The sequence below is a fragment of the Aliidiomarina maris genome (assembly GCF_003987335.1).
In the GTDB taxonomy this organism is placed as follows: domain Bacteria; phylum Pseudomonadota; class Gammaproteobacteria; order Enterobacterales; family Alteromonadaceae; genus Aliidiomarina; species Aliidiomarina maris.
On record NZ_PIPK01000008.1, the window covers coordinates 1 to 115,343 of the forward strand.

Here is a 115,343-nt window from a genome sequence, read left to right on the forward strand (position 1 = left end):
TTTGTTGTATTCAGACCAGTTTTTAACTCGGTATTTTGCTTTGCTCATTGCGGTGTCTAGTATCAGCGTGGTTTGGCGATCTGATCAACGCTAACTGAGAAAGTTCCACTATTTGTTCAACAAGGCCCCGACATATGGGTGATGTAATTCCAGAGCAGCAAATGAGCTGGTGATAGGCGCCAAGCAGGCAGTGACGAGTATAGCGCGCAGTGCGTGACTAACGTGCTGCATATAATTTACCTTTTGTTATAGTTAAAATATACTAAGTTACTGATTTTTATAGATAAATTATAATACGCGGAATATGCTGAATTTCAATCTTTGACTTTAAAGCAAGCAAAAAAAAGCGAGGCATAAGCCTCGCTTTTAAGTTTATTCAAGCCTAATCAATGTTGATTAGTAGCCGCGACGTTGCATTTCACGAGTCAACGGAACTTCTTCAGTTGTTGACAAGGTCGCTTCGATACGACGGTTGCGCGGGTTCGCTTCTAAGCTTACTTCGTCAACCACTGGGCGACGCATACCGTAGCCACGAGTTGAGATGCGGTCAGCGCTGATGTTGAAGCGGTTAACTAATACATCTTTCACTGCTTGAGCACGACGCTCAGACAAGTTCTGGTTGTAGTCAGCTGGACCGATCAAGTCAGTGTGGCCACCGATTTCGATTGAAACATCGCTGTGCTCACGCATCATTTGCGCTAACTCTTCGATGTCACCGTAGAAGCGGCTTTGTACGTCTGAAGAATCAAACGCAAAGTTAACTACTAGCTCGTGACGGATGTTTTGCTCAACCATCACTGAACAGCCTTCGTCATCTACCACGTGTCCACGCGGCGTGTTAGGGCACTGGTCACGGTAATCTGGAACACCGTCGCCATCACTGTCACGTGTTTGATCTTGAGTTGGTGCAGTTTGTGTTGGTTCTTGACGCGCTTCTGTGCGAGTCGACGCCATACCGAACGCATAGTTCAATGACAAACCTAAGTATTGGTCGTCAAAGTCGCTAGACGTTTGATACGCATATTCAACACGTGCATTCCAACGATCAGCAAACGGCAGTGAATAACCAACCGTACCACGTAAGAAACGGTCTGATTCGTTGTTATACTCAGTGCTGTTAATACCAGCACCTAAATAAATACCGTTACGGAAATTATATAAACCGTCAGCACCAAACATGTAACCGCTGTCGTTACTAGCGCCAACTACGTCAGTGCGCAGACGGTCGTAGTAGCTGCGGATTTCCCAACCGTTACCGAAACGGTGACCCAGTTGCAAACCGTAAGCAGTGTGAGCGAAGCCGCTGTCATAATCGAATGCGGTGCCACCGATATTGATGAAACGGTCGCTGTCAGAATTTGCTAAGCCCAAGCGCACACCGAAATAAGTATGCTCATCGCTTTGAGACTGAGCGAGTGCGGCAGTGCTAGCCAAGCCCATCAGCACAGCAGCAGAAATAGCAGTTGTTTTTACGAACAAAGTACGCATGGTATCTTCCTTATGCTTATTCAAACTTAATTAAACAGGACATGTGTTACTCCCTGTACTGAAAGCAGTTTAGTCTAAAAATTTAAAATTAAAAATCTGTTTGCACTATTTTTACTAAAATTTTTTCTGTTAAATTGAGTACTTACCTACTTTACACAGATGAAGATAAAACTTTTAACGTTTAAAAATGTCGAAGGCCTTAATTTTAACCTTTCCAAGTTGCGCTGGTGACATACTTGCAAGACCAACGCCGAGGGTAATCACACCCGCACCTAAGAGCAGCTGAGGCCAATTTACATCCTGCCCCCAAAATGCAAAGTTAATCAGTAAGCCCGCGGGAATTAACATGTTATTCATACTTGCAAGCTGTGCAATATTGACCTGCTTACTTGCAATGCTCCACGCTAAATAGCCCACGCCCGAAGCGACCACTCCCAGCCATACCAATACAGCCCAATGGGTAGCTGTCGTGGGGACACGCTGCCAGTCAGCAAACGCTGCGCTAGCCAGTGCGCTAACGATTAAGGCGCCGCAAAAAAATAAAGCGTAATGGCTTATTTGTTGGCGCTTATCACCTACTGTTAGTCGCTTATACGCCACTTGTCCAGCAGCAAAACATAGGTTCGCGGCCTGAATCAGCCAGAAACCTGTCCAAAAGTCGACGCTAGGCTGAGTGAAACGAATCACAGCTGCACCCGCTACGGAAAGCCCCGCCGCCAGCCACCACGATGCTGGAATCGGCTTGCGATTAATGACGACCTCATCCAAAAGGGTGATATACAACGGCGTAAATATAGTAAAAAGCAACACTTCTGCAACCGTCAGATAATTAAATGCGTGATACAAAAAGATATACATCACGCCTACCTGTACTGAGCCAATTAGCATCAGTTTGACCGCGTAGCTAGGTTGTAGGCCGCGCAGCTTTAAAAAAGGCGTTAAAAGTAGGGTGGCCAAAAGCATGCGGATTAGTACGGCAATATAGGCATCCACATCCGCAGCTAAATAAATCCCAATTAAAGAAAAGCTGAGTGCCCAGAGCAAAGTTATTAACCAAAGTACTAGCATTTAATTACTCATTAAGTCGGAAGGTTTAAGTTAAAAATCAATGTTTAAAAAATGTCTTAATCATACTTAAGGGCTATATTAAGATTCGTTAAATTCGTCAAATAAATGTTTCTGAGTTGGAGTCTGATGATTCAGCTGTGTTGATTCCTCGCCACTTTGTTGGCGCACTTGTTTGAGTAAGCGAGTTCGGCGCTTACCCAATAATGTCAATATTTGGCGTTGCTCTGGCTCGGTTTTGGCATGCCAATTAAAGCGCTCTTCGCGCGAACGTAGACAACCTTTGCAGTAGCCAAAGCGATTTGACTCACATACCCCAACACACGGATTGGGAAGGCTAAACATCTCTAACTGATCATGCGCCATTGAGTGCCTCCTTGCGCCGGAATTGAATCGGAGAGACACCAGTAAACTTTTTAAATAAGCGAGAGAAATAATAGGCGTCGTCAAAGCCCAGTGTGTGCCCGATTTGACGCACCGTATGGTTAGTTTCCAGCAGCATGCGTTGAGCTTCGTGTACTTTCAACTGATTAAAGTAGCGCATTGGGCTAGTTCCCGTCAGCAGGCGAAATTTCTTACTAAAGTGAAAAGTCGATAGGCCGGCAAACTGGGCAAAATCCTGCAACTCCAAATGACGGTGCATATTATCTGACATGAAGCGTTCTAAGGTTGTCAGTGAAAAATCCACCTGTTTCGGTTGCTTATCAGCCCGCATGGCAGGGAGTTGAATCAACAGCTTTTGTAATAAGTTAGCGGCAAGCAAAGCGCGTTCGGTGGTGAGTCGTTTGTGTTGCAAGTTAAGCAACTGCGTCACGTCGGGCAATAGTGCACGCCAGTTGGCAAGCTGAACCACGGGCGCACTACTATTTTCTTCAATGCCGATATATTGCATGTATTGGTCGATGAGTTCCCCAGCAAAGTGCGCCCAGTAAATGCTCCACGGCGCCTGGGGGCTGGCCTGATAAGAGTGAGCCAAACCACGACGCAAAAACAGCATTTGCCCAGCTTGTAAGGTGCCTTTATGGTGCGGGGTCTGAAAGCGCCCGCTGCCTTGGTGGCAGAAAATAAGTAAATGGTCCGTATGCAGGGTACGCCGAATACGATGCCCTGTGGCATGTAAGTAATGGCCATAGGAAACTGGATAAAGCTGGCGACTGAGCGGATGCTGCTCTAAACGTTCAATCGTCGTTTGCGGCAATAGCAAGCGTGAGCTACCTGGCGGTAGCGGCCAACTTGAAGGTTGACTCATAAAGCACCAAGAAAAACAATTTTGTCCATTATAAGACCAATTTTATCGATTCTAAAGTTTTACTTGCTCTGATTTAATGCAGGGCATAGATAAACATACCCTTAACAACAAGTAGGTAGATTATGGCTAAGCAAGTTCAACTGTACATTGGTGGCGAATTCGTAGATTCCGCCAGTGAGCAAATGATTCCGGTGACGAACCCTGCAACACAAGAAGTGATTGCCCAAGTACCTTGTGCAACTGAGCAAGAAGTTCATCAAGCGATTGCCAACGCAAAAGCGGTATTTCAGGATTGGAAAGAAACCCCAGTGTCTGAACGCGCGCGCGTCATGATGCGCTACCAAGCGCTATTGAAAGAGCATCACGATGAAATTGCTACGATTCTTGCGGGTGAAACAGGAAAGACTTTCGATGACGCCAAAGGCGATGTGTGGCGCGGTATCGAAGTGGTTGAGCATGCGGCTAACATTCCTTCGCTACTGATGGGCGAAACCGTTGAAAACGTGGCACGTGGAATCGACACCTATAGTTATACTCAGCCCTTGGGTGTATGTGCAGGTATTACGCCGTTCAACTTCCCAGCGATGATCCCACTTTGGATGTTCCCGTTAGCGATTGCTTGCGGTAACACTTTTATCTTGAAGCCTTCAGAGCAAGACCCATTAACGCCCACGCGTTTAGTGGAATTATTTGAGCAGGCGGGTGCTCCAAAGGGCGTGCTGCAGATGATTCATGGCGGTAAAGACCAAGTGGATATGTTGCTTGACCATCCAGACGTGCGTGCATTGTCGTTCGTTGGTTCGGTGCCTGTGGGTCAATATATTTATCGTCGCGGCACTGAAAACATGAAACGCGTGCAAGCATTTGCAGGTGCAAAGAACCATTGTGTGATTATGCCTGACGCCAATAAGCAGCAAGTAATTAATAACTTGGTCGGCGCGTCAGTGGGTGCGGCAGGTCAGCGTTGTATGGCAATTTCTTGCGCAGTCTTTGTAGGTAAAGCCAAAGAGTGGATCCCTGATCTTGCGGCTGCGTTGGCTAAAGTTCACCCTGGCGCATGGGACGATAAAGACGCCGCTTATGGACCGTTAATTTCACCACAAGCTAAAGAGCGGGTGTTAAAAATGATCCAGCAAGGTAAAGATGAAGGCGCTGAGTGCTTAGTCGACGGTTCGAATTGCGTGGTGGAAGGCTTCCCTGACGGCAACTGGGTTGGCCCTACCGTATTTGGCAAAGTCACCACTGACATGCAAATTTATCAGCAAGAAATTTTTGGCCCAGTGCTATGCACTATGGAAGTTGAAACGCTGCCCGATGCGATTGCGTTGGTCAATGCCAACCCATATGGCAATGGTACGTCTATCTTTACTGCGAGCGGTGCGGCTGCGCGCAAATATCAGCATGAAATTGAAGTCGGCCAAGTGGGTATTAACGTACCAATTCCTGTACCGCTGCCGTTTTTCTCTTTCACCGGTTGGAAAAACTCGTTCTTTGGTGACTTGCATGCTTATGGTAAGCAAGCGGTGCGTTTTTACAGCGAAACTAAAACTATTACTGCACGTTGGCCAGAGACTGACCTCGTCAGCGGCCCGAATATGACCATTGAACTGAAGTAACCGAGGTGGATCGTGAATTATAATTTAACTGACGACCAACAAGCTTTTGTCGACACGGCACGCGCCTTCGCAGAGAAGGAAATGGCACCCCATGCAGGGCGCTGGGACCAAGAGCATCACTTTCCTGTAGACGTATTTCGCAAAGCTGGCGAGATGGGCTTTATGGGCATGTATACCCCAGAAAGCGCCGGTGGCTTCGGTATGAGCCGCTTAGACGCTGCGCTTATATTCGAACAGCTGGCAATGGGCTGTACGGCTACTACCGCAATGATGACCATTCACAATATGGTCACTTGGATGATTGGCTCATTCGCCACCCAAGAGGTAATTGATACTTGGGTGGAAGACTTGGTGGCGGGTCAGAAACTGGGCTCCTATTGCTTGACTGAGCCTGGTGCGGGTTCAGACGCCGCCAGCTTGCGTACCAGTGCCAAAAAAGACGGTGATGAGTACGTGATCAATGGCTCGAAAATGTTTATTTCAGGCGCCGGTTCTACGGACGTACTTGTGGTCATGGCGCGCACAGGCGGCGAGGGTGCAGCAGGTGTGTCGGCGTTTGTTGTACCGGCTGACGCAGCGGGTATTCATTATGGTAAAGCCGAAGAAAAGATGGGCTGGAACGCGCAGCCTACGCGCTTAGTGACCTTTGAAGATGTTCGCATTCCAGCGGCAAACTTACTGGGCGTGGAAGGTGAAGGCTTTAAATTTGCAATGATGGGCTTGGACGGGGGCCGTATTAACATTGCGGTGTGTTCAGTTGGTACCGCTCAGGCGGCGCTTAACACGGCGCGTGACTACATGCACGAGCGCAATCAATTTGGTAAGCCGTTGGCGGCGTTCCAGGCGTTGCAATTCAAGCTCGCAGATATGGCGACCGATTTAGTCGCGGCGCGTCAAATGGTGCGTTTAGCGGCGTTTAAGGTCGACACCAACGACGCCGACAAAACGGCGTATTGTGCGATGGCGAAGCGTTTTGCGACTGACGTTGGTTTTCAAGTGTGTGACCAAGCATTACAAATTCATGGCGGTTACGGCTACATTAAAGAGTATCCGTTAGAGCGTCACGTGCGCGATGTGCGGGTACATCAAATTCTGGAAGGTACCAACGAGATCATGCGCCTGATTATAGCGCGCCGGTTACTCGCTGATGGTGCTGCGGAACTCGTGTAAGCACTGGTCATTTTGCACGAACAACAGGGAGACAAGCATGGAAGTGGTGGAATTTTCCAGCTTAGCAACAGACAACGGTAAGACTATTGGCGTTGCGACCTTGAACTCAGAGCGTTCACTAAACGCTCTGAGTTTAGATATGGTAGCGCTACTGGAACCAAAGCTGCAGCAATGGCGGGACGACCCGCAAGTCGTGTGTGTCTGGTTACAAGGCGCGGGCGAGAAAGCGTTTTGTGCAGGCGGCGACATCGTTGCTATGTATAAAGCGATGCAGCAGCGTCCTGGTAAGGTCGTGAGCGAAGTCGAAGACTTCTTTACCCGTGAATATCGTCTGGATTATTTGATTCAGACATTCCCGAAACCTTTTGTGGTGTGGGGGAGTGGCTTTGTGATGGGCGGTGGCATGGGTTTGATGAACGGTGCGTCACACCGTATCGTCACTGAAACGTCACGTTTAGCCATGCCAGAAGTAAGTATTGGGTTATACCCTGATGTAGGCGGCACTTACTTTTTAAACCGCTTAACCGATGGTTTAGGCCTGTTTTTGGGCTTGACCGGCGCGCAAATGAACGCAAGCGATGCGTTGCATGTGCAACTGGCTGATTACTTCGTTCCCAGCTCGAACAAGCCGGACGTGCTTGCGCAGTTGCAGAGCTTAGAGTGGGGTGATACCCCAGCATTAAATCGACAAAAGCTGAGCGATGCATTGCAGTCCATTGAGCAAGCAGGCCGTTCTGAATTGCCGCGCAGCGGCTTGAAAGCACGTCATACTGAGTTGGTTGCAGCGCTGCAAGGACAAGACGTTGAAACCGTGGTGGCTAATATCTTAGCCTTAAACGCAGGCGATGATGTGTGGTTACAGCGCGCGCAAAAGAATTTACGCCAAGGCTGCCCGATGACAGCGCATATCGTGTGGGCGCAATTGCAATGCGGTACTGAGCTGAGCTTGGCCGAGTGTTTCCAAATGGAGCTTACGTTATCGGTCAATTGCGCGGTGAAGGGTGATTTCGCGGAAGGTATTCGAGCTCTGTTAATTGATAAAGACCAGCAGCCTAAGTGGCATTACCCAAGCGTGGCCGAGGTCCCAGCTGAAGCGGTAGACGAGATGTTCGTGTCACCATGGTCGGCGGATGCGCACCCACTGGCTGATTTAGCAAAAGGATAAGATGATGGCGAAGGTAGGATTTATTGGTTTAGGTAATATGGGCGGCCCAATGGCCGAGAACTTGGTCAAAGCGGGTCATGACGTTAAAGTGTTTGATCTCTCGGCCGAGGCGCTCGCGCGCTTAGAGCAAGCTGGCGCCAAGGTTGCTGATAGCGCCAAAGCGGCGGTTGCAGATGTCGAATTTGTGGTCTCAATGTTGCCTGCGTCAAAGCACGTACAAAGCCTGTATTTAGGCGAACAAGGTATTGCCGAACATATCGACAGTCAAACCTTGGTGATCGACAGCAGCACCATAGATGCGCAAACGGCTCGCGACCTCGCGGTCACTTTGAATAAGCAGGGCGTGCGTTTTATTGATGCGCCAGTGTCTGGTGGTACCGCAGGTGCCAAAGCGGCGACGTTAACCTTTATTTGTGGTGGCGATGCAGCGGATATTGAAGAAGCCCGTGCGGTGCTTGGCAATATGGGTAAGAACGTATTTCGTGCAGGCGACCATGGTGCCGGCCAAGTGGCCAAAATATGCAACAATATGTTGTTGGCTATTTTAATGGCAGGGACTTCGGAAGCGCTTCAGTTAGGTCGTGCGAATGGTTTGGACCCGAAAGTATTGTCGCAAATTATGCTACAGAGCTCGGGTCGCAATTGGACGCTGGAAGTTTATAACCCGTGCCCTTATGTGATGGAAGGTGTGCCTTCAAGTAATAATTATGCGGGCGGGTTTCAGGTGGATTTAATGGCCAAAGACTTGGGCCTTGCAATGGATACTGCGCAAGCGGTGGAAGCACGCACCCCGTTAGGTGAAATGGCGCAGTCACTTTACCAACAGCATAGTCAAGACGGCTTCGGTGGGAAGGACTTTTCAAGTATTTTCAATTACTTTGACACCAAGCTCAATCAATAGGTTAAGGAAGTAAATATGCAAATTAAACAGAGCGTTATCGTCATCACCGGTGGTGCCCAGGGGCTTGGTTTGGCGATGGCGGAGCATTTTGCTGCGGCAGGTGCACGCTTAGCGCTGATTGACATGAACGAAGCGGTATTAGCGGATGCTGTGGCAAGTTGCCAACGCCAAGGCGCGGCTGATGTACGCAGCTATGTCACCAACGTAACCGATGAAAGTGCGGTAGAAGCAACGTTTAGTCAAATCGACAGCGATTTTAATGGCATTGATGTGTTGATTAACAATGCTGGCATATTGCGTGACGGCATGTTGATTAAATATAAAAATGGCGAATTGACCCACAAAATGCCGCTTCAGCAATGGCAGTCGGTGATTGATGTTAACTTAACCGGTACCTTTTTATGTGGCCGTGAAGCCTCGGCCATTATGGCCAAGCATGAAAAAGGCGGCGTCATTATTAATATTTCGAGTGTCGCACGCGCTGGAAATATTGGCCAAACCAATTACGCAGCGACTAAAGCTGGCGTCGTGGCGATGACCGTAACTTGGGCACGAGAGCTTGGCCGCTTTGGCATTCGCTGTGGCGCGATTGCCCCAGGGTTTATTGAAACGCCAATGACCCAAGCCATGAAGCCTGAAGCCGTCGAGCGCGCGCTGGCGATGGTACCATTGCGACGCTGGGGACAGCCTGAAGAAGTCGCAGATTCCGCGCGCTACATTATTGAGAATGACTTTTTCTCAGGCCGCGTGATTGAAATTGACGGCGGTGTCCGTCTGTAATTCATCAGGCACTTAATGAAGCCACCTTAGGGTGGCTTTTTTGTCTGCAGCCGAGCCGCAAAGGGGGTAGTCTGGATTATCTGGATTGGCATCTCGGATTAGTTTCTGTATGCTGATCGAGAATATTGGTTCGCACGTTGTATAGATAAGGCGTGTTACCGTATGCGATAGTCAGCAGTGATGCCCCATCGCATACATAGGTTTACCTTGTCGAGGCTAACTTTTCTTATGCGTAAATTACCTCCGTTAAATGCCCTAAAGTCGTTTGAAGCTGCGGCGCGTCATCTCAGTTTTACTAAGGCCGCAGAAGAGCTGTTCGTGACCCAGGCAGCGGTGAGCCACCAGGTGAAAGCATTGGAAGATTATGTTTCGATGCCGCTCTTTTTACGCCGCAACCGCAGCTTATTACTCACAGAAGCCGGACAAAACTACTATCTGGATATTAAGTCGATTCTGGAGCAGTTAACCCAAGCGACCAATAAATTAATGCTCTCAGGTGAGCGCGGTTCACTGACCGTTAGTGTGCCACCAAGTTTTGCGATTCTTTGGATGGTGCCGCGTTTAAGCGAATTCCATGACAAGTTTCCTGACATTGACGTGCGTATTAAGGCTGTAGACGACATTTCAGGGTCGTTAACCGACAATATCGATATTGCTATTTATTATGGGCGTGGCAACTGGCCCGGTTTAAAAAGTTATAAATTGCATCATGAATACCTTATCCCGGTGTGTTCGCCGCGGTTGTTAGATGGGCCCAAGCCATTGGCGAGCCCAGCTGACGTGTTGCAGCACACGTTGCTGCATGAAGAAACCAGGAATGCGTGGAATGACTGGTTCCGACTTGCTGAATTAGAACCGCCGGCGCGGATCCAAGGGCCGGTGTTTAGTCACTCATCGTTATCGCTTAAAGCGGCGGTACATGGCCAAGGCGTCGCCCTTGCGAATAGCGTGCTAGCTAAACCTGAGCTCGACAGCGGTCACTTGGTGCAACTGTTTGATAAAGTCCTGCCGACCAGTGATGCCTTTCATTTAGTGTGCCGTGAATCGCAAGCGGAGATTGGGAAAATTGCCACGTTCCGGCAATGGCTGTTGCAAGTGGTGCAAGAGGAAGAGGCCGCAAGCCCTATCGTCAAAGCGCACGCAGAGCGCCAGTTGAGTTAAGTTATGGAGTTTGCTTCAGACCCTATTTGGCAGCAGTTGGAGGGGCCCGATGACGGGCCTCTGGTGATTTTTACTCACGGCGCTGGTGCGGGGCCACAAAGTGAGTTTATGCAGGCTATCAGCCATCACTTAGTTGCTGAAGGCATTGGTGTGTTCAGGTTTGAGTTCGAATATATGAGTCAGGTGCGCATCCAACAACGCAAACGTCCACCGAGCCGACAACCTAAATTGCAACAAGAACTAGCGTCTGTGGTAAGCACAATTAAGCAACAGCAACCGAATCGGTCGCTATGGTTAATGGGAAAGTCGATGGGCGCACGGGTTGCTTTTCAAGTGGCTGATGCGCTTGAAGTTGAAGGCTGCATTGGCTTGGGCTTTCCGTTTCATCCCGCCGCCAAGCCAGACAGAATCCGAACCCATGAATTAGCCAATCAACGTGCGCACAATTTAGTTGTTCAGGGTGAACGGGACGCACTAGGTCATCGCGAATTTGTGGCGACCCAGTCGTTGCCGAGTAATCTGTATACTCACTGGGTTCCGGCTGCTGATCACGATCTGGTGCCACTCAAATCGAGCCAAATCACAGCGCAACAAAGCTGGTATTTAATTGCGTTACAAGTTGCCCATTTTATTAAGGACCCAGAATGGCGTTTATCTTTATATCAATAGCCGCTATGATTGCCGCCCTCAGCGTTGCGTTGGGCGCGTTTGCAGCCCACGGTCTCCAAGGGCGCCTGAGCGACGCCAGCATAGAGGTGTTTAAAACTGCAGTGCATTACCAATTTATGCATGCAATCGCGCTATTCGGGGTGGGCATTCTACTCTTTGCGTTGTCGACCCACGCGGTGTTGTCGAATCAAGTCAACTTGACTGCTCTGTATGTTGCAGGGTTTGCATGGCTACTAGGTATTTTGTTATTTAGTGGCAGTTTATATGGCCTAAGCTTGGCGCAGTGGCGCTGGCTTGGTCCGGTCACTCCGTTAGGTGGCTTATGTTTTATCATTGGCTGGGTTAGCTTAGCGCTCGCAGGTTGGCAGTTGTATCGTCAACTTGGGGCCTTGTAAGCGCCGAGCAAATTAATTAGGAAGTATATGAGCGCAGTAGTTTTATATTGTCGCCCCGGTTTTGAAGGTGAATGTGCGGCTGAAATTCAGGACCGTGCGTCTGCGCTGGGAATTTATGGGTACTGTAAGGCACAGACTGATAGCGGTTTAGTGACTTACCATTGCATGCCTGAAGAAGCAGATCACATTGCGCGTAAAGTGTCAGTGCGCAGTTTAGTGTTTGCACGCCAGCTATTCGTGCGCATGGCGGAATGTAATGAATTGGCGCTGGATGATCGGATTACCCCGATGCTCGCGGCCATCGAGTCGTTACCAGAAGAGCAGCGCCCATTATGTGGCGAGTTGTGGGTTGAAACCACCGACACCAATGAAGGGCGTCAGTTGTCAGCATTAGCCAAGAGCATTAGCACGCCACTGCGTAAAGCCTTGCGGGGCATCGGCATGTTGACTGAACAAGACAGCGAACGCCGCCCTGCGCTACACGTGTTATTTAGAAGCACCCACTCGGTCATGCTTGGGTATTCGTACACCTATAATCACGCGCCGTATCCGATGGGCATCCCGCGAATTCGGACGCCAAAAGGTGCACCAAGTCGCTCGGCTTCTAAGTTAGCGGAAGCGTTCAAAACCATGATTGCGCCGGAAGAGCTGGCGCGCCGGGTTACCTCAGGCATGCGCGCGGTTGATTTAGGTGCCTGTCCAGGTGGTTGGACAGCAGTGCTGGTGCAGCAGGGTATGATGGTAGAAGCCGTCGACAATGGCGCTATGGATGAGGCTTTAATGCAAACTGGGCAGGTTAAGCACCATCGAGAAGACGGTTTTGTGTTTCGCCCTAAACGTCGCAATATTGAGTGGCTGGTTTGTGACATGGTGGAAAAGCCGGTGAAAGTGACCCATCTAATGGCAGATTGGTTTATTGAAGGGTATTGTCGCCAAGCCATGTTCAACCTTAAATTACCGATGAAGAAACGCTATCAGGCATTACAACAGTACATGCAAGCCTTGCGTGATCGCCTGGCAGAAGCGGAAATTCGGCATTATGATTTGTCGGCTAAGCACTTATATCATGATCGTGAAGAGGTCACTGTGTACCTGCGGATCACAGAACGTAGTTAATATTCGCGACGTATAAGACGCACCAAAAAAAACAGCAGGCTGAGCCTGCTGTTTTTGGTTCGGTAGGTCACCTATGTAGGTCACCGGTGTATGGCTGTTACAGGCGATCGAGAATCGCTTGGGTAAAGTCGGTGGTGCCATGGCTGCCGCCCAAATCGCGGGTAGTACGGTCGCCACTTTCAATCACGTCACGCAGGGCGTTACGAATTTTCTCAGCGGTGTCTTGCATTTCCAAGTGCTCAAGCATTTGAATAGATGCCAAAATAACGGAGCTCGGGTTAGCCAGATTTTTGCCAGCGATGTCTGGTGCTGAACCATGCACGGCTTCAAAAATAGCGCACTTTTCACCAATGTTAGCGCCCGGCGCCATACCTAAGCCACCGACTAAACCGGCACAAAGGTCAGAGACGATGTCACCAAACAGGTTGGTGGTGACGATCACGTCAAACTGCGCAGGATCCATGACTAACTTCATGCACGTTGCGTCGACAATCATCTCATCGGATTCAATGTCGTCGTACTCTTTACCGATTTCACGTGCCACGCTCAAGAACAAACCTGACGTCGATTTCAAGATATTAGCTTTGTGTACAGCGGTCACTTTTTTGCGGCCTTCACGACACGCTAACTCGTAAGCGAAGCGCACAATGCGTTCACAACCAATGCGGGTCACGCGGCTCTTCGCTTCTGCTTCACTACCGTCAGCCTTCGTGGTCTGACCCAAGCCAGAATACATGCCTTCGGTGTTTTCGCGGATAGTAATGATGTCGATATTGTCGTAACGTGCTTGCGTGCCTTTAAACGAATTGACTGGGCGTACATTGGCGTACAAGCCAAAGTGCTTACGCAAGGTGACGTTAATTGAGGTAAAACCGCCGCCCACAGGTGTAGTCAGTGGCCCCTTTAAGGTCACGCCGTTGTTTTCAATCGCAGCTAAGGTACTTTCTGGCAATAACTCGCCGTGCTTTTCCAACGCAATCAAGCCTGCATCGGCATATTCGTACTCAAAATCGCAACCCGCTTTATCGAGAATCTGAATTGCTGACTGAATGATATCTGGGCCAATGCCGTCGCCAGGGATAACGGTAATTTTTCTGCTCATGAGGCTTCCTTTGTAACTTGACTGCAGCACTATGTGTCTGGATTGAACGTAATGCTCTTAACTATAGGACGAATCGCGCGATTTATACCATATTTCGGCGCTTTATCGCCACCTAGCTTCGACTAAGGTCGCACCTTGGCAGGCAATTGCGAGTGGCTACCTGCGGCGCAGGCGGCTTGTTGGCAAAGCGCCAGAAAGCTAGACAGGGCGTCTTCTGGACTTAAACCAGGAGCGAGTGAGCGATATAAACCAGCCAGCAACTGACTAGCCTTGGAATGGTGGGCATTCACCTGCTGAATATCTATGCCTGCGTTAAGCACGCTGACACTGGCGATACTTAGTGCTAAGGCAGCGTTGAGCTGCTTATCACTATGCTGTAGTCGCATCAGCTTAGATAACTCAGCAGGCAGCTGCCAATATTTGACCAAGCGGCTTGCTACCCGATGTTGGTGACGAGGGGCAAAGCCAAGCCAGCTATCTAGGGTGCACAGATTGCGTTGGCGTGAAGGCTGCCAACTAACGGCTTTGGCCCATGCGGGGGCACGCCAAGCATCGTAAATCAGAAGATAGCCCAGTAATTCGCGGCGAACTGGCCATACAACGCCGTAACGCTGCTCAAATAAGTATAAACATTGCACAATTAAACGGCGCCGTTCCAGCAGGTCTTGACGGAGTGGAAACACCGGTTGAATTAAACTGGTTTCAAAGTGCGCAAGTAGCACCAATTCCCGGCTGCGTTGCGGGCCCAGGAGTAACAGGGCCGATTTGACGTCCAAGGTTTTGCCTTGGGGCGTATACAAGGTTGCTTGGCGTGATAGCGCGTCACTCAAAGCAGGCAAGGCTTGAATCCGTGAGATCACTTTAGGCAGCAGGTTATCGTGCTGTGGCCATTGCAACAATGCCCGCATCAGGCTTGCTGGGACTGGTTGAGTGTGACGCTGAATCGGGTAGGGCAACTGCCATTCACGGACTAACTCCGCGCTATCCAGCGTCGCAGCGTCAGGGTGATTGACTAAGGCTTGGCGTAAAACACGTAAGGCACGGTCATTGATGAATGCCCGTGAAATATACTCGACCGCTTGACTGAACACGGCGCGCGAATGCAGGCGGCGCAGTGCTTGGTGCAGCTGTGCAGGGTCATGACGAAAAGCAGCAAGATACTGGCAACACTTTGCTAAGGTATGCAGTTGCTTGGTGTCTTGGTTGACCAGTGCTTCAATTTGATGATGTAGATACGCGGCGGCAAATGGGTATAGTCGAGCTGCGTGGCTAAATAACGCATATTGCCACGGGCGTTGGTTAAGCCCATGCAGACTGACAGGAAAACCGTCGTCAGCGTCCTCTAATAGTTTCAGATGCTCAGGTTGCGTCATTGGGCTGGCTACTCAAGGAGTAGGGCGTAAAGGCTCGCCTACGTGCCTTGTATAGGCTGATTCGCCCCAAGCAAGTAAGCGATCTTCACGGAATATCAATGGCGTCGTTTCGTCACGTGTGGTCATGCCGTCGGAGCGCACATGTTGGGTGCGGTAAAATAACACGAGAATATCGCCCTGATCACTTTCATGTGCTTCACTGATGTCGGGCGGCCCAAGTAAGCGCAGTACTGATTCTTTGCGTTCACCGAGCTCTAAGCGAGAGATATACTTGCGATTAAATATCTCTCGCTCTTGCCAGCTTAAACTTTCAGGGTTGGCGGTATAGGTTTGTAAAATAGCAAAAGCTACAACTGCATAAACCGCAAAGCCAGCCAATACAATTTTTAGCGCTTTAGCCACTTACAAACCTCGCTTTACTAGTCTTTAACCACGCGGTAACAAGGTTCGTACGCGGTACCACCCGGCAACTTCATGCGATGCTGTTCAACAAATGACTGCAGCAGGGTGTCAAGTTCACGCATCAGCTCCAGTTCACCGTGGATTAAATAAGGACCATGCTTTTTAATCGCAGCCACACCCGGTGCTTTCACATTACCCGCAACGATAGATGAAAATGCACGGCGCAAGTCAGCGGCTAGCTGCTCTTTTGGTTGATCGCGATGCAATTTAAGGTTGGCAACATTCTCGTGCGTTGGCACAAAAGGATGCTGGAACGGTTCTTCGATATGCAACGTCCAGTTGAAGTTGTAGGCATCACCGCTTTCGCGACGGTAGCGTTTTACTGCTGCCATGCCTGTTTGCAAATGCTGGGCGACGCGCTCAGGGTCATTGATAATAATATCGTACCAACGGGTGGCCTCGTCGCCTAAGGTCATGCGAATAAAACGGTCCAAATCAGTAAAGTACTGGCGGCTGCTTTCCGGGCCAGTTAACACGATTGGCAATTGCTGCTCTTTGTTTTTCGGGTGCATCAGGATGCCCAAAATGTAGAGCAGCTCTTCGGCTGTACCCGCTCCGCCTGGGAAGATAATAATACTGTGACCACAGCGCACAAAGGCTTCTAAGCGTTTCTCGATGTCCGGCATAATCACCAGCTCATTGACAATCGGATTCGGTGGCTCAGCGGCAATAATGCCTGGCTCAGTAAGACCGAAATAGCGCCCATTTGCGATACGCTGTTTCGCATGCCCAATGGTGGCACCTTTCATAGGGCCTTTCATCGCCCCAGGTCCACAACCTGTACAGATATTGAAGCCGCGTAAACCAAGCTGGTAGCCAACTTCTTTACTGTATTTATACTCGGCGTCATTAATCGAATGACCGCCCCAAGCCACGACCATGTCAGGCTCAGCAATTTGTTTTAATACCTGCGCATTGCGCAACACGTCAAAAATGACATGGGTAAGGTGCTGCGGTGACATCTTATCCAGCACTTCAGCTGGGTAGCGCTCACCTACATATAAAATATCGCGCAGCACTGCTTCGACGTGTTCACGAATACCCACAATCAGCTCACCGTCTACAAACGCCTTGGGCGGTGGGTTAATCAGCTCTAACTTAACGCCGCGTTCGCGACGTAGGACAATCACTTCAAAGTCTTTGTACTGTTCAAAAATATCAGCGCTGTTGTCGGTTAGGCTACCAACATTTAGCACCGCCAATACGCAGTTACGAAATAGAGTATACAGTGGGCTGTTCGAAGACGCTTGTAAGCGTTCGATCTCAAGCTGTGACAATAAGGACATGCTGCCCTGTGGTGATAATGAAATTCTCATCGTGCCGTTAATCTCCTGCGGCTTATAGTTGACATACGCGATCACGGCCAGCGTCTTTGGCTTGATATAAGGCGCGATCTGCGCGCTCGAATACTCGGCTCGGGGAATCTTTGGTATTAAAGCTAGATACCCCAGCGGAAATTGTGATCGATATGTTGGCTTGTTTAAACTTAAACGGAATGCTTTTTACCCGATGCCGGGCTTTTTCTAGTAATTCCAAGGCAACGTCTAAGGTTGTCTGGGGAAAGATTATCACAAACTCTTCGCCACCGTAACGACAAACAAAGTCTGTTTCGCGTAACGATTTCTTGAGCATGTTGGCAATCACTTGCAACGTCTTGTCACCCGCCGTGTGCCCGTAGGTGTCATTGATCACTTTAAAGTTATCAATATCAGCGACTGCAATACATAGCGGCGCCGCGTAGCTTTGCCAGCGCTGATACTCTAACTGTAAACGCTCTTCGAACGCAGCGCGGTTAGGCAGCCGCGTTAAACTATCTTGTAAGTTTTTAAACTTTTGCTCACTCAGTTTACGTTTGTACATCAGCGCTTCGCTTTCGACGTCTTCCAGACGTGACTGCATGCTTAACAGCTGCGCATGTAAGCGCTGGCGCTCGGCCTGTTCAAGCTTGAATTTGTGCGTTAGCGTAGTACCAATACTGGTAACATGGGCATGCACTTGCTGTTTTAAATCCTGCAAATTGGTTGCCGATTGCACCGCACCCGAGAGGGCGTGCAATTGCGACTCAAGCTTCTTACTCAGCTCACTTTGTGCGTCTGCACCTTGTTCGTGATAATGCATCGCTTTTGACAGCGCTTTACCAACCGAATCAAGCGCATCACTGAGCGATAACAAGAATTGCTGCGCTGATTGACGCTCGTCATTGACGCCCTGCAACACTAAACGTAGCGCTTGCATACAACTTTCGAGCAACTGCACGAGGTCAAGGGGGGTTAGCAAGCGTTGCTTGAGCGCTTGTAAGCTGGTGCTGGGGTGACCGCGAAAATCCACGGTGGCTAAAATATTACTCACTTCGTACTGCAATTGATTAATGTGTGCCGCATCGGCATGACTTTGCGCAACTGGCTCGGTGACGCGTCGTTGCAACAGGCTGATAATCTCGCTCAACAGCGGGAGTAATTCAGTGTAAGAAAGCAGGGGAGCGTCAATGCGGTGTTTCAATGCTCGAACTTGCTCTTTTTCCGCGCTGCTTAACTGCTCACAGTCGAGTAGCCCTTGGGTAGCTTGGAATGCATGATGATGCGCTTGACTGACGGTTTGTTCAATGCGTTGTTTTTCTTTTTGTAAAACCAAACCTACCGAGCTAAATAGCGGCTTAAGCTGCTCAATTTCAACCTGGCCTGATTCGCTTAAAGCTTTGATTCTGGATATTTTGCTGTCAATTTCATGGCTAAAACCATGAACTGAGCTTCCGAGTCGATTGATAAACTCGAGTAAGGTTTTTATATCGCTTGAATAATGTTGATCGTTTAACTGATTACTGCTCACTCAGTGTCCTACAGGGTTTTAATTGCATAGGCTTGCGCTCCGACCCACCTAGTATGACAATTCCATAATGTAAATACCAGCGTATCCGTCCTCGGATGTGCGTATTGGCGCGGTCGCGCCGCGCGCTTTTGCCCCAAGCGTTACTGGCGCACCGTGCGACTACTGATGCTATTTTTGTAGTCGTGACGATCATGGGATGCGCGCACAGGGTTAATATCTAGTCCACCACGTCGTGTATAACGTGCCTCAACGGTCAACGAGTGGCAAGCACAATATCGCATCAGGTCTTGAAAAATACGTTCTACACACTGCTCATGAAACTCGTTGTGACTGCGAAACGATACTAAGTACTGAAGCAGTGTGTCACGGGCAATTTGCGGCCCTTTATAGGCTATACGCACAGAACCCCAATCTGGTTGATTAGTAATTAAACAATTTGACTTCAATAAATCGCTTGTAAGGATTTCTTCAACAATGACGTCAGGATCACTGCGCAGCATTGCGGGTGTGTAATCATATCCGTCAATTTGAATATCTTGGGTATCCAAGGATTCGCCGGCCACGGCTTGAATTGGATACTGGGCAGCAAACTGGCCCAATGTCAGCAACTGAACATCAACGCTAGCGCCCGCACACACACTGAGATCGGCGACCATACGTTCAGTCACAGTTGACCAGTCGTCAATGCGAGTTTGGTTAAAACTATTGAGGTAGAGTTTAAATGATTTTGACTCAATCAAGTTGGGTGAATAAGCCGGCACGCTAAACACCGCGATAGCAATCTGAGGCAAGCCCTTGCTGTTCAGCCATGACACTTCGTAACCCGTCCACAGGTCAACGCCGATAAAAGGCAATTCAGCGCCGTTGACGCCGATATCAATTGGCTCGCGATTCAATGCCCGTGGCACCGCTTGCAACAACTTAGGGTTATACTGATCTTGGTAATCGGTGGCTTGACCTAAGGTCAGGTGCGCTAAAGGGTTCGGGTTTTGGTCTGGCATCTGGTACCTCCGACGATTAGAATGGCGCTATTGTAAACCTTACTGGATGTAACTGCCATGTCGAACACGACCTCAAGCTCTGAACTTATTCAAGCCCTGAGTGATTTACACCAACGCTATCAAGCAGCGTATGCGGACGTTGATCGCCAGCCAACCACTGAATATATCGATGAGTGGCAAGCCCCCTGTTACGCCTCAGAGGTGCGCTACGGCGAGGTGGCTTGGCGCCCAGTGTTACAGCAGCCGAAAGCGGACTTTAGCGGGGTTGAACATGGCTTAGAGATGCCACTAAACGCGCAGGTTAAGGCTTTCTACGGTCAGTTTTTTGCGGCCGACCTGTATGTCACTGTCGACACCCACCCAGTGGTGTTGTCACAGGTCATGTGCAGTGAAGACCTTGATCGTTTACAACGCAACCTTATTGCCCACGTGTTAATGAAGCGGCGTTTAGGGCAGCCGGAAACCTTGTTTATCGGTACTGGCGAAGAAAGCGAAGACTTAATTATTTCAGTCGATAACGCCACTGGGGTGGTGGGGCTTGAGTACGCAGGTAAGCCTCAGCATGCAGAATTAGCACCCAACCTGACGGCTTTTTTGCACCAGTGTCAAGCTCGGGTGGTAGCAGATTAGTTGCGGTGGTTTTCACTACTTTATCGTCAAAATTGCTAACAGGTGCTGAGTTTAATTTAGTTAACTTGTTGTTTTTAATTGAATATCTAAGTTGATCTTATTCTTGCTTGACTGAAATCACCAGAATAACTGGTGATCAATGTAACTAGATGGGACAACAACAATGAATATATCTCGAGTTATCGCCTTAGGAGCACCAGAATCGTCAGCACATTGCGACCTTGAGCGAAGGCCGCGCACTGGATGACGTTGTTACGTTGATGGGCGCGCCCGATTTTGACGAAAATTTGCGCTTGGACAATGGACAGTATAGGGTCTTGTATTATCGTACTCAGCGCGTCACGGCGGATGGTAAAACCACCAAAGATGAATGTACCCCGTTAGTGTTTGAACAAGACACTTTAATTGGCTGGGGCCACAATCAACTCAACGTATTGTTGCAATCGCCGGCACGCAACGGTTCATCATAAATACTATACATTGCTGATAACAATAAGAGGCTGCCATGCAAGGCGAACAAACAGAAACATCCCCCGCGTTACCGAAACAGTCAAAACTGGCGTATTTAGCCGCGGAAGATATTCGGGTGGCAGCCTCGTTGTTATTTAAAGCTTACCAAGACGACCCAATGTTCCGGCAAATTTTTAAAGCTGAAAAAGACGGCTATGAGCAGCGCTTGCGTGCGGCGATCCGGGAAGAATTAAATACGTTTTGGCAACACCAGCAAGCCATGGTGGGTTTATACAGTGCTGATACACTGGAGGGTGTGGTGTGCATGAGCCATGTTCAAGCCCAACAAGGCCCTAGTCGTCTGTGGCATTGGCGCTTGCGTATGCTGCTCACCGCAGGTTTTGTGAGCACGCGACAAATGCTGCGCAAAGAGCAAAAAATTGCTGACGCGGTCGGTTTTGACGACTATCTGATGTTAGATTTCATTGCGGTGCATCCAAGATATCAACACAAGGGGTTGGGGCACTTACTGGTGCAGGCGGCGCAAAGCTTACTTACGGCGCATCCCAGTGCGCAAGCCGTCGTCGCATTAGCGACGCGTCCTCCATATCAAACTTTTCTTGCGCATCAGCATTTTGAGCACATCGCGACGATTGAAGTCGACGGCGTTGGTGGGCAGTTGATGGCGTTGTCACGTCAGGCTATGCTAGCGCATACCAAGCCTGAGAAGGACTAACCATGGCATTTTCGTCGTTCAAACAATTTTACCCGTACTACTTGGCTGAGCACAGCAATCCAACGTGTCGGGCGCTGCACTATATTGGTAGTACCTTGGTACTGGCTGTGATTGCGCTGGCGATCATCCAGCGTCAGCCTGCGTGGTTGTTATTGGCACCAGTGGCGGGTTACGGTTTTGCGTGGCTAGGTCACTTTATCTTTGAGCACAATAAGCCAGCCACCTTTAAACACCCGCTGTATAGCCTGTGGGGCGACTGGGTGATGTATAAGGATTTTTGGGCTGGCTTGCTAGGGCTTCCACAAAGTGCAGCGGCACAGGCTGCAAAGCGCCAACGCACTGAGGGCAATCGCGCATAATGCGTGAGGCATTCGTCTGACAGGGCAAGAGCGCACTACACTGCAATCAGCGCTGGCGCATAGCTAACTTGACTGGGAGGTCAGAAGCGAGAAGTTAACTTCGCTGGCTATGCGTGCAGTGTGTCTGCGTATCACATCTAAATTTAAGCAACGTCTGGTTCAAGTGTGCGGTACACAGGCATATCTACCCGTTGCAGCCGCGTATTGGCATAAATCAATGTGCCTTCATAGCGGTGCTCCCGGTCACTACTAAACCCGAAAGTAAATTCCGTTTGCCACACTGGGCCGCGTCGCGAAAGACGAAACTTTCCGTGCTGACGTGCAATATCTAAATACTGTAATTTATGCTGCTTACAGTAGTGTTGCGCGTGGGCTTGGGCGCGTTCTCCTAAGCGACGAAATTGCCAAAATAAGCCAGCGATAGTGGCAATTGCCGCCAGACCCAGCACACTATGAAGATCGAACATGTTGACCTCGCAGGCGCTGTTGCATGAATTGCAGGGCGGTTTGAACCTGTGTTGGCAAATGCTGGGGTTGGCTGAGCAGCTGTAGCAAATAAATTCTCAACACCGGCAGCGCCACTAAATCAGCGAAAATATGCGCAAATAAATCGGTGTGATGACTCACAGCGTGGAGGTATTCATTACGTAAGGTGTCGTCGGTGAGTAGCGGCCAGGCCCGGGCTGCAATGACTACCAGCAGGTCGATGTGCGTTTGCGCAGTGGCGGAACTAGGGTCGCTGGCAAGGGCACGACATAGCTGGGTAAGTGCCTGGCGCAGGGGTTGCCATGCTTTGGACTCAGGCTCACTATTCAAACTGCCAGCTAAAGCGCGGATCAGCAAGATAATGTTAGCTAAATCAGGTTGCGGCTGCCGGCAGGCGGCAACACATTGAGCGCAGAGGTTAGCGCGTAGACTGGTCGGTAACTCACCATGCTCTAATGCCGCAGCCATTGCGGGTTTAAACGCTTGCGGCCAAGCTTGCCAATGTTGCGCGATAGAATCAGCAACTTTGGGTTGTTGCGCCAAGCGCTGAGCTACGTCATGTAACCCTTGAACGCCAAGCTGTTGCCACTGTTCAGGTGATTGCTGGGCCAATAGAAAAGACTGCACGTCATCAAAGTAGATACTAGGCGCCTGCTCTAGGCGCTGACTCACTTGGGCATGAAAGGCTGCGCGCTTATCATCGTTGGGGGTAAACAAATATGGATTTTGTTTTAATAATGCCTCTTGTTCTGGCGTTGTTTGCGCGGTTAAATCACGGCCAAGCGCTTCGACAATAATTTGCAGAAAGTGCTGGCGTGCGGCGTGGCTAAGTAAACCGCGCTCATCCACTGGAAATTTGGCAAACCAAATATAGGGGTTGCTGGCTTGGGTATCTTGGCGGCGCCAAAAAACAATACCTAGCCATGCGTGCTGCTGTAACGGAGTTGGGTAGGGCATTTGTCCCGCTTCGATGGCTGCAAAGGTCTGTTTTGGGATCACGCGGACAAGACGGCCGAGGTCAAAAATGTGATAATGGGTGTCGGCGGCTTGCAGAAAGTCAGATAAGGTATCGACGTGAAAGTTATCTTGTTGTGGCATAACGCGTACTCATAGTGCGAACAAATGTATAGAGCCAAATCATTGAGCTAACCAATTGAGACATTGTATTGAAATATCAACAGATTCAACAGCTTTTAGAGCAGCTTAGCGATGAGCTTAAAAGCCTCCAACTATGGCAGTCAAAGCCCCCAGCAGCGGCGGCACTGCGCAGCGTAGAGCCATTTGCGGTGGATACGTTAGCGTTTCATCAGTGGCTGCAATTTGTGATGATACCACGAATGCAGGTGCTTATCGCCCAGCGTCACCCGCTTCCGGATAAAATGGCGGTCAGCCCGATGGCGGTTCAAGTGTATCGTGGCGAGTTAAAAATTCATCGCAATTTGATTGCATGCTTGCGAGAGATTGATACCTTAGTCACTGGTGTTGATCCCCTACAGGCAAGTTAGGAGACGCATGCATACGGACCCAGCGGCAGTGACCAAGAAGCAGTTAGACATTATTTATCAAGATGAGTATTTGGTGGCGATAGACAAGCCCGCCGGCTTACTTGTGCATCGCTCATGGCTTGCCGCAGAGGCACGGGAATTTGCAATGCAAATGCTGCGTGACCAAATTGGCCAACATGTGTACCCAGTGCATCGGTTAGATCGCCCAACCTCAGGTATTTTGTTATTTGCCCTTGATCCTGACACAGCACGGGCAATGAGCGAGCGCTTTGCGTCCCGCGAAGTACGCAAAATGTACCATGCGGTGGTGCGAGGATACGTCACTGAGCACGGTCAGATTGATTACCCATTGAAAGAAGAGCTGGATAAAGTCGCCGATAAGCAGGCGCAGCGAGATAAGCCTGCGCAAAGTGCGGTGACGGATTTCATGTGCTTGCGCCAGGTTGAATTGCCTTATCAAGTTAGTACGCGCCATGCGACCTCGCGTTATTCATTGGTGCAGTTATCGCCGAAAACTGGGCGTAAGCATCAGTTGCGCCGTCATTTGGCGCATATTCGCCATCCGATTATTGGCGATACCAGCCACGGTGATGGCCGCCACAACGCGTTTTTCCGCAGTCACTTTGATAGCCATCGTTTGTTACTCTGTGCAACTGGCCTGGAATTTAATCACCCAGTGACGGGAAAAGAAGTGAATTTGCGCTTACCAGTACCGGAGTTATTTTTACGCGCCTTCAAATAGTAACAAGCCGACCTGAAGGTCGGCTTGTGAATCACATGGAAATCATTGCTGTAGAGTTATTCAGCTGCGCGCAATAATTCGTTGATACCGACTTTAGCGCGGGTTTTCGCATCGACTTTTTTAACGATAATGGCGGCGTACAAGCTATGGCTGCCATCTTTGGCTGGTAACGAGCCAGGCACTACCACAGAGCCGGCTGGCACCCGACCATAATGAACTTCACCGGTTTCACGGTCGAAAATGCGTGTGCTTTGGCCAATATAAACACCCATCGAAATCACCGCACCTTCTTCCACAATGACGCCCTCGACAATTTCAGAGCGCGCGCCAATGAAGCAGTTGTCTTCGATAATAGTAGGGTTGGCTTGCAGCGGCTCAAGTACACCACCAATACCAACGCCGCCCGATAAATGAACATTTTTTCCAATTTGAGCACAAGAACCCACGGTCGCCCAAGTATCGATCATGCTACCTTCATCCACATAAGCGCCTAAATTCACATAGCTTGGCATCGCGACCACATTTTTACCCAGAAATGAGCCTTTACGCACCATCGCAGGTGGCACAATGCGTACGCCGTCACGTTTAAAATCCGCTTCAGAATAATTGGCGTATTTGCTAGGAACTTTGTCGAAAAAGCGCGTTTCGGCGCCGTCCATGACTTCATTGTCATTGAGTCGAAATGACAGTAGAACCGCTTTTTTTACCCATTCATGAACTACCCAAGCACCATCAATTTTCTCGGCGACGCGTAAGCTTCCAGCGTCGAGCCCTGCGAGGACATCACGCACGGCTTCACGCACGTCATTCGGTGCTTGGTTTGGAGAAAATTCAGCACGCTTTTCAAATGCGGCCTCAATGGTCTGTTGCAATGTTTGCATTGGTTACTTCCTCTTTACTATCAATGTTTTTCAAACTGAGTTGGGAATCACATTACTGCTGGCGCGATGGGTGCGACTCAAGCTGACTAATAATCGCCTCTTTAAGGCGGTTACATTGGCTTTCACTCAGCGCATGATGATTCGCATCAGTGACCATAAATAAATCTTCTGCTTGCTCGCCTATCGTGGTGATTTTTGCTGCTTGCAAGGTGATATCCAGGCGTTGAAACACTTTTGCCAGGGTGGCAATTAAACCAGGCCTATCCAAGGTAACCAACTCAAAGGTGGTGCGGCGGCTATTTTTTTGCGCCAAAAAAGTGACTTTGGTTGGTACTTTAAAATTACGCAAGCGCCGCGGTAAACGACGCTGGTTGGTCGGCGCATGGCGACGTTTGCGCAACACATCATATAAGTGCTGCTTCACTTCTTCGATACGCTGCGCATCGACCAGCGGCTTACCGTCGGTTTGCAATAAAATAAAGGTATCCATCACATAGCCGTCACGGGTATTCAAAATTTGTGCGTCGTGAATGCTTAAACATTCTCCGTCGAGCACTGCTGCTACATTGGCGAATAAGTGGCTTTCTTCATGGTGGTAGATAAATAATTCAGTAGTGCCGTGATTATTTTCGTCACCGATTAAAATCAGCGGTAACTGGTGCTCTTGCAAATGCACAATCGCTTGGCTGTGCCAGGCTATTTGTTCAGGCGTATGGCGATTAAAATAGTCGGCGGTAAACCGCGCCCAGAGTTGATTCACTTCATTGGCCATATAGCCGGCACTGAGTAATAAACCCATGGCACCGGCTTTATTTTGGCTAATGCGTGCGCGCACATCCATGCTGTTCTCACCATCCTGTTGCAATACATGTGCACAGGCGTGATACAGCTCTTCAAGTAGCGTTGCTTTCCAGTTATTCCATAGGTTGCTGTTAGTCGCGCGAATATCGGCAACTGTTAAACAATATAAATATTGCAACCGCGTCAGGCTGCCCACTTCTTTAGCAAACTGCTGAATGACTTCGGGGTCATAAATATCACGTTTTTGGGCAGTAACAGACATAAGTAAGTGCTGGCGCACCAGCCAGGCGACTAAATCGGCATCATCCTCGGAATACTCGTGCTGCTGACAAAAATGACGCGCGTCTAATTCGCCAAGCTCCGAGTGATCACCGCCGCGGCCCTTGGCAATATCGTGAAAAATTCCAGCCAAAAACAATAACTCAGGTTTGTCCATCTGTTGGACTAACTCGCTACAAAGGGCAAAGTCATCGCGCTTGTCGGTGAGGGTAAAGCGGTAGATATTATTAAGTAGACGATAGGTGTGCTCATCCACGGTGTAAGCGTGAAATAAGTCAAACTGCATCTGGCCGACAATATGTTGCCATTGGGGTAAATAATTCGCCATGATGCCATGCTTATGCATCAGCGTGAACGCTAAACCGAACCCACGTGGGTGGCGCACAATGGCTTTGAAATAGTCCCGGCATGTCGGGCAGTGGCTCAGCGGTTGAGTCAGTTGAGCGCGCGCATTTCTAAGTAAACGTAGGGTATGCGAGTGAATGCCTTCGATGTCTTCACGCTCAGCAATGAGTAAGAAAAAACGCATCAACGCCTGGGGGCGGGCAAACACATTATCGTGGCGAGCCCATAATTGATGCCCACTGATCATAAAGTCTTGGTCTAAAATTTCGGTGTCAGCGCTTTTACGTTCGCCCAAAATGGCTTGGGCAAAAAACTGCAATAGCATCCGGTTAAGCTCGCTGACTCGTAGCACGACTTTGAAATAATCTTTCATCAGCGGTTCGACCGAACGCTTGCCCTCACGCCCGTATCCAAGCCGCATGGCGACACCTGGCTGATAATCGAATAATAAGCGGTCTTCGCCTTTACCCGCTTCTACATGCAAAGCGTAGCGCACACGCCATAAAAAACTGGTGCACTCGCGCAGTTCAAGCAGTTCGTCGGCACTGATGTAGTGGTATTCAACCAAGCTTTCATCGCTTTTAGTGCGAAAGTGTTGCTTGGCTATCCAGCCGATGGTTTGAATGTCGCGCAGTCCGCCTGGGGATGACTTAATATTGGGCTCAAGATTATATGAGGTGCCATGAAAGCGACTATGACGTGACTGCTGCTCATCGACTTTGGCTTGGTAAAAAGCACGACTGCTCCATGGGAAATCTTGATAAATACGCTGCTGAAGTTGCGCCGCTAATTTCTCATCACCGCAAATCCAGCGATTTTCAATCAAATTGGTAGCAATCGTAATGTCGTCGCCTGCGCTTTGCAGGCAATGGGCAACGCTGCGCACCGAGTGTCCGGTATCTAGCTTTAAATCCCACAACAGGGTGACGAGTTGGCCAATTTGCTCAGCGTCCGCAGAGCTTAATTCACCTTGGTGCAAAAACAGTACATCGACGTCTGAGCATGGGTGTAACACGCCGCGCCCATAGCCGCCCACGGCGAGCAAGCACACATTGGTGTTTGTCAGTTTAAAGCGCTGCCACAAGTGGCTCAGCAAACTATCAATAAAATAACTACGGTGCTGCACCAAGGTGTCAATATCAGCACTAACAAACTGCTCGTTGGCCCAGTCGCTGTATTGGCTTAGTGCAAGTCGGAACGCTTTGACGTCGTTGAGCTGCGCAGGCCAGCGAATCGGATACAGACCGCTTAAGTTCGGTGGATAGGACGATTGCATGGCCGCTCAGGGTACCTTTAAAGTTAACTAGCTGTGACGAATCACACGCTCAATGGTTTCATCATTGCGTAGCGTTAAAATTTCAACGCCGTCGTCAGTGACCAGCAAGGTGTGTTCCCACTGCGCGCTTAAACTACGGTCTTTAGTCAGCACGGTCCAGCCGTCTTTCAAAATTTTGGTATGGCGTTTACCCGCATTGACCATCGGCTCAATGGTTAAACACATACCGGCCTTAAGCTCAACACCAGTGCCAGGGCGGCCATAATGCAACACTTGTGGTTCTTCATGAAATTCATCACCGATACCGTGGCCACAGAACTCACGCACAATTGAGTAGCCAAAGCCTTCTGCGTATTTTTGAATTTCATGGCCAATGTCACCCAAGCGCACACCAGGTTTTACCATACGAATCGCTTTATACAGGGATTCTTGGGTAACTTTAGTGAGGCGATTGGCTAGAATTGAGCCTTCGCCAACCACAAACATCTTGCTGGTGTCGCCGTGGTAACCATCTTTTTTCACGGTTACGTCGATATTAATAATATCGCCATTTTTGAGCGGCTTTTCATTCGGAATACCGTGACATACGCAATGATTCACAGATGTACAAATCGACTTTGGAAAGCCGTGATAATTAAGTGGTGCTGGGTAAGCGTCATGGGCCAAAATATAATCGTGACAAATCGTATTCAGTTCGTCGGTGGTGATCCCAGCCTGTACGTGCTCAGAAATCATTTCTAAAACATTGGCCGCCAATTGACCAGCCGCACGCATTTTCTCAATTTCTTCAGCAGTTTTAATTTTAATCGACATAATCCAACTCGAGTTGCGCCAAAAGTAATAACAGAATGACGTTAAATGCAGCGATACGCGTGTTACCGCCATCATGATAAAGGATAGTGTATCAGACCCTGCGTGGGCTCGCACCTTAGCCATGCAGCCAAGCTGTAAAGTTGAGAAAATTTTGCCAATAAGTGGCGTTTATGGTATAAATCGCGCCGCACCGAACAGGTATCGGAGCCACCTTCGGGTGAACCGCCAATCTTGGCAAATTAAACTTAAACATTACACACATATACCGGCACGTGTCCCGGGGTGCTCGGCAAGCTTGATTGCGCAATTTGCGCGTGATTGAAGCGGTTGGGTCGGTGACATGGGGTATATGGAGGCGTAACCCCTGATTGAGGAAATCAAAATGGCAACAGTGTCAATGCGTGACATGCTAAAAGCAGGTGTCCACTTCGGTCACCAAACTCGTTACTGGAACCCTAAGATGAAGCCATTCATCTTCGGTGCTCGCAACAAGATCCACATCATCAACTTGGAGCAAACTGTTCCAATGTTCAATGATGCATTGAGCTTCTTGCAAAACACTGCAGCGAACAACGGTAAAATTCTTTTCGTCGGTACTAAGCGCGCTGCTGCTGAAGCTGTGAAAGAAACTGCCTTAGCTAGCAACCAGTACTTCGTTAACCACCGTTGGTTAGGTGGTATGCTGACTAACTGGAAAACCGTTCGTCAGTCAATCAAGCGTCTGAAAGACCTTGAAGCACAAAGCCAAGACGGTACTTTTGAAAAGCTAACCAAGAAAGAAGCGCTGGTTAACACGCGTGAAATGGAAAAGCTGGAAAAAAGCCTTGGTGGTATCAAAAACATGGGCGGTTTGCCTGACGTATTGTTCGTGATCGACGCTGATCATGAGCACATTGCGATTAAAGAAGCTAACAACCTGGGTATTCCAGTTGTAGCTATCGTTGATACCAACTCAAACCCTGACGGCGTTGATTTCGTTATCCCTGGTAACGACGATGCTATCCGTGCCATCCAGCTGTACTTAGGCGCAGCAGCGAAAGCAGTGAGCGAAGGCCGTCAACAGTCAGGTGCAGCTGTTGCATCTGAGCAAGACGAATTCGTTGAAGCTGACGCTGAATAAGCGACACAACTGAATTACACGGCCCGGTGTCTAACTTAGGTCAGACACCGGGTTTTATTTGAATCAGATTGGTTGAGGACAAGATAATGGCTGTAACTGCCGCACTTGTAAAAGAATTACGTGAGCGCACAGGCGCTGGCATGATGGATTGTAAAAAAGCTTTGATGGAAACCAATGGTGACATCGAGGTTGCGATCGATAACATGCGTAAAAGTGGTCAAGCTAAAGCTGCTAAGAAAGCAGGCCGCGTTGCTGCTGAAGGTGTTATTTTAACTAAAGCAGAAGGTAACGTAGGTACTTTGGTTGAGCTGAACTGCGAAACTGACTTCGTATCTCGTGACAAGAGTTTCTTGGCATTTGGTGACCAAGTGGTTGCTGCAGCATTTGCTAACCAAGAAAACGACATCGATAGTTTAAACAGCACTAGCCTGGGCGAGAACAGCGTTGAAGAAATGCGTGCTAACCTAGTCGCTAAAATCGGCGAAAACATGAATGTTCGCCGTGTTAAAACTGTATCAGGCGGTGATCGCGTAGTCACTTACGTACACAGCGGCCGTATCGGTGTTGCTGTCGTAATGACTGGCGGTTCTGACGAACTGGCGAAAGACGTAGCCATGCACGTTGCTGCAAGCAACCCGCAATTCGTTAAGCCAGAAGACGTAGCGGCTGAAGTTGTCGACAAAGAGCGCGACATTCAAGTCGAGATTGCTATGCAGTCTGGTAAGCCAAAAGAAATCGCTGAGAAAATGGTTGAAGGTCGGATGAAGAAATTCACTGGCGAAATCAGCTTAACTGGTCAGCCTTTCGTTAAAGACCCAGCACAAACTGTCGGCGAATTGTTGAAAGCCAACGGTGCTGACGTTCTTGATTTCGTTCGCTTTGAAGTAGGCGAAGGTATCGAGAAGAAAGAAGAAGACTTCGCGTCTGAAGTTCAGGCTCAGGTTGCAGCCGCTAAAAAAGGCTAAGTAACCGTGGCATTGACGCCAGTACTGAACTAACTCAAACTAACCGCGCCTCGTGTTAACGGCAGGGCGCGGTTTTTTTTGACCTGATTTTATCCAGCATGCATCAATAAGGAAGCGAACCCTATGAGCACTAATCCGAAACCCAACTACCGCCGAGTGCTGTTGAAATTAAGTGGTGAGGCACTGATGGGCGATGAGCCCTTCGGTATCGACGCCAAAGTGTTAGACCGCATGGCACAAGAGATCAAAGAAGTGGTTGAGTTGGGTGTCCAGGTCGGCTTGGTGATTGGCGGCGGCAACTTATTTCGCGGTGAAGGTTTGGCGAAAGCCGGTATGAATCGGGTGGTCGGTGACCACATGGGGATGTTAGCGACCGTCATGAACGGGTTAGCCATGCGTGACGCATTGCACCGCTCGTATGTGAATGCGCGCTTGATGTCAGCCATTGAGCTGACAGGTGTGTGTGATAGCTATAATTGGGCGGAAGCAATTAGCTTGCTCAAATCAGGTCGAGTGGTCATATTCTCTGCGGGCACCGGTAATCCATTTTTTACCACAGATTCAGCAGCCTGTTTACGCGGTATCGAAATTGAAGCAGACGTGGTATTAAAAGGAACTAAGGTCGATGGTGTATACTCTGCCGACCCGGTTAAAGATCCAAATGCAACCTTGTATCAACACATTACCTATGACGAAGTATTGTCAAATGAGCTGAAGGTGATGGATCTGGCCGCATTTACCTTGGCGCGTGACCATGGGTTACCTATCCAAGTTTTTAATATGAATAAGCCGGGCGCGCTCAAAGCTGTCATTATGGGCGAGCAAGAAGGCACCATTATTAGTCATCAAGAATAGTAATCGACGACATTCAAGTAAGGTGAAGCATTGTGATTAACGACGTGATTAAAGATGCCAAAGAGCGCATGAACAAAAGTGTCGAAGCTCTTAAAACTCAAATGTCTAAAGTACGCACAGGGCGTGCTCATCCAAGCCTGCTAGACGGCATTAAGGTGAGCTACTATGGTGCGGACACGCCACTCAAGCAGTTGGCGAACATCACCACCGAAGACTCGCGTACTTTGGCCATTACAGTTTTTGATAAATCCACTACCGGTGCGATTGAAAAAGCCATTATGACCTCTGACTTAGGCTTGAATCCAGCGTCTGCTGGTACGGTGATTCGAGTGCCATTACCACCATTAACGGAAGAGCGCCGCCGCGACTTAGTTAAAGTTGTACGCGCTGAAGCTGAGCAAGGTCGAGTGGCAGTGCGCAACATCCGCCGCGACGCAAATGGTGATATTAAGGAACTGTTGAAAGAAAAAGAAATCACAGAAGATGATGACCGTAAAGCGCAAGACGATATCCAGAAGATCACTGACGACGCAATCAAGAAAATTGATGAATTATTAGCGTCTAAAGAAGCAGAGCTGATGGAAGTTTAAGCGCTCATTAGGTTGAGCCATTGGAGCTGAACGCCGTGTCAGGTATACTTGCGCGGCGTTTATTTTTTGTGAATAAAAGATGACTGACCAAGACACCACAGGACTGGACTCAAGCATGCTGCCCAAGCACGTGGCGATTATTATGGATGGTAATGGTCGTTGGGCGCAGCAACGCGGTAAGGCACGCACTAGTGGCCACAAAGCTGGCGCCCATGCGGTTCGCCGTGCGGTGGCGTTCGCGCGTCGTAATGGGATTCAAGCGCTCACGTTGTTTGCTTTTAGTAGCGAAAACTGGAACCGTCCTGCGCTCGAAGTGAAAGTGCTGATGGAACTTTTCGCGACAGTTTTGCAGCGCGAAGTTGACGTGTTGAATCAACACGGTGTGCAGCTAAAAATTATTGGTGATGTGAGCAAGTTCAGTCCGCGCTTGCAGCAGAAGATCCAGCAAGCCGAGCAACAAACCGCGGCAAATCGCGAGCTGGTGTTAAATATTGCTGCCAATTATGGTGGGCGATGGGATATGATGCAGGCGGCGCAGCGATTTGCTATGGAAGTAGAGCAGGGGCGTGCACACGCGGCAGACTTGAACGAGGCGAAGCTGGCGAGCTATTTGACCTTACAGGACTGCCCGCCGCCAGACCTACTTATCCGCACGGGCGGCGATGTCCGCATCAGCAATTTTCTGCTGTGGCAGTTAGCCTACGCAGAGTTATTTTTTTGCGATACGCTGTGGCCCGACTTTGATGATGCGGTGTTCGCTCAAGCAATTAATTGCTATGTTGCGCGCGAACGACGCTTTGGACTCACAAGCCAACAAATACAAGAATTAATGGCGAGTGATACACTTGAGGACTAATTTTGCTTAAACAACGTATTCTAACCGCGTTGGTATTATTGCCAGTTGCATTAGCCTGTATTTTCTTACTCAACCCCAATGGTTTTGCACTCTTTGCCCTTGCAGCCTTAGGCATTGGTGCGTGGGAGTGGTCCCCCTTAATGGGCGTTCGTAAGTTCGCTGGGCGTGTTGCCTACACTGCCTTAGTGGTCGCACTTATTTTAGGGTTGTACCTGATTGTGCCGATGAACCAATTGTGGCAACCCGATGGTTTAGCGATGCCCATGGTGGTCGCAATTAGCCTCGGCGTACTTTGGTGGTTAGCTGCTGTCGTTATGGTGCTTAACTTTCCGCGCAGTCAACGCATGTGGCGGCGCAGTCGTATCTATGTTGGGGTTTTTGGATTATTGGTGTTAGTGCCAGCTTGGGCTGCACTGGTGAGCGTCCGTGCACTGCATTATGACACTCAGCCGTTATTCGGTGCCTGGACCGTGTTATTTATTTTTGCGTTAGTATGGGCCGCAGACGTCGGTGCCTATGCGGCTGGACGCATGCTCGGTAAGCATAAAATGATCCCTGCGGTCAGCCCGAACAAGACCATCGAAGGTTTGTGTGGTGGGGTAGTGTTGGCATTTATCGTGATGGTCATTGTGGCGCAATGGGTGCCCGTTCCGCGCGAACTGTACGTCGGTTTTTATACAGTCGGTTTAGCCACTGTGATGGTATCGGTATTTGGCGATTTGAGCGAGAGCATGTTTAAGCGTTGCGCAGGCGTCAAAGACAGTGGCACGATTTTGCCAGGGCATGGCGGGGTGCTAGACCGCATTGATAGCTTAACTGCGGCCTTGCCGGTGTTCGCACTTGGCTACTTACTACTGATTCATACCCAATACGTTTCATGAAGTTACAGCGAATTACCATACTAGGTGCCACCGGCTCTATCGGCCAGAATACGTTGGACGTGATAGCCCAGCACCCTGAGCGCTTTCAGGTGTTTGCGTTAACTGCGAACACCAACGTCGCAGACATGCTCACCTTATGTCAGCGCCATCAGCCGAGTTATGCGGTCATGGTGGATACCCGTGCGGCTGAGCAATTACGCCAGCAACTGCCTGGTGGTTGTCGTACCGAAGTGCTTGTTGGCGCGCAGGCACTGGAGCAAGTATGCGCAGCTCACGAGGTTGACCAAATAATGGCCGCGATTGTCGGCGCTGCAGGTCTAGCTCCAACCTTGGCTGCGGTGCGCGCTGGTAAGCGAGTGTTGCTAGCGAATAAAGAAGCCTTGGTAATGAGCGGTCAATTGTTTATTGACGAGCTAGTACGCTCACAAGCTGAGTTGCTTCCCGTTGATAGTGAACACAACGCAATATTTCAGTGTTTAACCCCAGAGTTGCAACAGCAAGTAGGCACCATGCAACTGCACGCGCATGGAATACAGCATATTCTATTGACTGGTTCCGGCGGTCCTTTTCTAAACCTGCCCTTAGATGAACTGAGTGCGCAAACACCAAGCGCAGCTTGTGCGCACCCAAACTGGACGATGGGGCAGAAAATCTCCGTGGATTCAGCGACCATGCTGAATAAAGGTTTGGAGTACATTGAAGCGCGCTGGCTTTTTAATTGCCAGCCTGAGCAACTACAGGTGCTGATTCATCCTCAAAGTGTTATCCACTCCATGGTACAATACCGCGATGGGTCGGTGTTGGCGCAGATGGGGCAGCCGGATATGCGGACTCCTATCGCCCACAGTATGTTGTACCCTGAGCGCGGTGTCAGTGGTGTAAATGCCTTAGATTTTGCCCGCATCAGTGAGTTAACGTTCGTGCAGCCTGATGTACAGCGCTTTCCATGTTTGTCCTTAGCGCAACAAGCATGCTGGCAGGGGCAGGCCGCGACAACGGCATTGAACGCAACCAATGAAGAAGCTGTGGCGGCATTTTTAAACGGTCAGATTGGCTTTACCCAGATTGCGCAGTTGTGTGATCAAGTGTTGCAGCAGATGGATTTACCAAATTTAGAATGTATTCAGGCAGTGGTGGCTTTTGACCAAGAAGTCCGCCGTGTTTCCCAGACATTAATGCGAGCAATGGCATAGATGGAACAAATACTTTGGATTCTTGGCGCATTTTTCGTCGCAATCGGTGTGGTGGTGACGTTTCATGAGTTCGGCCACTTTTGGGTCGCGCGGCGCTGTGGCGTGCAAGTATTAACTTTTTCTGTTGGCTTTGGTAAACCTTTGTGGTCGCGGGTTGCTAAAGACGGTACACGCTATCAAATAGCGATGGTGCCACTTGGCGGCTATGTGCGAATGTTAGATGGGCGTGTTGACACCTTACAGCCAGGTGACGAACAACGTAGCTTTGACCATAAGCCGATATCACAACGCATTGCAATTGTGCTCGCTGGTCCGGTGTTTAATTTTATCTTTGCTTTTTTAGTGCTTTGGCTGGTGTATATTTTAGGCACACCGTCGTTGCGTCCGGTGGTAGGTGATGTAGCAGCAGATAGTGTGGCAGCGCAGGCAGGATTGCAGCGCGGCGATATGATTATGCAAATTGATAATCGTCGCACGCCTGAATGGCAGGCAGTCAATTTGGCGTTAGTCGAGCGTATTGGTGGCCGTGAAAGTACATGGCTGGTAGCTGACTTAGAAGGGCAGCAGCGTGAAGTCACGCTGGATTTAACCCAATGGCAATTTGATCCAGATCGTGATTCAACGATTGGTGCTTTGGGCATGCAGATATACCAGCCGCGGGCATACAATACGTTAGCCCAAGTTTTACCTGATTCACCAGCAGAACGCGCTGGATTGCTTGCAGGCGACAAAATTATAGGTATCGACGGAACTATACCTATGCAATGGGAACAAATAAGGAGCTTTATTGCTGCACGTCCAAACCAAAACTTGGCAGTGACTATAGAGCGCGGTGGCGAACAACAGGATGTCTGGGTGCACACTGATAACCAGAACGGCACTGGTATTCTGGGAGTAGCCCCTGAAACAGACCCGGTACCCGCAGATTATTATTTTAATTTGCAATACGGGCCACTTCAGGCAATTCCGCAAAGCTTAGATAGAACGTGGCAGTTAATGACGCTGAGCGTCAATATGATAAGAAAATTAATAACCGGCGATGTATCGGTTAAAAATCTCAGCGGGCCGGTTGGTATTGCGGTTGGTGCTGGGGACCATGCTTCATATGGGCTGGTCTATTTCCTAAGTTTTTTAGCGTTAATTAGCGTCAGCTTAGGTATTTTTAACCTACTACCGATTCCGATGTTGGACGGTGGTCATCTGGTGTATTACATCATTGAGTGGGTGCGCGGTAAGCCAGTTCCCGAACACGTTCAGGAAATTGGTTTTCGAGTGGGCATGATAGTGCTTTTCGCTTTAACGGCGTTGGTATTGTTTAACGACATTACTCGCCTGACACCTTAAATTTCTTTGCAATTAAATAAGTATCAATACATGGCGTTGAAAAAGTTGTTATTTGGAGCGGTATTCCTCGGTGCTGGTGCACAGGCGCAAGCTGCAGAACCATTTGTGGTTGAGGATATTCAGGTACAAGGCTTGCAGCGGGTGGCTCTTGGCGCCGCGCTGACTTACATTCCTATTCAGATTGGTGATGAAATAGATTCAGCACTCGTCGCCCAAACCATTCGTGAACTCTATGCCTCGGCGCATTTCGATGATATTGAAATCCTGCGCGATGACGGTACTTTAATTATTCGTGTGACCGAACGTCCTACTATCAGCAGCGTAAGCTTCGAGGGCAATAGTGACCTCGATGATGACCAGCTATCGGATAGTTTGCGTAACTCAGGCATTGCTGTGGGTGAGCAGCTCGATCGCACCATGATTAGTGAGATTGAAAGCGGCCTTGAAGAGTTCTACCAGAGCGTGGGTAAATACAACGCCAACGTATCGGTTACGGTGATTAACTTACCGCGTAACCGGGTTGAACTGCGGTTTAACTTTGTTGAGGGCGCTGCAGCTGAAGTAAAACAAATTAACTTCATTGGTAACCATAGCTTTAGCCGTGAAGAATTATTGCGTGAATTCGAACTGCGCGACACCTTGCCATGGTGGAATTTCTTTGGCCGTCGCCAGTACCAACAACAGCAGTTGGGTGGCGATATCGAGTCATTAGAGTCGTTTTATCGTAATCGTGGTTATGCACGTTTTCGTATCGACTCGGTACAGGTATCCATGACGCCTGAAAAAGACGGCATCTATATTACTTTGAATCTGGATGAGGGCGACCAGTACGAAGTGAAAGAGGTCAACGTCATCGGCGACTTACGCGGCCACGATAGTTTTATTGAATCGGTGGCGCAAAGCGCTGAAGGGCGTCGTTACAATGCGTCTTACATGACGGGTATCGAAGAGGCAGTTAAGGGTTACTTGGGCCGCTTTGGTTATGCCTACCCAGAAGTACGCACGGTACCTGATATCAACGACGACGATTTAACCGTGGACTTGAACTTCATTGTCGAACTTGGCAATCGTGCCTATGTGCGTCGTATCAATTTTGAAGGCAATAGCGCGACCAAAGACGAAGTACTTCGCCGTGAGATGCGTCAGTTAGAAGGCGCGTGGTTAAACCAGCAACAAGTTGAAACCAGCCGTGCGCGTTTAGAGCGCTTAGGTTACTTTGCCACCGTGGACGTTGAAACTGTGCGGGTACCAGGCGAAGACGACCAAGTCGATTTAGTGTATCGCGTGGAAGAACAGCCATCGGGCTCAATTCAAGCCGGTATCGGTTATGGTGGTTTCTCCGGTTTAAGTTTGAATGCCGGTATTTCACAGGAAAACTTCTTTGGCACCGGTAACAGTGCGGCGATTAACCTCAACACCAACCGTTTCCAACGTGACGCGCAGCTAAGTTATAGCAACAACTACTTTACCGACGATGGTATTGCTTTAGGTGGTAATATTTTCTACCGTGACTTTGACGGTAGTCGCGCCAACTTGTCGCAGTACAACCAGCGTAGTTATGGTATTGCAAGTAACCTGAGCTTCCCAATTAATGAGTTCCAGCGCATTAGCTTTGGCGCAGGTTATACCAACACTGGGATTAGTCAGTTCCAGCAAATTGACCAAATTACTAATTTCCTGGCGCGTTATGCTGACGCAGAAAACCCGGAAAGCTCGGTGAACTTCCGCACCTATGATTTAAATTTAGGTTGGCAGCGTGTAACCCTGAATCGTGGTGTATTCCCAACGGCAGGTACCCAGAACTCGGTTAACTTAAAAGTCACGACACCGAACTCAGATTTGCAATACTTTAAATTGAATTATCGCTTCCGTTATTATCACCCAATTGATAATGACCATAGATTCGTATTCCTAACCCGCTTAAACTTAGGCTACGGCAACGGCTATGGTTCCACCAATGGGGTCGACAATACCTTACCGTTCTGGGAGAATTTCTACGGCGGTGGTCAAGATTCATTGCGTGGCTTTGAAACTAACCGAGTGGGCCCACGTGGTATTATTCGACAGCCTACGTTCGTGCAAGGTCCGCCAGACGCCAACGGCAACCCGACACGAATTGCGTTAGGGCCAGAATTTGATACCTATCAGGTGGCACAATTCCGCGGTGTGGGTGGTAACGCTATCGCAAATGCGAGTTTAGAGCTTATCGTGCCTACGCCATTTGCGGGCGAAGATGCAGCGCGTGCAGTGCGCACCAGCTTGTTTGTTGATGTGGGTACCGTGTGGGATACTGAATTTAACTTTGATTCTTATCGCAACTTACGCAATGTTGGCCAGCAAGAACTATGGGACTACAGTGACCCCAGCAACTACCAAGCCTCTTACGGGGTGTCGGTACAGTGGTTATCACCGATGGGTGCACTGACATTTAGCTTAGGCTTCCCGATTAAGTCGTTAGACCCAGACGTGGAAGAGCGCTTTAACTTTAACTTAGGAACTACTTTCTAAGCTGTTTAAAAAAGCAGTAAGTAGCAACACCAAACTTTGAATGCAATGAGGATGTAACATTGAAAAGCTTAATTAAATCGATTTTTCTTGCCAGCGTGTTATCGGCAATGTCTTTAGGCGTCAGTGCGACTGCAGCAGCAGAAGCAAAAATGGCGGTTGTTGATGTTGGCGCAGTATTCCAACAGTTACCTGAGCGTGAAGAAATTTCGCAGAACTTGCAGCGTGAGTTCAATGACCGCATTGAGCGCATGCAGCGTCGCGAAACTGAAATCGGCCAATTACGTGATCGTATTCAGCGCGACGAAGAGATTATGAGCGAAGAAGAGTACACTCAGGCGATGATGGAATTTCAGCAACGTGTACAAGAAGCGCAACAATCAGGTCAGCAATTGAATGAAGAAATGCGCCGTCGTCAAAACGAAGAACGTGACCGCGTATTGCGCCGTATGCAAGAAGTGATTGCTGACATCGCTGAAGCTGAAGGTTATGACGTGGTATTGGAAGCGAGCGGAATTGCGTACGCACGTGATGGCTTTGATATTTCAAGCCGTGTTTTGGAAGCAATGAGCAGCAACTAATACTCATGACTGTAATGACACTTCAGGAATTAGCCCAGGCAACTGGCGCTAGCGTGCGCGGTGACCAAGGTTATCAGGTCACCGGGCTTGCCACCTTGCGCTCAGCGAAAGCTGAGCACATTTCTTTTTTGGCGAATGAAAAATATCGTTCGCAAGTTGCCGAGTCATCAGCTGGTTGCGTGATTATGCGTGCCGAAGATGACCACGGCGAAGCGACCAACGCATTGATTACGCCACAACCGTATTTGGCGTATGCACGCGTTGCGCAGTTGCTTGATAACACGCCAGCGCAGGCCAAGGGCATTCATCCCACTGCAGTGATAGCAGAAGGTGTTGCACTAGGTTCCGATGTGTCAGTCGGCGCATACAGCGTTATTGAAGCTGGCGCAGTGATTGGCGATCAAGTTCAAATTGGCAACCATTGCACAGTGGGCAGCAATGCACATATCGGTGCCTATACGCGACTGTGGTCGAATGTAACGATTTACCACGGCGTCCGTATCGGCCAACACTGTACCTTTCACGCCGGTGCTGTGATTGGTGGTGATGGCTTTGGTTGGGCCAGTGAAAACGGAAAATGGGTTAAGATACCGCAACTCGGGGCAGTGACCATTGGCGATTACGTTGATATTGGCGTTGGCACCACCATCGACCGCGGTGCATTAGACGATACGGTGATTGAAAACCACTGTATTATCGATAACCAAGTACAAATTGGCCACAATGTGTTTGTGGGCGAAGGCACTGCGATTGCAGGGCAGGTTGGTATTGCCGGTAGCACTCGAATCGGTCGTGGTTGTTTGATTGGCGGGCAAGCAGGCTTAGCCGGTCATATTGAAATTGCCGACCATGTGCAACTGCATGGCCAAGCAATGGTCACCAAGTCAATTGAACAAGCGGGTGTGTACGCGTCCGGAAACCCAGTGGTACCGCAAGGCGAATGGGCACGTGTTGGCGTGCGTTACAAGCAGTTACCTGATTTGTTCAAGCGGGTGAAAGCCCTCGAGACTAAACTTAAATAATAACAACGTTTAACGTTGAGGAGCTTCGTGTGACTGAACAGGTGACGCAAGAGCTGAACAATGGATTCAATATCCAAGAGATTCAAGCCGTTTTACCCCATCGATACCCTTTTGCATTGATTGACCGCGTGGTGAGCTATACCAAAGGTGAGTCGCTGCATGCCTATAAAAATATCACCATGAACGAACCCGTGTTCATGGGGCATTTTCCAGGTGAACCTATCTTTCCAGGCGTACTGTTACTTGAAGCTATGGCGCAAGCGACCGGTCTGCTAGGTTTTAAAATGATGGAAAATGCGGCGGACAAAGACGAAATGTATTTGTTCGCGGGCATCGACAACGCACGTTTCAAGCGCCAGGTCATTCCTGGGGATCGCGTTGATTTCCATGTCACTTTTGTCAAAGAACGTCGTGGTATTTGGAAGTTTTCGGGCGTGGCGAAAGTGGATGGCGAACTAGCAGCTACGGCTGATCTTATGTGTGCAAGAAGGAATATGAAAGGGTGATACACGCCAGCGCAATTATTGAACCAGGCGCAAAGCTGGGGGCAAACGTTCGCGTTGGCCCTTGGACGTATATCGGTGCCGACGTCGAAATTGGTGATAACTGTGAGATTGGTCCGCATGTCGTCATTCGTGGTCCAACGACCATGGGTGAAGGCAATCGTATCTTCCAATTCTCGTCGATTGGTGAAGAGTGCCAAGACAAAAAGTATGCGGGTGAGCCGACTCGCTTGGTGATTGGCGATCACAATGTGTTTCGTGAGTGCACTACCGTGCATCGTGGCACGGTGCAGGACAACAGCCTGACCCAAATTGGCAGTCACAACTTATTGATGGCCTATGTACATGTTGCCCACGATTGCATGATTGGCGACCGTAACATTTTAGCCAATGCGACAACATTAGCCGGACATGTGCATGTCGGCGATCAGGTTATCCTTGGTGGTTTTACCGGTGTGCACCAATTTTGCAAAATTGGCTCACACGCTTTTACCGCTGTCAGTTCGGTGGTGGTGCAGGATATTCCGCCGTATGTGATGGCACAAGGCCACAACGCAGTGCCGCGCACGATTAACTTGGAAGGTTTGCGTCGCAGAGGCTTTAGTGCTGAGCAAATTCAGAATATTAAGCGCGCTTACAAGCTGCTTTACCGTCAAGGTTTAACCCTTCAGGAAGCGGTGGCTAAAATGACTGCAATGGATGCACCAGAGCTTGCGATCATGCTTGATTTCATCGCCAAGTCTCAGCGCGGTATCATCCGCTAAGCCATTGACGTAATTGACATGCCGCAAGACTTAAACCATCAAAGCAATCCTGTTCGCTGCATTGGCTTAGTAGCAGGTGAAGCCTCCGGTGATATTCTGGGGGCTAGTTTAATGCGTGCCATCAAACAACGGCATCCCGAGGTCGAATTTATCGGCGTCGGCGGTCCGTTAATGGCGGCAGAAGGCTTGCAGTCATTGTTTTCCTTTGAACGCCTCGCGGTGATGGGAATCGTCGATGTGCTCAAGCAATTGCCTGATTTACTAGCTGCACGCCGCGAAGTTGTTACCTGTATGCTAAATCAACGCCCTGATATTTTCGTGGGCATTGATGCGCCCGATTTTAATATTCCAATCGAACTGAAGCTTAAACAAGCAGGCATTACCTGCGTGCACTATGTTAGCCCTTCGGTGTGGGCGTGGCGCCAAAAGCGCGTGTTTAAAATAGCCAAAGCCACGCATCGGGTGCTGTGTTTACTGCCGTTTGAAAAGCAGTTTTATGATCGCTTTGATGTTCCGGCAACCTTTGTGGGGCACACCTTAGCCGACGAGATTCCACTGCAGAGTTCGCGTGAATTGGCGTGCGAAGCACTCAATATTGACCCACAACAACGTTATTTCGGCGTGTTACCTGGTAGTCGGCGTAGTGAAGTAGGTTTGTTAATTGAGCCATTTTTGCAAGCTGCGCGCATACTCCATGATCAGCATCCTGAGTATGGCTTTTTGATCCCAGCGGTCAATCCAGAACGTCGTGGGCAAATCGAAGCGGCCATCGCAACGGCTAGTTTACCTGCCAGTTTGCAACTACACATCATCGATCAGCAATCGCGCCAGGTGATGTTGGCGAGTGATGCATTGATGCTGGCCTCAGGCACCGTGGCCTTAGAAGCCATGCTACTGAAACGTCCTATGGTCGTGTCGTATCGCTTTAGCGCACTCAATTACGCAATTCTTAAGCGCTTGGTTAAAGTGGATTATTTCTCATTACCAAACTTGATTGCTAATCAGCCGCTAGTACCTGAACTTTTACAAGAGGCAGTCACGCCCGAAGCCTTGGCGACTCACATGAGTCATTTTATCAGCCAACCACAACAGGCTTTGTTGGCCCAATTCGAGCAACTTCATCAGGCTATTGCATTGAACGCGGCAGACACCGCGGCTGATGCAGTGTTAGCCACTCACCAGCAACGCGCGTTGTAGAATTTCCTAACCTTTCTATTTAATAGAGCGAAAGCCGTCAATAATAGCTATTATCTTTCCAATATATCGTGTCTATACTAAGCGTCATGTAAATACATGCTTGAGTTCTCGCGTACGTGTGGTGTGACACCCGATGCGAGCGAGCGCTTATTAACTGCAAAGATTTAATTGAGTGACAGGAGTAGCAACATGGGCTTATTAGTCGATGGTCAATGGCACGATACTTGGTATGACACCTCGAAAACAGGCGGACGCTTTGTGCGTACCGAAGCGCAGTACCGCAACTGGATCACGCCTGATGGCAGCGCCGGAGAAAGTGGTGAAGGCGGCTTTAAAGCAGAGTCAGGGCGCTATCACTTGTATGTATCTTACGCATGTCCTTGGGCGCATCGAACTTTAATCTTTCGTCAGCTCAAAGGGCTAGAGTCACATATCAGCTATTCTGCTGTGCAGCCACTGATGCTGGAAAACGGCTGGGAGTTTGGTCAGGGCGAGCTGAAAGACCCACTTTTCGATCATAAATTCTTGCATCAGATTTATACCCAGACCGACCCGGATTATAGCGGTCGCGTTACCGTACCTGTGTTATGGGATAAACAACGCAACACCATAGTGAGCAATGAATCCGCTGAAATTATTCGTATGCTAAATTCTGCATTTAACGACATTACGGGTAATCACGACGATTATTATCCAGAAGAATTGCGCGCAGATATTGATGAAATTAATGATTTTGTCTACGACAACATTAATAACGGCGTGTATAAATGTGGCTTTGCAACCACCCAGCAAGCCTACGAAGAAGCCTTTCATGCGTTGTTTGCTGCACTCGATAAATTAGAGCAGCGCTTAGCTGGCCAGCGTTACCTGGTGGGCGGTCGCATGACGGAAGCGGATTGGCGTTTATTCACCACGCTGGTGCGATTTGACCCAGTGTATGTCGGTCACTTCAAAACCAACCTTAAGCGAATTGCTGATTATCCAAATTTATACAGCTACATGCGTGAACTGTATCAAGTCTCAGGCGTAGCCAGTACCGTGAATATGGACCATATCAAACAACATTATTATGGCAGCCACGACACCATTAACCCCACGGGTGTGGTACCGGTAGGCCCTGATTTAGATTTGACTGCGCCACATGACCGCAGCAAGTTTGGCGGATAAACCAAGCAGTTAACCTTTATTCTTTCTGATAATGCGAGTGGACTCGCAAGGAACAAGCAATGAAATCTACAATGGTGCAAAAGCGTGTCACTGGGATGCCAGCACAAGATGGTGCTGGGGTAAAACTCAGCCGCGTTATCAATCAGCCAAGCTATCGCCATCAAGACCCGTTTTTAATGTTAGATGAGTTTAAGTCGGATAACCCGAATGATTATATTGCTGGGTTTCCACCCCATCCGCATCGTGGGTTTTGTACCCTGACTTATATGTTAGAAGGGCGCATGGCCCATGAAGATTCGCAAGGCAATACTGGGGAAATCGGCCCAGGCGGCCTGCAGTGGATGCGTGCGGCACGCGGTATGATTCACTCTGAGATGCCAAAACAAGAAGACGGCATGATGTGGGGGTTTCAGCTGTGGGTTAACTTGCCTGCAAGCGAAAAAATGTCGGACCCTGAATATGCCGATATTATGGGCGACCAAGTGCCTGAAGTGGTGAAAGACGGTGTGACGGTCCGTGTCCTCAGTGGTGAATTTGATAATCAGCAAGGGCCGGTCACGCTGTATGTGGTGCCCGCTGAGCGCAACTTTTTGTACTTGGACGCACGCTTTAGCAGCGCTGCAGAGTTAGAAGTACCACATCAAGGTCAGGCAACGCGCTTGGTATATGTGTATCGTGGCGAAGTGCGAATTGACGGGGTGACCCTGCGTGCCGGCGAGTTGGGCGAGTTACGGGCGGACGGTGACCTGCTGATCAAAGGCAGTGCCGAGGCCGGGATGCTAGTCCTTGCTGCGCAGCCCATCGGCGAGCCGGTTGCGCAGTACGGTCCCTTTGTGATGAATACCGAAGACGAACTGCGTCAAGCGTTTGCTGACTATCAGAGTGGCGCGTTAACCCAGTAACGCTGGGCTAATGCGTAAACGGCTCTAACGATCAGGTGCTGGTTATTGATTAGCCAGCACTTGATCGAATTCCGTTTGTAAACTGTTAAATCGGGTTTGGTGGTTGCTGGGTAGTTGGATGCCCTCAAGTACCCGAATACAGCGCTTGCAGCCGTCTACCAAATAGTTAAGTGGGCTGTCACTATGCCCAAGCACCTTCAGCGCCGCTTGAATATAGTTCAGGGCAACGCCTGAGTTCATCGGTGCGAGTTCAAGTGCTTTTTCAAATTGCGCGATAGCGGCACCAAAATCATTGTCGGTGTAGTAAGCAATGCCTGCCTTATTAAACTTTAAATAACTTTGATGTGTGGTTTCTTTGCGTGCGACCCGCGATTCTAAAAGCTTGCGGTTGTAAGTGTCTAAACGGCGCTGGTCGACCTGACGCTTAAACAGCGCATGGGCACGTTCAAATTCACCGATATCTAGCAGTGCCACTGCAATATCTGGTGCGATATCGCGCTGAATGTCCTTACCATGTTGTAAAAACTCACTAGCGACTTGGTTAAGATGTTCCTGAGCTTGGCGAAAACGCCCGTTATACGCCTCAATGCGCGCCATTACTGCATTTTCAAGCTGATGATATTTTAAGTTGCTATGTAACAGACTCTCATCGTTTTTTGCACGCTGTAAGGCCAACGACGCTTCTTGTTGGTATTTATTAATTTCTAAACGCGAGTCACTATGTTCTGCTGCATCCAAAATACTTCGGATATAGTTACATAAGTGCTTGGGGTTGCGATATACCGACTTGCGGCTAATGTCCAAGACATTAAACATCGCTTGCTTGGCGAGCTCGAACTGCTCGCCGTCACGAGCAAGCTCACTCATATACAGCTGCCGGGCGATGGAAAACGGCGCTAAGGTCACTGCCTTGCGGCCCGCTTCCAATGCTTTTACCGGCTGCTCATCGCCTTGTAGCGCACGAGCTAATACATCGTAAGCTTCGACGGCATTCGGGGTCGAGCGGATAACTTCATGACATAAATCAATCGCTGCAGGGTAAGCTTTTTGCGCATATTTGATTTTTGCTAACGCCAAAACCCCCCAGCTAAAACGTTGCTCATCCAGCAACGCAATAACGACTTGCTCTGCCTTATCGAGTTTGCCTAGTTTAAGGTAAAGCTCGGCCAGTAACTGGCGGCAGTAATTGCGATAACGACCCTCGTCTTGAATATGCTGCAAGCAGGCTTGAATACATTCAGGGTATTCTTTGTCGTATAAGGTTTGGTATACACGGGCTAAGGTAGCGCGCTTTCGAAAGCTGCGTTTTAAGCGAGTGCGCAGCACCCCAATCGAAAACGGCTTCATCAGGTAATCATCGGGCTGTAGTTCGATAGCACTGAGCACCATGGGGCGAGTGCTTTCACCTGTAATAATGAAAAATAAACCGTTTGGACGCAACAGGTCGCGTACGCGCATTTCTTCCAACACCTGGCGTCCATTTTTGCCTTGGCCAAGATTGTAATCTACCAACAAAATGTCATAGCCATGGCGGTGGTGAGCGGCAATACCAGCCTCACCGGATGCAACCGCGGTCACATCGCGCGCGCCCAATTGCGTCAGCAAACCTTTCAGCATGATTTGGAACGGCTTTTGATCGTCAACGATTAAGATCTTCTTATCGGCTAACGTTACAGATTCGGTCATTCGTGTTGGGTCTCTGGGTCAATACAAACAAGTTCAGCGACATAATTATTATATCGGAGGGCGGCGGCTTTGGTTTAATTAATTCTTTCATGCGTTTAAGTTTGCGCGCTTAACGCCGATAGCGCTTATAGATCAACGAGTTTTGAATTTCACTTTTGCACGCCCCATAGTGGGTGAAGCGACGCATTATCGCAAGGGGAACTTGGCGCAATGAGCCAAATTCAGCAATCAGCCCAATCAGCAGCCACGCCATTACTCAGTGCCGAGCATAGCCTTGGTCAGCGTCTGAATCAGGCGGTGCAGCAGGGGCGACGCGCAGATTTTAGTTACTTGCTGGCTTCTTTAAGCGATAATGTTCTTGAATTCAGTGCTTTTGCGCCTCTAAACCCGGCGTCTGAGACCCCTTGGCGCCCACCTTTTGCGTATGGCCCAGCCGTTCCGCTCGCGGTTCAGCCGCATGAGTTCACCCAGCAACCTAGCCATGACTTCACTACCAGCCGTGTGCTTTGGCGTTTACAACACGCTATGCACCCAGCTGGTTTGCACATTGTCAACGACAAGCATCACCTTGGCGCAGACGTGGTTGCTAACTGTGCGCATTATGTACAGCAGAGGCTTGCTGCGCAGCAAACTGAAGTTTTGCCGACGCAAACACAGCATACAGCCGCCGATGGGTTAGAGGATGATGCCCCTGGTCCTGCCGATTTAATTGATATTATTGATAAGCTACGCGGTATTGATCGTGCTGTTGCCTAAGCAGTTGCCCTGATATAGTAACCGTATCGAATCAGGCGATGTGAGGAGCGCACAAATGAGCCAGACTATCCACACCGAGTACCTGGATTTAGGCCCGTGGCAAGTGCAGGTGACCCACGATACTCATCACTTGTTAGGCAGTCAGTTGGTGGCCGAGAATGTTGCCGCAAAGCTGCCGCAGCACGCTTTGAGTCACCATTTAGCGGCGTATATTGATGCGTATCTCAAGCATCAACCGCGGTCACTGGCGATACCCTTGAGCCCTCAAGGTAGCGAATACCAACGCCGGGTTTGGCAGGTATTAACCACCATACAAGCAGGTGACACACGCACCTATGGCGATGTAGCCAAGCAGTTGAACTCCGCTGCGCAGCCCATCGGCGGGGCATGCAAGCGTAATCCATTGGCTTTTTTTATTCCCTGTCACCGTATTGTTGCGGCCAATGGCCTAGGTGGCTTCATGGGGCGTGGGCCGAATACTGAACCACAGGGTGCCGCGTTGATGATGAAGGCTTGGTTGCTTGACCATGAACAAGGGTTTATTCAATGAGCAAGCAGGTACATCCGACAGATGCGCGCCTGATTGACGCCTTTATCGACGACTTATGGTTGCAGCAAGGTGTCAGCCAGCACACCCAGAGTGCATATCGAACCGACTTAATGCAATTAAGTCGATTCGCAGCGGCGCATGGGCTAGGCAGCTTAATTGAATTGAAAAGTGACGACTTGCGCGGGTTTATTCAATACAAACAGACCCAGCGTCACAGCCAGCGCAGTGTGGCACGCTTTATTAGTAGTGCGCGCAAATGTTTTCGTTATTTACTGCGCACCCAGCAGCGCACTGACGACCCCAGCGCGCACTTAGACACGCCGAAGCAACCAAGTGCGTTACCCAAATCCTTAAGTGAAGCAGACGTTGAAGCGTTGTTGGCAGCGCCAGACACCAACACAGCGCTTGGCTTGCGTGACCGCTGCATGCTGGAAGTATTGTATGCGACCGGGTTACGGGTGTCTGAATTAATTGGTTTGCAAATCCATCAAGTTAGCATGCGTCAGGGCTTAGTCAGAGTGACCGGTAAAGGCGATAAAGAGCGCATTGTGCCCCTGGGGGAAGAGGCCTTAGACTGGTTGCAACGTTACTTACACAATGGTCGCGCGCAGCTTTTTGGCCCTCGCTCAAGCGCAGTAGACAGTCATGACGTGTTGTTTTTATCGACCCGGGGTCAGCAAATGACCCGACAAACCTTTTGGCACCGAATCAAACAGCTTGCGACTACCGCAGGCTTGTCGATTGAGTTGTCGCCGCATACGTTGCGTCACGCGTTCGCCACCCACTTGCTAAACCATGGGGCTGATTTAAGGGCGCTGCAAATGCTGCTTGGGCATGCGGACATCGCCACCACCCAGATTTATACCCACGTCGCCAGAGCTCGATTACAAGCCATTCACGCGGAGCATCATCCGCGTGGTTAAGCGTCTTACCTTATGCACATTATTCGCGTGCATGCTGGCGATGTGCCTATTTGCCTTGCGGGTAGCGAATGACGTCTCGCCTTCGTTGGATGCGAGCGACAGCCCAGCATGCACCTCGGCGCGTTGTGTCGAGTCTGAGTTAGCGCAACTTAATATGAACGCCTATTCAATCACTGAGGGGTTCGCGCCGAATTGGTGGTTGCTGGAAACCGCCCAAGGAGAATGGCATTATCACGCGGTTCAACGTGTGCTGCTGGCTGGGCCATGGCTTGACGTGGCAAACCCAGAGCAAGTAGTTGATAAAAGTGCTCAGCGCCAACGCCAGCAGCGGCAGACTTTTTTAGCTAACGCGCGGGCTCAGGGTGTGCTCATGCCGCAGGATATTGCATCAAGTGCCGCAGCGCCAATCGAGATTGCAGTCTTCACTGACCCCACCTGCGGCTATTGTCGTCGCTTACATCAGGATTTGCCTCAGTTGGCTGAATTAGGTGTGCAAGTGCGCTATTATGCGTTCGCGCGAGCTGGTGAAGGGTCGCCCGGTGAGCAGCAGTTGGCGGCCATTTGGTGCGCCAGTAACCCCAGCCAAGCAATGAATGACGCCAAACAAAGTCAGGACATCGACACGGCAACGGTAACCGCGGCGTGTACGACCAAGGTACAACAACAGCGCGCTATGGCACTTCGGCTTGGGGTGCAGGGTACACCAAGTATGATTCTTCCAGACGGCCGCTTATTGCTTGGTTACAGAAACCCAGCGCAAGTCATGCAGGCGCTTGAGCCTGTGTTGCAGCGCGACAGGACCAAATAAACATGCAGTGACAAAAACACCGGTGTAATAAAGAGGTAGCGGTGCAATCAACAGCGATTCAAATTCAGCGTCGAGCACAGGTGGACGATAGTCATTTACCTATGTCCTTACCGCCAAGCTTGCGTCAGGTATTGGCGCGTCGCGGCGTCAAGTCAGTCCAGGAACTTGAGTTAGTGGCTCAACAGCTTCGCCATTTCGCGGGCTTACAGGATGTAGAAAAGGCTGCTGCTCGATTAGGTGCCGCGATCGAATCACAACAGCGCATTTGTATTGTTGGTGATTTTGATGCGGACGGCGCCACCAGCACCAGCTTAATGCTGCTGGCATTGCGCGAATTTGGCGCCCGCGACCCGTTTTATATTGTGCCGAACCGTTTCACCGATGGGTATGGCTTGACCCCAAAGTTAGTTGAAGCGGCAGCGGCCGAAGGTGCTCAATTAATTGTGACTGTCGATAACGGGGTGTCGGCATTTGCTGGTGTCGAGCGTGCGAACGCACTTGATATTGACGTAATTATTACCGACCATCACTTGCCTTCTGCACGTTTACCTGACGCCTACGCACTGGTAAACCCGACACGTCGGGATTGTAACTTCGGCAGTCGGTGTCTGGCGGGGGTTGGCGTCGCATTTTACTTACTTTTGGCGCTTCGAGCCTGGTATCGAGGGCAGGGAAGTAGCAAAGCCAGCGTCAACATCGCAACCTGGCTCGACTTAGTGGCCTTAGGCACGGTCGCCGATGTGGTGCCCTTGGATTTTAATAATCGCATTTTGGTGCAACAAGGCTTGGCTCGAATTCGAGCAGGGCGTTGCCGCCCAGGCATACTGGCACTGTTACAGTTGAGTGGTCGTGACCCGCGTCAGCTGCAAGCCAGTGACCTAGGCTTTACCGTGGCACCGCGAATTAATGCAGCAGGGCGCTTAGACGATATTCAAATTGGGATTGAGTGCTTATTAAGTGACGATGCTGATAAAGTACAGCGCTTAGCCGAACAATTAGACAGCTTAAACCGCGAGCGCCGCAGTACAGAGCATGAAATGCGCGAAGATGCTGCGCAATATTTGACGCAAATTCAACTGGACGGTGATAGCTTACCCGCGATTCTTAGTTTGCACCAAAGTCACTGGCACCAGGGGGTCATCGGTATTCTGGCAGGGCGGGTGAAAGAGCAGGTATACCGACCCGTGATTGCGTTCGCCCAAGCCGATGATGGCGTGTTGAAGGGGTCTGCACGTTCAATTCCAGGGGTGCATATCCGCGATGTCATTGAGCGCGTCTACACGCTCGCTCCGCATACCGTGCAGGCGTTTGGTGGGCATGCGATGGCGGCAGGCTTAAGTGTGCCAGCGCAGCATTTTGATGAGTTCAAGCAACATCTTGCTCAGGCGGCCGAGGAATTTATTCAGCCCGAGCAATTGCAGCAGGTATTGCTCAGCGACGGCGAGCTCAGCAGTGATGAGTTGAGTTTGGATATGGCACGCCAAATTAGCCAGTATGGACCCTGGGGCCAAGGTTTTAGCGAACCATTATTTGATGGTCTATTTAAAGTCGTCAGCCAACGCATTGTCGGCGACAAGCATTTAAAACTGCTGTTGCAGCCACTACACCACGCTATGACTATTGATGCGATAGCCTTTGGCGTCGACTTAAATTGCTGGCCTGACTTACAAGTCGGCCAGGTGCATATCGCCTACCGGCTGCAAGTCAATGAGTTTCGCAGCCGCAGCAATTTGCAGTTATTGGTCGAACATATCGACAAAGCCTGACACCCGTGCGATTCGGCACTTTGATTAGGCCTCCTGATTAGGTAGAATAACGCGCAACAGAACGGCCGCTGGTGAGCGGCCATTTTGTTGCCGCACACTATCTGTCACCACGATTGAATAAGGTTATTCATGTTAGAAACTAATGCTATTTACGCCCAGATCAAAGATATGCAGCAGCGCACCGCGCAGCTTCGGGGGTACCTTTGACTTCGACACTAAGGTTGAACGCCTAGAAGAAGTCGAGCGCGAGCTAGAGGACCCAGCGGTTTGGAATCAGCCCGAGAAGGCACAGGCACTGGGTAAAGAGCGCGTAGCATTAGAAGCTGTGGTGTCGACCTTGCGAGAGCTGGAGCAAGGCCTTGACGACAGTCGTGAATTCGTCGCGATGGCCGAAGAGGCTGACGACGAAGATACCTTGCAAGAAGCGCAAGATGAAATTGCTAAATGGGAAGCCGAGTTAGAGAAGCTCGAATTTCGCCGCATGTTTTCAGGCCCGAATGACGCGAGTGACTGTTACCTTGATTTACAGTCAGGTTCAGGTGGAACCGAAGCCCAAGATTGGTGCAGCATGTTATTACGCATGTATTTGCGCTGGGGTGAAGCGCATGGGATGAAAACCGAAATCATCGAATTATCGGAAGGAGAAGTGGCGGGTATTAAATCCGCCACTATCAAACTAAGCGGCGAATACGCATTTGGCTGGTTGCGCACCGAGACGGGTGTGCATCGCTTAGTGCGCAAGTCGCCGTTCGATTCGGGCAACCGTCGCCATACATCATTTGCCTCGGCCTTTGTTTACCCAGAAGTTGATGACGATATCGATATTGAAATCAACCCAGCGGACCTGCGTATCGATACCTACCGCGCGTCTGGTGCTGGTGGTCAGCACGTCAACCGTACTGACTCAGCGGTGCGGATTACCCACGAACCTTCAGGGATCGTGGTGCAATGTCAAAATGACCGCTCGCAGCACAAAAACAAAGACCAGGCGATGAAGCAATTGCGCGCCAAGTTGTATGAAATGGAGCTGCAAAAGCAGAATGAACAGCGTCAAGCGTTAGAAGACAGCAAGTCTGATATCGGTTGGGGCAGTCAAATTCGCTCGTATGTGCTCGATGATGCCCGGATTAAAGATTTACGTACCGGGGTAGAAACCCGTAACACCCAAGCAGTGCTTGATGGTGATCTCGATAAATTTATTGAAGCAAGTTTAAAGTCAGGGCTGTAAGTTAGCCTGCAATGATCCCGTTTACTTGCTGCGCATCGATATACAGATAGCGCCAACCCCGAATAGACGCTATTTGGGTACACTGATGACTGATGAAAGGACAACCAATGAGCGCACAAACGCCGAACCAGAACTCTGATGCACAAGCGGAAATTCAAGGCGAAATCGCCCAGCGTAAAGCAAAATTGGACGCCCTGCGTGAGCAAGGCAACCCATTTCCGAATGATTTTCGCCGCGATGCACTAGCCGCCGAGCTGCAAGAAAAGTATGCCGAACAGGATGGCGACGCTTTAAAATCCCAAGGCGTGCGCGTGAGCATTGCCGGCCGGATGATGACCCGCCGTATTATGGGCAAGGCCAGCTTCGCGACATTGCAAGATATGAGTGGTCGCATCCAAATATACGTGGCGCGCGATAACTTAGCCGAAGGCGTTTATAACGAGGCGTTTAAAAAGTGGGACCTTGGCGATATTTTAGGTGCCAGCGGTACGCTATTTTTGACCAAAACGGGTGAATTGACCGTCGAAGTCGATGAAGTCAGATTACTAACCAAGGCGCTACGTCCATTGCCGGATAAGTTTCATGGTTTGGCGGACCAAGAAACGCGTTACCGCCAGCGCTATTTAGACTTGATTGCCAACCAGCAAAGCCGCGATACCTTTTTGGTGCGCTCAAAAGTGGTTGAGTACATCCGTCGTTACCTCGCGGAGCGTCAGTTCTTAGAAGTGGAAACGCCGATGATGCAGGTCATCCCTGGTGGTGCCTCGGCACGCCCGTTTGTGACCCATCATAATGCGTTAGACATGGACTTGTTTTTGCGCATAGCGCCAGAGCTTTACTTAAAGCGCTTAGTGGTTGGCGGCTTTGAAAAGGTATTTGAAATTAACCGTAACTTCCGTAACGAAGGCCTTTCGACCCGGCACAATCCAGAATTCACCATGTTAGAGTTCTACTGGGGCTATGCGGATTACCAAGACTTAATGGATTTAACCGAAGACATGTTGCGTGGCTTGACCCAAAGCGTGCTTGGTAGCACCGAACTTACTTATCAAGGTCAGCAGTATGATTTCGGTAAACCGTTCGATCGCTTGTCAGTCGTGGACGCGATTTTGAAGTATAACCCAGAGGTTAGCGCCGCGCAGCTTGAAGACCTGCAAAGCGCGACTGCGTTAGCTAAGCAGTTGGGTATTGACGTTAAATCAAGCTGGGGCTTAGGCAAGGTACAAATCGAAATCTTCGAAGAAACTGCGGAACATCAATTGATGCAGCCGACGTTCATTACCGCCTACCCAGCAGAAGTATCACCGTTGGCACGTCGTAATGATGACAACCCATTTGTCACCGACCGCTTTGAATTTTTTGTTGGTGGTCGTGAATTGGCCAACGGATTCTCGGAGCTGAACGATGCGGAAGATCAAGCGCAACGCTTTATGGATCAGGTTGAGCAAAAAGAGGCCGGTGACGATGAGGCAATGTTCTATGACGCGGATTACGTGACCGCATTGGAGCACGGCTTGCCGCCAACGGCGGGCGAAGGTATTGGCATTGACCGCCTAGTCATGCTCCTGACCGACGCACCGTCAATCCGTGACGTGCTGCTATTCCCGCACATGCGTCCACAAAAATAACCAATTGGTTGATCAAAGGCAGCTTAGGCTGCCTTTTTTATTGGTGTTTTATGCTCGCCCATTTTATTCGCCCATTTTGTTCGCATAGCACTGCCCTCTAAGCTATGCTTAATTAGTCGCGATAACAATTACTTAGAGGCGCTCCCATGCAAGTCCCGTTGCTGCACCCAACCCTGTCTATTCTGCTGCTGCCGGTACTCATGTACCAAGGCCAGCAAGTGCGTAAAAATATTCCGCGCTTACCGGAAGCAGATGGTGCACGTAGCGGTAGGTTGGCAGCCAAGTCATCGGCTGGCGAGCAAGAGGCCGTGTTGCGGATTTTAGTCTTGGGTGATTCGGCAGCCGCAGGCGTAGGCGTCGAATCACAACAACAAGCGCTGATTGGTCAGTTATGTAGTCACTTACATATTGAACCTGCGGTTGAATGGCAGTTAATGGCGCATAATGGCCTTAATCTTGAGCAAATCACCCAGCAACTGGATGATTGTGACCAACAGTTTGATGTCGTTGTGGTATCCGCTGGCGTGAATGATGCGACTGGACGGACTCGACGCTATCAGTTCTTATGTCAGTTACAGGCGCTAAGTGACCGCTTGAAGCGTCAACATGGGGTGCAGCAAATTTTCTATACCGCGGTGCCACCGATGCAAGTGTTTCCAGCGCTGCCGCAACCGCTGCGTTGGTATTTAGGCCAACGTGCTAAACGCTTAAATTCAATTCTTAAAGTCCATTGTGATAAGTGTGACATTGCGACCATGATGGTGGTTGATTTTCCATTTAGCCCTGAATATATGGCCAGTGATGGTTTTCATCCTGGCGCCAACGGTTACCAATTATGGGGTGGGCGCACCGCCGCATTAATCAAAGAATGGTGGCAGGGGCGTAAACCCTAAGTTCGTCGGCGTCGAGTTTGCGCCACAAGAGGTTGTATGCTGCGTTCGTTCTCATCTGAAGATCGGCTTATTTTAGTTTCGGCACTCATGGCCCTCGGTTTTGCTGTGGGTGGTATTGCCATTGGCACCTGGTTGCAGTCATCGATCATTATTTTCGACGGCCTATTTAGCTTTATTAGCTTGGGCTTGTCGTTGATCTCATTGGTCGCCGGACGCTACGTGCGTAGTGTGAATGAATCTAAATACCCATTTGGTAAGAGCATCATTCAGCCGATTACCTTGGTGTTTAAATATTTAGCGATTTTTATTTTATGTACCTTGTCCTTGTTTGAGGGCATTCAAACCCTATTGGGCGGTGGTCGCGCGCTCAACTTTGAGCAAGCGTTTGTGTATTCCGCCGTAGTGACTTTATTGTGTCTGCTGGCATTTAAGTTCTTACAACGCCGCACCCAACCAGAGCATTCCGATTTACTCGTCGCAGAGCAACGCGAATGGCTGATGGATACTGGCTTAAGCTTAATGCTGACCCTTGGCTTCGCACTGGCAATTGTCGGCCAGTGGCTTGGCTTTGACCGCTTCGCACTGATGGTCGACCCGCTGATGCTGATTATCGCAGCGCTGTTTTTTATGCGTATACCCACCCGTGGTATTTTAGATGCGGGCAAAGAGGTGCTAGGGCTTAAGGTGGCGGAAGCTTTAGAAGCTGACGTGCGCGTGCATGTAGAAGATATCGTGTTGAGTTATGATTTCAAAGACTACTACTTACGCTTACAAAAAGTGGGCAGCACTGTGTATTTAGAGGTCGATTTTATCGTGCATGCCAATCAAGTTAGTTTGTCGATATTAGAACAAGACAAAATTCGTTCGGCCCTTTATAAACAGATACGAGTTTTTCCGTATCGCTGGTGGTACACCATTTCTTTCACCGCCGATGAGCAGTGGGCCCGCTAGTCACTTTCTACAAGTTATTCTCTACAAGTCATTCTGCAGGGTCGCACAAGCCTTTGAGTAACAGCGGCAACTGACGAAACTTGCGTCCTTCATAGCTATCTTCCAACACATGCTGCGCAATCTCGTGCGGGTCTTGAGTGACAGCGAGTAAGTATTCAAAGCGCTGAATTGCTGCTTTAGCGGATTTAGGCAAGTGCTGTTGCTGTTGATAATAATGTAAGTTCTTCACCAAAATACTGATGCGTTCAGGATGAGCAGCCAAGCATGCCAATGCCTGCTCAAAGTAAGCTGTTTGTTGTGGGCTGGTGTCGCGAGGGCCGCGTTCGCGACTTGGGCGGCGATTGCGAAATGGGTGATAAGCTTGGCTCATAGGGCTATGTTAACCTGCCTGTTCAGTTTATGATAGCGTCAGTGGAAACTTACAAAATTACAACAAGGACATCGAATGCAAGGAAATTCAACCAGCGCATTGCAGCACGGGACAGCGGCACGCATCGAACACCTCGACTTGATACGCGGGGTTGCAGTACTTGGGATCTTACTGATGAATATCATCAGTTTTGCTATGCCGGTCGCAGCATTCGCGAACCCGACCGCGTATGGTGACTTCAGCGGTATTCACCAGTGGACTTGGGCGCTGATCCATATTTTTGCCGAACAGAAGTTTATCGCTATGTTCGGGATGCTGTTTGGTGCCGGCATTGTGCTGATGGCCTCGCGTGAGGCGCCAGCAGGCCTAACCCACAAGCAGCGCCATTTTCGTCGTCTTGGTTGGCTGGCGTTGTTCGGACTTGCCCATGCTTGGTTGCTTTGGTACGGCGATATTTTGTTTACCTATGCGGTGGCTGGTTGTTTGGCGTGGTTGGCGATTCATAAGTCGGTGCGTGCATTGTGGACCTGGGGTCTGATTCTTTATGCACTGCCAGCTTTGTTACTGGGTTTGATGCAGCTTGGAATGCAAGCACCAGAGAGTGAATTTGCCAATGATATGCAACCTTACTGGGCTCCGGGCGCAGACCTGTTAGCGCAGGAAATTAGCGCAGTCACTGGCGGCTTCGTAGCCCGCACCAGCGAGCGCGCTGAGATTATCTTTGGGCTACAAACGTCGCAGTTATTGCTGTTTACGTTATGGACTGCACTTGGGTACATGCTGATAGGCATGGCGTTATTTAAACAAGGGGTATTGCAAGGCCAAGCCAGCCAGGCAGTGCGCATGGTGCTATTGGCGTTGTTTATCCCTGGTGTGTTGTTGGTGACCACGGGCGTCGTATCGGACTTACGTAGCGATTTTGCCATCGAAACGGCGATGTTCGGCGGTATGTTGTGGAACTATGTCGGCTCATTGGGCATGGCACTGGCGTACATTGTGCTGTTAGCCTGTTGGGCGAACCGTGGTTGGTTGCCAGGTTTGCAGCATAAGCTGAAACAAGCTGGCAGAATGGCGTTTTCGCTGTATATTATGCAAACCCTCATTGGGGTGGTTATTTTTAATTGGATTGGTCTATTTGCGCAGTTGCAACGTTTTGAACTATTGCTGCTGGTCGTGGCCATATGGATAGCGCAACTTGCTTTTGCAAGCTGGTATTTAGGTCGCTTTCAGCACGGGCCATTAGAATGGCTTTGGCGTCGATTAGTGAGTGGGCCCCAGCGGTCCATAGTGAAGTAAATAAGAGGGTAATAACATGCTTGCGTCGTTAATGTTTGCCATGACTCTGGCGGGTGCTGATGCACCAGCAGAAACACATGACCATACGTGTCAGGGGCCTCTGCAAGGCGAGTTTCGGCTGTTGCGCTCAGAAGATAGTGTCGATTTATGTGAATTGTCTGCCAACAAGGTGACATTAGTGGTGAATACCGCGAGTCAATGTGGTTTTACCGGGCAATTCGAGGGGCTGGAAGCCTTGTACCAAAGCTACCGTGAACAAGGGTTTCAAGTGGTAGGCTTTCCGTCTGATAGCTTCAATCAAGAATACGGTAATGAAGAGCAGACCGCGGATGTGTGTTATATCAATTACGGCGTGACTTTCCCGATGATGGCGACTTCTAAAGTGCGTGGCGGTGACGCCAACCCTGTGTTTGCAGATCTCATTGCGCAAACTGGTGAAGCACCACGTTGGAACTTTTATAAGTATTTGGTCAATCGTGACGGTGATGTACTAGGCGTATACCCAAGTACCACGCCTCCAGACGATCAGCGCCTGCGCCGGGACATCGAGCGCGCTTTATAAGCTGACGCGTAACCATAGTTTGTGAAAAGACGGGCTGTAGGCGACTGCAGCCCGTTTTTTATATATGTGATGTGACGCTGGCACCAGCACCAGCCGGTAAGCTGGATGCGTCAGTGGTCGGCTTGGTTGTGGCGTGGTAGCCTTGTAAGGTAATAACGTATTTATCTAAGGAGTTTACTATGACAACACATGTTTCAATTCAAAGGCGCAGCGTTCAACGTGTATTAAGTGCACTGGCTTGCACAGGCTTGGCGATGGCTGCGATGGCGAGCGCACAGGCGCAGGTCGTGAAACCAGCGCCGTTGGTTTCAATCGACAGCCACGATAAGTTTTTCGAGCATATCAAAGCCCATTGTGGTCAAGCATATGAAGGTGAAGTGAGCGTGAATAACCCAGCGTCATCGGGGTTTGAAGGGCGTTTGATTATGCACGTTCGGGTCTGTGAAGATGACCGCATCGAAATTCCGTTTCACGTGGGCGATAACCATTCGCGTACTTGGATTTTGACCAAAACAGGTTCTGGCATTAGCCTCAAGCATGACCATCGATATGAAAGTGGTGAATACGACGAGCAAACTATGTACGGCGGTCACACCGTGGACGCTGGTTACGAACGTGCGCAGTCGTTCCCGGTTGACCAATATTCAATTGAAATGTTTTTCCGCCAAGGCATTCCTGCGTCGAATACCAATATTTGGCAAATGTTTATTTACCCTGAGCAATTCACGTATCGCTTAATTCGTGAAGGGCGCGAGTTCCGCGTTGACTTCGACCTCACCAATCCAGTGTCAACACCGCCCGCACCTTGGGGGTATCAAGATTAACATGACTTGTTTTTAAATAAACAAGCTATTTAGGTTGATTTAATAAAAGCAAGCTTATTAGCTTGCTTTTATTGTCTGTAACCGTCATCTTGGTATCACGACAAGGCAGACAATGGTGGACGAGTCACATGCTAGGCGTTATCACAGGAGATCTTGTGCATTCCTCACGCGCTAGTCGCGAGCAGTTAAGGGAAGTGCAGCAACGATTACAAGACATTATTACGAGCAACCAAGACCGCCACCGCGCAAGTGGTGATATGCACCGTGGCGATGGGTTTCAACTGGCTTTCCATCATCCATTTGACGCATTCGTTTGTGCTGTTGATATCAGCTGTCAATTAGCCATGATTAAATGGCAAGCCAGCCTTTCTATTGCAGTCGCCGACGGTCATTTAAATCAGCCTGTAGGGCGCTCTCATGGGCCCGTGTTTCAGTTATCCGGCCGTCAACTTGAAGTCTTGCCGCGTGGACAATGGCGGTTCAGTAGCAGCGACAGTGAGCTGGAGGTGCGCTTAGGTATGGCCACACAACTGATAGGGCATATTTTAAGTCAGTTATCACCGCGTCAGGGCGAAGTGATAAGTTATTGGCTAAACCACCAACGCTGTGAGCAAAAGCAGATCGCCGATGCGCTGCAAATGACCCCGCAAAATGTCAGTTTGCATTGGCGCAAAGGCGCCGGCAATCACCTTGAAGACTATTTAGACAATGTAGCGCGGCTGCTACAGCCACATACCGGAGAGGTGTCATGACTGTACTTGTTTGGCTTATATTGGCGCATATTATTGCCGACTTTTATCTGCAGCCAACATCTTGGGTCCAAGCCAGACAAGCGCGCGGCTTAAAGGCAGGCGCATTGTATTGGCATACTTTGGTGCACGCGGGTGCAGCCGCTGTAGCATTGTGTATCAGCGCCGCACTGGGGCAGGTCTCCTGGTCGTTTAATTTAGTTGGGGTGGTGCTGATAATAAGCTTAGGGCATTGGCTAATTGACGCAGTAAAAATGCGCTTTACAGCGAACGCGCGTAATCTACTGATAGACCAGCTTGCACATGTGATCGTTATCGTAGGGGCTTGGGCCTGGCTGACAGGGCTGTGGCCTTTCGTGCACATTTGGACCCTGGGCTTTTTACTGCAACGCGACCACTTGATTATATTAGCGGCATACTTGCTACTGGCTAAGCCCGTATCGATATTCACAGCCAGTGTGCTTAGTCGCCAAGCGCAAGCCTTGGCACAGCATAACCAAGCCAGCGGCTTAATTGAGGCGGGGCGCATGATAGGTTACGTCGAGCGCTGGCTGATTTTAAGTTTTGTGCTCACAGGCCAATTTATCGGCATTGGCTTCTTACTCGCCGCGAAAAGTATCTTTCGTTTTGGTGACTTAAGTCAGGCCCACGAACGGCGCCTGACGGAGTATATGTTACTTGGCACGCTGGTAAGCTTTGCGAGCGCCATGGCAATTGCCGGGCTGTGCGTGTATTTAACTGGTTAGCGGGTCCTGACTGGTAACCCAGTTACTGTTCTTCAGTTGCGCTTCGCCGCTCCAGCGGTAGGCCACTAACGGACCGGCTTTACCGGCTGAATAGTCTGTGCAGGCGGCTTTGGCGTGTAAAATTTGGGTTGGCAACGAGAGCCAATAGTGGCCGAAAAATACAGGGTAGTCGCCACGATAGCAGCTGTCTTCAAGCAACGCTTGAGGGGCGGGCAGTTGCTGCAGTGCTTGGATCACGGCTTGATTACGTCGCGGTGATGGGATGTGCACCATGTCAGCAAGGTTATCCGCACGCTCAAGCCACCATGAAATACGTGATGAAAAACGCTGCTTCCCTTTATGGTCGTAAAAACTCAGCCCGCTGGGTAAGTCAATTTCGATGCCCTTAAGCAGGTTCTCTACCGCCTGAAAGGCTTCATGCTCTTCATTAAAGGCATCCTCCCAAGCGTCGGCGCGTAAGCTTTGATCTGCATTAAGGTACTTAGCGATCACGGCAAGGGACGGTGGGTGCCAGCACGCATGGATACAGCGTACATCGCCAAAGTCTAAATACAGCGGTAAGGTTTTGAACCACGCCAACCAACGGCGACGCTCATCAAGGTCAGGCATGCTATCCAAAAATGCTTGGTGGTGCGCTAAGTTGGTGTCTGTATGCGCGCGCAGTGGCGCTCCAGTTTGACTGTGGGTCATATCCCACGCCACAGCGTTGAGTTCATGATTGCCCATCACGACCCAAGCAAAACCATGGTCTACCATAGCTTTTACTGTGGTTAGGGTGGCACGTGTTTGTAATCCGTTATCGATTAAATCGCCAATAAACACAGCTTGGCGCTGCGGATGGCACCACACACCGGCACGGTTGGGCTGATAACCAAGACGCTGCAATAAGGCTTCGAGTTTATCCGCCATGCCATGGACATCGCCGATGATATCCAGGCCTTGAACCCAATCTGGGCGCCTGACTTGGGTGGATTCTGGCATGCATGCTGTCCTTTCAATAATTTGCGGCTAGGGGTAAGGTAAACTGCCCGCTGCCTGTGGTAAAGTCTTAACTGCTAAGTCATGCTGGACACTACACGACGTGCAGGGCAAAGTGTCTCAACGCAGGCCCGTGACGCAATCAAAAACAAGGACTTTATTTGCATGTTAACCTCGGGGTTTATCGCCGCCCATAGCCACCGTTTAGAGCATTTAACTGACCTTGCGGTCAACTTAATGGCGCGTTATCCGCAGCCACCGCTGGCTGAGGATGTGCTGCTGGTGCAGTCAAATGGCATTGCGCAATGGCTCAAAATTCAGTTGGCTGAACATCAGGGCGTCGCTGCAATGCTGCGAGTGACACTGCCAGCTCGGTTTATGTGGCAGGCATACCGGGCAGTATTAGGCGATGATATTCCACGCCAGTCACCCTACGACAAAGCGCGTCTACGCTGGCGCCTTATGCGCTTATTACCCGCTGCTTTCGATGACCCTGATTTCGCCGCGCTAGCACGGTATACCCAAGACGACACAGACCAACGCAAGCTCTTTCAGTTGAGTGATAAACTCGCTGATTTATATGACCAGTACCAAGTGTATCGTGCACACTGGCTAGACGCGTGGGCTGCCGGTGACGATGTCATCATGCATCAAGGTTTCGAACAAACACTGGCACCAGAGCATAGATGGCAGGCTGCGCTGTGGCGCAGAATAGTAGCTGATATTGGTGAACAGGCGATGACCAGTAACCGCGCGGCATTGCATCAAACCTTTTTAGCCCGCGCGCGCGCACTGACTGAACGCCCTCACAACTTGCCAGCCCGGGTATTGGTATTTGGTATTTCGTCATTACCAAAGCAAAGCCTTGAGGTGCTGGACGCCTTAAAAGGGGTGTGCCAAATCGTGTTGTGCGTGCACAACCCATGTCAATATCATTGGGCGGATATTATTGACGGGCGTGAGTTATTTAATCGCCAGCTTACCCCGCGCCAAGCATTAAAAAGTGACACTGCGGATACCCCAATGGACGCCCTTCACCTGCATGCGCACCCCTTATTGGCGTCATGGGGCAAACAGGGTCGTGACTACATTCGTTTATTGGATGAGTTTGATGAAACCCGCAGTAAGCAGGCTGAATTTGCTGATCTTCGGTTTGATTTGTTTGACTCGCCGCCACCCGTGAACTTATTGCAACAATTACAAGATGACATTTTGCACCTGCGGCCAGTGCACGAAACCCGCGATACCTGGGGCTGTGAATTGCAACAAGACGATCGCTCACTGAGTTTCCATCGCTGTCATAGTGCACAGCGTGAAGTGGAAGTGTTGCATGACCAGTTGCTGGCTGCGTTTGCCGCTGATCCGAGTTTGCAGCCCCGTGACGTCATTGTGATGGTGCCAGATATTGACCAGTATGCGGCGCATATTAGTGCCGTGTTTGGACGTTTGCAGCGTCACGACCCACGCTATATTCCGTTTACCATGGCGGATCAGGGCCAGCGCCACCGGCATCCAATTTTAATTGCCCTGGAAAGCATTCTAGCCGCCCCGCAACAACGCTTCACCCACAGCGACGTGTTCGATTTGTTACACGTGCCTGCGGTGGCACGACGCTTTCAGTTAAGCGCGCAACAAGTTGAACTGTTATTCGATTGGAGCGCTCAGGCAGGCGCGCGCTGGGGGCTACATCAACAGCAACGGCAAAGCTTGGGTTTAGCCTATGGGTTTGACGACAACAGCTGGTTATTTGCATTAAAACGTATGCTCTATGGGTATGCAGTGGGCGACATTGATGCGCCGCCGTGGCAGCAGATTGAGCCTTTCACTGAAATCGCTGGGCTTGAGGCCCAAGCCGCTGGTAGTTTGGCAGCATTCCTGCAAAAGCTGGAAGACTACTGGCGTTTACTGTCAACACCAAAGCCGCTTAGCGCCTGGTATCCTTTGCTGCAGCAGTTACTCGATGATTTCTTTTACATGGACGCGAGCGTGCAGGATGCCGACAGTTTCAATGATGAACAGGCCTTAATGGCGCGTTTGCTCGAAGGTTTAGACGTTTTGCTGGAAAGTGTTGATGAAGCCGGGTATGACGGTGATTTACGTTATAACATTGTGCAAGACGTATGGCTTGGTCAGGTAGATGAGAGTAATTTGAACCAGCGCTTTTTAGGTGGCAGCGTGAATTTTGCCACTTTAATGCCGATGCGCGCGATCCCATTTCGGCATGTATGTTTGCTGGGTATGAATGATGGTGATTACCCAAGACATAGCCAAAAAAACGACTTTGATTTGATGCAAGGGCATTATCAGCCGGGTGATCGTTCGCGCCGCGAGGATGACCGCTACCTGTTTCTTGAAGCCTTATTGTCAGCGCGCGAGCGCTTGTATATCAGTTGGGTGGGTATGAGCGCCCAGGACAATAGCGAATTACCACCTTCGGTGTTAGTGGGACAGTTGCAAGATCATATTCGTGCCGGTTGGCAAGCTGACGAGCCAACTGCTGATATGATTGAAAACTTGACCACCCGTCACCGCTTACAGCCCTTTGCACTCGATTATTTTAAGGCATCGTCGAATGCGCAAGGGCTATTTACCTATGCCAGCGAATGGCAAACCGTGCATGGGGTTCAAACCCCGCTACAGCACAGTATAGTTGCGCTGCCAGCGCTTACTCTTGAGTCGCCGTTGAGTTTGTATGACTTACAATGGTTGCTGCGTGAACCCGCACGTTTGTTTGCTAATTATCGCCTTGGCGTGCGCTTGCAGGACTTGAGTGTCGCGAGTTTCGATGCCGAGCAGTTTGGCCTCGATGGCCTGGGGCAGTGGCAAATTCGTCAGGAATTGATTGAAGCGGTGATGCGTGCTCGGCCGCTGCACTTGGACGCGTGTCAAACGCTGATACGCGAGCGTTTTGAGCGTATACGCAGGCGGGGAGAATTACCGTTGGGTTACGCGGCGCAAGCCATCGGCGCCCAGGTCAGTGAACGCATTGAAACGATGTTTTCACGCCTGAGCCCGTATTGGGGCAACCAATACTCGCCGCGCCAAGGTATTTTGGCCCAAGCGCAGGCGGCAGACTTTGAGGTCCAGTGCGAGCTAAGCCATTTGTTTCAGCCACTTTCGAATGATGCTGAAACTGTTCAGCTGGTGGTAAAAGTGAGTCAAGTGGCGCATGTCACATCGCGAAGCCAATGGGTAAAACCTAAACACGCCATTGAGGCTTGGTTGCGGCATTTGCTGGCAACGGTGAGCTTGCCGCGACAACAAGTCACCACACAGCTAATCGGCGATGGCCAGCAAGTAACCTTTACCGCCATAGCGCCAGAGCAGGCGCAAGGGTGCTTAGATAACCTCGGTAAGTGGATGGCACAGGCTTTGTGCTCGCCGCTTGCTACGGCGATTGAGTTTGCTGGCGCTCAACACAAGCAAGGCGATGACTTTGATGTACAGTCGCAATTCGATACCTTGATTGAGCAACACCCATATCTGATGCGTTTTTATCCCCATGCTGACGCGCTTACAGAGGCTGGATTTGCCGCTACCACAGATGCGTTGTACCAGCCTTTCTTTGCTGCGCTGGCGCAAGCACAGATCCAGCGTTTAGACGCCTAAGCCGAGGTTTCATTATGCAATTATCCATGTTCCCTTCGTCTGATGAGCCTGCAGCCACAGCACCGGCAACCAGCCAAGGTTCTCAGCAAGAGCATGTGCTGCACAGCCCATTACAGTTGCCTTTAGACGGTAGTAATTTAATTGAGGCTAGTGCGGGCACTGGCAAGACGTATACCATTGCAGCGTTGTACGTGCGGTTTATCTTGGCGCATATCGCGACCATTGAACGCCCCGCCTTACGTGAAAAGCCCTTACTGCCGCCCAATATTCTGGTGGTTACATTTACCAAAGCAGCTACCGCCGAGTTAAAAGATCGTATTCGCCAGCGCTTAGTGGAAGCTGCACAGTGGTTTCGCAGTGAGCCGGATAACGTGGCACAGGCAGACGAATTTTTAACCCAGCTACGCAGCCAATATGATCCGCAGCTTTGGCCAAGCTGTGCCTATGCGTTGCAAGTGGCCAGTGAGTGGATGGATGAAGCCAGTGTCAAAACCATTCATAGTTGGTGCCAGAGTTTACTCAAAGAACATGCGTTTAGCAGTGGCACCTTATTTACCCAAGAATTAACCACTGAATTACAGCGCTTTCGTCAAGACGCTGGCCAAGATTACTGGCGTGAGCATGTCTATGCATTAGGGGCAGAGGCCTATAATGCGGTGCAGGCGGTAGCGTCTGGCCCCCTTGATTTAGTCCAGAAATGCTTGCCGTTGTGGCCGTTGGTCGGCAACAGTAAACCTGTCGCACTTGACATTGAAGCCCTTTGGTTACAGCAACAAGCATTGCATCTTGAACGCATCGCTGCTCAGCAAAAACAATGGTTAATATGGCATGCCCAAATCCTTAATACGGTGGAGCAGGCGGACCAACAGGGTTTGTTATTGAATAAGCGCAAAGTGAGTCCAAATGCGACCAAACGTGCCCTCAGCGCCATCCAAGATTGGCTGGCCTTGAGCCCGGCAGAGGCGGCAATTGAGCCACCGAATATTACTGCCGCGATGTTGAGTAATTATAGCGTCCAAGGGTTTAGCGAGTTGGTTGATATGCCGGTTGAACATTTGCCTTGGTTGGGGCAATTGGAGACGTTGAAGCAAGTCACAAGTCAAGGCGCGAGCATTCGCGAGCCACTGCTGCGCCATGCGGCGCAATGGATTCGCCAGCGTTACTACGACGCTTTGCAACGCCACGCATTAATGAGCTTTGATGACATTATTGCCCAGTGCCGCCATGCACTTGAGGGCAGCACAGGGGATATCTTGGCTGCCCAAGTACGCACTGATTACCCAATTGCGATGGTGGATGAATTCCAAGACACCGACCCAGATCAATACGCCATTTTTAAGGCCATTTACCCGTTGCAAGCACAACAAACGGCTCAGAACGACAGTGCTATTTTCTTAATTGGTGACCCCAAACAAGCCATTTACGCGTTTCGTGGTGCGGATATTTACACTTACCTGCAAGCCCGGCGGGACACCGAGGGGCGTCACTTCACGTTGGCCAAGAATTTTCGTTCCAGCGCCAATATGGTCGCCGCTGCCAACGCTATTTTTCTGCCAGCAGAGCAACAGCGCGACAAGCGAGCGTTCTTATTCAACCGCCCACAAGGTAACCAAGTGCCCTTTGTTGAGGTCGAAGCGCATGGTCAAAAAGCGCAATGGATAGTAAACGGCCAACCGCAACATCAGGCGTTAACCCTGTGGCAGCAACAGCACCCCGACGACCCAGGTAAGGTCTTGGGAAGCACTGAGTATGTGCAGCAACAGGCGCAATCCTGCGCCAGTTACATTGTTGAGCTGTTAACTGGGGCGCAACAGGGCGTCACAGGCTTCCAGCGCCCAGGGCAGCCGCTGCAACCTTTGCAGCGTGCTGATATCGCCATTCTGGTGAATAGCCGGCGTGAGGGGGCGCAGATGCAACGCGCGTTGCGTGAACGCGGGGTGGCGAGTGTGTATTTATCGGACCGCCAGTCGGTGTTTGAATCCTTGCTGGCACCTGACGTGTTAAGAATTTTACTTGCGTGCGCGCACCCCGAGCAACGCCAAGTGCTGACGGATGCGTTGTATAGCCCGATACTGGCTATCAGCATTGACGACTTAGCTGCGTTGCAACACGATGACGAAGCGTGGGACAAGCGCGTTGAGCAGTTTATGCAGTATGCAGATATTTGGCGTCGCCGTGGTGTGCTTGCGTTGATTCAGCGCTGGATTCATGACTTTGCGATCGCGGCGCGGCTGTTGGCAGCGCCAGGCGGCGAACGTGATATGACGGACTTACTTCACCTCGCTGAATTGTTACAGCAAGCCAGTACCCAACTTGATGGTGAGCAAGCTCTGCTCCGTTACCTGCGCGATAAAATTTATCAACCCAGCGATGAAGGTTCAGACGAACAAACTGTACGTTTGGAAAGTGATTCAGAACTCGTTCAAATTGTCACCGTGCACAAGTCAAAAGGCCTTGAATATCCGCTGGTGTTCTTGCCATTTTCGAGTGTGAGTCGACCGCTCAATTCAAAGCAACCGATATTCAGTTATCATGATGAGCAGGGCGAACTATGTTATGCAACCGAGCTCACTGACACTGTGCAGGCGCAGGTTAACGAGGAGCGTCTGGGGGAAGAAATTCGCCGCTTGTATGTGGCTCTGACACGCGCAAAATACGCCACTTGGGCCAGCGTTGCCAGCGTGCGTCATTGGCAGCACGGCGCATTTGCTTACTTAGCGAACGCTGAGCACAGCGATAGCGCAGAGCTGCCAGCCCAAGTTAGTGCCACTTGGGGGCAGTCGCAGCATGTAAGCATCGCTTCGCAGCCGCCAGCGAATGACGCCATGTGGCAAGCGCCGATTGACGATGTCGTGCTGGCAGGGGCGCGGCAGATGCCCGCTGGGCATCAGTTTAACCCTTGGTGGGTGGCTAGCTATTCAGCACTGCGTTACGGTTCATCGCGTACACCGCAAACCAGCCAAGAGGCAAACTTGTTCGATGACCATGAAACTGATGACACGGTGACTCAGTACGATGATGCGCAGCGTCAAATTGGGCGTATTCACCACCTGCCGCGCGGTGCGCAGCCCGGAACCTTGTTGCACGGTATCTTAGAAGACGCGGCGGCACATGGTTTTGCTGAAGTCGCTGCGCGTCCAGAGCTGGCTGAAGAATTAGTTGCAAAGCGCTGCCGTCACGGGGTTTGGCTCGATTTACAAGACGATATTCGCGCGTGGCTGTTAAGTTATCTCAGCACGCCGTTTGCGCTGCCTCAAGGCAATCTATGTCGCCTGAGCGACTTACAGGTGTATCAGCCGGAACCAGAATTTTGGTTAAGTATTCAGGCTCACTCGACGGTGCAACTGGATGCCTTAATTACCCAGTCTATTTTGCCTGACTTCCCCCGCCCGCCGTTGCAGCCGATGCAGTTGCAAGGCATGTTAAAGGGCTTTATCGATTTGCTGTTTGAGTACGAAGGGCGCTATTACGTCGCCGATTATAAGTCTAATTATATTGGCGCGCGGGATGAGGATTATCAGCACACGCAGCTAACCGCTAAAATGCTTGGCAGTCGCTATGACGTCCAATACGCACTATATAGCCTTGCGCTGCATCGCTTATTGCAAGTGCGCTTGGGTGATGCATATTGTTTTGATAGCCATTTTGGCGGCATCGTGTATATGTTTATGCGTGGTCACCACGGCCCTTGTCAGGGCGTTTTTACCGATCGACCGCAACAAGCACTGCTGGATGATATGAGTGCATTAATGTTAAACCCTGGGCAGGAGGCTTAATGCAAACACAGGCACCATTGAGCGTATTGGATATCCTTGATGATTGGCAACAGCAGCGTGTGGTCAGTCATTTGGACGTTGCGCTGGCACGCATGTTAACAGAGTCCAACGAGACTGCGGCTGAGCAGCAAGAGGCAGTCACCGAAGTAACTGCGCTACTAACGGCCGTATTATCTGCCTATGTCAGTCGCGGCCATGTCTGTTTAGTGCTGGCTGATGTGATGGCTGATCCTGAGTCTTTGCTGGGTATTGATAGCTATCAGGCGCGCCAATTGGCGGTTAGCCCTGGTGCAGTATTTAAGCGTTGGCAGTTGCCCGAAATCATTGCTTGGTTGCAACAGTCAACGGCAGTGGCGTGTGACCCAGAGCAAGATGACAAGGTCAGTTGCCCTTTGGTATTGACGCAAGGGACACTTTATCTCACCCGCTTCTGGTATTACGAACAACGCATTCGCCAGCGCCTGCAACGGCGTATGCGTTCGGCGTTGCTTGCCACCGACAATGTGGCAGCCATGGCTGAGCAATTAGACACTCTATTCGGCACAGTGCAAGCCGACTCGAAGGCAAAAGCAGATGTGGTGCCGTGGCAAAAGCTCGCGTGTGCGAATACCTTACGTAGTCGATTTAGCGTGATTACCGGTGGCCCAGGGACTGGTAAAACCTATACCGTGGTGCGGTTACTTGCGATGCTCCATTTTTTAGCCAATCAAGCCGCTGATACGACGCAGGCTTTACGAGTGCGGCTTGCGGCACCGACTGGTAAAGCTGCTGCGCGGTTAAAAAGCTCGATTCAGGCAGCCTTGAGCGAATTGCAGCAAGACAGTGCGCTGGCGCACTGGCATCCCATTTTGGCCCAGATTGACAGTCACAGCTCAACTTTGCACCGTTTACTTGGCACCATTCCACAAAGCCGTAAATTTCGCCACCACGCCGCCAACCCATTGCGCCTTGACGTGCTGATTATCGACGAAGCAAGTATGGTGGATATTGAAATGATGGACGCTATTTTGGATGCGTTACCGAAGCATGCGCAGTTGATTCTGTTGGGTGACAAAGATCAGCTTGCCTCGGTTGAGGCCGGTGCGGTACTCGGGCAAATATGTGCTGGCGCTGAACAAGGGCATTATCGCCAAGCTACCTTTGAATTTTTGCAAGCAAATAGCGCGGTGCCACTGGCCGCATCCTTGTATGACCCGCAAGGGCCTGAGCATTTGCAACATGTGGTGATGTTGCGCGAGAGTCGCCGGTTTGCAAGTGACAGTGGCATTGGCAAACTCGCCAGCGCAATCAACCAAGCCGATGGCGCAGAGGTTGCAAATTTATTAGGTAAAGATGCGCTAGCCCCAAGCTTTGCGGATTTGCACCTTTTACAGGGTGCACGGGATACGGATACTGAGCTTTGGCAGCAGTTCAAGGGACTTTGTCAACAGGGCTATCGCCCCTACTGGTCAGCACTGGATGCGCGCCCTGACGCAACCGCTAGCCAAGACGATATTGATGCTTGGGGGCTTCGCGTATTAAAAGCCTATGCAGGTTTTCAAATATTAAGCGCGGTACGGGATGGACCGTTTGGGGTCAGTGGCTTGAATCAGCAAGTGCAAGCGTGGTTACCCTCAATGCCGGAGCAAAGCACTTGGTACGAAGGACGCCCAGTGATGGTGAGCGCCAATGATTACAGCTTAAATTTGCGCAATGGTGATATTGGTATTGCATTGCGCTCTCCCCAGGATGAGACGTTAAGGGTTGTGTTTGAGGACAGTCAGGGACGCTTACGCTGGATTCTGCCCAGCCGACTGCGCCATGTCGAGACAGCTTTCGCAATGACCATCCATAAGTCGCAGGGGTCTGAATTTGGTCATGCGGTGGTGGTACTGCCGCCCAATGACAACCCTGTTTTATGTCGCGAGTTGATCTACACCGGCGTGACACGTGCCGCCAACGAACTCACTTTGATGGTACCCTCATGGGCGGTGTTAGAGCAGTCAATCCAACGTGCTACATTGCGCACGGGACGCTTGTTTACCTAGCTATAATAGGCCGGAGTTAACGCGGTAGGAGTGGCCATGAAAGCGCTAAAAACGCTGCCAGAGAAGTATTATCTAGACCATTTTAACGAATTTCTCGCGTATATTGAGGGCCCTTGTGCACATTTGCTGGCAGCCCCTGAGCGCGCATTTGTGGACGACTTTCGCGCTCTCAACGAAGCCGCGCAGTGTTTGTTGGTCAGGTTATACAACCGTAAATCGGATTGGGTGGCACGCGACGCCTTGGTGTACGCCGAAATTAACGATATTCCGGCACAACTGGCAGTGCTGGCTCAGTGTCATTGGCTGCAGCCATTTGCCAGTGAAGACATTCAGATTTGGCTAGCAGATATTACCAAGCAACAATTACAACAGCTATACCAGCATTATCAGCGTGTGGCGGCTGACGGCGTTGATACCTGTCATGGCGACTCAAGTACTTTAGCCAAGCCGCCAACGAAGTCAGCAGCTAAAGCGGGTTGGCTCAGCTATTTGCAAACCCTGACAGCAACCGACTCCGAGCCAGCTTTAGCATGGGCTAATCAACACTTCGTGCGTCAAGGGCGCAGTCAAGTATTACGCTATTTGCTGTTTTTATATTTTGGCCGTACTCAGGGGCGCCTGAATCAGTTGTCGATGCGCGATTTAGGCATCATGCGCACGCGTCGCTTGGCGCACGAGGCGCAAGCACGCTTTGCATCTGCTGACGAGGCTTTCAGTGCGTTTGAATGGAAGCATCAAAGTGACGCACTGAAGCAAACGATGGATGCGGGTTTACTTGCGTTTGCGCAGCAGTTGCCGACTACATCGGTTGGGGTTGCGGCGCAAGCCACTGCCTCACGCTTATATGCACGTTTGGGAAAACGTATGCTGGATAGCGAATTGTCAGTTCATCCCCAAGCCCTGGCACTTAGTTTTTTAGCCCGCTCAAATGAGCCTGAAGCAGTAGAAAAAAGCATTCGTGTGCGTTATGCGGCGGGCGAACATGAGGCAGTGCGCGAGCAATTAGAAGATATCATTGATAACCCTGACAGTGAAACCTTATGGGTGTTTGCCAGCGACTTCTACGCGCGCAAGTTCGGACGTAAACGCACCAGTGTGTTGACTGACATGTTACGTGATAGTGCGCCTGTGATAGCCCTCGACGAAGCTTTTCTAGGTAACGTCGAGACGGGTGTAAAGCAGTATTATCAAAGCCAGGGAATCGAAGCTTTCAAAACAGAGAATCGAATATGGCGGGCACTATTTGGTTTGGTGTTTTGGCATGAGCTGTTTGTGAATCCTAAAGCAGGTTTGGCCACCGAATTTGACCGTCTACCTGCAGTGCTAAAGAGCAATCAATTTTTTTCCCACATGCAGGCTGAAATAGAAGCGCGCCTGCAACAGTTTGATAGTAGCCATACGTTGCGTGTGTGGTTACTTAAAGTCAGCAGCCAATACTACGGCCAAGGCAATGGCGTATTCCGTTGGCACCCTAAGATGCTGGAAATTCTGGATATCTTATTAACCCACGTGAGTGTATCGCAATTGCAGCAGATATTGCTCGCAATGGCGAAAGACTACCATGCATTAAGTGACGGCTACCCGGATTTAATGGTGCTTGAAAGTGGCCAACTAAGGTTCGAGGAAATCAAGGCGCCTGGTGACAGCTTACGTCGCAACCAGTTGATTAGTCTGCAAATGCTAAACCGGGCAGGGTTGAATGTGGCAGTGCGTCGGGTTGAATGGGCGTTCAACCCTGAACAGGCTTATGTGGTGGTAGACGTGGAAACCACGGGCGGTAATTCGGCTGGCAACCGAATGACTGAAATCGGCATGGTGAAAGTGGTTAATGCGAAAGTGGTTGCGAGCTGGCAAAGCTTGATAAACCCGCAGCGCGCTATTCCCCGACACATTACTCAGTTAACCGGGATTAGCCAAGCTATGGTGGCAGACGCACCGATTTTTAGTGAGGTGGTGGATGAAATCAGTGATTTCCTAAAAGGCGCCGTATTTGTCGCTCATAATGTTAATTTCGATTATGGTTTCTTTAAGCGTGAGTACGAACTATGCGGCCGCTATATTCGCTTACCAAAACTATGTACGGTGAAGCTGGCACGACAGCATTTTACAGGGCTAGCGTCCTATTCGTTAGGCCGGCTTTGTGCTGACTTAGATATTCAATTAGCCCGTCACCACCGCGCGTTGGACGACGCCCGGGCTGCTGCCGAGATTCTAATTCGCATCCAGCGTCAAGGGCTAAGGCCGGGCTCTTAACGGTTTAAGCCGTGCCAAATACCGCTTGTGCGTCTTGCATAAACAGCACCAAAGCCACCACCGTTAGCAGGGCATAAACAACATTACTCATGGAAAGTAATTTAGAGCGCTGTGGGCTATTTCTAAATGACTTCATGACAGGCTCCTTACATCGTTAATTGAGGTTAATTGATTTAATAGGTTACGTAAGAAGTATAGAAAAAGTGGGCCAAAGATCATGCTCAGATCGCGAATTAACTGCTATGTGATTGAGTCTACTTTTAAAAAAGTTGGATAAAAAAAGCCGCTTTGAGTTTGCACCCAAAAGCGGCTGATTGTTAATTTTGCTGCGTGGGCTCGTTGCGCCTAGCGCTTAACCACCCATTCGTCGTCGAGTTCAATATATTGACCTGCTGGCGTGCGCTCAATAGCGCGTTTACCCGCCATGGCCTCCACATCCGATACCGCGATATTGTTTTGCTCCGCAATGCGTGTGTACTCTGAGCGGCGTGCTTGATTAATCAAATCGGCGATTGCTCGTGCCTGTCCGCGTGCGTTAACAACACCGAGGTAGCCATTTTGGCGCTCGCCTACTAAGCCTTGCTCTTTGGCCGCAGACAACTCAGCCATCGCTTCTTGCAAGCTCATTTGCTGCGCGTTGGCGGGGCTACTTATACTGGCGGTAAGCATCAGCGCTAACATACACGTCAATGCAACCATCAGGCGGCGTATCGTTTGGGTGTTATCAAGGGTTAAAGTATGCATGGTTTACTCCTTAAAATAATCCACTCGAGCCGCTAAAAATCTGGTCCAATTCCTGCGCCACCCGAATATAAATTTCATGTTCAATCTTAACATTTAAATTAATATGAATCGGTTCACTAGGTGCAGCCACTTGCACCGTTGGGGTACAAGCTGTTACCCCAGCAGCAAATAGGCTGGTTAAGCCTGCCGCAATGAGTATTCGATGCTTCGTCATACAATATCTCCTTGGTTCCTATGGCTTCGACCATACGCTAACGCTTTAGTTGCGCAGACGCTGGATCAAACGTTGCTGTACACGTTCCTGAATAATTTCATTGAGCTGGTTAACTAGTTGCAAGCTAGCGAGCAAAGCAGGCAGGTCCTCTTCAAGAGTTACCTCCAGACGCACCGGGCGTCCGTGCTCAAGTGCTGGGTTATTACCTTGAATCAGTAGAGCGAGCAACAAGGTGCCGTCCTCGGCATAGGTCACGTCACCTTGTAGCTCAGAGTAATGGAAGTCGTCAAGGGCTCGCATGACAATATCCATGGCCATATTGCTTTGCGCCATTTGGCGCGCACGTTCTGAACGGTACTGTAACTGCCCCCCAGGCGGCAAGGCGTTAATACGGCCTTGCTCGACAAACACACCTTGTGGTGACCAGCGTACGGGAATAGCGCCAGATAATAGCCCACTACCTTGAATATCTGTGGCCGGGTACTCCGCTAACAGGCGAGCAATATCGAGTTGGTTGAGTTCGATGAAAAAAGTATGTGCGGGTTCACTCAGTACATAACGCTGTGGCCGCAGCGACAGCACGCCATTGAGCATCGCAATTTGGTTTTGGCCAATTTCAACCTGTCCTAGCAGCGGGTCATTGAGCGTACCTTGGTAGCTTGCTTTTAGCTCACCGGGCCCTAAGGTCAGGCCAGCTTCAACACGCTGCACACTCGCTTGTACGAGCTCGGCCATCAGCGCCTCATCTATGACATTGATATCTAGCTGCGAACGTAAACCAGTGAATGCAATCGTGTCGTACACGCCTGATACGTCAACCATATCGAGTTGACCACGCAGGTTCAAAGTTGGCGCTTCTTGGCTGCCATAATACCGCAGCTGCCCCTCGGCACGGGTGCGGCCACGTTCTAGTTGCAGCAATTCAGGCCAGTTTGGCAGGGTGGCGGCAATCGGGTTGCCAGCGAGCCAAAATATATCGCTGAGTTGCCAATCGACCTCAACGTCTGCGCCATCGCTTTGTAGTTGGTGACGCAAAATTAAGCCAGGCCCATTGGTGATACGACCTGTACTGCGAAAATCAGGGCTTGCAGCTAAGGGCGTTGCGGCTATATCAGCCAACCAACGCCAGCTTACCGGGCGCAGTAGCGGGCTATCAACGCGTGGTGTTGAGACATCAATTTGGCTACTAAACTGCAGGCTAGGGAGGTCATTAAGGTTGCCGTGCAGGCGCCATTGTCCAAGCTCAACTAATACATTCGGTACAGATGCTTCCATAGGTTGAGTGACAGCGGTGGCACCAAGTTGCAATATCGCAGGTGTTTCTGCATCGATCGCTAAGCTGTTGTTGGCATCGAGGGTGAATGTGAATGGTACGCGCACGTCGATATCTTCGGTGGCTACGGCATCAATTTGCCAATTGGCCTGACGTAAGCGTAATTCACTGCGCTCACTGGCGATGCTAAATGGTTGCTGGCTCACGATCATGTCACTGAAAATATTAACTTGCGTGGTGCCACTCCCTTCAACGCGCAGTTGCATCGCTATCGGGCTGGTTGGGTCGGCCTGATAATCGGATATATCTATCTGATAGGCGAGTGCGCCAAGGTCGGCGTTCCACGCCGCTAAACTTGCATTCAGTGGGGTTAGGTCGGCGACGCCACGGACACTTGCATCGACAGTTTCAAGTGCGCCTGCATTGAGTTCGACCTGCCCAGATGCACCTAAACTCAACGCGCCAACATCGACTAAACTTGGGCGGTGTGCACTGGCTAGATTAAAATCAATGACGCCGTTCATCGCAGCAGCTTGCTCAAGCTGATTGCTTTGCCAGGGTAGATTGAGATCAAAATTCACATCCAGTGCCACCGGTCCTTGCCAATAGGCCAGCAACAGGCTGGGCGTGGCCATCACTTGTTCACTGGTTAAATGGCTACTATCGACCTGTTGGTGCACACCTGCGCTGAACTTCTCACCAAGCCTGCGCAGCATAAATTCACTGACTTCCACATCACCCTCGCCGTCAAGCTGCATCGTCGGGTTGTCAGCTTGGGGCTGAGCGCGCCCACGTGCAGTGAGGTTTAAACTGAGCTGACGCTCAATCGCTACTTGCAAGGATGTGTCGGCGTCCACTTGGCCGAGCCACTCACCCAAGGTGTCACTGCGGGTTGCCGAGCGCGCCGTCACTTCATATTCCGCGTCGACACGGTGATGAATATACTCGCTGACAGGTTGGGTGAGCGTGTCAATCTCAGCCAGCCACGGGCGCAAATGTGGCACTAACCACTGCGCGGTTGGCTCGTAAAACAACGACCCTTGGGCATGCACACTGCGATCGCGATTCAACTGCTGTTCTGCGGTTAAATTGAATGACATCGGGCTTTGGATTTCAAGTAATAGCCGGGGCAACTGATTTTCTACCGTATACGCAACTCGGAGCGTGAGTTGCTCAAGCTGATCAAACTGCGTATGGGGGCTCAATTGCATCGTCAACTGCGTGTACTGTGGGTCGTCAGCACTTAGCAAGCGTTGTTTGTTTTCGCTATGAAAGGCGAGTTGCCCCGTATATTGGCAGCCACCGTCACAGGGGAGACTGAGATGGAAGGCGTCAATGTCTACCCGATGTGGTAAATCCCGGGGCAGGTGCCAACTGCGTGGCAATGCTAACTGCTGCCAATCAAACCCTGGGGCGTCAGACTCAGCGGCTTGTGGCCAATCCGTCAATGCGACGTCGAGCACATCCGCTTCGATAATTTGAACTTCAGGCCGAAACCCTTGCCACTGCCAGGTAATAAACAAGTCTTGTGCGTTCACATGGGCACGCCAGTCAACCTCTTGCACGGATGGCTGCTCAGACGCTGAATGGGTGCCCAGGTAAACGACGTTAATATGCGCCAGGCGCACGTGCTTATAGCCGATACTACTAATTTTGTAGTCCAACTGTTCTATTGGCAACCCAGCTAAGGTACGCTGCAAATACCACCAAGCACCGCCTATGGCAGTGCCGAGAACGGCTATAATGATGAGGATAACGATTAGGATTCGACGCATGCAACTAAGCATAATCTGGTTACTCAAAAGCGCCAATGCCGTGCGCATAAAAAGTTGTTAAAGATGAATTCACTAGCACTGCGACCATGGTTTCAAACGGGGCTTAGCTGGGGGCTATGCGGGCTATGGCTGTGTCTATTGGCTTATGTACCCCTTGCAAAGCTTGGTGGCTTCGGGTTTGCCTTCGTTTGGATGCTGAGCAGTGCGCTCATTTACGTGCACTTAAGCCGCTTGTTGCTGTTACGCCGGCGCGCTTTGATTCAGTATGTGTTCAGCCCTGACAGCCCTGTCGCCCGGCTACTGTGGCGCAGTATTGTATCGCAATTGGGTGCTGCCATACTTGCAGTGATACTGGCTTTAGGCAGTCTAATTGCAGCTGCGCAACTGGCGCCATGGGAGTGGGCATTGCTTGGTGCGAGCGTGCTCACGCTCAGCGGATGGCAATGGGTGTGGCAGCAACTTCTGAGCGCGCATATTCAGCCTGTCTATCGGCGCCACGTGATACTGCGGGTTGCCGCGTGGTGCAACCTAGGCTTATTGAGTATGGGGCTACTAGCGGGCTATTTTTGGTGGGTAGAAGTGCCTGCTACCCAGCATTTAACTTGGCTTGAAGTGGTGCAAGCTCAGAGCCAAACTCAAGATTTTGCAACGCCAGATGAATCGGGCTTCGCGCTGATTGACGCTGTGCTCCAAGCCAGTCAGGGTCTACAGGCGCTAGTTTGGCACTTAATTCAGTGGCTGAGTCAGTCCACACCGTGGTGGTTAAGTGGCAGTATTTTTATCCTGCTCGTATTGGGTGTCATGCTGCAGGTTGCACTGATTTGGCTGGTGTTGCTGGGTATTCATAGTTTGCTTATCCGTGTAATGCAGGCTGCGCATACGACAGGGAGTGAAAAAAATGCACAGCAACTTGGCCTGGCTCGGGCGCATGTCCTGATTGGGGTCACGGTGGCTGGGTTAGCCTTACTGTTGTGGGGTTATTTTGAGCGTCAAATGCAGACCTTGCCAGAGCGTAACATCGCGGTGTCGCAGACAACGCCAGAAGACCCATGCTCGCCCGCTGCATTACAACGCAGCCAAGCTTTATTTGGACAAGCGGCGCCACAATTAAGTGCCGAGCAGTCAGCAGCAGCGATGGCTGCCATTCAACCTATAGTGGCAACCCATCTAGACCGCGCATTTAGCGCCGGTGAGCAGGGCATTGATGCATTTTTGGATTGGAATTTCTCGTTGGCGGGGCAGTACACACAGTTGGTGTTTGTTGCCCAAGCTCAGCTTAGTGATGAGAGTTTCGAAACCTTACTGCAGAGCAAATTAAGCGAATTTACCCAAACCCAATTAGCCCCAGCGTTGCGCCAAGCTGAGCGGCAATTAGCAACTGACATTCAGCACGTATTAGTTACCCAAGCGCAACAATATCAAGCTCAAACCCAAGCGCTGTTACCGCAAACCCAAGCGATGTGCTTTGATTGGTCTGACCTTCAATTTGACAGCCAAGCGTTAGTACGTAAATCAGCAGTCGGCGCGGGCGTGGTACCTGGGTTGGCGTTAGCGGCGCGAGGTTTAGCGCCTGCCAGCGCAATTGGCGTGCGAGCAGGCACGCGGCGTGTTCTGGCAATGTTAAGTGGGCGCATGGTCGTGCGTTCTGGCGCGACTGCGACTGCGACCACTGCAGGCACCGTGTGCGGACCTTTATGTATGATGGTTTTAGGTGGCGCGACTTGGCTCGGAACCGATTTGGTGCTGAATTATGCCGATGAAAAGCTAAATCGTGACAGTTTACGTGAGCCATTAGTGGATGCCTTAGCGCAACAACGTTTGGAATTAGAGCTGCAACTGCTGGCGGACGCGGAGCGCTGGGTGCATCTATTTTTCTATGAAATGGAGCAAGCACAGCAACAACGCTTCAATATGTCGCGCGAGTTGTTGCACGAATCTGACACGCCAAGACGCTAAAATACTTTCCCTTTCGGTTAAAGTTCGCTAGCCTGCAAAACCAAAAGATAGCGAACAAGCGCTAATAGCGCTGTATCAGCTAAGACATAACCAATAACAACAATAACAAAAGGATACCGGGGTTTTGAATCATCGTAACCGAATTATCGGCAGTATCTTCATTTTAGCGGGCACCACCATTGGTGCGGGTATGCTGGCATTACCACTGACCTCCGCGGGCTTAGGCTTTCCTGTCTCGGTGGCTATCATGGTGGTCATTTGGGCCCTAATGGCGTACACCGGGATGCTGATGCTTGAGCTGCATCAGCATGTGCCAGTGACTGCGACACTACACGGTTTAGCCGAAGAGTTTTTAGGCTGGAAAGGGCGTTTAGCCGCCACCGTCGCGATGCTGTTTTTATTGTACGCCTTATGCGCGGCTTACATCGCTGGCGGCGGCGCATTGATGCAGCAGCGTGTTATTGGGCACTTGCCCGCAGCGCCTGAATTCAGTGGCGTGCTGGTGTTTACTCTAATTATTGGCCTGATTGTGTCGCTGGGCACCAGCAAAGTCGACATCATCAACCGCATTTTATTTGTCCTCAAGTTAATTGTCCTGTTGGTCACTATGGTGATGCTGACCCCTGAAGTGGCCGGCTCAAGGTTATTGGACATGCCGCTAGAGCAGGGGCTTCTGGTCGCCGCACTGCCGGTTATCTTTACTTCATTTGGCTTTCACAGCTGTATTCCGTCGCTGGTGCGTTACCTTAATAAAGATATGGCCGCACTGAAGAAAATTGTGATGATAGGTTCAAGCTTACCCTTGGTGGTGTATATCATCTGGCAAGCCCTTGCATTCGGTGCTGTCGGCCAAGCGGACTTGATGCAAAACAGCAATTTACCGCAATTTGTTAATTCGATTGCGGCGGTGATGCAATCGGACTGGGTCGAGGCAGCGATTTATTTGTTTGCGGACCTTGCTTTGGCGACGTCATTTTTGGGTGTCAGTTTAGGGTTGTTCGATTTCCTCGCGGAGAAATTTAAACGTCCGAACAACAAGCGCGGGCGCACTCAAACGGGCTTAATTACCTTTATCCCACCGCTAATTTTCGCGCTGTTTTATCCTCAAGGTTTCATTATGGCGTTGGGGTATGCGGCTATCGCCCTAGTGATTATTGCAATCGTGTTGCCGGTGTTGATGGTACAAAAGGTACGCCGCGACTATCCTCAAGCCAACTTTCAAGCGGTTGGCGGAACTCCCGCGCTGTATATTGCATTGGTACTTGGGGTATTGATTATTGTCGCCCAATTAGCCGTTGCATTTAATCTGGTGTAGTCGCAGGCTCACCAGCGACAGTGGCGCGGGCTGAATGGTTGGTCTGGATGTGACCGCCTGAGCCCGCGCCACGGCTTCAATACTTGAGTGAAATACTCGGGTACTATATAATCAGGGGCATTTATAAAGTCACCTGAGTGAGTATGTCATGAGTGAACAAATCGAGCAGGCGATATCGCGTAAGTACGATGCCGGTTTCGTTTCAGAGATAGAGTCCGATACCTTTGAAGCAGGGTTAGACGAATCTGTAATCCGCCGTATTTCCGCCATGAAGAATGAACCTGAATGGATGCTGGAATGGCGCTTAAAGGCTTACCGCACCTGGCTGAAAATGGAAGAGCCAGAGTGGGCCCACGTTGACTATCCGAAAATCGATTATCAAGCGATTTCTTATTATTCTGCCCCGAAAAGCATGAAGGACAAGCCTAAGTCGTTAGACGAGGTGGACCCTGAGTTACTGCGTACCTATGAAAAATTAGGTATTCCACTGCACGAGCAGGAAATGTTGGCGGGCGTAGCCGTTGACGCGGTATTTGACTCGGTGTCAGTCGTCACCACCTTCCGTGAGAAGCTGGAAGAAGCGGGGGTCATTTTTTGCCCTATTTCTGAGGCAATTCAAAAGTATCCAGAGCTGGTCAAAAAATATATTGGTTCGGTGGTACCGCGTGGAGATAACTATTTTGCGGCGCTCAATAGCGCGGTATTTACCGACGGCTCGTTTGTCTACATTCCTAAGGGCACCCGTTGCCCGATGGAGCTTTCTACCTATTTCCGCATCAATGAGCTCAATACCGGCCAGTTTGAGCGCACTTTGATTGTGGCTGAGGAAGGCTCGTATGTCAGTTACCTGGAAGGATGTACTGCACCGCAACGTGACGAGAACCAGCTACATGCTGCCGTGGTTGAATTGGTGGCTATGGACGACGCTGAAATTAAGTATTCAACGGTGCAAAACTGGTACCCAGGCGATGAAAACGGTAAAGGTGGTATCTATAACTTCGTCACTAAGCGTGGCATCGCTGAGACCAACGCCAAGATTTCCTGGACCCAGGTTGAAACAGGCTCTGCGGTGACGTGGAAGTACCCAAGCTGTATTTTGAAAGGCGACAACAGTGTCGGAGAATTCTACTCGGTGGCGTTGACTCGTGGGCGTCAGCAAGCTGATACCGGTACTAAGATGATCCACATCGGTAAAAATACCAAGTCGACGATCATTTCTAAAGGTATTTCAGCGGGGCATAGCAGCAACGCGTACCGTGGTCTAGTGCGTATGGGCCCAAATGCCGATGGGGCGCGTAACTTTACGGAGTGTGACTCGCTGCTGATTGGCGATAAATGCGCCGCACACACTTTTCCATATATTGAAAGTCGCAATCCAAGTGCGATTGTCGAGCATGAAGCGACAACGTCCAAGGTCAGCGACGACCAATTATTTTTATGTCGGCAACGCGGCTTAGACCCAGAAAAAGCGGTCTCAATGATAGTGAATGGCTTCTGCAAAGAAGTATTTAAAGAATTGCCAATGGAATTCGCCGTCGAAGCGGGCAAATTACTCGAAATTAGTCTTGAAGGTTCAGTGGGGTAACAATGTTAACAATTAAAGATTTACGCGCCAGTGTTGAAGGCAAAGAGATTTTGAAAGGACTGAACCTGGATATCAAGCCTGGCGAAGTACATGCCATTATGGGCCCAAATGGTGCCGGTAAAAGTACTTTAGGTTATGTGTTATCCGGCCGTGACGGCTATGAAGTGTCGGGCGGTCAGGTTGAGCTGAACGGCGAAAATGTTTTAGAGATGGAAGTGGAAGAACGCGCCCAAGCCGGCTTATTTTTAGCGTTCCAGTACCCAGTTGAAATTCCAGGCGTGAGCAACATGGAATTTATGAAAGAGTCAGTCAACGCGGTACGTAAAGAGCGTGGTGAAGAGTCGTTGAGTGCTGCCGAGTTTTTGAAAAAAGCGAAAGAAGCGTGTAAGCAAGTTAACTTGCCGCTTGATTTCTTAAAGCGCGGAGTTAACGAGGGCTTTTCGGGCGGTGAAAAAAAGCGTAACGAGATTATGCAGATGATCTTGCTTGAACCATCAATTTGTATTCTTGATGAGTCTGACTCGGGCCTGGATGTTGACGCACTGCAGGTTGTTGCCAATGGTGTAAATAGCCAGCGTGATGGCAAACGTAGCTTTATCGTAGTCACCCATTATCAGCGCCTGTTGGACTACATTGAGCCTGATTTTGTACACATTCTTGCCGACGGAAAAATTGTTAAAAGTGGCGATGCGTCGTTGGCGAAAGAAGTTGAGAAGACTGGATACGCTTGGTTAAGCAAAGCCGAGGAGGCTGGTGCATGAGTCAGTGGTTAAACGGTGTTATTGAGCGTGCTCAAGGCGTTGACGATTGGTTAAGCCCAATTCGTCAGCAAGCATTGGCGCAGCTGAGTCAACAATCGTGGCCTGGCCGTCGCACAGAGGCTTGGCGATACACGTCACTGCACCCAATCGCCGATGCGCAATGGGCGCAGAGTGAGCCTGCAGACGCAGCAGTCAGCACTGAACAGCGTCAAGCACTCAGTATCGAAGGTTTGGAAACTATCGACATTTGGTTTGTAGACGGTCAGCTACAGACGGATATCAGCCAAATCACCTTGCCGTCAGGGTTGACGATGCAAAGCTTTGCGCAGGCAGATGACCAGGCGCGGGCTGCTGCAGCGCAGGTATTTACCCAAGTCAAACCGCCCAAGCATTTGTTCGGCTTGGTCAATGACGTATTGGCTAACAATGGGGTCATTATCGATGTGGCTGCGGATGCGGCTGTGAATACGCCAGTGCGTATCATCAACCTGTGTAGTGACGGCGTAGAGTCCCATAACCGCGTGCTGGTGCGCTTAGGTGAGCGTGCTCAAGCGTGTGTGATTGAACACGGTGCGGGCGACGGCGCGAGCTTGAACACGGCGTACGCAGAATATCAGTTAGGTCGTGATGCCAAGTTAGAACACTACCGCTTTGCGTTGCACGCGAAACAGGCGATTCATGTGGGTGGTTGCCACTTCAATATGGGTGAATCATCGCGTTTGAATAGCACCTTAGTGGGCTACGGCAGTCAGTTGTCGCGTATCGACGTGGACATTCAGCACACTGAACAACATGCCTTTGCGAAGTTCAATAATATTTATTTGTTAGCTGAAGGCGAGCATTTTGACTTGCACAGCAGCATTGAGCATATAGTGCCAAATGGCACCACTGAAGAAAATGCACGCGGGATTGTTGGCGACAACGCCAAAGCGGTGTTTAACGGCCGTATTCATATCCATCGCGATGCGCAAAAGACCTTGGCAGAGCTGAATAACCGCAACTTGCTATTATCTCGTCGCGGCCAAATTAATACCAAGCCTGAACTCGAAATCTATGCGGACGACGTTCAATGTGCCCACGGCGCAACGGTCGCAGAAATTGACGACGAAGCGTTGTATTACATGCTAAGTCGTGGCATTGAGCGTTCACAAGCGTTAGTGATGCTGAACTTTGGCTTTATTCAGGAGCTTGTTGATCAAATGCCAAATGCGGCGCTGCGTGAATGGTTACAACCTAAATTGCAACAGCGCTTTGCGGGGATGGAAGTGGCATGAGCGACGCGCTAAAGACGTTTGACGTTGCCAGTATTCGCCAGCAGTTTCCGATTTTGGCACGTACGTTAGATGGCAACCCGTTAGTCTATTTGGACAACGCGGCCACCACGCAAAAGCCCCAAGCGGTGATTGACGCTTTAGTGGATTTTTACACCCAGTGTAATTCGAACGTGCATCGCGGTGCGCATCAGCTGTCTGACGAAGCGACCCGTCGCTATGAACAGTCGCGCGCCACCGTTGCTAAGTTTATTCATGCAAGCGCGGTTGAAGAAGTTATCTGGACCAGCGGCACCACCGAAGGCATCAATATCGTCGCCAAGGGTATGGCGCAGCGCTTACAGGCTTGTGATGAAGTGATGGTGACGCAAATGGAGCACCACGCTAATTTAGTCACCTGGCAACAAGCATGTAAAATGTCGGGCGCCATCTTAAAAGTAGTTCCGATTGACGAGCAGGGTAACCTGGACTTGGCTGCATTCGAGCAGCTGCTCAGTTCACGCACGCGTATGCTGGCGTTGCCGCATGTGTCTAATGCCTTGGGTACAATTAACCCAATTAAAATGCTGACCGCCAAAGTGAAAGCGGTCGCACCGCAAGCGCTGGTATTGATAGATGGTGCGCAAGGTGTGGCGCATGGGCGGGTGGATGTGCAAGATATCGGCGCCGACTTTTATGTGTTTTCTGGACACAAGTTGTTTGGCCCAACCGGAATTGGCGTACTTTGGGGACGCCGTCAGGTGCTCGAGGACTGGCCTGTATGGTTGACGGGTGGCGAAATGATTGCCACAGTCACATACGAAGACGCAACCTGGGGCAAGTTACCGAATCGTCTCGAAGCAGGCACGCCAAATATTGCCGGTGCAATCGGGTTAGCTGCGGCGATTGATTGGTTTAGCCAGCTTGATATGGACGCAGTCGCTGGCCATGAACAAGCCCTGTTACAACGTGCCCTGGAATTGGCCCAACAAGTACCAGGCATGCGGGTTGTCGGTAACGCAGAGAATAAAATTGGTATTTTGAGCTTTGTAATAGAAGGTGCGCACCCAGCTGATATCGGCTTTTTACTGGATCGCCAAGGTATCGCAATTCGTACCGGTGATCATTGTGCTCAGCCTTTGATGGCGCGCTTACATGTGCCCGGTACTGCACGCGCATCGTTTAGCATTTATAATACCTTGGACGAAGTGGAAGCCTTATTTAAGGGGCTACACAAAGCGTCCATGATGCTTGCTTAAGCAAGGAGGTAATCATGTCTGTTGAAACTTTTACGCCGACTGTGCAAGTGGTCACTATGACAGCACCAGCGCAGCGTTATTTTGCCGCTAAATTGGCGGAGCGCCCAGGCCAAATTATTCGGTTTTCTACCAAACTGAGTGGCTGCACTGGGTTTGCATATGTGCTGGATTACGCTGACCAAGCGCAAGATAACGATATCGTCGTTGCAATCAGCAACGATATTACGTTAGCGGTTGATAAAGCGTCATTGCAGGCGTTACGCCACACTGAAATTGATTACGTCAAAGAGGGCATTAACGGTATCGTTAAGTTTAACAACCCGAATGTACTCGACGAATGCGGTTGCGGTGAAAGCTTTAACGTGAAATCTGCAGTGTAAGCGTGCGGGTGTACGCCCGCACGCACGACCCATACTAGCCATACTTAAGCCCGCAAAGCACAGAGCGAAGTTTACATGTCAATGCAAAAAATGGTGAACACCACGCGCGAGGTCAAAGCCCGGCGCGTGCCCACCGGTGAAGTTAAAATTATCCCTAAACATGAATTCGTCAATATTACCCAAGATCTCGGTGGTAATTACACCGTGACCTGGCAAGGTAATATGTTACGTATTGATGGCACAGACGCGGATGCTATTGGGCGTAAGCCGACGACCTTAGACTTTGCAACGCCGAGTGACGGTCAAATAGACGAGCAGCAAGTTTGGACTGCCCTAGAAAGTGTCTATGACCCTGAAATACCGATTAACTTAGTCTCGTTAGGGCTGATTTATGCGGTAAACATTGACCAAGCAGAACAACAAGTGCTGATTAAAATGACCTTAACCGCGCCAGGCTGCGGCATGGGTCCTGTGCTTGTGGGTGATGTTGAATACCGCGTGGGTATGGTGCCAAATGTTGCTGCGGTGAAGGTTGAACTGGTGTTTGACCCACCTTGGTCACGTGACATGATGAGTGAAGAAGCACAGCTTGAAGCCGGTGTATTTTTCTAAACTAACGAATATCCAAAGGAATTATGCATGGCGCTGCCAACGACGACTGACATTGTTGAAGATTTAGAGTTTTTAGACGACTGGGAACAGCGTTATCAGTATATTATTGATTTAGGCAAACAGTTGCCAAGCTTAGAGCCTGAGCTGAAACGTGATGAGTTTAAAGTGCGCGGCTGTCAAAGCAGTGTATGGCTGATTTCCGAGACATTGGCGGATAAACGCATGCATTTTCGGGTCGATAGCGATGCGGTCATCGTGCAGGGCCTGTTGGCGTTAGTTCTGGCAGCTTATGACAACAAAACCGCGTCTGAGATTACTAGCTTTGACATCGACGAGTATTTTACTCAACTTGATTTAGAGCGCCATATATCACCAACACGGGGGAATGGCTTACGCGCTATCGTAGCCACCATCCAACAACAGGCACAGCAGCAATTAGCAGCCAGTTAGGTCACTTTAAGTTTAATCAGTTGCTGGGACTGGCGACTTGCCACTAACTTGATATCCCCCTTAGCCATAAGCTCGCCAAGGGTTATATTGTCGAGAAAGTTACTGATACGGTCGCTTAAGTCAGACCACAGACTATGGGTCAAGCAACGCTCGCCTTGCTGGCAGTTGGATTGTCCCTGACAACGGGTCGCATCGACCGACTCATCGACCGCGCGAATAATCTCACCAATATTGATATCATGGGGCTGACGCCCGAGACGGTAACCACCACCAGGTCCACGCACGCTGTCGACTAATTCATGGCGACGTAGGCGTGAAAATAGTTGCTCGAGGTAGGACAACGAAATCTCTTGCCGTTCAGAAATATCAGCCAAGGGCACAGGACCTTTATTCGCGTGAATAGCCACATCCAGCATCGCGGTGACCGCGTAACGGCCTTTAGAGGTCAAACGCATCGAAGATTCCTAATAACTGACATGAATGATGCTAAATCATCGCATACTTGAGTAAATCACTCAAGTATTGAGTCAAACTGAAATTGGATAAAAAAACCCCAGACTGGGTTGGGCAGTCTGGGGTATGGATTGCCCGTATGGGCTTCGCCTTTCACTCCACTATACTATGGGGTTTGTAACCAGCCTCGCCAAGCTAGTTAAACGGTTAATCGTCGTAAAAAACCTGCCATTGGTCTAACTCATTTAAGCATGAGTATATGTATGGAAAATTTTCAACTGATAAACGCCCATGTATTTCAAACCCCTTTATTATAGGGGAATTAATCGAATGTCGGTAAAAAGTTCGAATGAGTTCTAATAATCTGAATGAAGAATAAACTAAGTCTAACAACAGGCAGGAATGGCGTTCAAAGGTCATTAAAACATCATTCAGGTGTCGCAAAAGTGTCATCTTAAAAGCCTATTATAAGCCCCGTTGTAGCAGCAGGTTACAACGCGAACTTAATCATCACTTCCCTGGATGTTAAGATTTATCCGGTAAGCAGTTAGTCTGCTTACCGATTTTTTTTATCTGCTTTTCGGGTTAAGACGCATCACTCGAATAGTCGCCCGAGTAATCAACCACCCAGTTGATAAATAGCTCCACGCCTGTTTTCAATGCATCTTCATCCGCATAAAAGTAGGGCGAATGGTTGCTTGGCGCATCAGCTAAGTCTTGGTCAGGCGGAGTAATGCCAAGAAATACGAACATGCCTGGCACTTCATTAGCGAAAAATGAAAAGTCCTCTGCACCCGTCACCAATTCATTTTCAAAAACCTTGTCTTGGCCTGCAACCCGATAGGTTGTGGGTAACATACGCTCGACAAGGTCGGCGTCATTTGAAGTGACTGGGTAACCTTCGTGAATATGCACTTCCGCCCGGGCGCCACTTGCACGCGCTGTGTATTCAGCGGTGGTGGTCAGTTTTTCAAAGATTTGAGCACGGATACCCATGTCAAAGTTTCGAATCGTACCTTCTAAATAGACTTCATCGGGAATGATATTGTTGCGCACGCCCCCTTCAATTTTGCCAAAACTCACCACCGCGGGGGCCTTAGTAATATCAACCTGACGGCTGACAATGGTTTGTACGTTATTGATAATTTGGCTACTGGCTACGATGGGGTCGACACCGCCCCAAGGCCGCGAACCATGGGTTTGTTCGCCTTTCACGAAAATTTCAAAGCGGTCGGATGAAGCCATTAATGGACCTTTGCGATAACCGATATGGCCGGTGTGTCCCGCCGACCAAACATGAATACCGAGCACCGCATCGGGCTTCTCAGCATCAAAAATACCTTCGGCTAACATCAGCTCAGCGCCACCTTCTTCACCGGGTGGGGCACCTTCTTCAGCCGGTTGAAAGATAAACATCACGTTGCCATGTAGTTGGTCTTGAATACTCGTTAAGTATTCAGCCGCGCCCATTAACATGGCCACGTGCAAGTCGTGTCCACAGGCGTGCATGACACCGACCTGCTGGCCACGGTATTCCCCCACAGCAGTGGAGGCAAAAGGCACGTCGGTACGCTCAGTGACTGGCAAAGCGTCCATGTCGGCACGCAGTGCAATCGTTGGCCCAGGTTGGCCACCACGAAGCATGGCGACCACACCGGTGTGCGCAATCTCGGTCTGTACTTCAAGTCCAAGCTCGCTAAGATGTTCAGCAACTAAAGCCGCCGTTCTATACTCGCGGTTACTCAACTCAGGGTGCTGATGGATATCGCGGCGCCATTCAATCACACGTTGCTCGAGTTCTGCTGAAATACGATGAGGGTCTGCGGCACTAGCGGCTGCGCTAAAGCCTAAGCTCATCATTGCGCTGGCTAAGATAGTGACGGTATAGCGGCGGGGCTTGCTTAACATAATGCACCTCTAATTATGGTTGATGGCGAGTTACAGCCAGTTGGTCAAAATAATACCTACGCCTAAGCTTTGAGTATGGTGATTGTAGTCAACCAGGGATTCACCATAGCCGTTAAAATACTGAACATAGCCGCGAAAACGATTCCAAAGCGGGAAGGTAAAACCAACTTGCAGCGCGCCTTTGTTATCCGATGTACGCAAATTATTTCGCAGCATGACATCGACACTGAAATGATCCCAGCTATACACGAACTGTAAGTCACCATAGCCTAAGTAGCGACGAATACTGGGGTTGTCGTCTTCGTCTGACGATTCAGGGATACGCCACCACGGGCGGATAGAAAACGCTAAATTGTCATGTTCGAACACGAATTCAGCGGTCACTCGATTCCAGGACCGCGAAGTTGGCTCTGAGCGACCATTGGACTGGTGGTTCAAACTTAAGTTAATCAGTTTGGGGTCAATACCAAAGAGCGAGGCGTCGGCAACGTCGAACGTTACAAATACTTCCGGTTCGTAGTTAGTTTCCCGAAAAGGGCGCGAGGCATCACTATTATACGCCTGCCAAAACGATTGTTGGGTGTAGGCGACCCAAAGTGAGTGGCGGCTGCCAAAAAGCTCAGTACTTAATGGGTACTTGAAGCTAAATTGCAGTTTCAGCTCAAGTTTATCAATGTCGTCGGAATCAGGAATGCTATCAAATGCCTGCGCGTTAGAACGCGTTGTATATTTCGCAGGTAGCACGTAATTCGGCCGGTGTGGGGTAATCACATACGGGTTTTCAGCGGTGGCGCGTTCGGCTTCAATGCGCCGCTCGACACGGCTTTCAGTCTCAGGCACCGCGATTTCAAGCTCATCAAGTGCTTCTTCAGGGGTTTGCTGTGCGTGAGCGATGCTGAACGATGCGCTCACTAACAGTGCAAGCATCACGCTAAGTTTACGTCGTACACCATATGTAGACTGAACCGACATGGTCACTCCTTTTAAGGTGCAGCGTATGCGCTCGGCATACGCTGCTATTTTGTTGCTGGTCGGCGTACCTGAAGCCAGCACGGGCAGGCCTATAGGCTATTCAACCGGCTTGCGGATAAACACAATATTGAGGCCTTTATGTTTGACGCTCAGTGCCTTACCGATTGACCATATACCGATAGGGATGCCTGCGATGACAGAGATGATGCTACCCCAACGCTCAGCTGCGGCCACATCGCCGCCAGTCGCTAGCGCTAGAATCATACCTACGACGAAGCTGACCACAAGAAATAGCGCAACGAAGCGCCAAGTGAAAGACCACCAGACGGATAGCACCATGGCAATGCTGTTTTCAGCGTCGGTTTGTGGTGCGTTATTCGCATAGTATTCGGGTGGTGGCGCGTCATTGCCGGTTGAGCCATCGTCGCTCGGTGAATCGTAACCATCGTTTGCCATTTGCCTTCCTCTTGAATAAATAATGACTCCAATTGACTATAGCAGATTAGGGGTAATTAGATGATTTCTCAAGGTAAAAAAAAGCCCCTGCAAAACAGGGGCTGACTGCTTTATTCGGCGTCTTTAACAAACTCGTCAAGCCAGTTGACGGTCTCCCATAACATATGCAGCACGGATTCGCGCGCCCGATAACCATGCGACTCATGTGGCAGCATGACTAAGCGCGTGGTGCCACCCAAACCTTTGATAGCTTGGTAGAGGCGTTCACTTTGCATCGGGAAAGTTCCCGAGTTATTGTCCTCTGCACCGTGGATTAGCAACAATGGCGTTTTGATTTGATGTGCCTGAAAGAACGGTGACATGGTTAGGTAAAGTTGCGGGTCATCCCATACCGTGCGCTCTTCACGCTGAAACCCAAACGGCGTCAAGCTGCGGTTGTAAGCACCACTTCGCGCGATACCAGCCTTAAACAAGTCCGAATGCGCGAGCACATTCGCGGTCATAAATGCACCGTATGAGTGCCCACCCAAAGCAACCCGGTTGGCATCGACCACGCCCAAATTAGCGCCCGCCTTGATGACTGCTTCAGAGTTTAAAATCAATTGCTCAATAAAGGTGTCGTTCGGTTGGGCGTCACCTTCGCCAACGATGGGCATGGTCGCATTATCCAGTACCGCATAACCTTGGGTCGCCAGAAACTGCGGGCGCCAATAACTAATCCGGTTAAATTCATAGGGTGAGCCACTGACCTGAGCGGCGTCTGCTGCACTACGATACTCGCGAGGGTATGCCCAAACAATGGCAGGCAACGGGCCGTCACGTTCTTGGTCATAACCGGCTGGCAAATACAAGGTTGCTGACATGGGCAGACCATCTGCACGCTCGTAGTGAATTAATTCACGGCTAATGCCTAACGTTTCCGGCATCGGGTGTGGGGTTTCGGTCAGTGCGGTCAGCCCCTCATCGCCGTCAGCGGTTAAATCACGACGGTAAAAATCCGCTGGCTTATCACTGGCCTCGCGTAACGTTAACACCGTTAATGGGTCGCGGCTAAGCACAGAAAGTGCACGTTCATAGTAGGGTGAACTTGAGCGCCAGAGCCGCTCAGTCGAACCGTCTGCTAAGCGATAACGGTCCACAAACGGGCGATCGCCTTCATCGGACGCGCCAGCGCCATTGAGTAGCATATAACCGTCGTCCAACATCAGTTGGGTCAAGCCATATTGGTTACGGCTTAACATGGGTGAGCCTGGGTCATTGTAGCGATCCTGCCACGAACGCTCCCATAATTGCTGCGGCTCACGATTTAAGCTTGGATCAATATGCCACACGCGCTCTTCACGCGATGACCATAAGCGTTCGTACACCAATGCGTCATTGTCACCGGCTGCGACAAAGCGCGAGAAGCGTGAGCGCAGTTGGACTAGCTCCTCGACCTCAGTGTCAGCGAAGGGCGCAGCTTGTTGATACACCACATCGCGATACTCAGATTCCTGACGTGGGTCGCCACCGTCAGCGGCTTGTGCCCATACTAAAGTTGCAGGCGCATCGTTGCGCCATTGAATACTGCGACGTTCAGGCACTACCGCATCGAATGAAATTGGTAGGTTATCCGCTAAGGCTTGCTCAACGACTGTGTGTACAACATCACCTTCGCTATTCCATACTTCAGTGGTGCGTGCGAAACGAAAGTGCGGTACTGAAAATGAGTAAGGGCGCTTTAGCTCAGTGACGAGCATAAACTCGTTGTTCGGTGACAACGCAAAGCTATTAAATACGCCTTCACGGCCAATGTAAGTGACCTCGCCGCTGTCGCTAATATGCGCAGGGATAGCACTAAAGTAATAGTCAAAGAGTGCTTCGTCATGGCTATTTTGTAATAAATCCTGATAGGTCCGAGCAGGGGCGGTGCGGCCACGGCTTTCGGTGACGACGGGGCCTGCTGGTGCACGGCTGGCTTCGGGGGCGTCGCCCTTATCTGGAGCCACCGCCATGACATACACGCCTTGGCTGTCTAGTTGCCAAGTAATACCAGCATTCCAAACTTGATTGACTTGCACGTCACTCCAACGCTCGGCGGCGCCAGTTTCAACGTGAATTCGATACAAAGTGACGCCGTCGTCCTGCATATTTAGCGCCGCAATATAATCAGCATTCGGAGCCCATGCGGTGTCAATGATCCGCGCATCGTCTGGTAAACCGGTAACGAGGCGGTCATCACCCGTTTGAGTGTCGACTAAAGTCAGCGCCTCGACATAGCGGGTTTGACTGACAGTGAAGTTATGTGGATTAATTCGGATGCCTGCTAAACGGTATTCATCGGCAGCGAGATCTTCAATAGACGGTAACGCAGGGTATTGCTGCACCAACAGGTAAGCGCCGCCCGGGCTGATAGAACCGCCGGGTGAGGGGGCTGCATCAACGATATCAATAATAGCTTGGTCAGGTTGTTGGTAATCCAACGTAATTTGGTTGGCTTGCGCGCTTGACGCACTTAGGTAAAGGCCTGCGCCCAATAAGCAAAATGCATAGGCGTGAGGTTGATGCAAGCGGTTGCGAGCAGAGGTATCAAACATTCAACAGTTTCCCTGTGATGAAAGTGGTAGCACTAACCTGAGGGAAACCGTTGCGTTTGGCAATCTGAATGCGATGGATTTAAGTCAGTAGGCGTTAATCAACTAAAAAGCGGTCGATTAGCTTAGCGCCATACAGCCGAGACGGCGTGTAGTAACCCGGGCTTAATTGGTTGCGCAAAATGTAAATCGCGAGTTCTACCGCGCCGCGACTGGTCAATTCATAACCATTCAATACTTTTTGCCGAATGGTGATCACATCACCTGCGGCGTTGCGCGCTTCACCCCATACCCAGGTGTAATTTGCTGCGCGCTCTTTTTGTTCAGGTCCCGCCGGGGCATTGCTGACTTTCTTTTCAAGTTGGCGGCGTAGCGCAGAGAACTTGAACGCAAAGCGCACCCAATTCATCCGTTGCATGCGCTTGACCAAATTAGGGCTGGCAGGCACATACACTTCAATATTTGGAATGCCGGTACTGTAAAATGCCGTGGCAACGTCACCCCAAGGGATGGTCATGGCAAGCTTTTCACCGTCACCAAAATTGATTCTGCGCGTTTTAAATGCCAGCGGTACATTCTTAATGTCGCCGTTTTCCCGCACTGCGCCACCTAAATGCAGGCGGCGAATACCGGTTAACGCGGTGCCACGGCTCATGCGCGAGCTGGAATCAAAGCCTAGGGTTAAGTGGGTCGCATTCGGCATTTGGGCATTCAAACGCGCCGCAATGCAGTCAGTCGGAATGACATCAAAACCGACGCCAGGGCAGATAATAATACCTGCAGCATCGGCTTCCTTGCGAAGGCTGTGAGCCAACTCGAATACACTAATTTCGCCGGTGATATCAAGGTAGTGGGTCTTAGCGCGTAAACAAGCTTGTAGCATGGGTGCCGCGGTGTCTTCAAACGGCCCCGCGCAATGCACCACCAAATCGACGTCTTCCAGTTGGCTGGCTATGGTGTCTACGTCGTCCAAACCAAACGCACGCCACGGCATATCAACACGATTGGCAAGGACTTCTATCTTGGCTTTATTGCGGCCAGCGAGAATAGGGCGATAACCCATTCGTTTGGCGTGGTGAACAATCAATTCACCGGTATAACCGGTTGCACCATAGATCATCCATTTCATAGTTACACTCCGAAGCGACCAGGGTTGGCGTCTTCGGTATTGTACTCACAATTATCAGCGTTTTTACACTCGCCGTATAAATACAAGCTATGGTTGGTTAACTCAATCTGGTTGGCTTGTGCGACTTCTAACTGACGACGCTCAATGACTTCGTCTTCAAACTCGATAACACGACCGCACGTCAAACATACAAGGTGGTCATGGTGCTTTTTGGCACTCAATTCGAACACAGAACGGCCACCTTCAAAATGGTGACGAGTCACAATACCTGCATCATCGAACTGGTTTAGCACGCGATAAACAGTGGCTAAGCCGACTTCGTCTTCCTGCTCAATCAAGATTCGGTATACGTCTTCTGCACTTACGTGTTGGTGCTCTGGTTTTTTAAGAATGTCTAGAATCTTAATCCGCGGGGACGTCACTTTCAGCCCAGCTTTTTTTAACTCTGCATCTGTACTCGGCATAATCTACTCTGTTAAGTGCATGGTGACTTTGATTATAGCCACAATCAGGCATGGATGGAATGAAAAAAGCCGACCATTAGGGTCGGCTTATATATTTGAAATGCTTTGAAAACTCTGCTTATTCAGCTAACTCTGCAAGGTACATCTCGTCTTGTAGCTGTTTACACCACTGCTGGACACGTTGCTTGGTAAGCTCAGGCTGGCGGTCTTCATCAATACCAAGACCAACGAAATGATCGGCATCGACCAAGCCTTTAGAGGCTTCGAAGTGATAGCCGCTCGTCGGCCAATGACCCACAATAATGCCGCCTTTCGCTTCCACGATATCACGCACCATGCCCATCGCGTCCAGGAAGTACTCGGCATAATCCTCCTGGTCGCCACAACCAAAGATAGCCACTAGCTTGTCGGTAAAGTCGATTTCTTCCAATTCAGGAAAGAAGTCGTCCCAATCGCACTGGGCTTCGCCGTAATACCAGGTTGGAATGCCAAACAATAGTAAGTCGTAGGTGGCGATATCTTCTTTACTCGACTTGGCGATGTCTTTCACATCGATAAGGCTTTTACCTAGCTCTTTTTGAATCATATTGGCAACAGCTTCTGTGTTGCCGGTGTCACTTCCGAAGAAAAGTCCTACGGTTGCCATAATACGAAACTACCTACGTTGATTAGTTAAACATCTTGGTCTGTGAGGGCCATTGCTTCTGTCAGTATACGCTCAATCAACTGACTTCGGCTCATCCCTTGTGCTTCTGCGCTTTGATTTAGCGCAACATACACAGACTCTTCAACTTTCAATTCGATACGCTTTAAGCCGCGCGCTCGGTCGCGACGGTGCTGACGTCGCTTATTCAACTTCATTTGCTCTGCACGCGAGAGCGGGTTGGTCTTAGGTCGTCCTGGTCGCCGCTGACTCTGAAACAAGTCAATGGTGACGTTATCCGTCGATTCTTTGGCCATGTGCTGTGAATTACCTCTAAGCCTTATTTCCTGGATGCCTAAAGGTTGGCTTCGACAAAAAATTGAATGAGGCCTTTAGCTAAAAAACCGGCCATGCCTAAAAACAGCACCAGCCAAACTGCCCAGCGCCCAAATTTGGGCACGTTACCACGCTTTAATACGTCTTGAATGGCAAGGCCAATCAGTAAAAATAGCCCTGCGATAGCTAAGTTTGTTACTAGGCTTTCAATCTGTTCAAAATTTTGCGAAAACATGGCATTACCTCAACCAATTCGGCGCGCATTCTAGCACATTAGTGCTTGGCTAGAAAGTCACGCACGCGCTGATTAAACGCTTGGGGCTTTTCTGCATGCAGCCAATGGCCCGTGTTGGCAATTGTGAACGGACGGGCATTTGGAAAACGCGAGCCAATGGCGTCCCGGTGGTCCTCGGTGACATAGTCAGACAGCTCGCCACGTATAAATAACACTGGGCCGGTATATTGCCCGTCTGCAGTGGGGGCACCAATTAATTGCGCGTAATTATCCTGTAAAGCTGCGAGGTTCATCCGCCAACCCCAGGTATCTTCTTGCTTACGAAGGTTTTTCAGCAAAAACTGGCGTACGCCTTGAGACTCTATACGTTCAGCCAAGGCTTTGTCTGCTTCCTGGCGCGAGTTAATCTGACTAACATCCAGTGCACTTAACGCGTCTAAAATGGTTGAATGACGCGCATCGTAAGCCACCGGAGCAATATCGGCGACAATTAACGAGCGTACGCGAGAGGGGTGACGCAACGCGATTTCCATCGCAATTTTACCACCCATCGAGTGGCCGAGCAGGTGAAACTCGTCTAACCCTTCGGCGTCCGCCACCGCTATCACGTCTGCTGCCATCTCATCATAAGTCATGCTGTCACTATGGGGCGACTGACCGTGGTTACGAACGTCCAAGTTAATCACCGTGTAATCGTCGCTCAGGCTGCGACTGATACTTTTTAAATTATCGAGATCGCCAAATAGGCCATGAATTAGAATCACAGGGGCGCCTTCACCTTGGCGTTCATAATTAAGTTGCATGCATTACTCCTACGTTGGCAAGGCCTTCAGGCCGCAGTTCAGTGACATCTTGGTGCGCTTAGTTTAACACATGCCAACACGGGCGGTTAACGGTGCAATCTGGAGTGGGCTTGGGTATAATTGCGCGCAACGTAGAGAAGTTAGGAATCAAGCATGAAGCGGATTGACATTGACGACGATATTTATACATACATTGCTGCAAACACTGAGCACATTGGTGAAAGTGCCTCGCAAATTTTACGCCGTTTGCTGAACCTAAATATCGACTCAGTGCCAGTAGACGCCCCAGCACAGATGCCCGCAGTATCTGATACGGTGGCGAAAGCGGCGCCAGGTAAGCCACAAGCGGGCGCCCAGAAAGTGGTGTTTGATGTGCTCACGCCAGCGGATCTAGCTGGTGAGAAAAGTGTGGTGGGGCGTTTTCTGCATATTTTGTCGATGCTGTACCGTTGTCACAGCGACACCTTTGACGCGGTGTTAGACATCAAAGGCCGTGACCGGGTGTACTTCGCCACCACGGAAGAAGCGCTGGTGCAAGCGGGGAACAGTACCAATCCAAAACAAATTCCGCAGTCGCCGTATTGGGTGATTACCAATAACAATACGACCAAAAAGAAATCAATGTTAACGCAAGCTGCCCATGCACTGGGCTACAACCAACAAGACGTTGAACGGATTAGGGACTTTTTATAAATGGCGATTCATCCGCGTGCCGGCCAACCGGCCGAAGCAAGTGACTTAGTTAACCTTGCCCAACTTATGACCCAGTATTATGTGCGCGAACCGAATATGCGCCAACCAGCGCAGCAAGTCGCGTTTGGTACCTCTGGCCATCGCGGCAGTGCATTACTGGGCTCCTTCAATGAAACCCATATTCTGGCGATTAGCCAAGCGATAGTGGCGTATCGAACCGAGCAAGGAATTACGGGCCCATTGATGTTGGGTAAAGATACCCATGCATTGTCAGAAGCGGCATTTGCTACCGCGTTGGAAGTATTTGTCGGCAATGGCATTGAAGTGCATGTGCAAAGCGATTTAGGCTACACCCCAACACCGGTCATTAGCCAACAAGTGGTGAAGTATAACCGCGGTAAGTCTAAAGGCTTGGCCGACGGCGTTGTCATTACCCCGTCGCATAATCCGCCTCAAGACGGTGGCTTTAAGTATAACCCACCACATGGTGGCCCTGCCGACAGTGACGTTACCCGCACCATTCAAGAATACGCCAACGCTTTAATTGTTAGCGAGCTTATCGGTGTCAACGTCGTGAGCTACGAAGAGGCGATCGCAAGTAAAAAGCTCAAACGACAAGACTGGGTCAGTGACTATGTGGCCGGTCTGGCCGATGTGGTCAATCTGCAAGCGATTAAAGACGCGGGTGTGCGTATAGGTGTAGACGCACTTGGTGGCTCTGGCGCTGCATACTGGCGCGCCATTGCAAGCACTTATGGCTTGAACATGACGATTGTGAATGATCATGTTGACCCATCGTTCTCATTTATGACCTTAGATAAAGACGGCAAGATCCGTATGGACTGTTCGTCGCCCCATGCAATGGCGAGCTTGGTGAAGCAAAAAGACCATTTTGATGTCGCCATTGGTAATGACCCTGACTATGACCGTCACGGCATTGTTACCGCTGATGGTTTAATGAACCCCAACCATTATCTTGCGGTGAGCATCGACTATTTATGTCGCCACCGCAATTGGCGCGCAGACGCAGCGGTTGGCAAAACACTGGTTTCAAGCGCGATGATCGATCGCGTGGTGGCGGGGCTTGAACGTCCGCTGATGGAAGTGCCGGTTGGCTTTAAATGGTTTGCTCAAGGGTTGGCTACAGGTGACTTAGTTTTTGCGGGTGAAGAAAGCGCTGGCGCAAGTTTCTTAGACCAACAGGGTCAAGCGTGGAGCACGGATAAAGACGGCATCATTCTTGGATTGTTGGCGGCTGAAATTCAAGCGGTTACCGGACAGTCAGCGAGCCAATACTACGCCGAGCTCGAAAAGCGTTATGGGACATCGTTTTACCAGCGAGTTGATAACAGCGCTGATGAAACCATGATGGAAGCGTTCCAGCAATTACCGTCAATGCGGGTCAAAGTTGACATGTTAGCCGGCGAAACAGTGACTGCAGTGCTGACCAAAGCGCCCGGCAATCAAGCTGGTTTTGGTGGTTTGAAAGTGGTGACCGAGAATGGCTGGTTCGCAGTGCGCCCTTCAGGCACTGAGCCAGTATACAAAGTGTATGCGGAAAGCTTGAAAAGTGCAGAGCACTTGGCTCAAATTCACTTAGAAGCCAAGCAATTGGTTGAAAGCTTACTGAGTTAATTCCAGTGTCAGGGCGAATGCCTTGACGATGCGAATGATAAGCTAAAAAAAACCTCGTGTGCGTCTATCGCCACGAGGTTTTTTTACGCATGTAATGCCTATTTCTGCTTGAAATCTGGCAGCTCGATTTCTGGAATGTCATCAAGCGGCACATGCGGTTCGTCGTCTGGTGCGTCTTCTTCGGCATCAGTTTCCACCATGGTGGTCATGATCTCAGCCGACGTCGTGGCTGGTGCCAAGGTGGTAAAGCTGGTGTGGCCCTGGTCGACCGCTTTAGCCCGGCGCGTCGTACGATACACGGCGTAGCAACAAATTGCTGCAGTCAGCGCAGCCATTAAAATAAAGAAGAAATCGACCGCACCAAATTGCATTAAAGCAGCAACTGAAGGGGCTCCGATAATGGCACCGACACCACCGACCTTAATGATTGAGCCTGTCGCGCCCAGCATTTGGTCGGTGCTCAGATAGTCATTGGTGTGCGCCATAGCGAGTGAATAAACCGGTAACAAACAACCGCCGAGCAACGCCATGAAAATAAATATCAATAGGGGCGTATCACCACTTAATTGCGATAACACAAGTGCAGTCAAGGTGCCGACGGCGGTTACCCCTGCAAGCACTAAGCGGCGGTCAATGCGGTCTGACAATAACCCGATAGGTGTTTGTAGGACCAACCCCCCAAAAATAAACGACGCCATAAAGATAGTCACTTGCGGCACACTCAGGCCTATATAGGTCGCGTACACTGGTCCGATGCCATAAAACATGGCGTAGCAGGCTTGAATGGTAAAGGCTGCTGCAATACCCAGAGGCGCTTGAGTCAATAAAAATCGAATTGGCACTTTTCTCGGACTTGAACCATTGGGCTCTGACGAGATAGTCGCCAAGATTGGGATCAGCGACAAGTTGATTAGCAGTGCAATAATGACAAAAGGTACAAAGGTCGCTGGATCGGCGAAACCAAGAATTAATTGTCCAACTATCAGGCCTGCGTAAATTAACACTAAATAGACCGATAACATCGCGCCACGATTCTTATTATCTGCCATAGTATTGAGCCAGCTTTCGGCAATCACGAACATCGCGGAAATGGCGAAACCACTGACAAAACGGGTTAAGAACCACACGACGGGGTCAATCCACATCGACTGGATAAGCACCGCAGCGGAAGCGAGGGCAGCCAAGCCGCCGAAGGCACGAATAAAACCGACGCGGCGAATGTCTTTTGGGGCCCGGGTGGTACCAAACAAAAAGCCAATGAAATAAGCCGACATAATGATGCCGGTGGTGATAGTGGAAAAGCCCTCAATGGTTGCGCGTAAACTGAGTAGGGTGCTGGTCATCCCCACACATAGGCCGATGAGTGTCATGGTAGAAAGAAGTGAGCTTACCGCGCGAAGCTGTTGTCGAAGCATGTAAAAGGCCTTGAGGTATTAAAATTTTCTTATTAATCGTAACTTTAGCAGGACTTAACCAGTGAAGCCAGCTTGCACATAGGTTATCCACAGGTTGTCACTTGCTGGATTGGCTTTGGCTGTTTATTATCCCTGTAGACTTTTTAAAACAGGCGGTCACCGTGTTTAGATTGATTACGTCTTCAACGCTTTGGACAACGTGGATAGCTATCAGCATATTCGCGCTTACGCAGCTGTCTAGTGCCCATGCAAGTAGCACCGAAGTAGGCGACTTATATGAAATTCGCTTACCTGTGAACAGCCAGTCACGCGACGATCGTCAGCAGGCGTTGCAGGAAGGCTTTGCGCAAGTGTTGGTGAAAGTATCAGGCCAGCGTGATGTGCTGACCATTCCAGCCGTGCGCAGTGAACTGTCACGTCACACCAATTATCTGGTGCAATATAATTACGTCACTGAAGAGCGACAATTAATGCTGCGCGCGCAATTTGACGAGCGCCGTATTGAAGAGCTTTTACGTCGAGCTGATGCGACTTACTGGAGCGCACGACGCCCTAACTTAATGTTTTGGGTGGCGCAAGAATCTCCCAGAGGCATTCAATTGGCAGGCCGTGATACCGACTCTGAACTGATTCCCGCGTTACGTCAGCAATCTCGAGTGCGTGGCTTACCAATTAGTTTTCCATTATTGGATTTGACTGACCGCATGCTGGTGAGCCCCAGCGATGTGTGGGGGCGCTTCGATGCTCCCGTGCTGGAAGCGACGCAACGCTACCCTGCAAACGGCGTTGTGATTGTCAGGGTACAAGAGGTTGATGACGAAGTGCGTGGGCAATGGTCGTTAGTGGTCGGTAACACCCGCCGCGCAGGGCAAACCCAAGCTGAGGATTTAGCCGGTCTAGGCCAAGCGATTATGGATGAGGTGACCGAGCGCGTTGCTGCTGAATATGCGGTGACCTTTAGTGACCGTTCGCGCGGTGATTTTCGCATTCGGGTGACCAACCTGATGGATTTGGAGCGTCTACTTGAAGTGGAAGCCATGTTGGGCCGTTTAGGCAGTGTCGAGCGTGTAACTTTAAGCCGTTATCATCAGGGTAGCGCAGAGTTTAATTTATTACTGATTGGCGACATGAGTCGGGCACTGCAAGCCCTGGAGCTAGAAAACCGAATGCAGCGCGTGGTTGATCCGTGGAGCACAGATGCAAGCCCCGTGGTGGAGTATCGATGGCTGCGTTAGCAACAGTAGGCGCGCAGCTTGCATTACCTGTGTTACTGCCCGACGACGCGTTATTTAAAACGTTTGAAACCGGTGATAATGACCAACTGCTGACCACATTAGTAGATCTCAGCTCGGCCAGCATGCATCCGCGCAGCTCGGTCTATTTATGGGGCGCCAGTGGGCGTGGTAAAACCCATTTGTTGACGGCCGTGTGCGCAGCGGCGGGGCATGTCGACATGCAAGTGATGTATATCCCATTGCGTGATTTTAACGACCCTGTGCATATTAGTCTGCTGCAGGGTCTTGATGAATATGATCTTGTCTGTTTAGACGATATTGATGCGGTTAGTGACTCACCTGCATGGTGTTTAGCGTTATTTGCTTTATATAACCGCCTAGCGGATGCAGGTAAGGCACAGCTGATTATTAGTGCATCGCGTTCCGCATTAGCCCTTGATTGTGCGTTGCCCGATTTACGCTCGCGCTTGCAGGCGGCTTCGAGTTTTCAGCTTAAACGATTGGATGATGAGGGGCGTCAACGCGCGTTGCAAAACCACGCTGCACAGCGCGGTTTGCAACTTGAAGATGATGTGGCGCAATTTATGGTGCAGCGGTTAAGTCGCGACATGCATCGTTTAATGGCGGCACTCGATCAGTTGGATAAAGCCTCGATTGCCCAGCAACGTCGTCTCACGGTGCCGTTTGTCAAACAGGTATTGGCCATTTAACCGCCCCGGTTAGGATGGTAATTTACCTGCGTTGGTCACTTTGCTCTTGCGCTTGATGCCTAAACCTTGTTCGCGACCAGCATAACGGGCGTAGTAGGTGGCACCAAAGAAAGCACCAGTGGTTAGCACCAGCTCAATCACTGCATAGCCAATCTCTTCAGGATGCGTCCAAAGCGCTGTCGCACCATGTAAAAAATACAACATCAGAATAAAGTTCGCCCAAGCATGGGTGTACGGGTTGCCTTTGATAATACCAGCCAGTGGGAACAGCAATGGAATGGCCCATACCAGAGGCTTGAGCCATACCGCGACCACTTCGCTAGGGGATAGCACGCCGTGCCAAATGATCACCCACACAAGTAACAGAGGGTAACAAACCAGGGTGAGTCGGCGATAAAACGCAGAGCTCTTGAGCGCAGACACCTTAGTCATTAATCAGCTCCAACACCGCTTCAGGAGGTCGCCCAATGCGCGCATTATCGCCTTTGATCACGATAGGGCGCTCAATCAGCTTGGGATTATCGGCAAGCACCTGGCACCACTGCTTGGCGGTTAGGTTTTGCTCGTGCAGACCCAAGGCCTTAAACTCAGCTTCTTTCTTGCGGACAATAGTCTCAGGCGAGACACCTAACTTATCACAGATAGCTTCAATCTGTGCCGCACTCGGTGGTTGTTTCAGGTACTCAACCACATCTGCATCAATGTCGTGCTGCGCCAATAACGCTAAGGTTTCACGGCTTTTCGAGCAGCGCGGGTTGTGCAGAATCTGATATTTACTCATACAAAACTCCAATTCATCAAGACGGCGGCTATGATACCGAAAAACTACAGGTTCAGCACCCGTTCGCGCTCGTTACTTAAGCGTCTAACTTGCTCAATGCGGCCTTGAATGCGCTGCCTAGCCAGTTCACGGCTTTCTGGTGTTTTGCTAAATGCATGGTGCAGCTCCTCAATCGCCATCTCGAATAAACCGCGTAAAATGTGCAGCTCTGCCATGGCTTCGTGCATCGACACAGCATTTCCAGACTTTTGATGGGCTTCGTGTAATAGCTCATAAGCGACACGATCTTCGCGATTGCGAATAATGTAATCGTTCAGAATCTTGACCGCTAAATCGAAATCACGGGCATGGTTGGCAGCATATGCCAAGTTGAGGGTTACCACTTGGTTATTCGGACGGCGCATATAAGCGCGGGTCAAAAAATCCACCGCTTCCTGATAACGTTCCTGAGCTAGCCAAATGTCCGTGATGGTGTCGATATAAAACAAATTCATCGGGTCGCTATCATAAAGTGACTGAATGATTTCGTCCGCTTCCTGGTAGCGTTCCAACGCGAATAGCGCAAGGGCTTGCGCATAACGGGCACCGTCAATGCGGTGCTGGTGGCTGCGGCTGCCGGTTAAGCGTCGTTCTTCCGCTTGCATATTCAGCAAGTTGTCGCGGGCAGGCGTATTGCTGTAACGAATCGCTACACGGGCTTTAGCCAACTCGAAGTCAAGGGATGGCGGCAAGCTGCGCCCACCTAAATTATCAGCACGCGAACGCGTGTCGGCAATACGCGATTCAGGTAACGGGTGAGTGACAAGATACTGAGGCACTTGGGTACTATAACGATACTGTGCTGCCAGGCGTGAAAAGAAACGTGGCGCACCGTGGGGGTCGAAGCCCGCTGCCGCCAATGCGTTCATCCCAAAGCGGTCAGCCTCTAATTCAAACTGGCGCGTATAGTTAATTTGACGCTGTTGAATACCCGCCATACTCCCTGTCATCACGGCCATGCCCAGCTGAGGGTTGGCCATTGCGAGCACTAAACCACCAATAATCTGCGCAATACTGACTGGCGTAGATGCCTGCATCCGCTCCATATTGCGCGCAATGTGGCGCTGCGTCACGTGGGCCACCTCGTGGGCCAACACAGAAGCAAGCTCGGATTCATCTTGGGCATGTTCGATTAAACCCGTATGCACGCCTACATAACCACCTAAAAACGCAAATGCGTTAATATTGGGGTCACGAATCCAGAAGAATGTGAACGGGAAGCGTACGTTGGGCGAATGCAGCACAAGCCGATTGCCCAAATCAGTTAAATACTCACGTAACACAGGGTCTTCGACCATGGGGGCTTGAGCGCGCAATTGACGCATAAAATAGTCACCAATTAAGCGTTCCCGCTCAATTGACATCGTCCCACCGGCCGCAGTACCAATGGTTGGTAAGTCGGTGCGTTGCTGCGGATGCGCTTGGGCGCTGGAGAGAGTCACCACCGCCACCAGGGAACTACTTGCGATCAGGAGTAGAAATTTTGAAACAATTGTCGCGGAAACTAATCGAACCATTGGTGTTTGATATCCTTTGGGCTATGGTGGAAGTCTAAGATCCTTACTGGCTGATGTCGATAGGCCAGTGGTATCATGTTGTGAGTTGTAAGAACCTAGGACCTCTCATGTTTGACTACATACGTAATTGGTTTCAGCAAAGATTTTCTGATCCAAACGCAGTGACTTTGACGATACTCTTGGTCATTGGTTTCAGTATTATTTTAATTTGGGGCAGTATTCTCGCGCCGTTCCTGGTTGCGATTGTATTTGCTTACCTACTTGAGGGGCCAACGGCGCTATTACAACGCCTCGGCGTTGGTCGCACCATAGCGGCTTCCTTCGTGTTCTTGACGTTCATTATGGTGATGCTGTTATTGATGATTTTCCTCGTGCCTGTGGTGTGGGAACAGTCATTTAATTTAATGCGCGAATTGCCGAAAATTGCCCAAGCATGGGACCAACTGATGGTCCAAGCGCAAGAATTTGCCCCCGCATTCATCGAACCTCAACAAGTGCTCGCGTTTAGTGAAAATATTACTGCGCGCCTGCTAAGTTTCGGTGAAAGCATTTTGGCGCAATCGCTAAGTTCTCTGGTCAATGCATTTACCTTACTCATTTACCTGGTGATTGTCCCGCTGTTAGTGTTTTTCATGCTTAAAGACAAAGACGTATTACTGGGGCATTTCAACCGCATCTTACCCAAGCAGCGACGCATGATTTCGCAGGTTGGAATTGAAATGAACACCCAAATCCGCAACTACATTCGCGGCAAAGCACTGGAAATTATGATTGTGGGCGTGGTGACCTACGTGGTGTTCTCGCTGTTTGACTTACGCTATGCGGCGCTACTCGCGACCTTGGTTGGTTTTTCGGTACTCATACCTTATATCGGCGCCGCGGTTGTTACTGTGCCCGTGGCATTGGTTGGCCTATTCCAGTTCGGCGTAACTTCGACCTTATTCTGGTTGATATTCGCCTACTTGGTTATTCAAGCGCTAGACGGTAACGTGCTAGTGCCGTTGCTGTTTTCTGAGGCGGTGAGCTTGCATCCGATATACATCATCGGTGCAGTACTGGTATTTGGCGCTATTTGGGGCTTCTGGGGGGTGTTTTTTGCGATTCCGCTGGCGAGCCTGGTGAAGGCGGTGATTATGGCGTTCTCACAGCAACGGCGCTTGCAAGAGCATGCAGAAGGGGCCGAGCCGTAACGGCCCCACGCACTTTTTAACTAAGTACTAATCGACGCGTTGAAACTGGTATTGAAACTCCACATTCGGTTCGTCGCTGTCCGCAGCCGCCTCATACACGACTGAGGCGGTTTGACCAATCTCAGCTTGCACCGCAGGCTGCATAATGCTGCGCCAACCGTCACCATTGTCTTGTTCAATTAAAAAACGTGCATTGAGTAGGTTATTCCCCGCACTTTGCACGCTGTAGGTAATCCGCACCGACTGCTCGTCACCCTGCACAATCACATAGGACTCGCTGCCATCGCGAATTGTGTCACGCGGGCTTGCAACTGTTTGATCATCAATTTTAAGACTGGCACGCAGCTCATATTGGTCGGCAGCGTTCGCCTCAGTCGGGGACAGCAGGGCACCAATCGCCACAATACTGACCATCCAAAGTGTGCCAATGATACGCCGACCAGTTTTATCAATCTTAGCCGACTGCTTACCAGTGCCCTGATTGGTAATTTGACGCGCTAGCGCGTACTGCGTTGACTGACTAGGTTGACCGCTGTGGTAATGGATTGCCATATGTTTGCTCCTAATTAACTAGTCATATAGAAATTAGGATATCAGTTAAGTTCATTTTTGCCCGTGGCGTGGCGCAAAACTTTGGTAAAGGGGCGCGTATTGCCCGTTTAGCAAGGTGGGCGATAGCGACGCTTACCACTGTAGGCTACGGCGATGTCACCCCCATCACGGGTTTTGGCAAGCTTGCAGCTGGTATCACCGCAATATTTGGTGTTGGCTTGGTAGCAATGCCTGCTGGTATCTTGGCAGCCGCTTTCTCAGAAGCGATACAGAAACGCAAAGACAAGGGGTGATGCTGGAAGATGGATGCTCGAGGCTGAATTCTAGGCATAAAAAAACCTGCGTAAAAGCAGGTAGTTAATTGGTCGGCGTGAGAGGATTTGAACCTCCGACCCCTGACACCCCATGACAGTGCGCTACCAAGCTGCGCCACACGCCGACCGTGCGAGGTATCTTACTGAATAATTGTCAAAAGACAAGGGCAATTGCGCCTTGCGCGGCGCAATTGCTCAATATATCAACGGCTACGGCTAAATCGTTGTAATTCTTGCAAGCTATTGATCAGCACTGGCGTTGGTGGTGTGGCGCCAGGGCGTAGTTCACCGTTGTGGTTGTAGACTGCGGTGTCTCCGTTGCGCTCTAGAATCGTGGTTTGTTCGGCTTCGAAAATGTAGAAGCGTGAATTCACGCTGTGTACGCGTGGTAACCGTTGGTCGGCTTGGCTTAAGTCTCGGCCCGATGCGAAGGCACGGAAGTCGTCGGCGCAGGTTATGTAGCCAGACAACGCAGTCGGCATTACATCACCAATTTGGGCGAAGGTATTGCCTTCCACACCGACGGCATTGACATAGGGTGCGCTCAGGTTGGCGCCCCACATCGGCACTACAAACTCGCGCCAAATCGTCGGTAATTGTTGTTGCTCAGCGGTTAAGTCGCTAGCCGGCGTAATTGCAGTGACAATCACCCGATGTTGCTGGCGAATTGCCGAGCGCACGGCGGTGAGCACGATGTTAAAGTCAGCTTGGCTGGCAAGCAAAATGCTCATTGACTGGTCGGCATGTTGTGCAGTGGGCCAGATTGATAGCTGCGGTGCAATGCTGGCGGGAACTTGCTCTAGCGGCCAGTTGACGGAATGCAAAAAGCGTACTTGATGGCCGTAATCTTCCAGCGTGGATTGGTACGCAGGCGCAGCAGCTTCACGTTGAATCGGTGCGTAATAAATATCCGGCAAACTATAGACTAGCTCAAACACACCGCGGTTGAGGTCGGTATGGCCGACTGCAGTGTCTGCCAATGCACGCAATTGAGTGATTTGACTCAACTGGCGCTGCTGTGCGGGCGTTAGGGCATCAAAAGCGACCACCAGGGTGGGGCGCAAGTTCGGCTGGCGCGTACACAGCAAGCTGCCGAGCGGATATTGTAGATTCAGTTGGTCTGATTCGGTGAGCCGGTCACGTTGGCTTTGGTAGGTGTCCGTGCCTATCCAACCGTGTCTAGCCATCAAGGTTTTTGCGGTTGATGGGTACGACAGCGGTAATAAATCGTCTTGCTGGGTAATCGGGGTATAAATATTGGCATCGGCCCAGATATGAATCAGGTGGCTAGCCAGAAAGCAGGCAACAAAAACGGCGCTAATGCGCGGCCCAATGCGATGTCCTCGCAGACGTTCAAGGCGCTTCCAGGTTAAATTTGCCAGGGTGATTTGGAAGGTCAAAATCACCAAAAAGCTGAACATCACCGCCAATAGGCCGACAAAACTTGCACCAGCAAAGATAGATTCGGCGTCACGCGCCATTTGTGCAAGGGAGTAGGTATTAAGGTGAAAGCCATATTGACGGAAGAACAAGGCGTCAAACAGCAAAATAAAGATACCGAACGACGCGATAATGGCGCCTGCGCCGCGCAGAATCTTGGAATAGGGCAAGATTAAGCACAGCGGAAACAGTAACAGGATAAAGAATACGAAGGGCAAAAAGGCGAAATGACCGAACCAGTTCAGGACTAAATACACATCACCCAATATAGTTCCGGTGGAACCCATGGTTTCAATGTACAGCACGCCTATAAGCAAGCACAGCAGGATATTGGTAAAGGTAAACCAATGGCCCCAACTGATAAGGCGTGAAATGCGGTCGCGCTTTTGGTATTTGCCCATAAGAAACCGTGGCTTACTTTGCTTGCACTGATTGTAGCAGTACGCGCGAGAATTGCTCAGCAACTTGCTGACGCTTGTTCGCAGGCACACCGCGGTCAATCACATTGCTGACCGCATTGCCCAGTGTCATCAGGCAAAGGTCGACAGGAATTTCCTGGCTCTCGAAAATATCAAGAACTTGGCTAAGTAGCTGATCTTGTTGTTCAGCTGAATATTTTGAAACAATCGGCATAAAAGGCTTTTATCACTCGTGTTAGAATGGCGCAAATGATACCACACTGAACTTTGCAGGACAGACCTAGACTATGAATTTAAGCCTTGATAACAGCGTTGTACATCATATTTTTCAAGACCCCGACGGTAATATTGGCTTGCGCCTTGCGCCAGAACCGCTGCAAGTGAAGTTAGAGGTCGAATTGTTACTCGAAGAATTAACCAAAGTTTACAACGCTAAACCAGCTAAAGGCTACGCCAGCTTTGTGTCGCCAGACGACCCGCGCTTTGCCCAGGAAGAGGGCGCTGAACCGGTGCCGCTTCCTGAGTTTCCACAGTTACTTGATGCACGCTTGCAAGACAAAGTTGAGTTTGTGGAGTTTTCCCAGCAAGTGGCGCGGCTATTGCGTAATGAACTTGAGCATTATCAGTTTTTAGAGTCTGGCTTTTTATTGTTAGCCGAATACAAGCAAACAGCTGATAGGTATTTACTGGTGGCGTTCGTGCCGGTCAAAGACGGCGTGATGGTGAGCCCAGATTTATCCGTTGACCGTTCATCGCAACTCGACATTACTAAAGTTCAGCTAGCGGCGCGGGTTAACCTGAGTGACTATCAAACCCAGATGGCGGCCGGGCACTACATTTCCTTCATTAAAGGTCGCACTGGGCGCAAAACCGCGGAATTTTTCTTAGATTTCTTAGGCTGTGCAGAACGAGTTAACGCGAAGAAACAAACGGAGCAGTTGGTTCAAAGTGTGCAGGCATTGATCCGTGACGAATCTGTCAGCCCTGAACTGGCGAAAGATATTCGAAAAGACGTGTACGACTATTGCGGCGAACAGTGGAATGCTGGTGAACAGGTACGTTTAAGTGATATTGATGAGCGTATGCAAGCGAAAGGTGCGCCCAGTGTAACTGAGTTTGCTCAAGCCCGCGGCCTTGATATGGCTGAGGAATTTCCAGCTGAGCGTACGAGCTTGCGTAAACTGATGAAGTTTCAAGGCCAAGGCGGTGGTTTGAGTCTGGCTTTCGAGCAAGATATGCTCGGTGAACGTGTGCAGTATGACCCGCGTACCGATACCTTAACCATCGTTGGCACGCCGCCTAACTTACGTGATCAGTTGCGTCGTTTTTATGGTGAAGACAGTTGAAGTGGTAAAGACATTCAGCTGGCGTCAGTTGTATAACTTGCGCGCGAGTAATGGCAAATAGCAGACAAAAAAATACCAGCTTTCGCTGGTATTTTTCTTATGCCATGTCAAAACCACACAAGCCCGAAGGCCGACGTGCAAATGCAAAACGAGCGCAATAGCGCCCGTTATGATTTGATGTCTGTGGAATGAGGCACGATATGAACCGCATGTAAGCCTTTAGGGCCTTCTTGAAGTTCAAACTGAACTTCCTGACCAGCCTTTAGGGTACGGTAACCTTCCATTTCGATGGTTGAGTAGTGGGCGAAAATATCACCACTTTTCTCTTCACTTTCAATAAAACCAAAGCCTTTGGAGTTATTGAACCATTTGACCTTGCCCGTTGCCATACATCTACTTCCTCTTGTTTGCACAAGTTGTTGATACGACTTGTTGTTACGACTTGTTATTTATGCCAACTGTTATGTTGTGCTATTTTTGTTGTTGTCTACGTTATGCCATCCGTGGTGAAAGCTTGTATACTTAAACAATGTCAAAGTAGACATTGAAAAGTTTTATCCTTACCACAATGTCTACAATAGATAAGTGCAAAAATTAGTCAAGAAAAGTTCGCAAAAAATGAACATATTTTTAACTTATTTATAACCTGACATCCGACGAAGGCTACAAATAAGGTCTATATTGATAGGTATGAGCAGATTTAGTGATTCGATTCCCCAGCACCACTTGGACGAGGACGTTGACTACAAGTTAGCACCGCCGTCCATGTACCAAGTGTTGCTGAACAATGATGATTACACGCCGATGGACTTCGTGATTGAAGTCTTGATGCGATTTTTTAAGCTAGACCAAGAGGCGGCCACTGATGTAATGCTTAAAGTGCATTACCAAGGCAAGGCAGTGTGTGGGGTGTATTCTGCTGAAATTGCAGAAACCAAAGTGGTGCAAGTGAACCAATTTGCGCGCGAAAATCAGCACCCATTGCTTTGCACTATGGAGCAGGCGTAGAGTGTATGTATATAGTTTAACGGCATAGTAATAAATGCTGGTGACGTTGAACAACTGTGAAGTGCACTACGTATTGTGAGAAAGGATGCCAGAGAAATACCTTTTGTTCGTCCACATGAAGTAAGGAGTGGCCCATGCTAAACAAAGCACTAGAACTGACTCTGAACGATGCATTTCGTTTAGCGCGTGAGCGCCGTCATGAATTGATGACGGTGGAACATTTATTAGTGGCGCTGCTTGATAATCCGGATGCTGCTGACGCACTTCGGTCTTGTGGGCTGAATTTCGAGCAATTGAAAGAAGAATTGCTCAGCTATATTGACCGCAGCACACCAAAGTTTGCTGACGATGATGAAGCCATGGACACGCAACCAACCTTAGGGTTTCAGCGTGTGCTGCAACGTGCAGTATTTCATGTGCAAAGTTCTGGCAATGCAGAAGTGACCGGTGCCAATGTGCTGGTAGCTATTTTCAGTGAGCAAGAATCACAAGCGGTATATCTACTTAATAAGCAGGATATTAGCCGTCTTGATGTGGTGAACTTTATCTCCCACGGGTTTTCGCGCATGGACGATGAAGGTCCTATTGAAGACGCAGAAACCGAGGCCGCACAAAGCCAGAAAAGCGAAGAAGAGCAAAGTTATTTACAGCGTTTTTGCAGCAATTTAAATGCGCAAGCCAAAGCTGGCAAAGTCGACCCTTTGATTGGGCGCGAACAAGAAGTTGAACGCACCATTCAGGTACTATGTCGTCGGCGTAAAAATAACCCCTTACTGGTGGGTGAAGCGGGCGTGGGTAAAACTGCAATTGCCGAAGGTCTTGCTTACCGTATCGTTAACGACGACGTGCCTGAAGTGATTGCTGACGCAGTGATTTACAGTTTAGACATGGGCGGCTTGTTGGCAGGTACTAAGTATCGCGGCGATTTTGAGAAGCGCTTTAAAGCGCTGTTAAAAGAGCTCGGCAAGCAAGAAAACGCAATTCTTTTTATTGATGAAATTCACACCATTATTGGCGCGGGTGCGGCGTCAGGCGGTGTCATGGATGCATCGAACTTATTAAAGCCACTGTTGACGACAGGTGAGCTGAAGTGCGTGGGTTCAACCACCTATCAGGAATATAAAAACATTTTTGAGAAAGACCGTGCTTTAGTCCGTCGTTTCCAAAAAATCGACATTGCTGAGCCGTCAGTGGAAGATACCGCGAAAATTCTTATGGGCTTGAAAGAGCGTTACGAGTCGCATCATGGTATTCGCTATACCCAGCCAGCGATTCGCGCTGCAGCTGAGTTGTCAGCAAAGTATATTAACGACCGGCATTTGCCGGATAAAGCCATTGACGTGATTGACGAGGCAGGTGCCAATCAGCGTTTACAGCCCGCGTCGAAGCGTAAGAAGACCATTGGTGTGGCTGACATCGAGCATATTGTGTCGAAAATTGCGCGCATTCCTGAGCAATCAGTGTCGCGTAACGACCAAACCATGCTTGAACAGTTGGATCGCAATTTAAAAATGGTGGTATTTGGTCAAGACCAAGCCATTGATAGCTTAACGGCTGCGATTCGCTTGTCACGCTCGGGCTTGGGCTCAGAGCATCGTCCGGTAGGGTCATTCCTGTTTGCTGGCCCGACTGGGGTGGGTAAAACTGAGGTGACTCAGCAACTAGCCAAAGCCATGGGCGTTAAGCTGCTGCGTTTTGACATGTCGGAGTACATGGAACGTCATGCGGTGAGCCGACTAATTGGCGCGCCTCCAGGTTATGTGGGGTACGAACAGGGTGGACTTTTAACTGACGCCGTGATCAAGCATCCTTATAGCGTGGTATTGCTGGATGAAATCGAGAAGGCGCACAGTGATATTTTCAATATTCTGCTGCAAGTGATGGATAACGGAACTCTGACTGACAACAATGGCCGCCAGGCTGATTTTCGCAATGTGATTTTGGTGATGACCACCAATGCCGGCGTGCGCGAAACCGAGCGTAAGAGCATTGGTTTTAATCAGCAGGATGGTTCTGTTGATGCGATGGCGGAGATCAACCGCTTATTCACGCCTGAGTTTAGAAACCGCTTAGACAGTATTGTCTGGTTTAATCATTTAGACACTGTGGTGATTGAGCAAGTGGTAGATAAGTTTATCTGTGAGCTACAAGCACAGTTAGACAAGAAGGGTGTATCACTGGAAGTGGATAGTGCTGCTCATGCTTGGTTGGCCGAGAAAGGTTATGACAAGGCCATGGGTGCGCGCCCAATGTCACGTGTTATCCAAGAGCACATCAAGAAACCGCTGGCGAATGAAATTCTGTTCGGTAGTTTAACCAAGGGCGGCAACGTCAAGGTCGGCGTTGATGCCAGGAAAGGTGAGCTGTCATTCACGTATGACAGTAAAAGTGAAGAGCCTGTCGCGTCGTAATTGCGGCGGGTTCTTGGCACATTGAGCGCATAAAGAAGCCAGCTTCGACTGGCTTTTTTTGTGCTCATTGTGTTGCGCCAACGCTGTATATTAGCGCGAGCGGAAAACAATACGGCCTTTGGTTAAGTCGTATGGTGTCAACTGAACGGTTACTTTGTCACCGGTCAGGATGCGAATGTAGTTTTTACGCATTTTGCCTGAAATGTGTGCAGTCACCACGTGGCCGTTCTCTAACTCGACACGGAACATGGTGTTAGGCAGGGTATCAAGGATCACTCCCTGCATTTCAATGCTGTCTTCTTTCGCCATTAAACCCTCTATATTCGTTTACTGTTCGGAACGCGCTAAAAAAAGTGTGGGGGATTCTAACGCTTTTTATGCATAAATACCACTAATTGACTGCGGTTTAAGATAATTAGCATCAATTGAGCCTTGTAGACCCTGTTCAAGCAAGCTGACAAATTGCTCACGCGCAATCGCTTCTGCGCCTAGCGTCAACAAGTGAAGGTTGGGCATCTGGCAGTCAATTAAGCTTAATCCTGCGGGCAGAAGGTGATGTCGCAACGCCAGCAAAGCAAGTTTCGACGCATTGTCTGCGCGGTGGAACATACTCTCGCCACAAAAAATTGTGCCTTGTAATACACCATACAAGCCGCCGACTAGTTCGCCGTGGTGCCACACTTCGATAGAGTGGGCATGCCCGTGATCGTGTAAATCGCAGTAGGCTTCGTACATGTCATCGGTGATCCAAGTGCCTTCTAATTCTGCGCGTTGCTCAATACAACCGCTGATCACTTGTTCAAAGGCTTGATTGATTGAATAGGTGTAGTCGATGCGCCGGGCGAACTTGCGCAGTGAACGTGACACGTGAATGCGATCAGGAAAAATCACCCCACGAGGGTCTGGCGACCACCATATAATTGGGTCACCTTCACTAAACCAAGGGAAAATACCGCTACGGTATGCAAGCAGCAGGCGTTCAACACTTAAATCGCCGCCGACTGCCAGCAAACCGTTGGGTTCTGCCAATGCGCGATGTAACGCTGGGAAGCGCAGCACATTGGGCGATAGCACTGGTATCATGAACCAAGTACCACGGGCACTTTGGCCCAGTTAGGCTTTCTTAACCTGATCAAGCTGGTCTAAAAAGCGCTCGGCGTCCAATGCTGCCATACAGCCTGTACCCGCTGAGGTAATCGCCTGACGATACACGTGGTCACTCACGTCGCCAGCCGCAAATACGCCTTCAATGCTGGTTTGCGTGGCGTTGCCATGGCTACCCGTTTGCACTTTGATATAGCCATTTTCCATGTCCAACTGTTCTTTAAACATGTCGGTATTAGGCTGGTGACCAATGGCAATGAACGCACCTTGCACGTCTAGTTCTTGGGTGTTGCCGTCGCGCGTGTCTTTAATGCGCACGCCG

General features: G+C 50.1%; 110 protein-coding genes, 1 tRNA gene and 1 pseudogene (1 of these 112 running past the window's edge). 67 read left to right on the forward strand and 45 right to left on the reverse strand.

Going from position 1 to position 115,343, the window contains the following annotated elements; all coding sequences use genetic code 11:
• Positions 1–396: 396 nt before the first annotated feature.
• The 4 genes from CWE07_RS09200 to CWE07_RS09215 all read right to left on the reverse strand — a co-directional run bounded on the left by CWE07_RS09200 (position 397) and on the right by CWE07_RS09215 (position 3,802).
• A complete protein-coding gene (locus CWE07_RS09200; RefSeq protein ID WP_111569725.1) occupies positions 397–1,488 on the reverse strand; it encodes an OmpA family protein in 1,092 nt (363 codons plus the stop codon).
• A gap of 174 nt (positions 1,489–1,662) precedes the next feature.
• A complete protein-coding gene (locus CWE07_RS09205; protein ID WP_111569724.1) occupies positions 1,663–2,556 on the reverse strand; it encodes an EamA family transporter in 894 nt (297 codons plus the stop codon).
• Between the two features lie 78 nt (positions 2,557–2,634).
• Positions 2,635–2,919: a DUF1289 domain-containing protein gene (locus CWE07_RS09210; RefSeq protein WP_111569723.1), complete on the reverse strand. Its 285-nt coding sequence runs from the start codon at positions 2,917–2,919 to the stop codon at positions 2,635–2,637.
• Positions 2,909–3,802: a helix-turn-helix transcriptional regulator gene (locus CWE07_RS09215; protein ID WP_111569722.1), complete on the reverse strand. Its 894-nt coding sequence runs from the start codon at positions 3,800–3,802 to the stop codon at positions 2,909–2,911. The genes CWE07_RS09210 and CWE07_RS09215 overlap by 11 nt, the downstream gene beginning before the upstream one ends.
• 122 nt (positions 3,803–3,924) lie before the next feature.
• On the opposite strand from CWE07_RS09215, the gene CWE07_RS09220 reads away from it, so the two are divergent.
• The 9 genes from CWE07_RS09220 to rlmM all read left to right on the forward strand — a co-directional run bounded on the left by CWE07_RS09220 (position 3,925) and on the right by rlmM (position 12,775).
• Positions 3,925–5,418, forward strand: a complete 1,494-nt coding sequence (locus tag CWE07_RS09220) for a CoA-acylating methylmalonate-semialdehyde dehydrogenase (protein WP_111569721.1) — start codon at positions 3,925–3,927, stop codon at positions 5,416–5,418.
• 12 nt (positions 5,419–5,430) lie between these two features.
• Positions 5,431–6,588 (forward strand): acyl-CoA dehydrogenase family protein, encoded by a 1,158-nt coding sequence (locus tag CWE07_RS09225; RefSeq protein ID WP_111569720.1) that lies wholly within the window; start codon positions 5,431–5,433, stop codon positions 6,586–6,588.
• 37 nt (positions 6,589–6,625) lie between these two features.
• The gene (locus tag CWE07_RS09230; protein WP_111569719.1) at positions 6,626–7,753 is read left to right on the forward strand and encodes an enoyl-CoA hydratase/isomerase family protein; all 1,128 of its coding nucleotides are present in this window, start codon (positions 6,626–6,628) and stop codon (positions 7,751–7,753) included.
• Positions 7,754–7,757: 4 nt separating this feature from the next.
• The gene (mmsB, locus tag CWE07_RS09235; RefSeq protein ID WP_111569734.1) at positions 7,758–8,654 is read left to right on the forward strand and encodes a 3-hydroxyisobutyrate dehydrogenase; all 897 of its coding nucleotides are present in this window, start codon (positions 7,758–7,760) and stop codon (positions 8,652–8,654) included.
• A gap of 15 nt (positions 8,655–8,669) precedes the next feature.
• Entirely contained in the window at positions 8,670–9,434 is a 765-nt protein-coding gene (locus CWE07_RS09240) for an SDR family oxidoreductase (protein WP_111569718.1), read from the forward strand.
• 228 nt (positions 9,435–9,662) lie between these two features.
• Positions 9,663–10,595 (forward strand): transcriptional regulator GcvA, encoded by a 933-nt coding sequence (locus CWE07_RS09245; protein WP_111569717.1) that lies wholly within the window; start codon positions 9,663–9,665, stop codon positions 10,593–10,595.
• A gap of 3 nt (positions 10,596–10,598) precedes the next feature.
• Positions 10,599–11,264, forward strand: a complete 666-nt coding sequence (locus CWE07_RS09250; RefSeq protein WP_111569716.1) for an alpha/beta family hydrolase — start codon at positions 10,599–10,601, stop codon at positions 11,262–11,264.
• Positions 11,240–11,659: a DUF423 domain-containing protein gene (locus CWE07_RS09255; protein ID WP_111569715.1), complete on the forward strand. Its 420-nt coding sequence runs from the start codon at positions 11,240–11,242 to the stop codon at positions 11,657–11,659. The genes CWE07_RS09250 and CWE07_RS09255 overlap by 25 nt, the downstream gene beginning before the upstream one ends.
• Positions 11,660–11,686: 27 nt before the next feature.
• Positions 11,687–12,775: a 23S rRNA (cytidine(2498)-2'-O)-methyltransferase RlmM gene (rlmM, locus tag CWE07_RS09260; RefSeq protein WP_111569714.1), complete on the forward strand. Its 1,089-nt coding sequence runs from the start codon at positions 11,687–11,689 to the stop codon at positions 12,773–12,775.
• Positions 12,776–12,872: 97 nt separating this feature from the next.
• On the opposite strand, the gene CWE07_RS09265 is transcribed toward rlmM, so the two are convergent.
• The 6 genes from CWE07_RS09265 to queF form a co-directional block, all read right to left on the reverse strand.
• On the reverse strand, positions 12,873–13,877 hold the full coding sequence (locus tag CWE07_RS09265; RefSeq protein ID WP_111569713.1) for an isocitrate dehydrogenase: 1,005 nt from the start codon (positions 13,875–13,877) through the stop codon (positions 12,873–12,875).
• A gap of 122 nt (positions 13,878–13,999) precedes the next feature.
• Positions 14,000–15,250 (reverse strand): hypothetical protein, encoded by a 1,251-nt coding sequence (locus CWE07_RS09270; RefSeq protein WP_111569712.1) that lies wholly within the window; start codon positions 15,248–15,250, stop codon positions 14,000–14,002.
• 12 nt (positions 15,251–15,262) lie between these two features.
• Positions 15,263–15,652 carry a DUF3192 domain-containing protein gene (locus CWE07_RS09275; RefSeq protein ID WP_111569711.1) on the reverse strand — a complete coding sequence of 130 codons (390 nt, stop codon included), beginning with the start codon at positions 15,650–15,652 and terminating at the stop codon, positions 15,263–15,265.
• Positions 15,653–15,669: 17 nt separating this feature from the next.
• Positions 15,670–17,028, reverse strand: coding sequence for a nucleotide 5'-monophosphate nucleosidase PpnN (gene ppnN, locus CWE07_RS09280; protein ID WP_111569710.1), 1,359 nt, complete (start codon positions 17,026–17,028; stop codon positions 15,670–15,672).
• 22 nt (positions 17,029–17,050) lie between these two features.
• Complete coding sequence (locus CWE07_RS09285) at positions 17,051–18,538, reverse strand: GGDEF domain-containing protein (protein ID WP_111569709.1); 1,488 nt, start codon at positions 18,536–18,538, stop codon at positions 17,051–17,053.
• A gap of 140 nt (positions 18,539–18,678) precedes the next feature.
• Positions 18,679–19,539, reverse strand: a complete 861-nt coding sequence (queF, locus tag CWE07_RS09290; RefSeq protein WP_111569708.1) for an NADPH-dependent 7-cyano-7-deazaguanine reductase QueF — start codon at positions 19,537–19,539, stop codon at positions 18,679–18,681.
• Between the two features lie 57 nt (positions 19,540–19,596).
• Here queF and syd point away from each other — a divergent pair, with 57 nt between their 5' ends.
• The 4 genes and pseudogenes from syd (at position 19,597) to CWE07_RS09310 (ending at position 21,714) form a co-directional block, all read left to right on the forward strand.
• Positions 19,597–20,169 carry a SecY-interacting protein gene (gene syd / locus CWE07_RS09295; RefSeq protein WP_111569707.1) on the forward strand — a complete coding sequence of 191 codons (573 nt, stop codon included), beginning with the start codon at positions 19,597–19,599 and terminating at the stop codon, positions 20,167–20,169.
• 203 nt (positions 20,170–20,372) lie between these two features.
• Positions 20,373–20,639 (forward strand): annotated as a pseudogene (locus tag CWE07_RS09300) (DUF3192 domain-containing protein); the annotation flags it as partial.
• A 35-nt stretch (positions 20,640–20,674) separates the two neighbouring features.
• Entirely contained in the window at positions 20,675–21,355 is a 681-nt protein-coding gene (locus CWE07_RS09305; protein ID WP_111569705.1) for a GNAT family N-acetyltransferase, read from the forward strand.
• 2 nt (positions 21,356–21,357) lie between these two features.
• Entirely contained in the window at positions 21,358–21,714 is a 357-nt protein-coding gene (locus CWE07_RS09310; RefSeq protein ID WP_111569704.1) for an Mpo1-like protein, read from the forward strand.
• A gap of 143 nt (positions 21,715–21,857) precedes the next feature.
• Here CWE07_RS09310 and CWE07_RS09315 read toward each other — a convergent pair whose 3' ends face one another.
• Together CWE07_RS09315 and CWE07_RS09320 are read right to left on the reverse strand one after the other, a co-directional pair.
• Positions 21,858–22,181: a DUF3301 domain-containing protein gene (locus tag CWE07_RS09315; protein WP_111569703.1), complete on the reverse strand. Its 324-nt coding sequence runs from the start codon at positions 22,179–22,181 to the stop codon at positions 21,858–21,860.
• Positions 22,165–23,298: a DUF3549 family protein gene (locus CWE07_RS09320; protein WP_111569702.1), complete on the reverse strand. Its 1,134-nt coding sequence runs from the start codon at positions 23,296–23,298 to the stop codon at positions 22,165–22,167. The genes CWE07_RS09315 and CWE07_RS09320 overlap by 17 nt, the downstream gene beginning before the upstream one ends.
• Before the next feature lie 68 nt (positions 23,299–23,366).
• Here CWE07_RS09320 and CWE07_RS09325 point away from each other — a divergent pair, with 68 nt between their 5' ends.
• Together CWE07_RS09325 and truC are read left to right on the forward strand one after the other, a co-directional pair.
• Positions 23,367–23,705 (forward strand): YqcC family protein, encoded by a 339-nt coding sequence (locus tag CWE07_RS09325; protein ID WP_241974115.1) that lies wholly within the window; start codon positions 23,367–23,369, stop codon positions 23,703–23,705.
• A gap of 7 nt (positions 23,706–23,712) precedes the next feature.
• Entirely contained in the window at positions 23,713–24,447 is a 735-nt protein-coding gene (gene truC, locus CWE07_RS09330) for a tRNA pseudouridine(65) synthase TruC (protein ID WP_111569700.1), read from the forward strand.
• Between the two features lie 56 nt (positions 24,448–24,503).
• Here truC and dapD read toward each other — a convergent pair whose 3' ends face one another.
• Genes dapD through map form a run of 3 tightly spaced genes read right to left on the reverse strand, consistent with a single transcriptional unit; the run spans position 24,504 to position 28,842 of the window.
• A complete protein-coding gene (gene dapD / locus CWE07_RS09335; RefSeq protein ID WP_111569699.1) occupies positions 24,504–25,328 on the reverse strand; it encodes a 2,3,4,5-tetrahydropyridine-2,6-dicarboxylate N-succinyltransferase in 825 nt (274 codons plus the stop codon).
• A 52-nt stretch (positions 25,329–25,380) separates the two neighbouring features.
• Complete coding sequence (gene glnD, locus CWE07_RS09340) at positions 25,381–28,029, reverse strand: [protein-PII] uridylyltransferase (RefSeq protein ID WP_111569698.1); 2,649 nt, start codon at positions 28,027–28,029, stop codon at positions 25,381–25,383.
• A 27-nt stretch (positions 28,030–28,056) separates the two neighbouring features.
• Positions 28,057–28,842: a type I methionyl aminopeptidase gene (gene map / locus CWE07_RS09345; RefSeq protein ID WP_111569733.1), complete on the reverse strand. Its 786-nt coding sequence runs from the start codon at positions 28,840–28,842 to the stop codon at positions 28,057–28,059.
• Positions 28,843–29,224: 382 nt separating this feature from the next.
• Here map and rpsB point away from each other — a divergent pair, with 382 nt between their 5' ends.
• The 16 genes from rpsB to CWE07_RS09425 all read left to right on the forward strand — a co-directional run bounded on the left by rpsB (position 29,225) and on the right by CWE07_RS09425 (position 45,287).
• On the forward strand, positions 29,225–29,962 hold the full coding sequence (rpsB, locus tag CWE07_RS09350; protein WP_111569697.1) for a 30S ribosomal protein S2: 738 nt from the start codon (positions 29,225–29,227) through the stop codon (positions 29,960–29,962).
• An 86-nt stretch (positions 29,963–30,048) separates the two neighbouring features.
• Positions 30,049–30,927 (forward strand): translation elongation factor Ts, encoded by an 879-nt coding sequence (gene tsf, locus CWE07_RS09355; protein ID WP_111569696.1) that lies wholly within the window; start codon positions 30,049–30,051, stop codon positions 30,925–30,927.
• A gap of 123 nt (positions 30,928–31,050) precedes the next feature.
• Complete coding sequence (gene pyrH / locus CWE07_RS09360) at positions 31,051–31,782, forward strand: UMP kinase (protein ID WP_111569695.1); 732 nt, start codon at positions 31,051–31,053, stop codon at positions 31,780–31,782.
• Between the two features lie 68 nt (positions 31,783–31,850).
• Positions 31,851–32,372 (forward strand): ribosome recycling factor, encoded by a 522-nt coding sequence (gene frr / locus CWE07_RS09365; protein WP_420836545.1) that lies wholly within the window; start codon positions 31,851–31,853, stop codon positions 32,370–32,372.
• Positions 32,373–32,451: 79 nt separating this feature from the next.
• On the forward strand, positions 32,452–33,228 hold the full coding sequence (gene uppS / locus CWE07_RS09370) for a polyprenyl diphosphate synthase (protein ID WP_111569693.1): 777 nt from the start codon (positions 32,452–32,454) through the stop codon (positions 33,226–33,228).
• A gap of 2 nt (positions 33,229–33,230) precedes the next feature.
• Entirely contained in the window at positions 33,231–34,109 is an 879-nt protein-coding gene (locus CWE07_RS09375; protein WP_111569692.1) for a phosphatidate cytidylyltransferase, read from the forward strand.
• Positions 34,106–35,302 (forward strand): 1-deoxy-D-xylulose-5-phosphate reductoisomerase, encoded by a 1,197-nt coding sequence (gene ispC, locus CWE07_RS09380; RefSeq protein WP_111569691.1) that lies wholly within the window; start codon positions 34,106–34,108, stop codon positions 35,300–35,302. Before CWE07_RS09375 ends, ispC begins: the two co-directional genes overlap by 4 nt.
• Positions 35,303–36,646 (forward strand): sigma E protease regulator RseP, encoded by a 1,344-nt coding sequence (gene rseP, locus CWE07_RS09385; RefSeq protein WP_111569690.1) that lies wholly within the window; start codon positions 35,303–35,305, stop codon positions 36,644–36,646. It begins immediately after the preceding gene.
• A gap of 30 nt (positions 36,647–36,676) precedes the next feature.
• Entirely contained in the window at positions 36,677–39,154 is a 2,478-nt protein-coding gene (bamA, locus tag CWE07_RS09390) for an outer membrane protein assembly factor BamA (RefSeq protein ID WP_111569689.1), read from the forward strand.
• A 59-nt stretch (positions 39,155–39,213) separates the two neighbouring features.
• The gene (locus CWE07_RS09395) at positions 39,214–39,732 is read left to right on the forward strand and encodes an OmpH/Skp family outer membrane protein (RefSeq protein WP_111569688.1); all 519 of its coding nucleotides are present in this window, start codon (positions 39,214–39,216) and stop codon (positions 39,730–39,732) included.
• A 5-nt stretch (positions 39,733–39,737) separates the two neighbouring features.
• Positions 39,738–40,754: a UDP-3-O-(3-hydroxymyristoyl)glucosamine N-acyltransferase gene (lpxD, locus tag CWE07_RS09400; RefSeq protein WP_111569687.1), complete on the forward strand. Its 1,017-nt coding sequence runs from the start codon at positions 39,738–39,740 to the stop codon at positions 40,752–40,754.
• Between the two features lie 41 nt (positions 40,755–40,795).
• Entirely contained in the window at positions 40,796–41,260 is a 465-nt protein-coding gene (gene fabZ, locus CWE07_RS09405; RefSeq protein ID WP_111569732.1) for a 3-hydroxyacyl-ACP dehydratase FabZ, read from the forward strand.
• Positions 41,257–42,021 carry an acyl-ACP--UDP-N-acetylglucosamine O-acyltransferase gene (lpxA, locus tag CWE07_RS09410; RefSeq protein ID WP_111569686.1) on the forward strand — a complete coding sequence of 255 codons (765 nt, stop codon included), beginning with the start codon at positions 41,257–41,259 and terminating at the stop codon, positions 42,019–42,021. The genes fabZ and lpxA overlap by 4 nt, the downstream gene beginning before the upstream one ends.
• Before the next feature lie 18 nt (positions 42,022–42,039).
• A complete protein-coding gene (gene lpxB, locus CWE07_RS09415; RefSeq protein ID WP_111569685.1) occupies positions 42,040–43,218 on the forward strand; it encodes a lipid-A-disaccharide synthase in 1,179 nt (392 codons plus the stop codon).
• Positions 43,219–43,407: 189 nt separating this feature from the next.
• Positions 43,408–44,385, forward strand: coding sequence for a glutathione S-transferase family protein (locus CWE07_RS09420; protein ID WP_111569684.1), 978 nt, complete (start codon positions 43,408–43,410; stop codon positions 44,383–44,385).
• A gap of 59 nt (positions 44,386–44,444) precedes the next feature.
• Positions 44,445–45,287 carry a pirin family protein gene (locus CWE07_RS09425; protein WP_111569683.1) on the forward strand — a complete coding sequence of 281 codons (843 nt, stop codon included), beginning with the start codon at positions 44,445–44,447 and terminating at the stop codon, positions 45,285–45,287.
• 42 nt (positions 45,288–45,329) lie between these two features.
• On the opposite strand, the gene CWE07_RS09430 is transcribed toward CWE07_RS09425, so the two are convergent.
• Complete coding sequence (locus CWE07_RS09430) at positions 45,330–46,973, reverse strand: tetratricopeptide repeat-containing response regulator (protein ID WP_111569682.1); 1,644 nt, start codon at positions 46,971–46,973, stop codon at positions 45,330–45,332.
• Positions 46,974–47,183: 210 nt separating this feature from the next.
• On the opposite strand from CWE07_RS09430, the gene CWE07_RS09435 reads away from it, so the two are divergent.
• The 9 genes from CWE07_RS09435 to CWE07_RS09475 all read left to right on the forward strand — a co-directional run bounded on the left by CWE07_RS09435 (position 47,184) and on the right by CWE07_RS09475 (position 56,476).
• Positions 47,184–47,729 carry a VC2046/SO_2500 family protein gene (locus tag CWE07_RS09435; RefSeq protein ID WP_111569681.1) on the forward strand — a complete coding sequence of 182 codons (546 nt, stop codon included), beginning with the start codon at positions 47,184–47,186 and terminating at the stop codon, positions 47,727–47,729.
• 55 nt (positions 47,730–47,784) lie between these two features.
• Complete coding sequence (locus CWE07_RS09440; RefSeq protein WP_111569680.1) at positions 47,785–48,279, forward strand: methylated-DNA--[protein]-cysteine S-methyltransferase; 495 nt, start codon at positions 47,785–47,787, stop codon at positions 48,277–48,279.
• Entirely contained in the window at positions 48,276–49,202 is a 927-nt protein-coding gene (gene xerD, locus CWE07_RS09445) for a site-specific tyrosine recombinase XerD (protein ID WP_111569679.1), read from the forward strand. The genes CWE07_RS09440 and xerD overlap by 4 nt, the downstream gene beginning before the upstream one ends.
• Positions 49,195–50,010, forward strand: a complete 816-nt coding sequence (locus CWE07_RS09450) for a DsbC family protein (protein ID WP_157983258.1) — start codon at positions 49,195–49,197, stop codon at positions 50,008–50,010. Before xerD ends, CWE07_RS09450 begins: the two co-directional genes overlap by 8 nt.
• A 101-nt stretch (positions 50,011–50,111) precedes the next feature.
• The gene (recJ, locus tag CWE07_RS09455) at positions 50,112–51,776 is read left to right on the forward strand and encodes a single-stranded-DNA-specific exonuclease RecJ (protein ID WP_111569731.1); all 1,665 of its coding nucleotides are present in this window, start codon (positions 50,112–50,114) and stop codon (positions 51,774–51,776) included.
• Between the two features lie 129 nt (positions 51,777–51,905).
• A protein-coding gene (gene prfB, locus CWE07_RS09460) for a peptide chain release factor 2 (RefSeq protein ID WP_111569677.1) occupies positions 51,906–53,004 on the forward strand; the annotation gives its coding sequence in 2 pieces (ribosomal slippage) (positions 51,906–51,980 and positions 51,982–53,004; 1,098 coding nt in all).
• 107 nt (positions 53,005–53,111) lie between these two features.
• Positions 53,112–54,632 (forward strand): lysine--tRNA ligase, encoded by a 1,521-nt coding sequence (gene lysS / locus CWE07_RS09465; protein ID WP_198679910.1) that lies wholly within the window; start codon positions 53,112–53,114, stop codon positions 54,630–54,632.
• A 146-nt stretch (positions 54,633–54,778) separates the two neighbouring features.
• Positions 54,779–55,525: an SGNH/GDSL hydrolase family protein gene (locus CWE07_RS09470; RefSeq protein WP_111569675.1), complete on the forward strand. Its 747-nt coding sequence runs from the start codon at positions 54,779–54,781 to the stop codon at positions 55,523–55,525.
• 36 nt (positions 55,526–55,561) lie between these two features.
• Positions 55,562–56,476, forward strand: coding sequence for a cation diffusion facilitator family transporter (locus CWE07_RS09475; RefSeq protein ID WP_111569674.1), 915 nt, complete (start codon positions 55,562–55,564; stop codon positions 56,474–56,476).
• 28 nt (positions 56,477–56,504) lie between these two features.
• Here the strand turns inward: CWE07_RS09475 and CWE07_RS09480 are convergent, their stop codons facing one another.
• On the reverse strand, positions 56,505–56,846 hold the full coding sequence (locus CWE07_RS09480) for a hypothetical protein (protein WP_111569673.1): 342 nt from the start codon (positions 56,844–56,846) through the stop codon (positions 56,505–56,507).
• Between the two features lie 75 nt (positions 56,847–56,921).
• Here CWE07_RS09480 and CWE07_RS09485 point away from each other — a divergent pair, with 75 nt between their 5' ends.
• The 5 genes from CWE07_RS09485 (at position 56,922) to CWE07_RS09505 (ending at position 61,023) form a co-directional block, all read left to right on the forward strand.
• On the forward strand, positions 56,922–58,142 hold the full coding sequence (locus tag CWE07_RS09485; RefSeq protein ID WP_111569672.1) for a DUF418 domain-containing protein: 1,221 nt from the start codon (positions 56,922–56,924) through the stop codon (positions 58,140–58,142).
• A 16-nt stretch (positions 58,143–58,158) separates the two neighbouring features.
• A complete protein-coding gene (locus CWE07_RS09490) occupies positions 58,159–58,704 on the forward strand; it encodes a glutathione peroxidase (protein WP_111569671.1) in 546 nt (181 codons plus the stop codon).
• Positions 58,705–58,958: 254 nt separating this feature from the next.
• Positions 58,959–59,528 carry a hypothetical protein gene (locus CWE07_RS09495; protein WP_111569730.1) on the forward strand — a complete coding sequence of 190 codons (570 nt, stop codon included), beginning with the start codon at positions 58,959–58,961 and terminating at the stop codon, positions 59,526–59,528.
• 155 nt (positions 59,529–59,683) lie between these two features.
• Positions 59,684–60,280, forward strand: coding sequence for a hypothetical protein (locus tag CWE07_RS09500; RefSeq protein ID WP_111569670.1), 597 nt, complete (start codon positions 59,684–59,686; stop codon positions 60,278–60,280).
• Positions 60,277–61,023, forward strand: coding sequence for a DUF3307 domain-containing protein (locus CWE07_RS09505; RefSeq protein WP_111569669.1), 747 nt, complete (start codon positions 60,277–60,279; stop codon positions 61,021–61,023). The genes CWE07_RS09500 and CWE07_RS09505 overlap by 4 nt, the downstream gene beginning before the upstream one ends.
• Here the strand turns inward: CWE07_RS09505 and CWE07_RS09510 are convergent.
• Positions 61,012–62,004 (reverse strand): metallophosphoesterase, encoded by a 993-nt coding sequence (locus CWE07_RS09510; RefSeq protein WP_111569668.1) that lies wholly within the window; start codon positions 62,002–62,004, stop codon positions 61,012–61,014. The two genes, CWE07_RS09505 and CWE07_RS09510, sit on opposite strands and share 12 nt — an antisense overlap.
• Before the next feature lie 162 nt (positions 62,005–62,166).
• Between CWE07_RS09510 and recC the strand changes: the two genes are divergently transcribed.
• Genes recC through CWE07_RS09530 form a run of 4 tightly spaced genes read left to right on the forward strand, consistent with a single transcriptional unit; the run spans position 62,167 to position 73,666 of the window.
• Entirely contained in the window at positions 62,167–65,610 is a 3,444-nt protein-coding gene (recC, locus tag CWE07_RS09515; protein ID WP_157983259.1) for an exodeoxyribonuclease V subunit gamma, read from the forward strand.
• Between the two features lie 14 nt (positions 65,611–65,624).
• Positions 65,625–69,386, forward strand: a complete 3,762-nt coding sequence (gene recB, locus CWE07_RS09520) for an exodeoxyribonuclease V subunit beta (protein ID WP_111569666.1) — start codon at positions 65,625–65,627, stop codon at positions 69,384–69,386.
• Complete coding sequence (gene recD, locus CWE07_RS09525; protein WP_111569665.1) at positions 69,386–71,413, forward strand: exodeoxyribonuclease V subunit alpha; 2,028 nt, start codon at positions 69,386–69,388, stop codon at positions 71,411–71,413. Before recB ends, recD begins: the two co-directional genes overlap by 1 nt.
• Positions 71,414–71,449: 36 nt before the next feature.
• Positions 71,450–73,666, forward strand: coding sequence for an exonuclease domain-containing protein (locus CWE07_RS09530; protein WP_111569664.1), 2,217 nt, complete (start codon positions 71,450–71,452; stop codon positions 73,664–73,666).
• A 4-nt stretch (positions 73,667–73,670) separates the two neighbouring features.
• On the opposite strand, the gene CWE07_RS14590 is transcribed toward CWE07_RS09530, so the two are convergent.
• The 4 genes from CWE07_RS14590 to CWE07_RS09545 all read right to left on the reverse strand — a co-directional run bounded on the left by CWE07_RS14590 (position 73,671) and on the right by CWE07_RS09545 (position 77,672).
• Entirely contained in the window at positions 73,671–73,802 is a 132-nt protein-coding gene (locus tag CWE07_RS14590; RefSeq protein ID WP_275541014.1) for a hypothetical protein, read from the reverse strand.
• Between the two features lie 209 nt (positions 73,803–74,011).
• On the reverse strand, positions 74,012–74,410 hold the full coding sequence (locus CWE07_RS09535) for a YdbL family probable chaperone protein (RefSeq protein ID WP_241974116.1): 399 nt from the start codon (positions 74,408–74,410) through the stop codon (positions 74,012–74,014).
• Between the two features lie 10 nt (positions 74,411–74,420).
• Positions 74,421–74,624 carry a YnbE family lipoprotein gene (locus CWE07_RS09540; RefSeq protein WP_111569663.1) on the reverse strand — a complete coding sequence of 68 codons (204 nt, stop codon included), beginning with the start codon at positions 74,622–74,624 and terminating at the stop codon, positions 74,421–74,423.
• A gap of 45 nt (positions 74,625–74,669) precedes the next feature.
• A complete protein-coding gene (locus CWE07_RS09545; protein ID WP_157983260.1) occupies positions 74,670–77,672 on the reverse strand; it encodes an intermembrane phospholipid transport YdbH family protein in 3,003 nt (1,000 codons plus the stop codon).
• Positions 77,673–77,735: 63 nt separating this feature from the next.
• Between CWE07_RS09545 and CWE07_RS09550 the strand changes: the two genes are divergently transcribed.
• The 9 genes from CWE07_RS09550 (at position 77,736) to CWE07_RS09590 (ending at position 87,240) form a co-directional block, all read left to right on the forward strand.
• Positions 77,736–79,628 carry a hypothetical protein gene (locus CWE07_RS09550; protein WP_126818999.1) on the forward strand — a complete coding sequence of 631 codons (1,893 nt, stop codon included), beginning with the start codon at positions 77,736–77,738 and terminating at the stop codon, positions 79,626–79,628.
• A 124-nt stretch (positions 79,629–79,752) separates the two neighbouring features.
• Entirely contained in the window at positions 79,753–80,943 is a 1,191-nt protein-coding gene (locus CWE07_RS09555) for an aromatic amino acid transport family protein (RefSeq protein WP_111569660.1), read from the forward strand.
• Positions 80,944–81,091: 148 nt separating this feature from the next.
• A complete protein-coding gene (gene sufB / locus CWE07_RS09560; RefSeq protein ID WP_111569659.1) occupies positions 81,092–82,528 on the forward strand; it encodes a Fe-S cluster assembly protein SufB in 1,437 nt (478 codons plus the stop codon).
• Positions 82,529–82,530: 2 nt separating this feature from the next.
• Complete coding sequence (gene sufC, locus CWE07_RS09565; RefSeq protein ID WP_111569658.1) at positions 82,531–83,289, forward strand: Fe-S cluster assembly ATPase SufC; 759 nt, start codon at positions 82,531–82,533, stop codon at positions 83,287–83,289.
• A complete protein-coding gene (sufD, locus tag CWE07_RS09570; RefSeq protein ID WP_111569657.1) occupies positions 83,286–84,563 on the forward strand; it encodes a Fe-S cluster assembly protein SufD in 1,278 nt (425 codons plus the stop codon). Before sufC ends, sufD begins: the two co-directional genes overlap by 4 nt.
• Complete coding sequence (locus tag CWE07_RS09575; RefSeq protein WP_111569656.1) at positions 84,560–85,798, forward strand: aminotransferase class V-fold PLP-dependent enzyme; 1,239 nt, start codon at positions 84,560–84,562, stop codon at positions 85,796–85,798. The genes sufD and CWE07_RS09575 overlap by 4 nt, the downstream gene beginning before the upstream one ends.
• 14 nt (positions 85,799–85,812) lie before the next feature.
• Complete coding sequence (locus CWE07_RS09580; RefSeq protein ID WP_111569655.1) at positions 85,813–86,178, forward strand: HesB/IscA family protein; 366 nt, start codon at positions 85,813–85,815, stop codon at positions 86,176–86,178.
• A gap of 81 nt (positions 86,179–86,259) precedes the next feature.
• Entirely contained in the window at positions 86,260–86,790 is a 531-nt protein-coding gene (gene sufT, locus CWE07_RS09585) for a putative Fe-S cluster assembly protein SufT (RefSeq protein ID WP_111569728.1), read from the forward strand.
• A 27-nt stretch (positions 86,791–86,817) separates the two neighbouring features.
• Positions 86,818–87,240, forward strand: coding sequence for a SufE family protein (locus CWE07_RS09590; protein WP_111569654.1), 423 nt, complete (start codon positions 86,818–86,820; stop codon positions 87,238–87,240).
• On the opposite strand, the gene iscR is transcribed toward CWE07_RS09590, so the two are convergent.
• From iscR to CWE07_RS09645, 11 genes are all read right to left on the reverse strand, one after another.
• A complete protein-coding gene (iscR, locus tag CWE07_RS09595; RefSeq protein WP_111569653.1) occupies positions 87,237–87,695 on the reverse strand; it encodes a Fe-S cluster assembly transcriptional regulator IscR in 459 nt (152 codons plus the stop codon). The two genes, CWE07_RS09590 and iscR, sit on opposite strands and share 4 nt — an antisense overlap.
• A 583-nt stretch (positions 87,696–88,278) precedes the next feature.
• On the reverse strand, positions 88,279–89,601 hold the full coding sequence (locus CWE07_RS09600; RefSeq protein WP_111569652.1) for an amidohydrolase: 1,323 nt from the start codon (positions 89,599–89,601) through the stop codon (positions 88,279–88,281).
• 30 nt (positions 89,602–89,631) lie between these two features.
• Positions 89,632–90,573, reverse strand: coding sequence for a phospholipase A (locus CWE07_RS09605; RefSeq protein ID WP_198679912.1), 942 nt, complete (start codon positions 90,571–90,573; stop codon positions 89,632–89,634).
• A gap of 96 nt (positions 90,574–90,669) precedes the next feature.
• Positions 90,670–91,029, reverse strand: a complete 360-nt coding sequence (locus tag CWE07_RS09610) for a hypothetical protein (RefSeq protein WP_111569651.1) — start codon at positions 91,027–91,029, stop codon at positions 90,670–90,672.
• A gap of 110 nt (positions 91,030–91,139) precedes the next feature.
• Complete coding sequence (locus CWE07_RS09615; protein WP_111569650.1) at positions 91,140–93,605, reverse strand: alpha/beta hydrolase family protein; 2,466 nt, start codon at positions 93,603–93,605, stop codon at positions 91,140–91,142.
• A gap of 94 nt (positions 93,606–93,699) precedes the next feature.
• Positions 93,700–94,731: a saccharopine dehydrogenase family protein gene (locus tag CWE07_RS09620; RefSeq protein ID WP_111569649.1), complete on the reverse strand. Its 1,032-nt coding sequence runs from the start codon at positions 94,729–94,731 to the stop codon at positions 93,700–93,702.
• 2 nt (positions 94,732–94,733) lie between these two features.
• Positions 94,734–95,195 carry a ferric iron uptake transcriptional regulator gene (gene fur / locus CWE07_RS09625; protein ID WP_111569648.1) on the reverse strand — a complete coding sequence of 154 codons (462 nt, stop codon included), beginning with the start codon at positions 95,193–95,195 and terminating at the stop codon, positions 94,734–94,736.
• 118 nt (positions 95,196–95,313) lie between these two features.
• A complete protein-coding gene (gene fldA / locus CWE07_RS09630) occupies positions 95,314–95,841 on the reverse strand; it encodes a flavodoxin FldA (protein WP_111569647.1) in 528 nt (175 codons plus the stop codon).
• 26 nt (positions 95,842–95,867) lie between these two features.
• Complete coding sequence (gene ybfE, locus CWE07_RS09635) at positions 95,868–96,155, reverse strand: LexA regulated protein (RefSeq protein ID WP_111569646.1); 288 nt, start codon at positions 96,153–96,155, stop codon at positions 95,868–95,870.
• Between the two features lie 38 nt (positions 96,156–96,193).
• Positions 96,194–96,409: a DUF2788 domain-containing protein gene (locus CWE07_RS09640; protein WP_111569645.1), complete on the reverse strand. Its 216-nt coding sequence runs from the start codon at positions 96,407–96,409 to the stop codon at positions 96,194–96,196.
• A 38-nt stretch (positions 96,410–96,447) separates the two neighbouring features.
• Positions 96,448–97,212: an alpha/beta fold hydrolase gene (locus CWE07_RS09645; protein ID WP_111569644.1), complete on the reverse strand. Its 765-nt coding sequence runs from the start codon at positions 97,210–97,212 to the stop codon at positions 96,448–96,450.
• Positions 97,213–97,365: 153 nt separating this feature from the next.
• Between CWE07_RS09645 and seqA the strand changes: the two genes are divergently transcribed.
• Positions 97,366–97,905, forward strand: a complete 540-nt coding sequence (gene seqA / locus CWE07_RS09650) for a replication initiation negative regulator SeqA (protein WP_111569643.1) — start codon at positions 97,366–97,368, stop codon at positions 97,903–97,905.
• Entirely contained in the window at positions 97,906–99,540 is a 1,635-nt protein-coding gene (gene pgm / locus CWE07_RS09655) for a phosphoglucomutase (alpha-D-glucose-1,6-bisphosphate-dependent) (protein WP_111569642.1), read from the forward strand.
• Between the two features lie 98 nt (positions 99,541–99,638).
• On the opposite strand, the gene CWE07_RS09660 is transcribed toward pgm, so the two are convergent.
• Positions 99,639–100,955 (reverse strand): MFS transporter, encoded by a 1,317-nt coding sequence (locus CWE07_RS09660; RefSeq protein ID WP_111569641.1) that lies wholly within the window; start codon positions 100,953–100,955, stop codon positions 99,639–99,641.
• A 101-nt stretch (positions 100,956–101,056) separates the two neighbouring features.
• Between CWE07_RS09660 and CWE07_RS09665 the strand changes: the two genes are divergently transcribed.
• The gene (locus CWE07_RS09665; RefSeq protein ID WP_111569640.1) at positions 101,057–102,190 is read left to right on the forward strand and encodes a DUF2066 domain-containing protein; all 1,134 of its coding nucleotides are present in this window, start codon (positions 101,057–101,059) and stop codon (positions 102,188–102,190) included.
• Positions 102,178–102,900 (forward strand): DnaA regulatory inactivator Hda, encoded by a 723-nt coding sequence (gene hda, locus CWE07_RS09670; RefSeq protein WP_111569639.1) that lies wholly within the window; start codon positions 102,178–102,180, stop codon positions 102,898–102,900. The genes CWE07_RS09665 and hda overlap by 13 nt, the downstream gene beginning before the upstream one ends.
• 9 nt (positions 102,901–102,909) lie before the next feature.
• On the opposite strand, the gene CWE07_RS09675 is transcribed toward hda, so the two are convergent.
• Genes CWE07_RS09675 through bepA form a run of 3 tightly spaced genes read right to left on the reverse strand, consistent with a single transcriptional unit; the run spans position 102,910 to position 105,237 of the window.
• On the reverse strand, positions 102,910–103,332 hold the full coding sequence (locus CWE07_RS09675) for a DUF2069 domain-containing protein (protein ID WP_111569638.1): 423 nt from the start codon (positions 103,330–103,332) through the stop codon (positions 102,910–102,912).
• Complete coding sequence (gene arsC, locus CWE07_RS09680; RefSeq protein WP_111569637.1) at positions 103,325–103,681, reverse strand: arsenate reductase (glutaredoxin); 357 nt, start codon at positions 103,679–103,681, stop codon at positions 103,325–103,327. The genes CWE07_RS09675 and arsC overlap by 8 nt, the downstream gene beginning before the upstream one ends.
• Before the next feature lie 44 nt (positions 103,682–103,725).
• Positions 103,726–105,237: a beta-barrel assembly-enhancing protease gene (gene bepA, locus CWE07_RS09685; RefSeq protein WP_111569636.1), complete on the reverse strand. Its 1,512-nt coding sequence runs from the start codon at positions 105,235–105,237 to the stop codon at positions 103,726–103,728.
• Between the two features lie 107 nt (positions 105,238–105,344).
• On the opposite strand from bepA, the gene CWE07_RS09690 reads away from it, so the two are divergent.
• On the forward strand, positions 105,345–106,427 hold the full coding sequence (locus tag CWE07_RS09690) for an AI-2E family transporter (RefSeq protein ID WP_111569635.1): 1,083 nt from the start codon (positions 105,345–105,347) through the stop codon (positions 106,425–106,427).
• A 27-nt stretch (positions 106,428–106,454) separates the two neighbouring features.
• Here CWE07_RS09690 and CWE07_RS09695 read toward each other — a convergent pair whose 3' ends face one another.
• Positions 106,455–106,979 (reverse strand): hypothetical protein, encoded by a 525-nt coding sequence (locus CWE07_RS09695; protein ID WP_111569634.1) that lies wholly within the window; start codon positions 106,977–106,979, stop codon positions 106,455–106,457.
• 68 nt (positions 106,980–107,047) lie between these two features.
• Here CWE07_RS09695 and CWE07_RS09700 point away from each other — a divergent pair, with 68 nt between their 5' ends.
• Entirely contained in the window at positions 107,048–107,272 is a 225-nt protein-coding gene (locus CWE07_RS09700; RefSeq protein ID WP_241974117.1) for a potassium channel family protein, read from the forward strand.
• 69 nt (positions 107,273–107,341) lie between these two features.
• Here CWE07_RS09700 and CWE07_RS09705 read toward each other — a convergent pair.
• From CWE07_RS09705 to CWE07_RS09715, 3 genes are all read right to left on the reverse strand, one after another.
• Positions 107,342–107,418: transfer RNA gene (locus tag CWE07_RS09705), tRNA-Pro, on the reverse strand.
• A gap of 78 nt (positions 107,419–107,496) precedes the next feature.
• A complete protein-coding gene (locus tag CWE07_RS09710) occupies positions 107,497–109,134 on the reverse strand; it encodes a DUF3413 domain-containing protein (protein ID WP_111569633.1) in 1,638 nt (545 codons plus the stop codon).
• A gap of 13 nt (positions 109,135–109,147) precedes the next feature.
• On the reverse strand, positions 109,148–109,366 hold the full coding sequence (locus CWE07_RS09715; protein WP_111569632.1) for a YejL family protein: 219 nt from the start codon (positions 109,364–109,366) through the stop codon (positions 109,148–109,150).
• A gap of 73 nt (positions 109,367–109,439) precedes the next feature.
• Here CWE07_RS09715 and yejK point away from each other — a divergent pair, with 73 nt between their 5' ends.
• Complete coding sequence (yejK, locus tag CWE07_RS09720; protein ID WP_111569631.1) at positions 109,440–110,498, forward strand: nucleoid-associated protein YejK; 1,059 nt, start codon at positions 109,440–109,442, stop codon at positions 110,496–110,498.
• 167 nt (positions 110,499–110,665) lie between these two features.
• On the opposite strand, the gene cspD is transcribed toward yejK, so the two are convergent.
• Entirely contained in the window at positions 110,666–110,887 is a 222-nt protein-coding gene (gene cspD / locus CWE07_RS09725) for a cold shock domain-containing protein CspD (protein WP_111569630.1), read from the reverse strand.
• A 301-nt stretch (positions 110,888–111,188) separates the two neighbouring features.
• Between cspD and clpS the strand changes: the two genes are divergently transcribed.
• The gene (gene clpS, locus CWE07_RS09730; protein WP_111569629.1) at positions 111,189–111,506 is read left to right on the forward strand and encodes an ATP-dependent Clp protease adapter ClpS; all 318 of its coding nucleotides are present in this window, start codon (positions 111,189–111,191) and stop codon (positions 111,504–111,506) included.
• Positions 111,507–111,640: 134 nt separating this feature from the next.
• Positions 111,641–113,917, forward strand: a complete 2,277-nt coding sequence (clpA, locus tag CWE07_RS09735; protein WP_111569628.1) for an ATP-dependent Clp protease ATP-binding subunit ClpA — start codon at positions 111,641–111,643, stop codon at positions 113,915–113,917.
• Positions 113,918–114,007: 90 nt separating this feature from the next.
• Here the strand turns inward: clpA and infA are convergent, their stop codons facing one another.
• From infA to trxB, 3 genes are all read right to left on the reverse strand, one after another.
• The gene (gene infA, locus CWE07_RS09740; protein WP_111569627.1) at positions 114,008–114,226 is read right to left on the reverse strand and encodes a translation initiation factor IF-1; all 219 of its coding nucleotides are present in this window, start codon (positions 114,224–114,226) and stop codon (positions 114,008–114,010) included.
• A 66-nt stretch (positions 114,227–114,292) separates the two neighbouring features.
• Entirely contained in the window at positions 114,293–115,000 is a 708-nt protein-coding gene (aat, locus tag CWE07_RS09745) for a leucyl/phenylalanyl-tRNA--protein transferase (RefSeq protein ID WP_111569626.1), read from the reverse strand.
• Between the two features lie 30 nt (positions 115,001–115,030).
• Positions 115,031–115,343 carry the 3' portion of a thioredoxin-disulfide reductase gene (trxB, locus tag CWE07_RS09750; RefSeq protein WP_111569625.1) on the reverse strand. 656 nt of this gene lie beyond the right edge of the window, so 313 of the gene's 969 nt are visible here — the last part of the coding sequence; its start codon lies beyond the right edge, outside the window; the stop codon is at positions 115,031–115,033.

What these genes read in the sequence shown, in the direction of transcription:
- CWE07_RS14590 (WP_275541014.1), bottom strand. Translation starts at nt 73,802, where the DNA reads ATGAAGTCATTTAGAAATAGCCCACAGCGCTCTAAATTACTTTCCATG.
- infA (WP_111569627.1), bottom strand. Translation starts at nt 114,226, where the DNA reads ATGGCGAAAGAAGACAGCATTGAAATGCAGGGAGTGATCCTTGATACC.
- CWE07_RS09425 (WP_111569683.1), top strand. Translation starts at nt 44,445, where the DNA reads ATGAAATCTACAATGGTGCAAAAGCGTGTCACTGGGATGCCAGCACAA.
- arsC (WP_111569637.1), bottom strand. Translation starts at nt 103,681, where the DNA reads ATGAGTAAATATCAGATTCTGCACAACCCGCGCTGCTCGAAAAGCCGT.
- mmsB (WP_111569734.1), top strand. Translation starts at nt 7,758, where the DNA reads ATGGCGAAGGTAGGATTTATTGGTTTAGGTAATATGGGCGGCCCAATG.
- CWE07_RS09505 (WP_111569669.1), top strand. Translation starts at nt 60,277, where the DNA reads ATGACTGTACTTGTTTGGCTTATATTGGCGCATATTATTGCCGACTTT.
- hda (WP_111569639.1), top strand. Translation starts at nt 102,178, where the DNA reads ATGGCTGCGTTAGCAACAGTAGGCGCGCAGCTTGCATTACCTGTGTTA.
- syd (WP_111569707.1), top strand. Translation starts at nt 19,597, where the DNA reads ATGTCGAACACGACCTCAAGCTCTGAACTTATTCAAGCCCTGAGTGAT.
- clpA (WP_111569628.1), top strand. Translation starts at nt 111,641, where the DNA reads ATGCTAAACAAAGCACTAGAACTGACTCTGAACGATGCATTTCGTTTA.
- CWE07_RS09220 (WP_111569721.1), top strand. Translation starts at nt 3,925, where the DNA reads ATGGCTAAGCAAGTTCAACTGTACATTGGTGGCGAATTCGTAGATTCC.
- CWE07_RS09610 (WP_111569651.1), bottom strand. Translation starts at nt 91,029, where the DNA reads ATGGCAAACGATGGTTACGATTCACCGAGCGACGATGGCTCAACCGGC.
- glnD (WP_111569698.1), bottom strand. Translation starts at nt 28,029, where the DNA reads ATGCAATCGTCCTATCCACCGAACTTAAGCGGTCTGTATCCGATTCGC.
- sufD (WP_111569657.1), top strand. Translation starts at nt 83,286, where the DNA reads ATGAGTCAGTGGTTAAACGGTGTTATTGAGCGTGCTCAAGGCGTTGAC.
- pyrH (WP_111569695.1), top strand. Translation starts at nt 31,051, where the DNA reads ATGAGCACTAATCCGAAACCCAACTACCGCCGAGTGCTGTTGAAATTA.
- CWE07_RS09575 (WP_111569656.1), top strand. Translation starts at nt 84,560, where the DNA reads ATGAGCGACGCGCTAAAGACGTTTGACGTTGCCAGTATTCGCCAGCAG.
- CWE07_RS09430 (WP_111569682.1), bottom strand. Translation starts at nt 46,973, where the DNA reads ATGACCGAATCTGTAACGTTAGCCGATAAGAAGATCTTAATCGTTGAC.
- ppnN (WP_111569710.1), bottom strand. Translation starts at nt 17,028, where the DNA reads ATGAGAATTTCATTATCACCACAGGGCAGCATGTCCTTATTGTCACAG.
- sufT (WP_111569728.1), top strand. Translation starts at nt 86,260, where the DNA reads ATGCAAAAAATGGTGAACACCACGCGCGAGGTCAAAGCCCGGCGCGTG.
- ispC (WP_111569691.1), top strand. Translation starts at nt 34,106, where the DNA reads ATGAAGTTACAGCGAATTACCATACTAGGTGCCACCGGCTCTATCGGC.
- aat (WP_111569626.1), bottom strand. Translation starts at nt 115,000, where the DNA reads ATGATACCAGTGCTATCGCCCAATGTGCTGCGCTTCCCAGCGTTACAT.
- CWE07_RS09480 (WP_111569673.1), bottom strand. Translation starts at nt 56,846, where the DNA reads ATGAGCCAAGCTTATCACCCATTTCGCAATCGCCGCCCAAGTCGCGAA.
- CWE07_RS09550 (WP_126818999.1), top strand. Translation starts at nt 77,736, where the DNA reads ATGAATTCACTAGCACTGCGACCATGGTTTCAAACGGGGCTTAGCTGG.
- rseP (WP_111569690.1), top strand. Translation starts at nt 35,303, where the DNA reads ATGGAACAAATACTTTGGATTCTTGGCGCATTTTTCGTCGCAATCGGT.
- CWE07_RS09200 (WP_111569725.1), bottom strand. Translation starts at nt 1,488, where the DNA reads ATGCGTACTTTGTTCGTAAAAACAACTGCTATTTCTGCTGCTGTGCTG.
- recB (WP_111569666.1), top strand. Translation starts at nt 65,625, where the DNA reads ATGCAATTATCCATGTTCCCTTCGTCTGATGAGCCTGCAGCCACAGCA.
- lysS (WP_198679910.1), top strand. Translation starts at nt 53,112, where the DNA reads ATGAGCGCACAAACGCCGAACCAGAACTCTGATGCACAAGCGGAAATT.
- CWE07_RS09535 (WP_241974116.1), bottom strand. Translation starts at nt 74,410, where the DNA reads ATGCATACTTTAACCCTTGATAACACCCAAACGATACGCCGCCTGATG.
- fldA (WP_111569647.1), bottom strand. Translation starts at nt 95,841, where the DNA reads ATGGCAACCGTAGGACTTTTCTTCGGAAGTGACACCGGCAACACAGAA.
- lpxB (WP_111569685.1), top strand. Translation starts at nt 42,040, where the DNA reads ATGCCGCAAGACTTAAACCATCAAAGCAATCCTGTTCGCTGCATTGGC.
- pgm (WP_111569642.1), top strand. Translation starts at nt 97,906, where the DNA reads ATGGCGATTCATCCGCGTGCCGGCCAACCGGCCGAAGCAAGTGACTTA.
- fur (WP_111569648.1), bottom strand. Translation starts at nt 95,195, where the DNA reads ATGCCGAGTACAGATGCAGAGTTAAAAAAAGCTGGGCTGAAAGTGACG.
- yejK (WP_111569631.1), top strand. Translation starts at nt 109,440, where the DNA reads ATGAATTTAAGCCTTGATAACAGCGTTGTACATCATATTTTTCAAGAC.
- CWE07_RS09315 (WP_111569703.1), bottom strand. Translation starts at nt 22,181, where the DNA reads ATGTTCGATCTTCATAGTGTGCTGGGTCTGGCGGCAATTGCCACTATC.
- map (WP_111569733.1), bottom strand. Translation starts at nt 28,842, where the DNA reads ATGTCGATTAAAATTAAAACTGCTGAAGAAATTGAGAAAATGCGTGCG.
- clpS (WP_111569629.1), top strand. Translation starts at nt 111,189, where the DNA reads ATGAGCAGATTTAGTGATTCGATTCCCCAGCACCACTTGGACGAGGAC.
- rpsB (WP_111569697.1), top strand. Translation starts at nt 29,225, where the DNA reads ATGGCAACAGTGTCAATGCGTGACATGCTAAAAGCAGGTGTCCACTTC.
- CWE07_RS09215 (WP_111569722.1), bottom strand. Translation starts at nt 3,802, where the DNA reads ATGAGTCAACCTTCAAGTTGGCCGCTACCGCCAGGTAGCTCACGCTTG.
- uppS (WP_111569693.1), top strand. Translation starts at nt 32,452, where the DNA reads ATGACTGACCAAGACACCACAGGACTGGACTCAAGCATGCTGCCCAAG.
- CWE07_RS09485 (WP_111569672.1), top strand. Translation starts at nt 56,922, where the DNA reads ATGCAAGGAAATTCAACCAGCGCATTGCAGCACGGGACAGCGGCACGC.
- CWE07_RS09305 (WP_111569705.1), top strand. Translation starts at nt 20,675, where the DNA reads ATGCAAGGCGAACAAACAGAAACATCCCCCGCGTTACCGAAACAGTCA.
- CWE07_RS09470 (WP_111569675.1), top strand. Translation starts at nt 54,779, where the DNA reads ATGCAAGTCCCGTTGCTGCACCCAACCCTGTCTATTCTGCTGCTGCCG.
- recD (WP_111569665.1), top strand. Translation starts at nt 69,386, where the DNA reads ATGCAAACACAGGCACCATTGAGCGTATTGGATATCCTTGATGATTGG.
- CWE07_RS09495 (WP_111569730.1), top strand. Translation starts at nt 58,959, where the DNA reads ATGGCTGCGATGGCGAGCGCACAGGCGCAGGTCGTGAAACCAGCGCCG.
- CWE07_RS09545 (WP_157983260.1), bottom strand. Translation starts at nt 77,672, where the DNA reads ATGCGTCGAATCCTAATCGTTATCCTCATCATTATAGCCGTTCTCGGC.
- CWE07_RS09580 (WP_111569655.1), top strand. Translation starts at nt 85,813, where the DNA reads ATGTCTGTTGAAACTTTTACGCCGACTGTGCAAGTGGTCACTATGACA.
- bepA (WP_111569636.1), bottom strand. Translation starts at nt 105,237, where the DNA reads ATGGTTCGATTAGTTTCCGCGACAATTGTTTCAAAATTTCTACTCCTG.
- CWE07_RS09530 (WP_111569664.1), top strand. Translation starts at nt 71,450, where the DNA reads ATGAAAGCGCTAAAAACGCTGCCAGAGAAGTATTATCTAGACCATTTT.
- dapD (WP_111569699.1), bottom strand. Translation starts at nt 25,328, where the DNA reads ATGCAAACATTGCAACAGACCATTGAGGCCGCATTTGAAAAGCGTGCT.
- bamA (WP_111569689.1), top strand. Translation starts at nt 36,677, where the DNA reads ATGGCGTTGAAAAAGTTGTTATTTGGAGCGGTATTCCTCGGTGCTGGT.
- CWE07_RS09475 (WP_111569674.1), top strand. Translation starts at nt 55,562, where the DNA reads ATGCTGCGTTCGTTCTCATCTGAAGATCGGCTTATTTTAGTTTCGGCA.
- CWE07_RS09675 (WP_111569638.1), bottom strand. Translation starts at nt 103,332, where the DNA reads ATGACTAAGGTGTCTGCGCTCAAGAGCTCTGCGTTTTATCGCCGACTC.
- CWE07_RS09310 (WP_111569704.1), top strand. Translation starts at nt 21,358, where the DNA reads ATGGCATTTTCGTCGTTCAAACAATTTTACCCGTACTACTTGGCTGAG.
- CWE07_RS09540 (WP_111569663.1), bottom strand. Translation starts at nt 74,624, where the DNA reads ATGACGAAGCATCGAATACTCATTGCGGCAGGCTTAACCAGCCTATTT.
- CWE07_RS09590 (WP_111569654.1), top strand. Translation starts at nt 86,818, where the DNA reads ATGGCGCTGCCAACGACGACTGACATTGTTGAAGATTTAGAGTTTTTA.
- CWE07_RS09205 (WP_111569724.1), bottom strand. Translation starts at nt 2,556, where the DNA reads ATGCTAGTACTTTGGTTAATAACTTTGCTCTGGGCACTCAGCTTTTCT.
- CWE07_RS09615 (WP_111569650.1), bottom strand. Translation starts at nt 93,605, where the DNA reads ATGTTTGATACCTCTGCTCGCAACCGCTTGCATCAACCTCACGCCTAT.
- CWE07_RS09435 (WP_111569681.1), top strand. Translation starts at nt 47,184, where the DNA reads ATGAGCCAAATTCAGCAATCAGCCCAATCAGCAGCCACGCCATTACTC.
- truC (WP_111569700.1), top strand. Translation starts at nt 23,713, where the DNA reads ATGCATACGGACCCAGCGGCAGTGACCAAGAAGCAGTTAGACATTATT.
- CWE07_RS09690 (WP_111569635.1), top strand. Translation starts at nt 105,345, where the DNA reads ATGTTTGACTACATACGTAATTGGTTTCAGCAAAGATTTTCTGATCCA.
- recC (WP_157983259.1), top strand. Translation starts at nt 62,167, where the DNA reads ATGTTAACCTCGGGGTTTATCGCCGCCCATAGCCACCGTTTAGAGCAT.
- CWE07_RS09620 (WP_111569649.1), bottom strand. Translation starts at nt 94,731, where the DNA reads ATGAAATGGATGATCTATGGTGCAACCGGTTATACCGGTGAATTGATT.
- CWE07_RS09605 (WP_198679912.1), bottom strand. Translation starts at nt 90,573, where the DNA reads ATGTCGGTTCAGTCTACATATGGTGTACGACGTAAACTTAGCGTGATG.
- CWE07_RS09600 (WP_111569652.1), bottom strand. Translation starts at nt 89,601, where the DNA reads ATGTTAAGCAAGCCCCGCCGCTATACCGTCACTATCTTAGCCAGCGCA.
- CWE07_RS09440 (WP_111569680.1), top strand. Translation starts at nt 47,785, where the DNA reads ATGAGCCAGACTATCCACACCGAGTACCTGGATTTAGGCCCGTGGCAA.
- iscR (WP_111569653.1), bottom strand. Translation starts at nt 87,695, where the DNA reads ATGCGTTTGACCTCTAAAGGCCGTTACGCGGTCACCGCGATGCTGGAT.
- CWE07_RS09510 (WP_111569668.1), bottom strand. Translation starts at nt 62,004, where the DNA reads ATGCCAGAATCCACCCAAGTCAGGCGCCCAGATTGGGTTCAAGGCCTG.
- CWE07_RS09490 (WP_111569671.1), top strand. Translation starts at nt 58,159, where the DNA reads ATGCTTGCGTCGTTAATGTTTGCCATGACTCTGGCGGGTGCTGATGCA.
- CWE07_RS09640 (WP_111569645.1), bottom strand. Translation starts at nt 96,409, where the DNA reads ATGTTTTCGCAAAATTTTGAACAGATTGAAAGCCTAGTAACAAACTTA.
- frr (WP_420836545.1), top strand. Translation starts at nt 31,851, where the DNA reads ATGAACAAAAGTGTCGAAGCTCTTAAAACTCAAATGTCTAAAGTACGC.
- ybfE (WP_111569646.1), bottom strand. Translation starts at nt 96,155, where the DNA reads ATGGCCAAAGAATCGACGGATAACGTCACCATTGACTTGTTTCAGAGT.
- seqA (WP_111569643.1), top strand. Translation starts at nt 97,366, where the DNA reads ATGAAGCGGATTGACATTGACGACGATATTTATACATACATTGCTGCA.
- CWE07_RS09320 (WP_111569702.1), bottom strand. Translation starts at nt 23,298, where the DNA reads ATGCCACAACAAGATAACTTTCACGTCGATACCTTATCTGACTTTCTG.
- rlmM (WP_111569714.1), top strand. Translation starts at nt 11,687, where the DNA reads ATGAGCGCAGTAGTTTTATATTGTCGCCCCGGTTTTGAAGGTGAATGT.
- lpxD (WP_111569687.1), top strand. Translation starts at nt 39,738, where the DNA reads ATGACTGTAATGACACTTCAGGAATTAGCCCAGGCAACTGGCGCTAGC.
- CWE07_RS09645 (WP_111569644.1), bottom strand. Translation starts at nt 97,212, where the DNA reads ATGCAACTTAATTATGAACGCCAAGGTGAAGGCGCCCCTGTGATTCTA.
- cspD (WP_111569630.1), bottom strand. Translation starts at nt 110,887, where the DNA reads ATGGCAACGGGCAAGGTCAAATGGTTCAATAACTCCAAAGGCTTTGGT.
- CWE07_RS09255 (WP_111569715.1), top strand. Translation starts at nt 11,240, where the DNA reads ATGGCGTTTATCTTTATATCAATAGCCGCTATGATTGCCGCCCTCAGC.
- CWE07_RS09265 (WP_111569713.1), bottom strand. Translation starts at nt 13,877, where the DNA reads ATGAGCAGAAAAATTACCGTTATCCCTGGCGACGGCATTGGCCCAGAT.
- CWE07_RS09715 (WP_111569632.1), bottom strand. Translation starts at nt 109,366, where the DNA reads ATGCCGATTGTTTCAAAATATTCAGCTGAACAACAAGATCAGCTACTT.
- tsf (WP_111569696.1), top strand. Translation starts at nt 30,049, where the DNA reads ATGGCTGTAACTGCCGCACTTGTAAAAGAATTACGTGAGCGCACAGGC.
- CWE07_RS09420 (WP_111569684.1), top strand. Translation starts at nt 43,408, where the DNA reads ATGGGCTTATTAGTCGATGGTCAATGGCACGATACTTGGTATGACACC.
- CWE07_RS09695 (WP_111569634.1), bottom strand. Translation starts at nt 106,979, where the DNA reads ATGGCAATCCATTACCACAGCGGTCAACCTAGTCAGTCAACGCAGTAC.
- CWE07_RS09245 (WP_111569717.1), top strand. Translation starts at nt 9,663, where the DNA reads ATGCGTAAATTACCTCCGTTAAATGCCCTAAAGTCGTTTGAAGCTGCG.
- xerD (WP_111569679.1), top strand. Translation starts at nt 48,276, where the DNA reads ATGAGCAAGCAGGTACATCCGACAGATGCGCGCCTGATTGACGCCTTT.
- sufB (WP_111569659.1), top strand. Translation starts at nt 81,092, where the DNA reads ATGAGTGAACAAATCGAGCAGGCGATATCGCGTAAGTACGATGCCGGT.
- CWE07_RS09250 (WP_111569716.1), top strand. Translation starts at nt 10,599, where the DNA reads ATGGAGTTTGCTTCAGACCCTATTTGGCAGCAGTTGGAGGGGCCCGAT.
- recJ (WP_111569731.1), top strand. Translation starts at nt 50,112, where the DNA reads ATGTCCTTACCGCCAAGCTTGCGTCAGGTATTGGCGCGTCGCGGCGTC.
- queF (WP_111569708.1), bottom strand. Translation starts at nt 19,539, where the DNA reads ATGCCAGACCAAAACCCGAACCCTTTAGCGCACCTGACCTTAGGTCAA.
- CWE07_RS09230 (WP_111569719.1), top strand. Translation starts at nt 6,626, where the DNA reads ATGGAAGTGGTGGAATTTTCCAGCTTAGCAACAGACAACGGTAAGACT.
- CWE07_RS09660 (WP_111569641.1), bottom strand. Translation starts at nt 100,955, where the DNA reads ATGCTTCGACAACAGCTTCGCGCGGTAAGCTCACTTCTTTCTACCATG.
- CWE07_RS09240 (WP_111569718.1), top strand. Translation starts at nt 8,670, where the DNA reads ATGCAAATTAAACAGAGCGTTATCGTCATCACCGGTGGTGCCCAGGGG.
- CWE07_RS09710 (WP_111569633.1), bottom strand. Translation starts at nt 109,134, where the DNA reads ATGGGCAAATACCAAAAGCGCGACCGCATTTCACGCCTTATCAGTTGG.
- CWE07_RS09270 (WP_111569712.1), bottom strand. Translation starts at nt 15,250, where the DNA reads ATGACGCAACCTGAGCATCTGAAACTATTAGAGGACGCTGACGACGGT.
- CWE07_RS09210 (WP_111569723.1), bottom strand. Translation starts at nt 2,919, where the DNA reads ATGGCGCATGATCAGTTAGAGATGTTTAGCCTTCCCAATCCGTGTGTT.
- sufC (WP_111569658.1), top strand. Translation starts at nt 82,531, where the DNA reads ATGTTAACAATTAAAGATTTACGCGCCAGTGTTGAAGGCAAAGAGATT.